Source organism: Tenacibaculum aquimarinum (assembly GCF_022478115.1).
Classification (GTDB): domain Bacteria; phylum Bacteroidota; class Bacteroidia; order Flavobacteriales; family Flavobacteriaceae; genus Polaribacter; species Polaribacter aquimarinum_A.
In genome coordinates this window covers 403,700-497,787 of sequence record NZ_JAKGSC010000002.1, presented here as the reverse complement: position 1 = coordinate 497,787, position 94,088 = coordinate 403,700, and the positions used below count along the sequence as shown (strand labels likewise).

The window sequence follows — 94,088 nt, the reverse complement described above, 5'->3', positions numbered from 1 at the left end:
GTACTGCCAATAGGTGGGAGAGTAGGTCGTTGCCTTGCTTTTAAAGCTCTTAGTTAATTTAACTAAGAGCTTTTTTTTGTTATAGACTTTACTATATTTGAAATATCAATTTAATTTTATAGATTGACTTTGATGATCCACAGTTTATTCTTTATTTTATAACAGTTAATCTCAAAAAAAAGTTTTTTATATAAAATAATCTTGATTTATTACGTTATGTTTTATATTTCTATTTTCTTTGTAAATCATTTATGAGAACACGCTTTTTAGCTTTATTATTCTTATTATTTTTAAAGAACTTAACCGCACAAGTTGGAGGAGAAGAAGTATACCAATTTTTAAATGTAGCTACTTCTGCAAGACAAGTTGCTTTAGGAGGTGAAGTTTTAACTTTAGTAGATGATGTTAGTCAGCCAATTTGGAATCCTGCAACAATTACAAATGAAATTGATAGAGAATTAGCAGTAAATTATACTAGTTATTTGGCTGGTGTAAGTATTGGTTCTGCTTCTTTTGCATATACCTTTAACAATAGATTTGGCACAATGCATGCTAGTGTTAAGTATTTAAATTATGGGTCTTTGATTGCTGCAGATGAAGAAGGTAATGAAACAGGTAGCTTTAATGCAAATGATATTGCTTTATCCATTGGTTATGCATACAATATTCCTTGGTCAGATATTTTTATAGGTACAAACATTAAGTTTATTAATTCTTCAATAGATAACTTTTCTTCTAATGGAATTGCTCTAGACTTTGGTGTTTTGTATTACAATCCTTATAATCCTTGGAGATTTTCTATAGTTGCTAGAAATATTGGAACTCAAATTAGTACTTTTAATGGCACTAGTGAAAAACTACCTTTTGAAGTAGTAGCAGGAGCTTCTTATAAATTGGATAAAGTTCCGCTAAGATGGTATCTTACTTTAGATAATTTACAGAAATGGCAAGTAGGTGTTCCAAATCCTTCTAATTCTACAACAGATTTAGATGGAAATACTACAAATGAAGAAATTTCATTTTTGGATAATGCATTTAGACATGTTGTTGTTGGTGCTGAATTATTTCCTGAAAGTGCCATTAATTTAAGAATTGGTTATAATTTTAGGCGTAGTAAAGAATTACAACTTCAAAATGTGCGAACTTTTGGAGGTATCTCTTTTGGTTTTGGATTAAAAATGAATAAGTTTAAACTGAATTATGCATATTCTAGATATCATACAGCTAGTAATGTCAGTACTTTTAGTTTACAAATGGACTTAGGAGGAAGAAATTATAAGCCAAAAAGACCAAAAAGTTTTTAAATATTCTAAGGATTCAATATTTTTGATAAGATTCAACAGTTAATTATGAGTGAAAAAATTACGATTGCTATAGATGGCTTTTCATCAACAGGGAAAAGTACAATTGCTAAACAACTTGCAAAAGAATTGGGTTATATTTATGTTGATACTGGAGCAATGTATAGAGCAGTTACTTTATTTGCTATTAATAAAGAGTATGTATCTGAAAATTTTTTAAATGATCAAAAGTTAATTAATGATTTAGATAAAATATCACTTTCATTTCAATTTAATGAAGATTTAGGCTTTGCTGAAATGTATTTAAATGGAAAAAATGTAGAAAAAGAAATTAGAACTTTAGAAGTTTCTAAATTAGTAAGTCCGATTGCAACTATTTCTGATGTTAGAAGAAAATTAGTACTTGAGCAACAAGAAATGGGAAAGAATAAAGGTATTGTTATGGATGGAAGAGATATTGGTACTGTTGTTTTTCCTGATGCTGAATTAAAATTATTTATGACAGCTTCTCCAGATAAGCGTGCTAAAAGACGTTATAAAGAGCTTATTGATAGAGGAGATGATGTTAATTATGCTGAAATTTTACACAATGTTGTTGAGCGCGATAGAATAGATTCTACTAGAGAAGATTCTCCATTAACAAAAGCTATTGACGCTATTGAATTGGATAATTCTGATATGGGCTTAAAAGAACAATTTGAGCGTATTATGAGTTTGGTAGCACAAAAGCTTAAATAATACTTAAAGCTTATAAATAAGTTTAGCCCAGATTGAAACGGCATCCTTTTTATGCCTAAATTGTTTCAGTTTTTATTTTAAAAATTAATTTCTTTAACTTTATGTAATGCTGAAATAAATTCAGCATTCATAAAAAGATATAGTGTAAAGCTGGAAATAGCTTCAAAAAAATATATTTTAAGGTATATTCAAATACTTATGTGTTTGAAGTGAAATTTTCCATTTTGGATTTTCCATAACATAATCTACAATTAAAGGAGTCATTTTTTCTTTTTTAGACCATTCTGGTTGTAAGAAAAGCGAACATTTTTCTCCAACTTTAGCAGCTTGTTCTTCAGCAAATTTAAAATCGTCTTTATTATGAATAATCATTTTTAACTCATCTGCCTCTTTGTAGTTTCTATCTAAAGGTAGTTTTCCTTTCTTTGGTGATAAGCAAAACCAATCCCAAACACCTGAAAAATCATATGCGCCAGAAGTTTCTATATGTGTTTTTATGTTTCTTTTTTGTAATTGATTTGTAATATAATCTAAACTCCACATTAAAGGTTCTCCACCAGTAATAACTACTGTATTAGCGTATTTTGCAGTATTTTCTACAATTAAATCTGTTTTAGTTGGTGGATGCAAATCTGCGTTCCAACTTTCTTTAACATCGCACCAATGACAACCTACATCGCAACCTCCAATTCTTATAAAATAAGCGGCAGTTCCTGTATGTGCACCTTCTCCTTGAATGGTATAAAACTCTTCCATTAATGGAAGCATTTCTCCTTTATTTATTAAATCTTGTACTTCTTTTTTCAACATAAGAGTGCAAAGATAAGTAACATTCAATTTTTATGAATGTTTTAATAATGATTTTTCCTATTTTTACGTGATTTTTAAATAAAAGCGTTTAAAATTTTAAAGATGAGTAAAAACGAAGAATTCTTAAATTATATTAACGAAGGTTATAAAACTAAAGGTGAGTTTATTAACCTTGGAGCAGCAATGTTAGGCGAAGAAACAATAACAGATGCGTTTGTTAAGATACCTTTAAAGACATTAAATAGACACGGTTTAATTGCTGGAGCAACAGGAACTGGTAAAACAAAAACTTTGCAGGTTTTGGCAGAAAACATGTCGGAACAAGGAATTCCTGTTTTATTAATGGATGTTAAAGGTGATTTAAGTGGATTGGCACAACCAAGTCCTGGACACGCAAAAATTGATGAACGTCATGCAAAAATTGGTTTCGATTTTGAAGCTAAAAAGTTTCCTATAGAAATTTTATCAATATCTGAACAAGATGGTGTTCGTTTACGTGCTACCGTTTCTGAATTTGGTCCTGTTTTACTTTCAAGAATTTTAGATTTAACGGAAACTCAATCTGGTATTGTAGCCATTATTTTTAAATATTGTGATGATAATAAATTACCATTATTAGATTTAAAAGACTTCAAAAAAATATTACAATTTGTAACTGCTGAAGGAAAAGAAGAAATTCAATCTGAATACGGACGAATTTCTACTGCAAGTACAGGTTCAATTTTACGTAAAATAGTAGAAATTGAACAGCAAGGTGGTGAGTTGTTTTTTGGTGAAAAATCTTTTGAAGTTGAAGATTTAACTAGAATTGATGAAAATGGACGTGGATTAATTTCAGTTTTACGTTTAACAGATATTCAAGATAGACCAAAATTATTTTCAACCTTTATGCTACAATTATTAGCTGAAGTATATGAAACTTTTCCTGAGCAAGGAGATAGTGGAAGACCTGAGCTAGTAATCTTTATAGACGAAGCACATTTAGTGTTTGACCAAGCTTCTAAGGCATTATTAAGTCAAATAGAAAGTATTGTTAAGTTAATTAGATCTAAAGGAATTGGGTTGTATTTTGTAACTCAAAACCCTAAAGATGTGCCAGAAGATATTTTAGCGCAATTAGGTATGAAAGTTCAACACGCTTTAAGAGCTTTTACTGCAAAAGATAGAAAAGCAATTAAATTAGCTGCAGAAAACTATCCAGATTCAAAATATTATGTAACTAAAGACGTTTTAACACAATTAGGAATTGGAGAAGCATTTGTTTCTGTTTTAAATGAAAAAGGAATTCCAACTCCATTAGCGCGAACAATGTTACGCGCTCCAATGAGTAGAATGGACGTTTTAACACCAAAGGAAATTAAACAAGTTTTAGATAACTCTAGACTAATACCAAAGTATAATGAAGAAGTAGATAGAGAAAGTGCTTATGAAATGCTTAATGGTAAAATAGATAAAATAAACAAAGAGAAAACAGAAGAAGCAGAACGTAAAGAAAAAGAAAAAACACGTAAAAGAAGTTCTTCTACTAGTAGAAAAAGCACAAGACAAAACCCAATTATAAAGGTACTTACAAGTGCCACATTTATTAGAAGCGTATTCGGTATCTTAAAAAAAGTATTATAAAAAAACTAAACATAAAAATGAAGAACATATTTAAACTAGTAACAGTATTATTAATTTCATTAGTATTTATAAAATGTGGAAATGGCGGTAAATTTGATGTTGCCAAAGGAAAAGTTGGCCAATTAACTACAGAGACTACTATAGAAGAGTTAGAAACAATTTTTGAAAACGACTCTATTGTTAAAATTTTAAGCGAAGGAGCTAAAGGCGATAATTATTTTCAAGATGATGATGAATATGAAATCTATGAAAAAGGAGGTAAGCATCTTTTAACAATTACTCCAAAAGAACAATTAGATTTAACATCTACAATAAAGAGTATTAAAATTTTAGATGAACGTTATAAAACTGCGTCTGGTTTAAATTTAAAATCTACTTTTGAGGAAATTAACGCAAATAATATTATTAATAAAGTTGAAACTTCATTTTCTTCAGCATCTTTATTTTTAGACGAATTAAACGCTACTATTGCAATTGACAAAGAAGAACTAGGAATAAAAGAAAACAACATGCAAAAAGTTAGTAAAGAACAAATTCCTGATTTAGCAAAAATTAAGTCTTTTATAATTTGGTTTAATTAATAGGAAATGAGTTTTTCTATTTTAAATAACAAAGAAACTATTTTATATCCTAATTCGCAGTTTGAAAGAAGGGTAATTCTTCAATATTACTTAGATAATGATATTGAAATAGATAAGGAAGAAAGAAAAATTCTTTTAAAATGTATTGCTGTAGAACCTGAGAGTATAGGTATTATAGGCTGCCTTTTAAACGATAAAACGCATTTAAATACTTTAAGATTAGCAATTGGTTCTATGAATAAATCTAACTCCAAATTAGCTAATTTAGCTACAAAATATTTAGAAGAATTAAGTATTGAAGAAGCTGATAATTATTATTATGTTGAAAAGGATTTTGATGAGTTTACAGATATAGAAAAAGATGTTGAAAGTGTTTATAATATAGTTTACTTTCCTTATTAGTATGAAAAAATATACAATACAAAAAACTCCGTTTGTAGTTCCAACAACAGATGGGAAAATAATAAAAGAACATTTTGGTAATGCTACTGATAAAAATTCTCAGGTAAGCATTGCCCACATGATTGCTCCTTCTGGTTGGTCAGAACCTTTTCAAACACCCAAGTTTGATGAATATACTTATATTATTAGTGGTAAAAAGCAATTTATAATAGAAGATGAAACAGTTGTTTTAGAAGCTGGTCAATCTATAAAAATTGAAAAAAACACACGAGTGCAATATTCTAATCCTTTTGCTGAGGAATGTGTTTATTTAGCTGTTTGTTTGCCTGCTTTTTCTATTGATTTAGTAAATCGGGAAGAAGAACTATAAAGTAAATACTGTAAGAAGTATCCCTAATAAAATGGCTCCAAATTTCTGAAAATTAAATTTATGATTTTCCGTGCTTTCAAAAAGTATTATAGTTGAAATGTGTAAAAATACACCAATTATAAATGCGGTAATTTCTGTATTATAGGTTTCTAAAATTGGTAGGTAATTAGATAAAAACATACCTAAAGGACTCATTAAAGAGAACAATCCTAAAAATAAAATAACTTTTTGCTTGCTATATTTTGCATGTAATAAAAAGGTTGTTAATACTATTGCAATCGGAATTTTATGCACAATAATTGCCCATAATAAATTATCATTTGCATGATGTATCGGTAAACCTTCTGAAAATGCATGTATACATAAACTTACAAATAATAACCAAGGAAATTTTTTGTCGTTAGTGTGTAAATGAATATGCCCATGTTCTGCTCCTTTAGAAAATGATTCTAAAACAGATTGTAATAAAATACCAACTAGAATTAAAATACCAACATTTTTAACGTTAGAAGTATGTTTATAAACTTCCGGTAAAAGATGTAAAATAGTTACAGATAATAAATATGCACCACTAAAAGCTAAAAGTAAACGTACTAAGTTCTTATTTGGTTTTTTAAATAAAACTAAAATAGCGCCTAATATAACAGATAAAATTAATAAGAAATAACTCATTTTAATACAAAAATTAAACGATCAGATGTTTTTGCTTCGAAAGTTTCTAGTTTATAATTACCAAAAATTTGTTGTATTTCTAAACCTACTTCTTCAAAATATTGTTGAAATTTTTCTAATTCTAAAAACTTTACTTGTTCCGTATAGTTGTGCTGTTTACCGTCTGCAAAAAAAGAAATGTGTTTTAATATGAATCCGTTTTTGATTTCTCGCTGAATGTGAAACTCGATATTGTCTATGGTTTTTGTTTCCTTTTTTACAATGCTTTCTCTTAGTTTAGCAACATTTAAAAAGTCTAAAACTAAATATCCGTCTTCTTTTAATCCATTTTTCATGGATTTTAAAACGGTAATATCTTCACTATCTGCTTCAAAATAACCAAAGCTTGTAAAGAGATTAAAAATAGCTTCGTATTTGTTTTGTAAGGGATTTCTCATATCCCAAACTTCAAATTTTAAATTGTCATTTTCAAATTGTTTAGCATGTTTTATACTATTTTCACTTAAATCTCCTCCTGTTACTTTATAACCAAGTGAGTTTAAGAAAACTGCATGACGCCCTTTACCGCAAGGTAAATCTGCTATATGCGCTGTTGTTGGTAATTGTAAAAACTGCGTAATGTTTTTCATAAACAATTGCGCATCGTTATCATTTCTATGTTTGTACAAGATATGATAATATGGTGTATTAAACCAAGATGTAAACCAGTCAACAATCATTTAAAAAATTCTAAAAATTAGGTAATTATTACTTAAAATATTGGTAAGAAAATAGTTTTCTTATGTCAATTGCCCATTATGGGCTTTCATAATTTTAAGGTCGTAAAAATAGGCATTTCTTACATTTTTATAACCAATTTTTTAACCTACTTTTGTGGTTGCAAAATAAGTACATGTTGTTGTGCGCGTTAGCGATTGAAACGGCATCCTTTTTTGAGGTACGAAAAAAAGATATAGTGTAAAGCGCTACCCTTGTGGTAACGCCTAAATAAAAAATAAAGATTTTGGAAAGAACTGACTTTAAAATGACCGCAACTACCATGAAAGGTTTGGAAGGTGTGTTGGCAAATGAGCTTAAGAAATTAGGTGCTCAAGATGTAAAAGAAGGAATTAGAAGCGTAAGTTTTAGAGGTGATAAAGGTTTTTTATACAAAGCAAATATTGCGTTAAGAACTGCTATTAGAATCTTAAAACCTATTAAGTTTTGCAAGGTGTATGATGAGGAAGATTTATACGAAGCAATACAGAAAATTAAGTGGGAAAAATATTTAGATGTTGAAGGAACTTTTGCTGTTGGAGCTGTTGTAAATTCTAAGAATTTTACATCTAACTCTCACTATATTTCTTTAAAAGCAAAGGATGGAATTGCAGATTATTTTAGACATAAATATAGCAAGAGACCTAATGTAGATTTAAAATATCCGGATGTAAAAGTGCATATTCATATTCAGAAAGAATGGTTAACTATTTCTTTGGATTCTTCTGGAGATTCTTTACACAAACGTGGTTATAGAAGTGCTACCAATATTGCGCCAATTAACGAAGTTTTAGCGGCTGGTTTGGTACTACTTTCTGGTTATACTGGTGATGAAAATTTTATTGATCCAATGTGTGGTTCTGGTACAATTTTAATTGAGGCTGCAATGATTGCTAATAATATTCCGGCAAATATTAACCGTAAGCATTTTGGTTTTGAAAATTGGAAGGATTATAATGAAGACTTGTATTATACAATTCAAGATTCTTTGTTAAAGAAAATTACAAATTCGCATTTTAAAATTATGGGGTTTGATAAAGCACCATCTGCTGTTAATAAAGCAAAACAAAACGTTATTAACGCCAATTTAGAAGAGTTTATTGGAATACACCATGTTAACTTTTTTAATTCTAAGAAAGAGGTTTTTGGTAATACTACAATTTTGTTTAATCCACCTTATGGAGAGCGATTAAACATTGATGTAAATGAGTTTTATGGTAAAATAGGAGATACATTAAAAAATAATTATCCAGGTTCTACAGCTTGGTTAATTACTTCTGACATGGACGCTTTAAAAAATGTTGGATTAAGAACATCAAAGAGAATTCCACTTAAAAATGGAGATTTAGATACTAGATTTGTAAAGTACGAATTGTATGAAGGAAGTAGAAAGGAAAAGAAACGAGATCGTTTTGAAACTCTTCTGAATAATTCTGACGAAGATGAATAAAAAAATCCGCTGTTTGTAAACAGCGGATTTTTTTGTGAAATATTTGAAATTCTTATTTGTTTTTTAAATCAGATTTACTAAAACCTCTACCGTTAATTGATGTGTATTTTGTGTCAATTTCATAAGATACTTCCATATTTTTAGTATCAAATTGCCCAGTTACTTTAGTATATTTTAAATTTAAATCTTCTTGAAACTTGGTGTTATTAAAAGATACTCCATCTTTAAATTTAGAGTATTTAAAAGTTGCTGTTTCTTTAAAAATAGAATTTGCAAAACTTACGTTTTCTCTAAACTCAGCATATTTAAAAGTAGCAGGTTCTTCAAAAATGGTATTATTAAAGCTTATAGCTCTATCAAATTTCGCATATTTAAAAGTATTGTCGTCTTTAAATTTAGTTCCTGAAAAGTCTGTATCTCTTTCAAAATCAGAATATTTAAACATAGCCTTACGTTCAAAGGTACAATCTTTAAAAGTAACTGTGCTTTCAAAATCGGCCGTAAAAGTATAACCGCTGTCTTCATCTGGAATGTAGGCTAAAACATCATCGGTAAATACACAGTTTATAAATGAAATTTTACTTTCTATAATTTTAGTTACTTCGTTACTTCCACCATTATTCCACCATTTTCTTCTTTTTGGTAATTTTGGTAAAGCATCGTCCATGTAAGTTAAATCTAATACACCTTCTATGGTTGCATTAGAAATTGTAATTGTTTTTCCGTCTTTAATGTCTTTTAATAAATCTGAAGCCTCTATAGTTTTTTGAGAAAATCCTGCAGTTATAAATAAAAGAAATAGTAGTGTAGCTGTATTTTTCATCTTTATTGTTTTTTAGATTGATTACACTTTAAAGACCAAAAGAAAGTTAAGTTGTGACAGTTCTATTAAAAAAAAATGAGCTAGTACATTTTATACCAACTCATAAAAACTTATTATTTAAAGTGTTTCCCCCAAAACATATATAAATATTTACATAAGTTTACAATAGCTAAGTTAATAAAATAAATGAAATACTATTGTAAATAATCGTAAGTTACTTTTTTAGCGCCTCTTTTATAAGTGAGAAATCTTCTTTAAAATATTCATTAGGTAATTTTGACGTAAATGCTTTAAAATCTTTAGAGAAGTGAGATTCATCATAATAATTATACATGTAAACTAAATCTTTTAATTCTATTTTATTATTTTCATATTTCTCCATTAATTTTTTAAAACGATAAATCCTCATGTATTTGGAAGGGGTTAATCCAATCATTTTTTTAAACTGAGTTTCTAATGTTTTCTGCCCAAAAGGTACTATTTCCAATAAATTTTTTACAGAAACCATTCCTTGTTTTTTGTGTATAAAATCTATTGCTTTGTCTATAGCAATTGTGTTTTTGTTTTCAATTAAAGTAAAACTAAGTAATAAGTTTTCTAAATCATTAAACAAATTTTCAAAATCGTTATTATGAGAGTTAAAAATTACTTCAAATTTTCTTGTTAAATCTTTATTCAATAGTTCAGTTAAGCTATGTTTATTTGTAAACTTAGAGATGTTTAAATTAGTTAGTTTATGTAAAGCCGTAGGTTTAAAGCTTATTCCACAAGAAAAACCTGCTTCTTCCACATTAAGTTTACTTGATTTATTGAATTGGCCACTTAAAATTAAACCTTTAATTTTAGTCTCATTATTATCTAAAAAAATATTTTGTCCAGAATTATAAATATAACTAAGTCCTGAAAAACCAAAAGGAATTAATATGGTGTTAAATGGAATAATTTTATTTGAATATGAAATATGAAAAAATTCCTCGACTAAGTGATTAGTTTTAAGAATTTTATAATAAGTTAAATTCATTTTTCACTTTTTTTTGTTAAAATAGTACATTTTTTAAATAAAAAAGCAGAAATAATTTATTTTATTGGTTATTCAACTTTTTAGGCTTAAAAAAGCGATAAATTCATTTTTTTTGCAAAAAAAAATCAATAAAAGAGTCACAAAATATAATTATTCAAGTCTTTTATTTAGTAACTACTTACATAAAAAATAAACTAAATTAAAAACCATGAAATTTAAAATAATTACTTTACTACTAACACTATTATTTATCAACGGTAAATTAAAAGCACAAGAAACAATAGAACTCAATGCTAGTTTTGATAAAGTTATTGTAAGTCCTCATATAGAAACTGTTTTTATAAAAGGAAATCAGAAGTCTATTACAATTGAAAATATTAGTGTTCCAAGAGAAAAATTTAAATACGAATTAAATAAAGGAACCTTACAAGTCTATTTAGAAGGAGCAAAAACCTATACTAAAAACAAAAAAATAGTAAATGGAGACTACAAAACAAAAGTTCCATTATATAAAAATAAAGTAGTTAAAGTAACTATTACATATACAGATGTAGCAATATTTTCTCTAAGAGGAGAAGAAAAAATCACATTTCAATCGCCATTAATTCAAGAAGCATGTAAATTAAGAATTTACGGAAAATCTGAAGTTACAATTAATAATATAGAGGTAGATAAATTAAATGTAACTATTTACGGAGAAAGTTTTTTAAATATCGAAAACGGAACTGTAAATAAACAAAAAGTAACAGCTTATGGCGCAAGTAATGTTATGGCTTCAGATGTAGTTTCAAAAGAAACTAAAATAACAGCTTATGGAGACGGAACCTTTCAATTTAATGCCTCAAAAAAGATAAAAGTAACTGCCTATGGAGAAGCAACAATTTTATATAAAGGAGATGCAAACTTAAAAAAAGGACTTATTATTGGAGAGTCTAAAATAAGAAAAGTACAGTAAGTTAATATTTTGGGCGTTACCAAAGGTCGGGCTTTACGCTATATCTTTTTATGCCGAATTTATTTTGGTATCTGTTCTTTTTTATAAGTATTTTTATTTTTTATGATAGATACTGAAACGAGTTCAGCATAAAAAGGATGCCGCTCCAATCCCTAACGCAAAAAAAATCAGCTTTTAGAATATTCTAAAAGCTGATTTTTTTTTTATTTAAAACTAAAGTTATTTTTTTTGTTCTCCTTCAATTTTTCTAGAATTTCGTTCTCTAAAAGTTCCCGCAAAAAGAAGTCCGCCAATAATACCCATTAAGATAAAAGCAACTTGTTCAAATAAGTTTGCAGAACCTGTAGTAGTAGAAGGATTAAAAAAGGAGTTACTTAAACCCATAAAAGATTTACTTCCTGGTACAAGCATTACAATACCTTGAATTAAAAAAACTGTTTTAGGAGTCTTAGAAATTATACTAAACAAACGACTAGCTCCAACAACTACCAAAGTACCAATAAACGTACTCACCAATACGCCATAACCGGAAAGTAAAACGGTAATGAAAAATGCTGTAATACCTGTTATTGCACCAAAAAACATATCTTTTTTACGCACCTGAAATATTGGTAACAATGCAATTGAAAATATTGGAATAGCAAAAAACAGCGTCCATTTTGGCATTTCAGAAACATGATACGTTAGATTAATATCTACCAAAGAAGTCATTAATGCTAAACCAAGTAAAACACCAAAAAACTGTTTAAATAATAAGATAATAGCATCAAATAGTTTTGCGCTACCAGAAACTAAACTTTTAGACGTTATTTCTTCTAAAGCTGTTGTAATTGCAAGTCCTGGAATAAAAATAATAATAGAAGCTAATATGGTTAAGCCTAAATTAAAGTTTGGAAAAATTAACGTTAATAAACAACAAATAATTGTTGCTGTTAATGCGCTTAAAGATTCAAATATATTTTCCAAATAACTAGATTTACTAGTTAAAAAGACTAAAAAATATATAAATGCACCCAGTAATAAAGAGAAAGCAAAAGAAACTAAATTAGTACCAATCATTATACTAAAACAACCAGCAGAAGCAGCGTACGCTAAAGTAGAGTGTAAATGATTTGTTTTCTTAGTTTTTGCATGTATATTATTTAATTCTTTGTGTATAGTTTCATTATCAATTTTAGAATCAATAACCTTATTTGTTAATTCTGAAATTCTAGACAAAGCGCCTAAATTTAGAGATCCTGGCGGAACACATTCAACATAATTATAAGAATTATCGCCTTCATAAAAAACATAGTTTATCCATGTAGGAGAATCCATGAAGCTACCTGTAATTCCTTGTTTTTCAGCTACTCTTGTTAAGTAGGCTTGAATTTTATAGGAAGGAATACCGTACACATGCAGCGCTTTACCTAACGCAACTATAAATTGATATTTTTCTGGAATTTTCATTTCACTATATTTTAAAACAAAAAAAAGGACTTTAAAAAAGTCCTTTTTAGATATACTTTTTTATATAAAATTATTTAGTTAACCAGTTTTTAGCATTTACAAACGCTTCTAACCAAGGCGTAACTTCATCTTTTCTGTTTGTTGGGTAATTTGCCCAATTCCATTGAAAAGTAGAACGCTCAATATGAGGCATTGTTACTAAATGTCTTCCTGATTTATCACATAACATTGCTGTGTTAAAATCTGAACCATTTGGATTGTTTGGGTAACCTTTATAACCGTATTTACCAACAATATTATAGTTTTCTTCAGCTTCTGGTAAGTTAAACTTTCCTTCTCCATGAGAAATCCAAACACCTAATTCCGTTCCTGCTAAACTAGATAACATAACAGAATTATTTTCTTGAATTTTTACAGAAGTAAAAGAACTTTCGTGTTTTTTAGAATCGTTATGCACTAATTTTCCATGTACTTTATGATCAGGATTAATTAAATCTAATTCCATCCATAATTGTGCACCATTACAAATACCAACTGATAATGTATCTTCTCTTTTAAAGAAGTTTTTTAGAGCAGTGTTTGCTTTTTCATTGTATTTAAATGCTCCGGCCCAACCTTTAGCTGAACCTAAAACATCACTGTTAGAAAAACCACCAACAGCACCAATAAACTGAATATCTTCTAAATTTTCACGTCCAGAAATTAAATCTGTCATGTGTACATCTTTTACATCAAAACCAGCTAAATGCATTGCATTTGCCATTTCACGTTCAGAATTACTTCCTTTTTCTCTGATAATTGCAGCTTTAGGTTTTTTCTTTCCAATTTTTGGAAGTTTTCCTGTAAAGTTCTCTGGGAATTTATAAGTTAAAGGTTGCTTTTTATAATTATCAAATCGGTCTTTTGCTAAATCGTTTGCAGTTTGTTTTTGATCGAGTAGGAAAGAGGTCTTGTACCAAACATCTCTCATTTCTGTTACATCAAAAGAAAAAGCGTCCTCATTGTTTTGAATGTTTACAGTTCCTGAGTTAGTAGCAGTTCCTATATTGAAAAATTCAATATTATTTTCGGATAAAATAGTTTCTACAGAAGCGTCAGCTTGAAAAACAATTCCTGAATTTTCAGCAAATAATACTTTTATAGAATCTTCTTCATTTAAAGAAGAAATGTTTAAATCTGCTCCTAAATTAACATCAGCAAAACACATTTCTAACAACGTTGTAATTAAACCACCAGAAGCAACATCATGTCCTGCAGTAATTTTATCGTCTTTAATTAAGTTTTGAATTGTATTAAAAGTATTCTTTACAAAATTAACATCTTTAACATCAGGCGCTTCATTTCCTATAGTATTTAATACTTGGTGAAAAGAACTTCCTCCTAATTTAAATTCATCTTGAGAAATATTAATATAGTAGATATTTCCACTATCAATGTGTAAAACTGGTTCTACAACTTTACTAATTGCGTTACAGTTTCCTGCAGCAGAAATAATTACGGTTCCAGGAGAAATTACATCTCCATCTGGGTATTTTTGTTTCATTGATAATGAATCTTTACCAGTTGGAACATTGATTCCTAAACCGATAGAAAATTCTGAAACTGCTTTAACAGCTTTGTACAAACGAGCATCTTCACCTTCATTTTTACAAGGCCACATCCAGTTTGCAGATAATGAAATTGAATCTAAATTGTCTTTTAAAGGTGCCCAAATAATGTTGGTTAAACTTTCTGTTATTGCATTTCTAGATCCTGCTTCTGGGTTAATTAAAGCAGAAATAGGCGAGTGGCCAATACTTGTTGCTACACCTTCTTTACCATTATAATCTAGCGCCATAACACCAACATTATTTAACGGAATTTGTAACGGACCAACACATTGTTGTTTGGCAACTTTACCACCAACACAACGGTCTACTTTATTTGTTAACCAATCTTTACAAGCAACAGCTTCTAATTGTAAAACTTGCTCTAAATATTTTTTAAAGTTTTTAATTTTATATCTAGAATTTTTATAATTTCTAACAACAGTTTTGTCTGTCATTATAGTTTTTGGTGATGAACCAAACATGTCTTCTAAAGCTAAATCCATTGGTTTTTCACCCGTAGTTTTAGATTCAAAAGTAAAACGATCATTTCCTGTAACTTCTCCAACAGTATAGATTGGAGAACGCTCACGCTCTGCAATTTTCTGTAAAGTTTCTACATGCTTTTCGGCAATAACCAATCCCATTCTTTCTTGAGATTCATTACCAATAATTTCTTTTGCAGATAACGTTGGATCTCCAACTGGTAAAGCATCTAAATCTATTTTTCCTCCTGTATCTTCAACCAATTCAGATAAACAATTTAAATGTCCACCTGCACCATGATCGTGAATAGAAACAATAAAGTTTTCTTCACTTTCTACCATTCCACGAACCGCATTTGCAGCACGTTTTTGCATTTCTGGATTAGAACGTTGTACTGCGTTTAGTTCAATTCCTGAAGCAAACTCTCCAGTATCTGCAGAAGAAACTGCAGCGCCACCCATTCCAATTCTATAATTTTCTCCACCAAGAATAACTATTTTATCGCCTTCTTTAGGTGTGTCTTTTAAAGCTTGTTCTGCTTTTCCATAACCAATTCCACCAGCTTGCATTATTACTTTGTCGAAACCTAGTTTTCTTGCAGGTGAATCACTTACAGAAGAATTTTCTTCGTGCTCAAAAGTTAATACAGAACCTGTAATTAAAGGCTGACCGAATTTGTTTCCAAAATCAGATGCTCCATTTGAAGCTTTTATTAAAATATCCATTGGCGTTTGGTACAACCAATCTCTAGCTTCAAACTTATCTTCCCAATATCGACCTTTTTCTAAACGAGAATATGAAGTCATATAAACTGCTGTACCGGCTAGAGGTAAAGAACCTTTTCCGCCAGCTAAACGATCTCTAATTTCTCCACCAGAACCTGTAGCAGCTCCATTAAAAGGCTCTACAGTTGTTGGGAAATTATGTGTTTCTGCTTTTAAAGAAATTACAGATTCATATACCGATGTTTCGTAAAAGTCGGGTTTGTCTGCTGTTTTTGGCGCAAATTGTTCCACTTTTGGACCTTTTACAAAAGCAACATTGTCTTTATATGCAGAAACAATATCGTTAGGAAATTGTTTAGACGTTTCTTTTATCAACTTAAATAATGAAGTTGGCATTTCTTCTCCATCAATAACAAAAGTTCCGTTGAATATTTTATGTCTACAGTGTTCTGAGTTTACTTGGCTAAAACCAAATACTTCAGAATCTGTTAGTTTTCTTCCTATTTTAGTAGCAACACTTTCTAAATATGTTACCTCTTCATCGCTTAAAGATAAACCTTCTTGGTTGTTGTAAGCAGCAATATCTTCAATTTCTAAAACGGCTTCAGGTTTTACTTCAACTGTAAAACTATCTTGATTTAATCCATTAAATTTTTCAGAAATCATTGGGTCAAAATCAGAAAAATCTTCTTTTACAACTTCAAACTCTTCAATTCTGATGATATTTGAAATTCCCATATTTTGGGTAATTTCTACCGCATTTGTACTCCAAGGAGTAATCATTGCAGCTCTTGGCCCAACAAAGAAAGTATCTATTGATACTTCTTCTATTTTAGGTTGATTACCAAATAACCATGTTAATTTGGCAATAGTTTCTGAGCTTAATTCTTTTGTTGTTTGAACAGCAAATACTTTACTGTTTTTGTTTCCAAAGAAATGAATCATTATAGTGTTGTGTTTGTGTGTTGTTGTAAAAATGCAAATTTACTTTTTTTCAATTTAAAAGTTAAGATTAATTTGATTGAAATTTTATAGTTATGCACTTAGTTATAAACTAAAAAAGACGGCTACTTTTGTAGCCGTCTTTTTCGATTGATTAAAAAATAATTTAATTATTTTTTAATCAATTTTGTAGTTACAAACTGTTTTTCTGACTTTATTTTTAATAAATAAACTCCAGTTCCTAAGTTAGAAACATCAATGCTATTGTTGTTTAAAGTTACATCTTGAGTAGAAACTAACTTTCCTAAAGTGTTGTAAATTTTTATAGTTGCGTCTTCTGTAACACTAAAATATACTTTATTTCCATTTGTTGGGTTTGGAAACATTTTGAAAGAGCTAAATATCTGATCTTCTATACTTAAAGCAGAAGTGTGAATTCCAATACCATCAACTGTATCTTTTGGAAATTCATCCCATTCACTAATAGTGTAAGTGGTATTTGGTTCAGATACAGAAGATTTTCTTCTTAAAGTTACATCTTTGGCAAATTGAGAGGTACCATCTAAGTCACCAATAATATCAATTAAAGTACCGTTTTTAAATAAACCAACTCTATCATCTCCATTAAAAGTCATAGGAGTTGAATTGTTAATTTGTAAATCTGCTTCATCCATTAAATGTTGATCAGTTGTAGAGCTATTTATTATTACAAACACATCATTTACAGCAATTGAACCACTTAAATTTAAAGCAGTTTCCCATGTACCATTAGATTGTCTTTTTACTGAATAAGTACTTAAATCAATTGAACTTGCTGTTAAATTTGCAATTTCAATTGCTTTGTTAAAACCTCCTCCTTCTACATATTCTGAGAAGAAAAGTTCAGAAACATTACTTGTACCATCTGTTGTTGTTCCATTTACAGGAGTACTTAAAGCAGATTGGTTATTAGCGGCATCTTTTGCTAAAACTGTAACAGCATATGTTGTAGAAATAGTTAATCCAGTAACTACAAATTCTGTATTTGTTGTATTTCCGTTTAACGTTCCATCAATAAAAACATCATAACTAGCTACACCAGAATCATCAGTAGAAGCAGCCCAACTAGTTTTAAAGCTGGTGCCAGTTTCATTAGATACAGTAACTGCTGTAGGAACAGTAGGTGGTGTTGAATCTGATAATGTAGTTCCGTTTACTGGAGTAGTTTGGTCGGATTTATTGTTGGCAATATCTTTTGCCAAAACACTAATTGCATAGGTTGTATTTGGCGTTAAACCTGTGATTGTAAATGATGTATTTGGCGTTTCATCGTTTAAAGTTCCATCTACATAAATTTCATATTTAGTTACAGCTTCGTTATCTGTAGATGCTGTCCAAGTAGCATCTATAGTTGTTGTTGTAATATTACTTAAAGCTAAATCTGTTGGTACAGTTGGAGCTTCTGTGTCTGAAGAAGTATAAATTCCCCAAGTATCTATTGCAGCATCTCCGCCCCAAATTCTTGTTGCTAAATATGCATTGTCAATAAATGGATTTCTATTTCCTTGTGCATATGTGTTACTTGTATTTTCATGATAAGTATTTCTCTGTCTTTCAAAGTCTGACACTGGATCTTCTACGTTCCATTCTAAGAATAAATCTATCATGTCATCTGGTGTGCCAGAAGTACTTCCTATACCGACATTATTTGGTTTACATTGATCTCCATAACGGATGTACATATACATCATCATTCTTGCAACATCACCTTTCCACTCATCACCGGGATACCATCCACCTGAAACATCACCTGAATTTCCGCTACCGTCTGCAAATTTCTTGTTACCTCTTTGGCTATTGTAACCAACATCAGAAGGGCGTAAATGGTGTGCATCTGCTCCAGGACCAGATGTTCCTAAATTTGGGTTTCCTAAAGACTTTGCATAGGTATGTTCTCTATTCCAATCAGTAGAACCACCTCCATTTTGATTTATACCTCTTCTTCTAGCTGTATTTCCAGTTGTTGTATCTGAATATCCATAAATTAATAATACTTCTGCACTATTTTCTGGGTTAACATCTGTTACTTTTAAAGCTTCCCATACACCAGGAGTATAACTTAAAGTAGTAGTGTGTTCATTTATTGTCTTGGTAGCCAATTCACTCCTTAAAGCAAGACCATCTGCTGTTAAGTCAACATCATTATAATAAGCTTCTTGTGCGTTTAATACTATTGTTAAAAAGAAGGTTAGTAAAAGTCCTAATTTTTTCATGTTCTTTTAGTTTTTTATTAATTTTTTTGTGATAAATCTTTTTTCTGAATTTATTTTTAATAAATAAACTCCTTTACTAAGGTTAGAAACATCAATTCTATTATTACTTTTTGTAACTTTTTGTGTTGAAATTAATTTTCCTAATGTAGAGTAAACTTGTATTGTAGCATCTTCTGTTACGCTAAAGTAAACACTGTTTCCGTTTGTTGGGTTTGGAAACATTTTGAAAGATTCAAAGAATGCATCTTCTGTACTAAGAGCTGAAGTATCATAATTTCCTATATCATCAAAAGTATTTTCAGGAAAGCTATCCCATTCTGATTCAGTGTAGGTTGTATTTGGACTAGTTATTGAGGTTTTTCTTCTTAAAGTTACGTCTTTTGCAAAATTAGAATCATCACCAAAAACACCAATTATATCTATTAAAACATCATTTTTGAATAAACCAACAGCATCATTTCCATTAAAGTTTACAGGTTGTCCAAAATTAGTATCTTGATTATTTGGCTGTACCAAATCTACTTCTCCTGTAGGGTTTGAAGCAGAATTTGGCTGTAATATTGGGTCTGAATTATCTCCATTACCAACGACAAATACATCATTAGGAACAATACTTTGAACTGAACCACTATTTAATGCTAATGGTGTTGTCCAAACAGCAGCACCATTTCTTTCTAGTTTTAATACATAACCAGTTAGATCAATTGTAGCACCTGTTAAATTAACAATCTCTAATGCTTTATTAGTTCCACCATTACCTTCAGTGTATTCAGAAAAGAATAATTCTGTAGCAGTTCCAGAACCACCAGCTGTTGTAGTTACATTAACTGTATTTGATTGAGCAGATGGATTACCTGAAGTATCTTTAGCAATTACATACGCTGTATAGTTAGTTGTTGCTGACAAATTAATAATAGTATATGTTAATGTAGTAACATTACTATTTAAAACTCCGTCTAAATAAACGTCATAACTTTCTACTGCATTATCATCTGTAGAAGCATCCCAAGTTAATACAAATGAACTATCTGAAATTGTACTTGCAGTAGCATTTGTTGGCGCTGTTGGAGCAGTAGTGTCTTGTAATGTTGTACCATTAACAGGAGCACTTTCATTAGAAAAATTATTTATAAAATCTTTAGATAAAACAGTAATACTATATGTTGTATTAGGGTTTAAATCTGATAATGTTATAGTAGTACTTGTGGTAGTTTGTGCTGTTAAAGTACCATCTACATATATGTTATATCCTGTTACTGCTTCGTTGTCTGTAGAAGCATCCCAAGTAACGTCTAAAGAAGTAAAATTTTCGTTACTTACTGTTACGTTAGTTGGTACAGAAGGTGCTTGTGTATCTGTAGGTGTGTATAAATTCCAAAGATCTTCTGCAGAATCTCCTCCCCAAATACGAGTTGCTAAATATGGGTTATCTATAAAAGGATTTCTATTTCCTTGTGCATAGGTATTATTAGTTGTGTCTTCATGATATGTGTTTCTTGTTTTTTCAATATCTGAAACTGGATCCTCTACATTCCATTGTAAGAATAAGTCAATCATATCATCTTGTGTAAATTGATTGTCTCCAACACCAACAGCAGTAGGTAAACATTGTTCACCATAACGAAGGTACATATACATAATTATTCTTGCAGCATCTCCTTTCCACTCATCTCCTGGATACCAACCAGCAGTATTAGGACCATCAGGACCATTATAAGTTACTGAAGAACGACTAGAATTACCCGAACCTAAAGCAAACTTATAATTGTTTCTTGCTGAGTTTCTACTTTTGTCCGCAGGTCTTAAATTATGAGCGTCAGTTCCTGCACCTGGATTATTAGTAACTAAAGCAGGATTTGCTAAAGATTTAGAAAAAACATGTTCTCTATTCCAAACAAAAGTAGCCCCACTACCATTATCTTGTAGCGTATTATCTCTTTCTCTATCGTTTGTAATATCACTGTCAGAACCATCTTCCCAACCGTATATTAAAACGACCTCAGAAGTATTTGCTGAATTAGCATCAGTTATTTTAGAAGCTTCCCAAACACCAGGAGTATAGCTTAACATATTTGTATGTGTAGCAATAATCTTTGTAGCTAATGCATCTTTTAAGTCTGTACCAGCTAATGTTAAATCTACATCACTATAATATGCTTCTTGAGCAAAGCTTAATGAAATGGATGTAATAAATAAAAGTGAAAGTAATTTTTTAACCATAATTTTTATTTTTGTTTTCTTTCTAAAAGTGCCATATAAAATCCGTCGTAGCCAGAAGTGTGTGCTAACACTTTTTTGTCTGCAACAAATGTAAAGTTTTTTCCGAACTCTGTTGTTAAGAAATTATCAACTTGTAATTGATTCTCAGAAGGTAAGACAGAACAAGTAGCATACACTAATTTTCCGCCAGGTTTAACCATTTTAGAATATTGTTGTAAAATTTCTTGTTGCGTTTTACGGATATTGTCTAAAAATTCCGGTTGTAATTTCCATTTACTATCTGGGTTTCTTCTTAGAACGCCTAAACCAGAACAAGGAGCATCAATTAACACTCTGTCTGCTTTATCATGTAATTTTTTAATTACCTTAGTAGAGTCTATTACTTTTAAATCTATATTATGCGCACCGTTTCTACGTGCTCTAACTTTTAATTTTTTCAATTTACTTTCGTAAATATCCATGGCAATAATTTGCCCTTTATTTTCCATTAATGAAGCTAAGTGCAACGTTTTACCACCTGCACCTGCACAAGTATCAACAACTTTCATTCCTGGTTTAACTTCTAAGTAATCTGCAACTAATTGAGAAGAGGCATCTTGTACTTCAAAAAAACCTTTTTTAAAGACTTCAGTTCTAAAAACATTTGCACGTTCAACTAATTTTAAAGCATCATCATGATTTTTTACAAATTCAGTTTCTATACCTTCTTTAGCAAGTTCTTTTTGTAAGTTTTCTCTTGTTGTCTTTAAAGTATTTGTACGTAAAATTACTTCTGCTTGTAGGTTAAGTGCAGCAATTTCTTTAGTCCAAATTTTCTCTCCTAATTCTTCTAAACCAATAGTATCTATCCAATCTGGAATAGATTCTCTAAATTTTCTAATTTTAGAAAGCTCATCAAACTTACCTTTTATTCGTCTATTTGGTGTTGGTTCAATTTGATTCCAATCGGGTAGTTTAATTCCTTTTAAAACACACCAAACAGAGAACATTCTCCATAAATTAGGTCTATCAAAAGGTTCTTTAACTTCTGCAATTTCTGCATATAAGCGTTTCCAACGTACTATTTCGTAAATGGTTTCTGCTACAAATTTTCTATCTCTAGAACCCCAACGTTTGTCGCGTTTTAAGGCTTTTTCTACAGCTTTACCGGCATAAGCACCTTCATTAAAAATATCTCGTAAACTGTCTATTACAGCATACGTTAAGTTTCTATGTAATCTCATTGAATGATTTTAAGCCACAAAGATAGTTGATTTTAATGTCTTTTTGTACTTTCGTTTTTAATGAATCTTAACCAACCCATAACATATTTAAAAGGAGTAAGTATTGCAAGAGCAGAATTGCTTTATGCGGAGCTTGGTGTTAAAAATTGTAAAGATTTATTACACCTTTTTCCGTTTAGATATATTGATAAAACACAGTTTTATAAGATTAATAGTTTACAGCAAAACACTGCCGAAGTTCAAATAGTTGGTAAGATTACTGGATTAAAAACGGTTGAACAAAAAAGAGGAAGTAGGTTAGTGGCTACTTTTAGAGATGAAACTGGCGCTATAGAATTGGTTTGGTTTCGAGGGCAAAAATGGTTAAAAGATTCTTTGAAAATAAATCAACCATATGTAATTTATGGAAAATTGAATTTTTATGGAGGAAAATTTTCAATGCCACATCCAGAAATGGAATTGCTGAAAGATTATAAAAGAAAAATCCAATCTTCCATGCAACCGGTATATCCTTCAACCGAAAAATTAGCAAATAAAAACGTTTCCAATAAGGTTGTTAGAAGCTATATTGAAGATTTATTGTTTAAAATTGGTAATTCAATTGATGAGAGTTTACCTAGTTATATATTACAAGAACATAATTTATTAGGTAAAAGAGAATCACTTATTAATATTCATTTCCCTAAGAATCAAGAATTATTAGCAAAAGCGCAATTTAGATTAAAGTTTGAAGAATTATTTTTTATTCAGATGCAATTATTGCGTAAAAAACTCATTAGAAAAAGTAAAATAAAAGGATTTGTATTTGAAAAAGTAGGAGAGACGTTCAATAATTTTTACACTAATTATTTACCTTTTCAATTAACAAATGCACAAAAACGTGTGTTAAAAGAGATTCGGAAAGATGTAGCTTCCAATGCACACATGAATCGATTATTACAAGGTGATGTTGGTTCAGGAAAAACTATTGTTGCCCTGTTAGCAATGTTGTTAGCAATAGATAATGGTTTCCAAGCAACTATAATGGCGCCAACAGAAATTTTGGCAACGCAACATTATCATGCGGTTACTGAGTTGTTACAAGAAATGAATATTTCTGTAGAGTTACTTACAGGATCTGTAAAAACAAAAAAACGAAGAGAAATACATGCAGCACTTGAGAGTGGAGAATTAAACATTTTAATTGGAACCCATGCTTTATTAGAAGATAAAGTGAAATTCAAAAATTTAGGAATCGCAATTATTGATGAACAGCATAGATTTGGCGTAGAACAACGCTCAAAATTATGGTTAAAAAACGTAATTCCACCACATATTTTAGTAATGACAGCAACTCCAATTCCACGTACATTGGCAATGTCGGTTTATGGAGATTTAGATATCTCTGTTATAGATGAATTACCTCCAGGGAGAAAAGAAGTGAAAACTGTACATCGATACGATAAAAATAGACTAGCTGTTTTTAAGTTTTTAAAAGATGAAATTGAAAAAGGAAGACAAGTTTATATTGTTTATCCGTTAATTCAAGAATCCGAAGCAATGGATTATAAAGACTTAATGGATGGTTATGAGAGTATTTCTAGAGAATTTCCGTTGCCAAAATACCAAATTAGTATAGTACATGGTAAAATGAAACCTGCCGATAAGGAATACGAAATGCAACGATTTGTAAAAGGTGAAACACAAATTATGGTTGCCACAACTGTTATAGAAGTTGGTGTTAATGTACCTAATGCAAGTGTAATGATTATTGAAAGCGCAGAACGTTTTGGACTTTCTCAATTACATCAATTACGTGGTAGAGTTGGGCGAGGAGCTGAGCAAAGTTATTGTATTCTCTTATCTAGTTTTAAGTTATCTGCTGATGCTAAAACACGTTTAAAAACCATGGTTGATACTTCCGATGGTTTTAAAATAGCCGAAGTAGATTTAAAATTACGTGGTCCAGGAAACTTAATGGGAAAACAACAAAGTGGTGTTTTAAATCTTAAAATTGCTGATGTTGTTAGAGATACACCAATTCTTTTTAAAGCAAGACAAACTGCAATTGAAGTTTTACAAAACGATGCTAATTTATCGAAACCAGAAAATGCTGTTTTAGAAAAAACGTTTGCTCAAATTCAAAGGAAAACTGGTTTTTGGTCTGAGATTAGTTAGTTTTTTTAAATTGTTTCGCTAACGTGTTTGTGTATGAAAAGTTGTGATTTTGTATACGAGGATTTTACGTAGGAAAATCAGACGTAATAAAAAGTCAACTGACTTTATTTAAGCATTAATTTAGCATTTTTTATACAAATTGTTAGCCTTTCCATATTAATTTGTTTTAATTAGTTTCAAGTTTATTTAAGTGAGCTCTCATTCCATTTTTCATAATAATCAAGGCTGTAATTTCATTCAAACTATCTCTTACAAACTCTCCTTTGAGGTAAATATCAGTCTGACCAAATATCTTATCTTTTGTTTCAAAATAGAAATAATCCATATCTTCAAGGTCTCCATTCATAATGCCTACTAGACCATTGTCTTGTATCTGAATTTTATAGTTTAAATCTGGAATTGGACCATTGTACCCATCATACTTTAAAACCTTAAAAGTACCCTCATATTCATTTAGTTGTCCTGTGGTTAGATGCACTAAATTATGTGGTATAAAATCGGGAAGCGGTTCATTACTTTCAATAAGTGTGTTAATTTGTTTGTATGCATTAATTGCATTTTCTCTAAATACAGTAACATGATATGTCAAGTTTATCCAGCCAGCATTTCGGTATAGAGCTACATCATTTTTATAGTAAGGGTCATTTAGGAAAAAATCAATTATCTCATCTTCTAATTGAGGCTGATCTAATCTGTAATACCAATCTTTGCTTTTGGCTAACTCGTCCATCACTCTATCTGTAATCAAGTCCAATCGATTATCAAACTTGTCTATTTCGTATTTGTTATAAATATATATATCGTGTAATGGCTCAATAATTGCTTTCATTTTTTCTGGAACATTATCAACATTTTCTATGAGGTTAGTATATCCATTAGCATGAATTTTCATATGAAAAGCGTTCATAACAGCATATCTTAAAGCATTTCGATTTTCATTTTTATAATCATCATAAGTTAGTTTATCTGCTTTTATTAAGCTGATGATTGAATCTTTTGTTTTATAATAGGCAATTAGTTCGTCGGATTTTTGAATATCTAGTCCTAAATCATTTTGTACTTCTTTTAAAATAGAAACAACCTTATTTTCGGATTTTCGCTGTTCGTTTTTATTATTTATTTGAAGTGCGATAAGAATACCAATAATAACAAGCACAATTTCTCCAATTGCATAAAGTAGATATTTGCTAAACTTATTTTCTGAGAGCAGGTTTTTGCGAATTTTTCTAAAGAATTTTATCATTTAGTTAATGGTTGGTCTTAATGAAGGCTAACTTAACTGATATGTCGAGTTTTAATTCGATAAGTCAGGAGTTAGCTAAGTTACCCAAAAATAAGTTTAGAAGCAAAAAAAATGTTTCCTAGAAATTTCTGATATCAACAATATCTCCACTATTTAAAGTGTTTTCTATGTCAACTTTAAAAATAGTTTCTGCAACAAATTTTGTTGTAAATAATTGATTGGTTTCTTTTAGTTCTATAAAACGATCTAGGTTTTTAAAATCCGTTTTATCAGTATTTCTTATGTGAGTTTGCATATTGGTGTCTACAACTCCAGGATACATAGAAACACATTTTACACCATTTTCTTTATCGTTTTGTTCAGCAGCAATCGTTTTAGTCATCATATCTATAGCGGCTTTAGAAGTACAATAAATAGACCAACCTTCATAAGGACTTTGTGCTGCACCAGAAGAAATATTTATAATTTGTCTTTTACCTTTTATATCTTCGGATAGTTTAATAAATAAGCTAGACAAAACCAGTGGAGTAGTGGTGTTTAGCTGCATTGTCTTTGCAATGTCTTCTGCATCAATATTTTCTAAAGTAGAAATTGTGCCTAATCTACCTGCGTTATTTATCAATGTAATTGAGGAAACTTCTTCTTTTAAAATTTCTTCAAAAAGCATTGTAAAGGTCTTTGTAGTTTCTTGTAAATTGCTTAAATCTACTGAAATTTGAGTAACATTTTGTAAATCTACTATACTTCTAGAAAGCGAATACACTTTATAGTTTTCAGTAGCGTATTTTTCAGCTAAAGCTTTTCCAATACCTTTGCTTCCGCCAGTAATAATAATTGTGTTCATATAATTTGTCATTCCTACATATGTAGGAATCTATTTTTAAAATTAGACTAAATATATATAAAGATTCCTGTTTTCACAGGAATGACAGTTTTATTTGAAGTATTTCTTAGATTCTTCCCAAAAAATATCCATTTCTACTAAAGACATACCGGAAAGCTCTTTGCCTGATTTTTTGGCAGCTTCTTCTAAATACTGAAAACGATTGATGAATTTCTTATTGGTTTTTTCTAATGCATTTTCAGGATTTACATCAATAAAACGAGCATAATTAATCATTGAAAACAAAACATCACCAAATTCTTTTTCGGTGTTTTCTTTATCTCCTTTTTTAATTTCTTCGTTTAGTTCGTTTAATTCTTCTTGAACTTTTTCCCAAACTTGATGTGGTTCTTCCCAATCGAAACCAACGCCAGCAACTTTTTCTTGAATCCTGCTAGCTTTTACCAAAGCCGGTAAGCTTTTAGGGACTCCTTCTAAAACAGATTTTTTACCCTCTTTTAGTTTTAATTGTTCCCAATTACGTTTTACATCTTCTTCATTTTCAACTTTTACATCGCCATAAATATGTGGATGACGATGTATTAATTTATCTGAAATTGAGTTTGCAACATCTGCAATATCAAAAGCTTTTTTTTCGCTTCCAATTTTTGCATAAAAAACAATGTGTAATAATAAGTCGCCAAGCTCTTTTTTAACTTCTGGTAAGTCGTTTTCTAAAATAGCATCTGCAAGCTCGTAAGTTTCTTCAATTGTAAGATGACGCAGACTTTCAAGCGTTTGCTTTTTATCCCACGGGCACTTCTCTCGAAGATCGTCCATGATGTCTAAAAGCCTGTTAAATGCGTCTAATTGTTGTTTACGAGTATTCAACATTTATTCTTCTTCTTCAGAAGTAGGTTTTTCAGCTAAAGTTGCAAAATCAAATTCTGATTTAGCTAAAAGATTATACCATTGTACCACTTTCTTAATGTTAGATGTATACACTCTTTCTGCATCGTAATCTGGTAATACTTCAGCAAAATAAGCTTCTAATTTCTTACCACTTTCTTTATGAGAAATTGCTTCTTTACCATCTTCTTTATCCGCAATAGCTTTTATTACAGTACCTAAAGGCACTTCTTTCTCGTACGTGTAAATTGCAATATTTTCTAATAAACTAACATTGTGTGTTGCTGTAATAGGAAAACGTTTGTCTTCTAATAAATTCTTTACAATTACACCTGTTTTAGTTTGTGATAAGATTTCAAATAATCCTGGTTTACCGGTTACGGCAATAATTTTGTTAAAGTCCATTTATTTATTTTTTATATTAGGAAAACGCATTCTATATTCTGCATTTATTTTCCCTTTTGATATTTTTTCTAATTTTTTCTTGATTAATTTTTTCTTTAAAGAAGAAAGTTTGTCGGTAAATAAAATACCTTCAATATGATCATATTCATGCTGAAAAACACGTGCAGCTAAACCTGTAAAAGTTTCTGTAATTGTTTTAAAGTTTTCATCTTGATACTCAACAGTAACACTCTCTTGTCTAAAAACGTCTTCTCTAACATCAGGAATACTTAAACATCCTTCGTTAAAAGCCCATTCGTCTCCAGATTCTTCAATAATTTCTGCATTAATAAATACCTTATTAAAGTTTTTTAATGCTTCTCTGTCGCTTGCTTCTAATTCTTCGTCTTCAGCAAATGGTGAAGCGTCAATAAGAAATAATCGAATGTCTTTTCCAATTTGAGGAGCCGCCAAACCAACACCAGAAGCATTGTACATAGTTTCTCTCATATCAGAAATTAGTTTTTCTAAATTTGGATAATCTTTATCGATTTCTTTTCCAACCTTACGTAAAACTGGGTCGCCATAAGCAACAATAGGTAAAATCATTTTTTAAATTTTAATGGATGCAAAATTATTAATTTTTTAGTTAGATATAGATTCTGAAGGTGTTTATTTGATGAGAAATTGAATATTTTACTATTTTTGTAGAAAATCTATTTTAATGATATTTAAATTTCCTTGGCAAAAAAGTACAACTGAAAACACTTTTTTTCTATCATACGATTCTCATAGAGATAATTTTGGAGACATTTTAAATCCAATTATAGCCAAAGAATTTAGTAAAAATAAAGATGTAAAGAAGATATCTAAAAGGAAGAGTTCTTATTTTGAACACTACTACATAATTGGTTCAATTTTACAGAGATGTAATAAAAACACAATTGTTTGGGGTAGTGGAATTATTTCTGAAGATTCAGTAATTAAAGAAAAGCCTAAAAAAGTTTTAGCTGTTAGAGGGCCTTTAACTAGAAAGAAACTTTTAGAGTTTGGTATTGAATGTCCAGAGGTTTATGGAGATCCAGCTTTGTTATTACCAAGATTTCACAATCCAAAAAATATTGAACGTAAGTTTGAGTTGGGTATAATTCCTCATTATAGAGATAAAAAAAATAAAGAGTTACTTAAGTTTCTAGAAAAGAATCCAGACATTAAAGTTATTGATGTTCAAAATAAAAATCCTTTAAAAGTTGTTGATGAAATCTTAGAATGTAAAAACATTATTTCAAGCTCTTTGCATGGAATAATTGTAGCTGATGCGTATAATATTCCTTCTGCTTGGATTAATTTTTCGGATAAAGTTGTAGGAAACGGATTTAAATTTAGAGATTACTTTGCTTCTGTTGGAAGAACAGAAAAAGAACCTTATGATTTTAATGAAATTAAGGATATAGATAATCTTTTAGATCTTTTTAGTGAGGAGTATACAATTAATATTGATTTGGATAAATTAATTGCCGCTTTTCCTAATTAAAAACTACCTATATAAGTAAGATTGTAAAATTATTGTGGCGCTAATTTCATCAACTAGTGCTTTATTTCTACGTTGTTTTTTAGTTAAACCACCATCTATCATGGTTTGGAAAGCCATTTTAGAAGTAAAGCGTTCATCAACTCTTTCAAATGGAATTGAAGGAATTGCTTTCTTCAATTTTTCTATAAAAGGACGAATTAACTCTTCGCTTTCACTTTCAGTATTGTCCATTTGTTTTGGTTCTCCAATCAAAAATAACTGAACATTTTCTTTTGAAATATATTCCTTTAAAAAAGGAATAAGCTCTTCAGTATTAACTGTTGTTAATCCAGAAGCTATAATCTGTAAATCATCAGTAACCGCAATACCAGTTCTTTTTTTTCCAAAATCTATCGCTACAATTCGCGCCATTAGTATTTAAAAATTTATACAAAAATAAGTTTTCTGTTTATACTACACTAAATTTTATGCCAAGACTAAAGTAGTTTTTATATTTGTTAAAAATATATAAGCAATAAAATGACGGAAATACGTTCAATTATAGAAAAAGCTTGGGAAAACCGAGATTTATTAAAAGATGAAAAAACAATTGCAACCATAAGAAAAGTGGTTGATTTGTTAGATGCAGGAGAACTTAGAGTTGCAGAACCTACAAATGATGGTTGGCAAGTTAATGAATGGGTAAAAAAAGCTGTGGTTTTGTATTTCCCAATTCAAAAAATGGAAACTTTAGAAGCTGGTATTTTTGAATATCACGATAAAATTCCTTTAAAAAGAAACTTTGCAGAAAGAGGAATTAGAGTTGTGCCAAATGCAGTTGCACGTCATGGAGCTTACATTTCTCCAGGCACTATTTTAATGCCAAGTTATGTAAATATTGGTGCTTATGTAGATGAAGGAACTATGGTAGATACTTGGGCAACTGTTGGTTCTTGTGCACAAATTGGTAAAAATGTTCACCTTTCTGGAGGTGTTGGAATTGGTGGTGTTTTAGAACCTTTACAAGCAGCTCCAGTAATAATTGAAGATGGTGCTTTTATAGGTTCTCGTTGTATTGTTGTTGAAGGAGTTCATGTAGAAAAAGAAGCTGTTTTAGGCGCAAATGTTGTACTAACAATGAGTACAAAAATTATTGATGTAACTGGTGACGAACCTGTTGAAATGAAAGGAAGAGTTCCTGCGCGTTCAGTTGTAATTCCAGGTAGTTACACAAAGAAATTTGCTGCAGGTGAATATCAAGTTCCTTGTGCTTTAATAATTGGTAAACGTAAAGAAAGTACTAATAAGAAAACTTCTTTAAATGATGCTTTACGTGAGTATGACGTAGCAGTTTAAAAATTTTTAAATATGAAGAAAAACACACAAAGAAATTTGTGTGTTTTTTTGTTGTAGAATACTATCTTTGAGAAAAATATTTTTTTGACAAAAATTACAGCAATAATTCCTACGCTTAACGAGCAAGATAATATTCAACGTGCAATAAATTCGGTTTTATTTGCAGATGAAGTTATTGTTATTGATTCTTTTAGTACAGATGAAACAGTTGCTATTGTTAAAAAAAATAAAAATGTAACCTTATTACAACGAAAATTCGACGATTTTTCTACTCAAAAAAATTATGCAATAGAAAAGGCAATAAATGATTGGGTTTTAGTATTAGATGCAGATGAAGAATTGCCTAAAAAACTTCAAGAAGAAATATTAAGTACAGTTAATAATCCTAATAATTCTGTAGCATTTTATATAAAAAGAAACTTCTTTTATAGAGGAACTAAAATCAATTTTTCTGGATTTAGAACTAGTAAAGTAAAACGATTGTTTTTAAAAAATGAATGTAAATACAAAGGTGTTGTGCACGAAGAGTTGGTGTGTAATGGAAAAACATCATTTTTAAAAAATAAATTGAATCATTATTCTTATAAAAATAGTGAACATTATAAGCAGAAGTTAAATCAATATGCACAATTACAAGCAAAAGAACTTTTTGCTAAAGGGAAAAAAGTTACTTTTTTTCACACTTTAATAAAACCACCTGCAAGATTTTTAATTCATTTTATAATAAGATTCGGTTTTTTAGATGGTTTTAAAGGATTACAATTATCTTATTTAATGGCTTACGGAGTTCGTAAACGTTATGAGTATTTAGACAAACTTTATAAATAAGAAATCAATAAATTTAGTTTCAATATAAGATGAAGCAATTAAGAAACACGTTAACACCTCTTTCAGCTGAAAAAACAATCCTTTATCCAACAGATACAGTTTGGGGAATTGGTTGCGATGCAACTTCTGTAAACGCTGTAAAGAAGGTTTTTAAGCTTAAAAACAGAGAAGAAAGTAAAAGTTTAATTGTGTTGGTTAGCTCTGTTAGTATGTTAAAAAAGTATGTTTCTGTACCTAAAATAGCGTTAGATATTTTAAATAAAGCTCAAAAACCAACAACCATAATCTATAATAATCCTAAAGGAATAGCCGAAAACATTATCAATAAAGAAGATAATACATTAGCAATTAGAATTGTACAAGATGATTTTTGTAGAAAACTAATTAAAAGATTCGGTAAACCAATCGTTTCAACATCTGCAAATAGGAGTGGACAACCAACGCCAAATTCATTTTCAGAAATAGACAATGCTATTTTGACGAGCGTAGATTATGTGGTAAATTTGCACAAAGAAAAAATTACTACGAAGTCTTCAACTATTTTAAAATTAGAAGGAGATAACGTTATCACCATTCGAGAATAATTAATGCAAGAAACGTATTATAAAGAAGCAATATCTGCTGAAATTTTTCAATTTATTTCTGAAGCAGCAAATCAGTTACAGCTAAAAAGTTATGTAATTGGTGGTTTTGTACGCGATTATATTTTACAAAGAGGAACCGCAAAAGATATTGATATTGTTGCAGTTGGAAGCGGTATTGAGCTAGCTGAAAAAGTGGCAAGTTTATTACCAAATAAACCTAAAGTTCAAGTTTTTAAAACTTACGGAACAGCAATGTTGCGTTATAAAGACGTAGAAATTGAATTTGTAGGTGCGCGTAAAGAATCGTATTCAGAAGACAGTAGAAATCCAGAAGTTTCTGAAGGAACTTTAGAAGATGATCAAAACCGAAGAGATTTTACAATTAATGCTTTGGCATTGAGTTTAAATAAGGATTCTTTCGGAAAATTATTAGATCCGTTTAATGGAATTACTGATTTAGAAAATAAACTAATTCGGACACCATTAGATCCAGATATTACGTATTCTGACGATCCGTTAAGAATGATGCGTGCCATTAGATTTGCTACACAACTTAATTTTACAATTGAAGAAAACTCATTACAAGCAATTTCTAAAAATGCTGACCGATTAAAAATAATTACCAGAGAACGTATTGTAGATGAATTGAATAAGATTTTGTCTTCACCAGTTCCATCAATAGGATTTTTACATTTAGAACAAACGAGTTTGTTGACTCAAATTTTACCTGAATTAATCGCATTAAAAGGAGTAGAGGAAGTTGAAGGTCAGAAACATAAAGATAATTTTTATCATACGTTAGAAGTTGTAGATAATATTGCCAAATACACAGAAGATGTTTGGTTGCGTTGGGCAGCTTTATTGCATGATATTGGTAAAGCACCCACAAAAAAGTTTCATAAAAAAAATGGTTGGACCTTTCATGGACACGAGTTTGTAGGTTCTAAAATGGTTTACAAGTTATTTAAACGCTTAAAAATGCCATTGAATAATAAGATGAAATTTGTTCAGAAAATGGTTATGTTAAGCTCAAGACCAATTGTTTTAGCAACAGATGTAACGGATTCTGCAGTAAGACGTTTAATTTTTGATGCAGGTGATGATATTGAAGATTTAATGACGCTTTGTGAAGCAGATATTACTACTAAAAATCCGAAGAAATTTAAAAGATATCATAAGAATTTTGAAGTTGTAAGAGCAAAAATTAAAGAAGTAGAAGAACGCGATAGTGTTCGTAATTTTCAGCCACCAATTACTGGTGAAGAAATTATGAAAACCTTTAATTTAAAGCCTTGTAGAGAAATTGGGCAGATTAAAGAAGCAATAAAAGAAGCTATTTTAGATGGTAAAATACCAAATGAATACGAAGCTTCACAGCAATTTATGATTGAAAAAGGACAACAATTAGGTTTAAAACTTTAAATTATGACTGATAATATCAATAACTGGCACAAGGCTATTAAAAGTGGAGATTTAACTTTGTTAGATGCAATTTTAGAGGAATCAGTAGTTTTTCATTCTCCAATATTACATAAACCTCAAGTTGGAAAAAAACTTGCTTTTATGTATTTATCAGCAGCTTATAAGGTTTTATTAAATGATAGTTTTAAATATGTAAAAGAAACATCAAATGATACTCAAGCAATTTTAGAGTTTGAAACTGAAATTGATGGATTTTACATAAATGGAGTTGATATAATTACGTTTAATACTGAAGGAAAAATAACAGACTTTAAAGTAATGTTACGTCCGTTAAAAGCTATTGAATTAGTTGGAGGTAAAATGATGGAAATGTTACAGAAGTTAGGTTAAGCTAACTGTATTAAATTTAAAAAAAAATGTCATTCTTACCAAAGTAGGAATGACATTTTTTTATGCTAAAGATTGCATATTTACTAACTTAAAGTATTCACCTTTTTTAGTTAATAAGTCTTCATGTTTTCCTTGTTCTACAATAGTTCCTTTTTTCATAACTACTATATTATCAGCTTTTTGAATGGTAGAAAGCCTATGTGCAATAACTAAAGAAGTTCTATTCTCCATCATCTTTTCTAAAGCAACCTGAACTAATTGTTCGCTTTCTGTGTCTAGTGCAGAAGTAGCTTCATCTAAAATCATAATTGGCGGATTCTTTAAAACTGCTCTAGCAATAGATAAACGTTGTTTTTGTCCACCAGAAAGCATGTTTCCGCTATCGCCAATGTTAGTATTGTATTGTTGTGGTAAGTCTTTAATAAACTCGTGCGCGTTGGCAATTTCAGAAGCATTTTGTATGTCTGAAAGCGTTGCGTTTTCTGTTCCTAACTTTATGTTATTTTCAACTGAATCATTAAATAAAATAGATTCTTGTGTTACAATTCCCATTAAATCTCTCAATGCTTTCTTTGAAATATTTTTGATGTTAATATCATCAATTAAAATTTCACCTTTATTTACATCGTAAAAACGCGTAATTAAGTTTGCTAGTGTAGATTTTCCACTTCCAGATTGACCAACCAAAGCAACAGTTTTTCCTTTAGGAATTGTTAAAGAAAAGTCTTTTAAAACGTATTCATCTTTATATTTAAATGAAATGTTTTTAAACTCAATTTTAGCATTAAAAGTATTCTTTAATGTTGGATTGCTAGGTTCAGTTATAGTGTTTTTAGTATTTAAAACATCCATAATTCGTTCAGCAGAAGCATCTCCTTTTTGAATGTTTGAATACGTTGTAGCTATTGCTTTTACTGGGTTTAAGACTAAGTAAAATAAACCGATATAACCAAAGAATTCTTGAGGTTTCATGTCGCTGTTATCACCTAACACTAATTTTCCACCATAAAACAGAATTGCAATAATTGTGGTAACTCCTAAGAATTCACTCATTGGAGATGCTAATGTTTTTCGCTGAATAACCTTTGTCATCAGATTGCTGTATTTCTTTGTAGAGTCGTTAAATTTTGATGCAATCCTTTTTTCAGCATTAAAACCTTTTATCACTCTTAAACCAGTTAAGGTTTCTTCAATAAATGATAAAAAATTACCCGTTTCTTGTTGTGCTAATAATGAATTTGCTTTTAGTTTTTTACTTATTCCTGAAATTATTAATCCCGAAACTGGTAATAAAACAAAGACAAACAGAGTTAATTTAATACTTATAGCAAACATAGATATAAGTGTAAATATAATGGTTAAAGGTTCTCTAACAATAGTTTCTAAAGATGTTAGAAATGTTGTTTCAACCTCTTTAACATCAGCTGTTAAACGTGCAATTGTATCTCCTTTTTTCTTTTCTGAAAAATAGGCGATAGGTAGCTCTAAGATTTTGTTGTATAGGTTATCTCTAATGTCTTTTACAACACCATTTCTTAAGAAAGCTAACACATAAGAAGCTAAATATCTAAAAAGATTTTTGAAGAAAAATAAGCTAAAAGAGAGTATGCAGATAAATAACAAAGCTTTATCGATGCCTCCTTTTTCTAACATGTCTGTAACAGAATAATTGATTGTACCTTGAACATAGTCATAAATACTTCCAATTCCTTCGTAAACAGGTTTGTTGTATACTTTTTCTTCTTTTCCGAATAAGATACCTAAAACAGGAATAAATCCAAGAACAGATAAAACATTAAAAATGGCATATAGAATATTAAAAAATACATTTAACCATGCAAATTTTTGATATGGTTTTGCAAATTTTAGAATGTCTTTAAAATAGTTCATTTATATACCTAATTGTTTTTCAATTCTTTTAATCTTTAAATCTAAATCAAATTCTACAGATGCAGCATTGTTTGTAGTGTCTAAATTAGAATTTACACTAAAATAAAACTTTATTTTAGGCTCTGTTCCACTTGGTCTACAGGCAACTCTTGTTCCATTTAGAGTTTCATAAATTAAAACATTTGAAGCTGGAATGCTAATTGGAAGTTCTTCTCCAGTTAGTAAGTTTTTCTTAATTGAAGATTGATAATCGTATACAAATTGTACTTTTTCGCCATCAATTTCTGATAACGGATTACTACGTAAATCAATCATCATTTGTTTTATTTCCTTGGCACCGTTCATTCCTTTTTTAACTAAAGAAACTAGATGCTCTTTGTAGAAATTATGACGCGTATATAATTCTAGTAATTCCTTATATAAATAACTGCCTTTTCCTTTTGCACTTGTTGCCATTTCACAAGCAAGTAGGGCAGCAGTAACAGCATCTTTATCTCTTACGAAGTCGCCAACCATGTAACCGAAACTTTCTTCTCCACCACCAATAAAATCTAGCTCAGGAAAGTCTTTTATCATTTTAGCAATCCATTTAAAACCAGTTAAGCCAATTTTAGTTTCTACACCATAACTCTCAGAAATTTCACTAACTAAAGGAGTCGAAACTATGGTAGATCCTATAAATTGTTTTCCGTTTAGTTTTCCTTGTTTTTTCCAGTTTTGTAATAAGAAATCATTCATTAAACACATGGTTTGATTTCCGTTAAGCAATTTCATGTTTCCTTCAGTATCTCTAACGGCAATACCAATTCTGTCGGAGTCTGGATCGGTTCCTAAAACAATATCTGCACCAATTTTATTAGCTAAATCTACCGCCATTTTTAAGGCTTCTGGTTCTTCTGGATTTGGTGATTTTACCGTTGGGAAATCTCCATCGGGAGTTGCTTGTTCTTCAACTATATGAACATCAGTATAGCCAGCACGTTTTAAAACTTCTGGAATTAATTTTATTGCAGTACCATGTAAAGAGGTAAATACAATTTTTAAATCTTCTCTATTTTTTAGGTTGAAAGTTCCACTATTTAAAGATGCTTTCCAAAAAGCATCATCTACTTCTGCACCAATAGTACTAATTAATTCAGCATTTCTGTTGAAGTTAATATCTGTAAATTTTAAAGAATTTACTTCATCAATAATACCTTTATCTTCTGGAGGAACAATTTGTCCGCCATCTGCCCAATATACTTTGTATCCGTTATATTCTGGCGGATTATGAGAAGCTGTTAATACAATACCTGCATGGCAATCTAAATGATTTACAGCAAAAGATAACTCTGGCGTTGGGCGTAAATCTTCAAAAACATAAACCTGTATGTTATTTGCTGATAAAATACCTGCTACAACTTCAGATAACCATTTACTATCATGTCTACAATCATAACCAATTGCTACTTTTATTTTTGTGTTAGGGTAGCTTTTAAGTAAGTAATTACTTAAGCCTTGTGTAGCTTTACCTAATGTGTATTTGTTAATTCTATTGGTTCCTGCACCTACAATACCGCGCATTCCTCCAGTTCCAAATTCTAAATCTTTATAAAACCTGTCTGATAAATCTGGAGATTTTGTAGTTATTAAATGTTGAATCTCTTTCTGAGTTTCAATGTCAAAGTCGTTTGAAAGCCATTGCTTGGCATTGTCTAAAATTTCTTTCATAATATAAGAATATATTTAGCTAAGTTACGGATTTAGAAATTGAGTTTTTCTTTGATTGAATAATGCTTTTCTTGCGGATTAGATTTAATTATAATTTCAGCTAAAAAGCCTGCAAGAAATAATAAAGTACCTAAAATCATGGTTGTTAGCGCAATGTAAAACCAAGGATTATTAGTTACTAATATAGTTTTTAAACCTTGAGAGAGTCTGTATAATTTATTAGCGCCAATATAAAAAGCTGAGAAAAACCCAAAGAGAAACATTAAAGTTCCCCAAAGTCCAAAAAAGTGCATTGGTCTTTTTCCAAACTTAGATAAAAACGAAATGGTAATTAAGTCTAAAAAACCATTTATAAAACGGCTCATTCCAAATTTAGTTTCTCCATATTTTCGTGCTTGATGTTGCACAACTTTCTCTCCAATCTTATTAAAACCTTCATTTTTGGCTAAAACCGGAATATAACGATGCATTTCTCCGCTAACTTTTACGGCTTTTATAACTTCGTTTTTATAAGCTTTTAGTCCGCAGTTAAAATCGTTTAATTTTATTCCTGAGGTTTTTCTAGCGGCAGCATTAAATAATTTTGAAGGTATGTTTTTTGCAAAAACACTATCGTATCGTTTCTTTTTCCAACCAGAAACTAAATCATAATTATCATCAATAATCATGCTGTACAATTCAGGAATTTCATCTGGACTGTCTTGTAGGTCTGCGTCCATTGTAATTACAACGCGTCCTTTAGCGAGGTTAAAGCCTGCATCTAAAGCCTGACTTTTTCCGTAATTTCTTTGAAAACGAATACCTTTTACGGATGTGTTTTTAGAAGAAAGTTCTTCTATAACATTCCAAGAAGTATCTGTACTTCCATCATCAATAAAAATAATTTCATATAAATAACGATTGGATTGCATAACCTTTGCAATCCAATCGTGTAATTCTTGTAGAGATTCTTCTTCGTTAAGAAGTGGTATTACTACCGATATATCCATACTATATTTTTTGTTTATTAATTTGCTAAAATATTCAAATTATAGCAAATTACTTCTTAAACTAATATTAATATTGATCTTCTTCAGTTTTTTTCATTACTGCAGAAGTGATTGCAGAAATTATAAAACCAAAAAATGCAGACATTCCTAATATTAAAGCAGCTATCATTCCTGGTCCTTGAAAGTTTTTTGCAGATTCTGTAAAAGTTTCTATCTGTTCTTCAGTCATTCCATTATCTAGCCAAGCTTGTTGCTGAGCCTCCATTGCTAAATCTTGGAATCCAGGGTCTATAACATTCATAAAAAGTAAAGTGTATATAACAGAAACTACACCACTAATTAAAGCAATTCCTATTCCTATTTTTACTCCTTGTCCCCAAGACATAAAACCTCCACTAGCTTCTTTAAATTTCTTAATACCAATAATAACAAAAGCTATTAATCCAATAAACCAAACAAGACTATTAACCCAATTTAATTCAATTAAATTACCTGTTGCCCATAATGCAAGGTGTACAATACTACCGATAACACCTAAAATTAAACCATAGTTTAAAATTATACTTTTACTGTTTACTTGATTTTCCATTGTTTTAAATTTTGATTAGTTAATTACAAATATATTTAATTAGTTAACATGTTATTTACTTTAACTTTAAGAAGTGTTAAATACAATAACAATTAATTAGTATTCAATAAGTTAAAAATGTTACATAAAAATTGCTTTTTTTTTGCTTGATAAATAAAAAATAGATTGTAAATTTGCCTCGGCAAGTTCTACACAACTAGCTCCCTTTGAATCCTCCAGGGCGGGAACGCAGCAAAGGTATTAGGTTGTAGCAGTGTGATGTAGGTAGCTTGCCATTTTTTGTGCCTTATATTTAAGTAAGTTTCTCAATACTTTTCTACTAATTATACTACTAAATTAGAGTTAGATCTTTAAAGCATTTTTTTCAAAATTATTTAATTAACCTTTCTTGGGTGGTATTTATTAACCACATCAGCCAAGTAACTCTTATCTAAATGCACATAAATTTCAGTAGTTGTAATGCTTTCGTGTCCAAGAATTTGTTGTACAGCTCTTAAATCGGCACCACCTTTTAATAACTCAGTTGCAAAAGAATGGCGTAAAGTATGTGGACTTATTTTCTTTTCTACATTAGCTTTTAAGGCAAGTTCTTTTAAAATCATAAAAATCATTTGCCTAGACAAACGTTTACCTCTTCTGTTTAAAAAAACAATATCTTCTTCGTTTTTTGAAGGTGTTATGTGGTTTCTAATGTAAGAAAGATAGTTTAAAATATATTTCTGTGTTGTTTGATGTATTGGAACAAAACGAAACTTATTTCCTTTCCCAAGTACTTTTATAAAGCCTTCTTCAAAAAACAAGTCAGAAACTTGTAAGTTTATAACCTCAGAAACACGCAGGCCACAGCTATAAATGGTTTCTAATATTGCGCGGTTTCTTTCTCCTTGCGGATGACTTAAATCTATTGCACTTAATATTTCATCAATTTCTTCATGAGATAAAGTGTCAGGTAGCTTTCTTCCAATCTTTGGAGTTTCTAATAAATCAGTCGGATTATCTTTTCTGTAATCTTCAAAAATTAAATAATCAAAAAAACTGCGTAAGCCAGATATAATACGAGCTTGACTTCTAGGATTTAATTTTTTAGCAATTTGATAAATAAAATCTTGTATAAGATGGCTATCAATTGTAATAGGGGATATGTGTGTTTCTTTTTCATTTAAAAAAGAGACTAATTTAGTTATATCTCTTTCATAATTTTCAACAGAATTTTTAGAAAGCCCTCTTTCTATTTTTAAATATAATTGATAATCTTGTATGGCGTTTTTCCAATTCATTATAATAACAAAATTAATTTTTTTAATTAACTCAAATAATAAAACACGCTTTATAAACATAAAATGTTAATAAAGTTGTTAACAAATATGATTTTTTTGTTGATAAGTTTGATTTTTTGTTTTTAAATTCGTCTTGAATTTTTAACTAAAATTATATTATTATGAAAAAACTATTGTTAAGTATTGCTTTAGTTGCATTTACATTTGCAGCTACAGCACAAGACGGAAAATTTAACCTTGGTGTTAATGCTGCTCTTCCAACTGGTGACTTTGGAGAAATATCTTCTTTTGGTATTGGCGTTGAAGCTAATTATTTATTTGATGTTTCAGAAGGATTTCAAATTGGGCCATCAGTTTCTTACATCAATTTTTTTGGTGAGACAGTTGGTGCTGTTGAGTTTCCAAGTACAGGTTTTATGCCATTAGCTGCTGCTGGTCGTTTTAACGCTTCTGATGAGTTTACTTTAGGTGCTGATTTAGGATACGCAATTGGTGTTTCTAACGCTGAAGGTGGTGAGTTTTATTGGAGACCAATGGTAGGTTATGATATTAGTGATAAAGTAATGTTACAAGCGAGTTATTCAGGAATGGGAGATCTTTCATTTTTTGGTTTAGGAGCAATGTTTGCATTATAATATTCAAACATTTTTTTTTAAAAGGGAAGCAATTTTGCTTCCCTTTTTTTTTATGAAATAAATTTACTAAAAATGTTTTGTAGATATAAAAAGTCTGTTATTTTTGCGCTCTCAAAAAATAAAACAAACTATTTATTATGAAAAAATTATTATTAAGTATTGCTATGGTTGCTGTTGCTTTTACAGCTAATGCACAAGAAAAAGAAGGAGTAACTGCAACTTCTAAAGGTAAATGGGTAATTGAAGCTAACACTGGTTCTACTAGTACTGGTAACACTTCATTTTCTTTAGCTTCTGCAGATGGTAATACAACTTGGTCTATTGGTTTAGATGGTGGTTATTTTGTTATGGATAACCTTGCTGTAAAAGCTGGTTTAGGTTATGCAGACAATGGTTTTGCAGACGCGTTTGCTTATAAAGTAGGGGCAGAGTATTATATCGATGGTGCATTTCCGGTAAGTGTAGATTTTACAGGAGATACTGGATCAGATCTTAAATGGTTAGGTTTACAAGCTGGTTATGCATGGTTCGTAGCTGATAACGTAAGCGTTAAGCCTTCAGTAAGATACAACGTTGGTTTAGATGATCAAGATGGTGTATTTCAAGGATTAATAGGTTTCTCTTTATTTTTCTAAACAGAATCTTAAAATAATAAAAAGGGAGGCAGTTTTTGCTTCCCTTTTTTTTGTGTTTAAAAGAATGTCTTTAGTAAGTATTTTATATATTTGCTTAAATTTATTAAGTAAAAAATTATGAAAAAAATATTATTTTTAGCTACAATTGTATTGTCTTTAAATGCTACTGCACAATATAGTAGTATTGGTATAGGTATTAATGGAGGTTTGCCAACAGGTAATTTGGAAGATAAATTTTCTATCGCTTTTGGTTTAGATGCTAATTATTTATATGAAGTTACAGATCAAATAAGTTTAGGAGCTGCAACAGGTTTGGTATATTTTTCAGGAGAAGAAAACAATGGTGTTTCTCCAGAAGATAAAATGTATATTCCAATAGCTGGTTCTGTTCGTTTTAGCAATGATAGCGATAGCTTTTTTATGGGTGGAGATGTTGGATATGCAATAGGTTTATCTCCAAGTGGAGATGCTGGAGGTTTTTATTTTAAACCAATTGTAGGGTATAATATTAACGAATCTATTAACTTTAATCTTTTTTATACAGGTATAAAAAAAGAGCAACCAACATTTGCTTACTTTGGTTTAGGAGTAATGATGAGGTTATAGTTTGTAAAAAATATTTAACAATTTAACGGAAGTTTTTTAACTTCCGTTTTTTATTTTCAAAAATTATGAAATTACTAATTTTAAACGGACCAAATTTAAACTTACTTGGTAAAAGAGAGCCAGGAATTTATGGAGATAATTCCTTTGAAGACTATCTTAAAACGCTTCAAGAAAAATATAAAGAAATAACAATTCAGTATTTCCAGTCTAATATAGAGGGAGAGCTAATTGATAAGCTCCACGAAGTTGGTTTTACTTTTGATGGTGTTATTTTAAATGCAGCAGCTTACACACATACTTCGGTAGGTATTGCAGATGCAATAAAAGCAATAGAAACCCCAGTTATTGAAGTGCATATCTCAAATGTACATGCGCGTGAGGAGTTTAGAAACAAAAGTTTTATTGCTCCAAATGTAAAGGGTATTATTACAGGTTTTGGCTTAAAAAGCTATGAGTTGGCTTTACAGAGTTTTTTGTAATTTGTATTCCTTGAAAATTATAGTTTAATTTTTCTTTTAACTAAATTATAATACTATTCTTCTTAAAATAAATTTATTTCATTTAAAATCACTACTTTTGGTAAACCAGTTTGGTAAACCAATTTTAAGATTATATTTATGAGGTCAAATTTTTTAATACTTTTATTAGTTTTTACAAGTTTTTTACATTCATGTAAAGAAGGGGTTAACAGTGTATTAGTTTCTAATATTAATGAGTTAAATGATGCAATTAAAAACTCCAAACCTGGAGATAAAATTGTATTAGCTAATGGAACCTATAAAGACTTAGAAATAAAATTTGTAGGAGAAGGAACTGAAGATAAACCAATTACTTTAAGCGCAGAGAAAGCAGGAGAGGTTTTTATTGAAGGAACTTCTAGCTTAGAAATTAGCGGAAATTATTTAGAAGTAGATGGACTATTCTTTAGAAACGGACATTCGCCCAAAACAAATGTAATTGCTTTTAGAACTAGTGAAAAAGACGTGGCAAATCATTCTAAAGTTACCAACTGTGTAATTTTAGATTACAATAATTTAGAGCGAGACCAAGACAATCTTTGGGTACAGTTTTACGGTAAACATAATGAGTTAAGTAACTCTTACATTGCCGGAAAAACAAATGGTGGGCCAACAGTTAGAGTAGATTTAAAAGGAAACCAAAGTATAAGAAATTACCATAAAATTGTAAATAATCACTTTGGACCAAGACCTAGAAAAGGTGGAGCAAGAGGAGAAACTATTCAATTAGGAAGCAGTTTTACATCAATGTCTCCAAGTAATACTTTAATTGCAAATAACTTATTTGAAGAGTGTAATGGTGAGGTTGAAATTATTTCAAGTAAGACCAATTTTAACATTATAAAAAATAACGTATTCTATAAGAGTGAAGGATCTGTAGTAACGCGTCATGGTAATTACGTTACTGTAGATGGTAACTATTTTATAGGTGATGGTGTAAACGACCAATATGGAGGAATTAGAATTATTAACACTGGTCATTGGGTAATAAATAATCTGTTTTACAAAATAAAAGGAAAGAATTTTAGAAGTCCGATTGCTATTATGAACGGAATTCCAAAATCGCCTTTAAACCGTTATAACCAAGTAACAGATGTTGTTGTTGCTTATAATACGTTTGTCGATTCAGATTCACCTTTTCAATTTGGTGTAGGTACAAACATTGCGCAAGCAGATGTATTACCTAAATCTGAAATTAGATCTGCAAGACCATTAAGAACAGAGGTTGTAAATAATGTTGTTTATAATTCAGTAGGTGATGCAAATCCAATTATCGAGCACGATAAAGCTGATGGAGTAACATTTGCAGGTAATATTATAGATAATAATGGTGTTGCTATTGCAAACAGCCATGGTTTAATTTCAAAAGAATTAACATTAACTGATATAGGAACAGGTATTTCGGTTCCAACAGCAGGTTTTGGTGATGTGGAAACATATAGTGGATTCGATTTTGAAACTATTAATAAAGATTTGTTAGGGAAATCGAGAGATGACTCAAATCAAATAGGCGCAATTTTAAACTCAGGAAACATCAATTTAGACTTATTAGACAAATCTAAATATGGTGCAACTTGGTATTCAAATGTAGTTGAAGCTAAAGAACCTAATACTCATACAGTATCTAATGCAACAGAATTAGTTGCAAAGCTTAAAGAAGCAGCAAGTGGAGATGTTATTGACTTAAATCCTGGTATTTATCAGATTTCAAATTCATTGGTAATTAATAAGTCTATAACAGTTCAATCTAAAGGAAAATCAGAAATTGCATATAACGGAGCAGCAAATACTCCAGCTTTTTCTCTTCAACCTTATGGAAAGTTAACATTGAAGAATATTAAGTTAAAAGGTAATTCTACAAATTATGCTTTTGCAAGTTTAAAAGAAAACATGTTTAATCATTTTGGATTAGAAGTTGTAGATTCTGAAATCAGTAATTTCAACTATGCTTTAAAAGTATACAAACAATCATTTTCTGAAGAAATTACGTTTAAAAACACTTCTATTTCAAACTGTGAAAACGGAATCGAATTATCAGAAGAAACTAACGATAGAGGAGATTATAACACAGAATATTTAACTATAGATAACTGCCAGTTTACAAACGTAAAACAAAACGTGGTAGATTATTATAGAGGAGGTTATGATGAGTCTACAATTGGAGGAAATCTTCTAATTAAAAATAGCATATTTACTAACTGTGCTTCAAAAGAAAAAAATAGAAGGCTTTTAAATCATAATGGGATTCACAATGTAAATATCACTAAAAATATCTTTAAGAATAACAAAGTTCAGTTTGTTTCAATTTTATGGGGAGCAAAAAATAATGTTGAGTCTGAAAATAACATAGTTAATTCAGGACAAATAAAAACTGAAGAAAATTTAGTTCAAAAGTTAATGTATTAATCTTATTCTAAAAAGATTATTTAAAGATGAAATCAATAAAAATGAAAAAAATAATATTTACAGTATTTATTTTCACAGCTATAGTTGCTTGTAAAAAGAATTCTAAAACAAATATAAAAACAGAGGTTTCTGGAAAAGAAACTGCAGTTAAATATCCAAGTGATGTTTTACCATTTATGAATGAGTGGAGTATTCTTTGTGGAGATGGTACAAAAATAAAAGATTTAGTAAAAGTAGAGCATAATGGTTTTTTCTATGTAGAAAATGATGGAAAAGAAGATTGGGTAGTATATAAAACACCTAATTCAGGTACAACTTCTAGAACCTCTAGTAATACAAGAACGGAAATGGGGCAGAAGAAGCATTGGAAAACCATGGAAGGAGGAAAATTAACAGGTACACTTAAGGTACAACATGTTTCTACTTCTGGAGATGCAAGAGTTGCTGCTTCATATTCAGTAGTTGTTGGGCAAATTCATGGTACAGAAGGACATGAAAATGAACCATTAAAAATCTATTATAAAAAATTTCCAGTACACACTAAAGGTTCTGTTTTTTGGAATTATGAAATTAATACAGCCGGAGAAGATAATTCTGGAAGATGGGATTTTTCTACAGCAGTTTGGGGAGATGATTTTTCTGTAATTGGAGAAACTCCTAATACTTACCCGGAAGAACCTAAAGATGGAATTGCTTTAGGTGAAGAGTTTAGTTATGAGGTAAATGTATATAAAGGAATTATGTACCTTACATTTACAAGTAAAGGACACGAAACTAAAACTTTTACAAAAAGTTTAATAAAGTCTGAATTTACTAAAGAGTTACCAGAACAAATTAAAAGATTATATGCATCAATTGGTCGTGATGGTTTAGAGCGTGAAAGTGCTTATGCAGGTGAATTACAGAATTTTAAACAAGGAGCTTATAATCAAACTAACGGAAAAAAACCAGAAGATAATATGGTTTGGAGTACAGGTTCTGATACCTATAATGGGGATATTGCAAAACAATTTGCTAATGGAAGTTATGCAGAGGTTTGGTTTAAAGAAGGTACCTTAGGAAAAGGTACTCCTCCTAAAAATTAATTAATCAACTTTATATTTTTATAATCTTATTTTGCTAACAAGCAAAATATCAGTATATTGGTCAACCAATTTGGTTGACCAATTTTTATTATGAAAAATATACTATCACAAGCTATTACAGTCGCTATTATTTTTTTGCTAATAACTTCATGTGAAAAAAAGAACTCAAAAGTTGAAAATAAGGAAGGTGTTACGAGTACTTCTCAAATACATCCAAAATTAATTTTGACAGCGCAAGGAGTTAAAGATATAAGGGCACAATTAGGAAGTATTCCAATTTTTGACAAATCGCTTCAAGCTGTTAAAGAAGAAATAGATGCGGAAATTGCCTCAGGAATAGAAGTGCCAATTCCTAAAGATTATTCTGGTGGTTATACACACGTGAGACATAAGCGTAATTGGGTAGTTTTGCAAAAAGCAGGTGTTTTGTATCAAATTCTTGATGATGAAAAATACGCCAAGTATGTAAAAGACATGTTAATGCAATATGAGGCTTTGTATAAAACATTACCATTGCATCCAAAAACAAGATCGTATGCTAGAGGTAAATTATTTTGGCAATGTTTAAATGATTCTAATTGGTTGGTATATGTTAGCCAGGCTTATGACTGTATTTATAATTACTTAACTGAAGAAGAGCGAAATAAACTAGAAACAAACTTATTTAGACCATTTGCAGATCATATTTCAGTAGACAGTCCACAATTTTATCAAAGAGTACATAACCATAGTACTTGGGGAAATGCAGCAGTTGGTATGATTGGTTTGGTTATGAATGATAAAGAATTAATAGATCGTGCATTGTACGGAATTAAAGGAGTAAATTTAGATACAAAAGCTAAAGATGATGATGGTGGTTTTTTAAATAAAGATGGTAAAGCAGGTTTTTTAGCTAATATTGAAGAACCATTTTCTCCAGATGGATATTATAATGAAGGTCCGTATTACCAACGTTATGCAATGTATCCTTTTTTAATTTTTGCTGAAGGATTACACAATGTAAAACCAGAAATGAAGATTTTCGAATACAAAGAAGGAGTTCTTTTAAAATCAATAAATGCACTTTTAAACTTATCTGATGCAGATGGAGATTTCTTTCCACTAAATGATGGTCAAAAAGGAATGTCTTATTACAACAATGCTTTGGTTACGGCTGTAGATATATCATATCATTACGGAGAACAAGATCCAGGTTTGTTAAGTATAGCAAAACAACAAAATAAAGTTTTATTAGATGATTCTGGTTTGGCGGTTGCATTAGGAGTTAAAAATGGAGAAGATAAGCCATTTAATAAGAAATCAATTAATTTATCTGATGGCCCAAAAGGTAAGCAAGGTGGTGTTGGAATTCTAAGAAATAATGACATTGAACTTGTTTTTAAATATGCGTCTCAAGGATCTAGCCATGGTCATTATGATAAATTATCTTATTCATTATATGAAAAAGGCGAAGAGGTTTTACAGGATTATGGATTATCACGATTTGTAAATATTGAACAAAAAGGCGGTGGAAATTATTTAAAAGAAAATAAAACTTGGGCAAAACAAACTATTGCACATAATACAGTTACTCAAAATGAAACATCTCATTATAATGGGAAATATGAAATTGGAAGTAAAAACCATCCAGATTTACATTATTTTTCTTCTGAAGATGAAAATGTTAAAGTTGTAAGTTCTAAAGTAGCAAAAACATATGCTGGTACAGATATGCATAGAACAATTGCTGTAATTAAAGATGAAGATTTTGAAAAACCTTATGTTTTAGATATAATGAAGGTAACTTCAGTTAAAGCAAATCAATACGATTTTCCTTTTTATTATTTTGGACAAGTATTGCAAACTGATTTTAAATATTCTACACCTCAAACTTTAAAGCCTTTGGGAAATAAAAATGGGTATCAGCATTTATTTGTAGAAGGTTCAGCAAAAGCAAATGCAGTTAATTCTAAATTTTCTTGGCTTAATAATAATAAATTTTACACATTAACAACAGTTACGGGTAATACCGATAATTTGTTTTTTACAAGAATAGGGGCAAACGATCCTGAGTTTAACTTAAGAAGAGACCCAGCATTAATATTACGTAGAAATAACTCTAAAAATACAACATTTGTTTCTGTGATAGAGTCACACGGAAGTTATAGTCCCGTATCAGAATCGGCATTTAATTCAAATAGTAGTATCAAAGAATTAAAAACAGTTCTAGATATTTTAGATTATACAGCTGTAGCAGTTACTAATATAAAAGGAGTAACTAAGCTATTTATAACATCAAATACAAATGCTTCAAAAGAAGCGAAACATACATTAAAAATTAACGATAAGAATTATGAATGGTCAGGTTCTTATTATTTCAAATAAATAAATTAAAACTAATAAACTATTAATTATGAAAAGAGTTAGCGAAAAATACGTCATCGCAAAAGACATGGAATGGGAAGTACTTGGAGGAGGAGTATCAAGAAAGTTTTTAGGTTACGATAACCAAATAATGATGGTAAGTGTGAAATTTGATAAAGGAGCATTAGGTGCTCCGCATCAACATTTTCATACACAAGCTACTTATTGTGTTTCAGGTAAATTCGAATTTGAAATAGACGGAGTAAAGCAAATTGTAGAAGCAGGTGATGGTGTTTATATTGAGCCAAATCTATTGCATAGTGCAGTTTGTTTAGAAGAAGGGCAGCTTATTGATACGTTTAGCCCTGTAAGAGAAGATTTCTTAACAGGTGACGGACCGTCTTATTTTGGAGACAAGTCGTAGTTAGATTAAATTCTTTACGATTAATCGCGCTTAAAGAGTATAGTTATTTTGTTAGTTTCTGTAAATTGTGCAGATTTAGTTACTAATAATATAGTTTGCTTTTTTAAGCGCGATTATTATTTGTAAATCCCTGCCGTCTTGTTTTTAGTGGTTTAATTCGTTTTTCTTTAACTATTTCATTGTGTTTCTATCAATTTTAGAAGTATATAATTTACTTGTGCTAGAAAACGGTGTTTCAGTATTGATTTATTTATTGTGTTTTTGTTGTTTTTAAACAAATACTTCATCTTTTAGGTTAAAAAAATACAATATTCATAAAAATAAGCACATATATATATGAGTTAAGGATTTTGACATTTATTTTACATATATTTGGTGAACCAATTTGGTGAACCAGTTTGGTGAACCAATAAAAATTAAACTGTGTTATATTAAATTTGAATTATTTAGTACAGAAAAAAAGGATAGATATTCGTGTATATCTATCCTTTTAAATTATTTCATTAAAAGTGAAATTTATTAAACATAAGTCTTTATGGTTTATGTAATTAAGGGATATTTATCAACACGATGGTAAATTAAATTTTTAAACATATAAATATTATTATGAATTTAAAATTAAGAGTAACATTGCTGTTGGCAATGTTTATTAACATCAGTATTTATGCCCAAGACGGCTATACTTTAAAAGGTACCGTTTCATCAAAGGTGGATGGGCCTCTTCCTGGTGTGTCGGTAAGAGTAGTAAATACCAATAATGGAGTAGAAACAGACTTTGACGGAAATTATTCTCTTAAAGTGAGTAAGGGTGTTGTTGTTGAGTTTTCTTCTTTAGGGTATGCTACTCAAACAGTAACTATTGATAATCAGAAAACATTAGACGTTGTTTTAGCAGAAGATGCTGATGTTTTAGATGAGGTTGTTATTGTTGGTTACGGTACTCGTAAGAAATCTCATTCAACAGGAGCTATTGCTAAAATTGGTGGAGATGATGTTGCTGCAGTACAAGCAACACGTGTTGATGAAGCGTTAGCAGGTAAATTACCGGGTGTATTGATACAGAATCAAGATGGTTCTCCTGGTGCTGCTCCAAAAATTCAAATTAGAGCAGCTTCTTCAATTTCAGGAGCTTCAAATCCGTTAATTGTTGTTGATGGTTATCCTATTTCAGGAGGATTAGAAACTGTTAATCCTAACGATATTCAGAGCTTAGAGATATTAAAAGATGCTGCGTCTGCCGCTATTTATGGTTCTAGAGGAGCAAATGGTGTTATTTTAGTAACAACTAAAAAAGGAAAGTCAGGTAAAGCTAAATTTAGTTATAATGCTTATACGAGTACTTCGAGTAAATATAGAGATAATATACTTCAGTCGGCATCAGAATGGGCTTCTCATGCAAGGTCTGAAATTGCTGCTGGTAACTGGACAAGTACAGTTGCTACTGTGGATCCAGCTTTTTTAGAATACAGATTAAAAGCATATGAAAATTCTCCAGGAGCTATTAGCCCAGAGGATTGGCTTTTTCAAACAGGTACAACTCAGAGCCATGATTTTAGTATGAGTGGTGGTAGTGATGATGTTAATTTCTTTGCTTCTTTAGGGTATCAAGATGCAGAAGGTGTTGTGATAACTCAAGGTTATGAAAGAATAAACGCACGTTTAAATGTTGATGCAAAATTAGGAGAGAAATTTAAAACTGGTATTAGTTTTAATGGGTTTACTTCAAAAAGAGATATTTTAGGTCACGATATGAGGGATTTATTAAGAGCTTATCCTATTAGTCCTATTTATCATACAGCGGAATCTATTGCATTTGTACAAGCATTGGATGCTGAAGCTCAAGGTTTAGGATTAACTCCTTTTGATAACGGATATAGAGGTTCTGGTTATGAAGCTAGTAGTATTTATGATTTAGAACCAGGTATGGCAGCACAAGACTGGCATTATGGTAGAGCTAATAATGGTATTGGAGGTTCTGGAGATGCTGGACCTGCTGCTAAGTTAGATAATACAGAAAGCTGGCAAAAAACATTTTTTGGAAATGTAAGTGGATATTTACAGTATAGTATAATTGATGGGTTAGACATTAAAACTGTTCTAGGTGGAGATTTAACTGACACTAGAACTTATGCTCACAGATTGTTAGGTTTTGATTCTAGAGCGAGAAATTCTCAGACTTTTAGAAATCAAACTGATTTAAAAGTATCTACAGTTTTAAGTGAAACAACATTAAGTTACAAAACAGTAATTAATGAGAAGCATGATATATCTGCAGTTGCAGGTATTGAATTTCAAACTACTAAATTAGTAGGTACAGCTTTAGCTGGTGTTAATGTTCCTGATGAGGCTATTTTAAACTATAATTTATTTTCTCCTGCAGATATTACTGTTACGGAAAGAGATGAGACTAGAGCAAGAGAAAGTGTTTTTGGAAGAATTAATTATGCGTACGATGATAAATATTTAGCATCTGTATCTATAAGAAGAGATGGTGATTCTCGTTTTGGAGCTAATAAAAGATTTGAAACATTTCCAGCTCTATCTTTAGGGTGGAATGTACATAATGAAGCTTTCTTGGAAGATAATGAAGTGTTAAGTAAATTAAAATTAAGGTTTAGTACTGGTTCTTTAGGAACAACTTCTTTTTTAGGTTCTTATAGTTCATTGAGCCTTTTAAGTCCTGGAGCAACAATATACGGAACAGGATTTTTAATTCCTTCAAACTCATTAAATGAAGATTTAACATGGCAAACAAATACAGAAACTAACTATGGTGTTGATTTTGGTTTTTTAAACAACCGTTTTACTTTAGGTGTTGATTATTATACATCTGATATTGAGGATATTTTAATTAATCAAGCTCAGTCTGAAACATTAGGTAACCCTAGTTCAATATTAAATGTAGGAGATGTTAAAAGTTCTGGTTTAGAGTTTGAATTATCTGCAAGGTTAATTAGTAAAGATGATTTCTCTTGGAATATGGGGGCTAACTTATCAACAGTTAATACTGAAATTACTGATTTAGGTGGCTTAGATGAATTACCTCAAGTAATTTTTGGACAGAGTGGTAGAGGTGCTGTATTTAGAAATTATGTAGGTGGAGGAATTGGAGAAATGTGGGGATTAGAAACCATAGGAGATGTTGAAATGGATTATTTGGCTGACGGATCAAGACACCCTAATAGTCAAACAGGAGAATCTTATGTTGTAGATCAACAAGCTCCAGGTGAGCCAGGACATGGTGTAATTGATAGAACAAGAACTGTTGAAAATGGTGGGGATTTAGTTAAAATTGGACAAAATACACCAGATTTTTACTGGGGTATGTCACATAACTTAAGTTATAAGGATTTTGATATGTCTTTCCAATTACAAGGATCTCACGGAGCTGAAGTTTACAATATTGATCCACTTTATTACGGGTCTCAATGGGGAGGAAGATTAGATTATTCTCGTTTAGATGCAAACGGTGATGGTATTGCTGATCATAATGGTGAGCACTATGAAAGAAATAGAAACCAAACTGATGCTATGATTCAAGATGCTTCATATATAGCTTTAAGAAACCTTACTATTGGATATACTTTAAAAAGAGATATCGCAGAAAGCATTGGTGTAAGTTCAGTTAGGTTATATGGAGCTGCTACTAATTTATTATACATAATGGGAGATGATTATACATCTTATAACCCAGAAGGTGTAAATAGTACTAACCCAACAACTTATGGTGCACAAGTTGGTGCAAGCCCTGTTGTTAGAAGTTTTACAATAGGTTTAAATGTTAATTTTTAAATAATAGAAAATGAAAAAAATATATATATTACTGGGATCGCTGTTTTTTATAGCAGCTTGTACAACAGATTTGGATCAATCTCCACCTAACTTAGCTAGTGCAGACTCTTTAACTGATTTTGAAGGTGTATTAAATGCGGCTTATTATTATCAATTAGGAAGTGTAACTCCTTTGGCGGTAATGGCTGAGTTTAGGTCAGATAATGCACTTATGGATGAAGCTCCTTATACAGAGTTTGACGTATATACTAATAACTTGACAACTATGGAAAATCAATTTTTTGCTCCTATGTATAGAGGTTTGTATAAGTCAATATTAAGTGCAAATAACGTAATTGAAAATTCTACAAATGCAACTCATGTTGGTGAAGCGAAATTTTTAAGAGCTTTATCTTATTTTAAACTTGTTAAATCTTTTGGAGCAGTAACTGTACACTTAACAGCTTCACCAAGTTTGTCTGATACTTCTATTTTAGTTAGACAACCAGCTAATGATGTTTATAACAATGTTATTATTCCTGATTTAATGGATGCTATGTCAGCTTTAGATGTTGCTATAGTAGATGGAAGGGCTTCTAGGTATGCTGCACAAGCATTATTAGGTAAAGTATATGCTACTATGGGAGATTTCTCAAGTGCAGAACCTCATCTTGCTGCTGTCGTAGGAGGTGCTGGGCTAGCTTTAAAAACTAATTTTGATGAAGTATTTGGAGCTGCTAATGAAGTAGGTAATTCTGAAATTATATTTTCAACTCAAGTTTCAAGTTCAATAGTAGATGAGTATGGTTTTGGTTCTGATTTTTGGAACTGGTTTGTTGGTGATGATTCTAAGGCAGATTTCCCTGTTGATCCTGATTTAGTAGCAGCTTTTGATGCTAGTGATGCAAATGGAGGTGGAACAGATTTAAGAAGAGCAGTAACTCTTAGTTCAGATGGATTGACTGCTGTTAAATTTCCGAAAGATGGAGGTTTAGGTGGTGAGCATGATTGGATTGAGATAAGGTTAGCTGACATTATTTTATTATATGCAGAAGCATTAAATGAAAATGATGCTCCGGCAACAACTGTACTTCCTTTATTAGACCCATTAAGAACTAGAGCGGGTTTAACAAGTTTAACAGGAACAGTAACTTCTAAAGCTGACGTTAGACAAGCTATTGCTGATGAAAGAAGGCTAGAATTAGCTTTTGAAGGACATAGATGGTTTGATTTAGTTAGGACTGGTACTGTTGATGCAGAAATGGGAGTTTCGGTAAATTCTAATTACCACTTATTTCCAATTCCAATTTCTGAAGTATTATCTAGCGATGGTGTAATTACACAAAATGCAGGTTACTAAGTTAATTTATTAAAAAATAATAATTTTTAAAGTCTTATCTGATTAGTATTTTTCAGGTAAGGCTTTGTCTTATAGGTGGTTCTTCTATTGTCGCTACTACTTATGTATTTAAAGGTTAATTATAAAACGAACTTGAGAATTTTATTAAAGCAGTTTTTTGCTTTTACAATTTCAATTTTTCATAAAAAAAAATAAACTCAGGTATTTATTTTTATTTACCAATAAAACCAAACACACAAGATGAAAATAAAAGGACTAAGATGGTGGATTATAACGTTGATATTTTTAGCAACTGTAATCAATTATATAGATAGAACGGCTTTTGCATTATTATGGCCTCAAATGGGAGAAGATCTAGGAATGGATAACTCTGACTATGCAGATATGCTAAATATTTTTTTAGTAGCCTATGCAGCGAGTAAATTTTTATCAGGAAGGTTGTATGACCAAATAGGAACACGATTAGGTTTTGTAGTTTCTATTGTAGTTTGGTCATTAGCATCTGCATTTCATGCAGTAGCAAGAGGGTTTGCGAGTCTATCAATAGCACGTGCTTTATTAGGATTAGGAGAAGCAGGTTTATGGCCAGGAGCAGTAAAATCTAATGGAGAGTGGTTTCCTGCAAAACAACGAGCTTTAGCTCAAGGTATTTTTAATGCAGGTGCATCAATTGGAAATGTTGTTGCTCCAGTTATTATTGTTTATTTATATTCTCATTTTGGATGGAAAACAACTTACATTATATTAGGAGGTTTAGGGATGCTTTGGGTTGTTCCTTGGTTTATTATAAATAAGACAAAGCCAAAAGATCACCCTTGGATTACAGAAGAAGAAAGAAACATGCTTTTAAATGATAGAATCGCAAATGATAATGTTGTAGAAGAAGGAGCGAAAAGTTTGTCAGTTGGAAAGATATTAAGTTATAAACAACCATGGGGAGTTTTACTATGTCGATTTTTCATAGAGCCAATTTGGTGGTTTTTTGCAGGTTGGATGCCAATTTACTTAAACTCAAAATTTGGTCTAAGTATTGAGGAAATAGGAAAGACTATGTGGATTTCATATTTAATGGCAGCAGCTGGAGGAATCTTAGGTGGATTGTTTACTGAAGAAATAATAAAAAGGACTTCAGTAGATACTGGACGAAAAGCGAGTATAATTTTAGGGAGTCTTTTAATTATAGCAGGGTTTGTATCGATTATATTATTTGTAAACGATTCAAATTACATGACGTTTATCTATTTAGCTGGTTTAGCGCTATTTGGATTTCAATTTGCAATTGGAAATATTCAAACCTTATCAAGTGACTTGTTTAGAGGGCCATCTGTAGGAACTTTAGCAGGATTAGCAGGAACTGTTGCTGCGGTTTCACCAATAATTATGAACTGGTTTATAGGAAGAATAACAGATACAGAAGGAGGGACTTATACTCCAGCATTTGTTGCAATTACAATTTCTGTAGTCTTAGCAGTACTATCAGTCTTGTTTTTGATAAGAAAGGTTGGAAAAGTAGTAAAAGAATAGAAAAAAGAAACAATACAATAAAGAATAAAACAAACAAAGGATAAATTTTTATAAAATGAGTACAAACAAAGGAAAAGTTGCCATAATAACAGGAGCAACTGGAGGAATAGGATTTGCAGTAGCAAAAAGATTAGGAGAAGACGGATTTACAATAGTCTTAAACGGAATCGAAGATGAAGCAGGAGCAGCAAGAGTAAAAGAGCTTACTGATGCAGGAATCGATGCATCTTACTATGGATTTGATGTAACAAAAGAAGACGCAGTAACTTCAAATATAAAAGCAATTGGAGAAAAGTACGGAAAGATAGATGTACTAGTAAACAATGCAGGAGGATTAGGAGGAAGAGCTAGGTTTGAAGAAATGACTACAGAATTTTATAGATTCGTAATGGCCTTAAACTTAGACTCGGTATTTTTTGCCTCAAGAGCAGCAATTCCATTTTTAAAGAACGGAGATAATCCAACAATCATTAACTATACCTCAAATGCAGGATGGAATGCTGGAGGACCAGGAGCAGGAATCTACGGTACATCAAAAGCAGGAGTTCATACAATAACAAGAGCTTTAGCCAAAGATTTAGCAGAATATGGAATTCGAGTAAATGCTGTATCACCAGGAACAATTGATACACCGTTTCACCAACAAATTAAATCTACAAAGCCAGAAGTTTTTGCTTCATGGGCAAATAACATTATGTTAGGTAGATTAGGACAGCCAGAAGATGTTGCAGGAGTTGTATCTTTCTTAGCGAGTAAAGATGCTGCATTCTTAACAGCAGAAACTGTTCAAGTAGGTGGAGGACAAGCTTTAGGTATCTAAAAGTTTTTCAGTAAATAAAAAAAGCCGTTTTGTAATATTACAAAACGGCTTTTTTATTGGAAGAATCTCTAATAATAAGTTTAGGGTTAAGTATTACTTTATTTAGATTTTAAATCTAGATACTTTCATTTTTTTTTTGCTTTATTGAAAAACTCAAAAGCAATAATTATGTAATTATCTATTTTTTTTAGGATTATATAATTTAAAGCAGCTTTGTTAGTTTGATTAATAAAATAAAGTGTTTTTTTATATTAAATTCAGAATTTAACATTTTTTTACATATATTTGGTGAACCAATTTGGTAAACCAGTCTGGTGAACCAATCGTTAAGTGGTTTTATTTCATAGATTTAAAGATGCTTAAATTTAAGGTAAAGGGTTTTTATTCGTGTGTATTTATCCTTTTAAAATAAATTATATAAGTTATAATAGAGTTAATAAAAACAGTTTAATATAATTTTAGCGTTGTTTTTAACCTCTAAAATAGTTTGTATAAGTGAATAAAATTTATCAGCACGATGATAAATAACATTTTTTAAACATAAAATATTATTATGAGCTTAAAATTTAAAATAACGTTGCTGGTGGCAATGTTTGTTAACATTTGTATTTTTGCACAAAGCAGTTATTCTTTAAAAGGTACTGTTGTTGCAAAGTCAGATAATTTTGGTCTTCCTGGGGTGTCAGTAAGAATTCTTAATTCTAATTCTGGAACTGAAACGGACTTAGATGGTAGTTTTTCTTTACAAGTGAAGAAAGGGAATGTTTTAGAATTTTCTTTTTTAGGGTTTGCTTCGCAAACAGTAACAATTAGTAACCAAAAAACTTTAAATATAAGCTTAGTGGAAGATGCTGATGTTTTAGATGAAGTTGTAATAGTTGGTTATGGAACTCAGAAAAAATCTCACTTAACTGGTGCAATTTCTAAAGTAAAGAATGAAACATTAGATCAGATAGCAGTTTCTAGGGTTGATGATGCTTTAGTAGGGCAAGTTTCTGGTGTAAATATCCAAGCAACTGAAGGTGAAGCAGGTTCTGCTCCAACAATACGTATTCGTGGTGTTGGTTCTATTACAGGTAATTCTGGACCGTTAGTCGTTGTTGATGGAGTTGTTGTAGATTCAGATTTTTTAGGCTCTCTTGATATGAACGACGTAGAGTCTTTTGAAGTTTTGAAAGATGCAGCATCTGGTGCGATATATGGTTCTAGAGGTGGTAATGGTGTAGTAATGATTACAACAAAACAAGGTAAAGAAGGTAAAACTAAATACAGTTATAATACATATACAGGTATTAAAACTGCTAGACAAAGTGATGCATATTACAGTTCTGTAACTGAGAATGCAAAACAAGAGTTAAATTATACTTATGGTTTAACTGACAAAACAAAGTATAAGTTATTACTTGGAGATCAAACAAATTGGCAAGATGTTATATTTGATGGTGGTGTAATTACAAATCATTCTTTCGCAGTACGTGGAGGAAATGAGAAAATTAAATTTAGCACATCGTTAAATTACTTACATGATGAAGGGGTTTTATTAACAGATGATTACAAAAAGTATAATTTTAACGGTAAAGTTGAAGCTAAATTAGGTAAGAGGTTTACAGTAGGAGCTCGTCTTAACCCTTCTTTTACAGAAAGAAGAAGATTTGATGGTTCTACTCACGATATTTTAAGACAACCATCTTGGTTGCCTGTATATTTAACTGAAGAAACAATTAAGTATGTAAACAGAACAAGAGATGGGGGTAAGTATGCAGATGCTAAAGTTGGAGATTACGCTATACAAAGAATGTTTGATGATTTCGATTTAAATACTGGTTTACCGGTACCAAACGGAGGTAGTGGAACAGATATTAGTAATACTTCAAATACTAATCCTGCAGCTAAAATTTTAGAAAGAGATCGTAGAGATTTTAAATTAAAATTATTTGGTAGTGTTTACGGTAAATATAAAATTACTGATGATTTAAAATTTAGAACAGCAGTTTCTGGAGATTACCAAAGAACAAGACAGTCAAGATATCAAGGTGTCCTTTCAAATAGAAATGGCGCAAGTGCTTCAAGATTAGATAGTACATATCAAACATCTTATCACTTAGTATTAGATAATATATTAACGTATGATAAAACGTTTGGAAAACATGAGGTTGGAGCAGTATTAGGTACTTCAGCTGAAAAAACAAGATTAGACTGGGAAACTATTCAAGGATCTGTTTTTGCTGATGATTCAATGCAATACATATCAGCAGCAGCTAGTGTAACTAACGAAAGTGATTATTCATTTGAAAAAACATTATTATCATTTTTCACAAGAGTAAATTATGCTTATGATGATAGGTATTTAGCTTCTGCAAGTTTTAGAAGAGATGGTAGTTCTGTGTTTGGACCAAATAAAAAATATGGTAATTTCTATGCAGTTTCTGCAGGATGGAATGTACACAACGAAGATTTTTTACAAGATAACGACTGGTTAAATAGATTAAAATTTAGAATAAGCTATGGTGTTACAGGTAATGATGATTTTAGAACAGGTAATAGAGTTGTAGATCATTACCCATATCTAGCAATTTTAGATACATCTAATTCTACAGGTGTTTCTGATGGTACTCAAGTGCCAGTTGCTAACCCTTTAAATATTGCTAATCCAGATTTACAATGGGAAGAGCAAGTGGAATTTAATCCAGGAGTTGATTTTGGATTGTTTAATAGTGTAGTTACAGGATCTGTAGATTATTATAAAAGAACTAGTAATCAATTATTGTTATTTGAACCAGTTCCTTCAACAACAGGTTTTTCTAACGCACTTTTAAATAGAGGAGAAGTTGAAAATAGTGGTTGGGAATTTGAGGTTAGAACTAGAAATGTTTCTAATGAAAACTTTAAATGGTCAACTACAGCAATTGCTTCTTTAAATGAAAACACCTTAAATGATTTTGGTGATGCTGATGGGCAAATTCAAAGCGTTGACTCTAAAAGAGCAGCAGAATGGATTAACTTAGTCGGAAGTCCTATTTCATCTTTTTATGGTTGGGTAGTAGAAAGAGATATTCCAAGAGAATTCTTAAGTAATCCTTTTCACCCTATTGGAGCTGAAGCTCAAGATGTTTATGTAAAAGATTTAAATGGAGACGGAATAATTGATGACGATGATAAAACTATTTTAGGAAATCCATATCCAGATTTTGTTTGGAGCCTATCAAACGAATTTAAAATAGGGAACTTTGATGCAAGCTTTATGTTTCAAGGAAGCCATGGTGCAGAAGTTAGAAATATGGGAGACCAATATATTTTAAATCACTTTAACAGTGGTCAAGATTATATTTCTACTACACCAAATCAGGAATTCATTAAAGAAAAAATATTTACAAATGATATTATTCAAGATGCTTCTTATATAGCATTAAGAAATGTAAATATTGGATATACTTTTAATAGAGATTTATTAGACAAAATTAAATTATCTAACTTAAGGGTATATGCAACTGGTCAAAATTTAATGTACTTAACAGCAAGTGACTATACAGGTTTTAATCCAGAGTCTATAAACACAACAAGTGCTACAACTTATGGTTATCAAAGAGCTGGTTCGCCAGTATTTAGTACAGTGTCATTAGGTTTAAATGTAGAATTTTAAGAAACTACAAATTAATAAAAAGAAAATATTATGAAACAAATTAAATTTTTAATAGTACTTGCAGTTGCAATGTTTCTTTCTTCGTGTGAAGATACTTTCTTATCACCTGAAATAATAACAGGTGTAAGTTCAGATACGTATTTTACTACGGAAGCTGAAATTGAAGCTGGGGTTGTAAACATGTACGATGGTATACAAGGAGTTAATGCATTAAAACTTACAAGTTCTAACTTAAATCATGGAGTTCAAGTTGAATTTTATGTTACAGAAATGCGTAGTGATAATACAGAAACTAAAAGTCAAGAAGGAGAAGCTGCTCAATTTGAGTTTTTTAATATAGAATCTACAAATGGTATTGTAGACGATTATTATAGAAGTTATTACAATGTAATTTATAGAGCAAATCTTATTTTAGAAAGTTTAGAAGCAGCAGGTAGTTCTGCAGCACAATATGAAGGAGAAGCTAAGTTTGTTAGAGCATATGCTTATTTTAACTTGGTACGTTTGTATGGAGATATACCTTTAGTTGATAAATTAATCAACCCATCAGACAAAGAAACTGCTTACACCAGAGTAGCTACATCTCAAGTTTATTCTTTAATAGAAAGTGATTTACTAACTGCAATAGCAAATTTAGACGATACATATAAAGATAGAGCATCGAAAGCTGCTGCTGAGGGTATTTTAGCTAAAGTTTATTTAACTTTAGGACGTTATGGAGAAGCACAAGGTTTATTAGAGTCTATTATGAATCCTTCTAGAGGTTTTGGTTTACAAACAGATTTTAAAGATATATTTTATTCTGAAGGAAATAATGAGGTTATTTATTCTATTGGTTATATAGCTGGTTCTAATAATGATAGTCAAAATTTTTCTGCTGAAATGTTAAATGCAGTGGGTAGAACTAGTGGTGTAAATTATGTAACTCCAGATGCAAAAGCAGCAATTGATGCTTTAGGAGGAAACCGTACTTTATTATCTTATAGAGAAGATTCTGGTCAAGCCGGTAAATATCAAGTTGTAAAATACTTGCCAGATGGAGATACTACTTTAGGTATACCAGTTACATCTGCTGATCCTACTTCTGCTGGTAATGACTGGATAGTTTTAAGATATGCTGATGTTTTATTAATGCATGTTGAAGCTATTATGGCTGGTGGAGCTTCTACTACAAGTAGTAATGCAATAACTTCATTCCAAGAAGTTAGAGATAGAGCAGGTTTAACTACAGCTGTTACAGAAATTACTAAACAAGACTTAATGGATGAAAGAAGAGTTGAGTTAGCTTTTGAGAATCACAGATTTTTCGACTTAGTAAGAATGGGTGAAGCTTCAAACGTTTTAGGTGCATTTTCATCAAACTTTTCAGGTACAGATCTTTTATTACCAATACCACAAAGAGAAATAAACTTAAGTAACGGTTTGTTATCACAAAATCCTGGTTATTAATCAAATTAATTGTTAATTATTATGAAACAAATAGCAAAAAAAATACAAACTAATATTTCAAAATTTGGAATATTAATATTATTATTCTCACTAGGTTTTGTAACCTCATGTGAAGAAAACTTGCCAGATACTGGTGATATTGCAGATCTAACACCTCCAACTGCAGCTTTTTCAGCTACACAAGGAGCAGGAGCCGTTGGTGATGAATGGATGACGTATAGTTTTACTAACGAATCTTCTAGTGCTACATCTTACTCTTGGGATTTTGGAAATGGAGATACTTCTACAGAAATAGAACCATCAACCACTTTTCCAGGTGAAGGAAGTTTTACAGTTACACTTGTAGCTCAAGATAATTTAGGAGTTACTAGTACTTACTCAGAAGTTATTGAAGTTATAGAGCCTTTGGTCGTAGTTATTCCAGATCCAACTTTAATTAATTCAGTATTTGATAAATTACCAAAAAACAATGGAACATCAAGTGACTGTGCTTGTTCAGGTTGGGATAATGATGATATTGGTGAACAAGGAGAATCTAGTTCAGGTAATGGATCTGATGTTGTAAAATTCGATAATAATGAACCAGATCATATTTACCAAGAATTTGAAGTTGTTCCAAATGCAGATTATACAATTGAAATTATTACTTCTTTTAAAGGTTTAGAAAATAATACACCTCCAATGGATAGTATGTTAGAGTTAAGAATTTTAGCAGGTTCTGGTTATACTGCTGGTTACACACCAACATATTATGCAACTGCAACTGAGTACCCAAAAACAGGTTTTGGTTATAATGACCCTGCTGTAGCTTTAGACCCAGCAAACAGTCTTATAACAGAAGTACTTTCCAATCCTAGTGATACAAGTTATATCACTAACACATATACATTTAATGCAGGTAACAACGATAGTGTTGCTTTCTTTATGAGAGGTATCGGTGGAGATAGTACTGTTGGAAGCTATGGTTATACAAGTGGAGACGAGGAAATTAGACTTGATTCTGTAACTATTACAGCAAATTAATATATGCAAAACATTCAAAGGAATATAGGGTTATTTTTAATAATAGTATTTCTATCTGTAAACATTACTTCCCAAAATAAGGGAGGTAATGTCACAGATGATGTTAAAGTTGAAAAACTTAAAAAGAGGAAAAAACGTAAGAAAAAACGTAAGAAAGTAAAATTACCTAAAATAGATTTAAGTCATTGGAAAGTTACTTTGCCAGTTACAAATGAAAAAGGTAAACCTTACGAAATTGAACCACCTGAAATTAAAGATTTTGCTAAAAATGAAATAGCAAAACCTTTTATGTATATAGACTCAACAAAAGGTGCAATCGTTTTTCATGCAATGCCTACAAATTCTAAAACAGCTAACACTAAGTATACTAGATCTGAATTAAGAGAACAAATGGTTCCTGGTGATAATAATACCAATTGGACATTTGCAGATGGAGCTTATATGAAAGGTGTTATGGCAATGGATGAAACTACCAAAGATTCTAAAGGCAAATACCATAGAACTATTATCATGCAAATTCATGGTAGATTAACCAATGAACAGCGAGACTTAATAGGCCAGAAAGATAATAATGCTCCACCAATATTAAAAATATATTGGGATAAAGGTAAAATTCGAGTTAAGACAAAAGTTTTAATAAACCCTAATGCTACAGGCAATCAGTTGTTACTTGAAGAAATGTGGGGTAATGATAAAGGTTTTAATTTTGAAGAAGAAGTAGGTTTTAGGAAATTTACTTTAGAAGTAAAGGTTTCTGAAGGTAAAATGGTAATTATCTTAAATAAAAATGAATATAAAGTTTACGAAAATATTCACATGAAAAAATGGGGTATTTTTGAGAATTACTTTAAAGTGGGTAATTACTTTCAATCTAGAGATAAAGGAGCTTTTTCAAAAGTAAGACTTTATAAATTAGAAGTTTCTCACTAAAATAATATAGATAATAGCGATGTTTATAAGTTTAATAAACATCTAGTATAGTTTTAATAATTCTTTCAATCGTATATAAACTAAAGTTATTTAGAAAGTATAATGGTAAATTAGAAAGAATAGTGTTGGTTTTTATATTTTTATACTATAAATTTGGTAAACCAATTTAGAATTTAAATGAAGGATATGAAATTAGAAGTACTTACAAAAAACGAAAATCAAGATATTTTAAATTCTATTATTATTGGTATAAAAGACCTTATTAATTATAAGAATTTAGAGCCTGGAGATAAACTGCCATCTGAGCGCATGTTGTCAGAAAAGTTTCAAGTTAGTAGAGGAAATTTAAGAGAGGCTATTCAAAAATTGGAGTTTTATGGTCTTCTAAAATCTAGACCTCAAAGTGGAACTTTTGTAGCCGATCTTGGGACAACTGCTTTAAATGGTATGATTGATGATATTTTACGCCTAGAAGATCCTGATTTTAAATCGTTGGTAGAAACGAGAATATTACTAGAATTAAAAACAGCCAGACTTGCAGCTTTAAGGAGAACGGAAGAAAATTTAGTTCAAATAAAAGAAGCTTTAGAAGCATATAAAAAACAGGTTCTAGATGGAGGGAATGCTGTTCAAGAAGATTTATTATTTCATTTAGCAATTGCAAAAGCTAGTGGTAATAGTACTATTAATACTTTAATGTTAATGATAACTCCAGAAATTATAACAAATTTCCAGCAGTATCATGTATGTGATTCTAGTTTAGCTATGGAGGGTATTGAAGAACATCAAGAAATATACGATGCTATTTTGAAACAAAACCCAAAGTTAGCAAAGGCAAAAATGAAAAAACACTTTAAAGCACTATACCAATATTGTTACAATCTTTAGAGGATAGTAGTAGAGAATTAAAGTTAATAAACTATTAACCTTTAACTCATTTAACAAAAAAGAACAAACAACAGTACTGGTATTTTGTATTTACCAATAAAACCAAACACACAAGATGAAAATAAAAGGACTAAGATGGTGGATTATCACGTTAATATTTATAGCTACAGTTATAAATTATGTAGATAGAACAGCTTTTGCATTACTTTGGCCAGAAATGGGTAAAGATTTAGGGATGGATAATTCAGATTATGCCATTATGTTAAATGTTTTTATGGCTTGTTATGCAGCAGGAAAATTTCTATCAGGTAAGTTATATGATAAAATAGGTACACGTATAGGTTTTACTGTTTCAATTATAGTTTGGTCTTTAGCATCAATTCTTCATGCATTTACAAAAGGATTAGTTTCTTTATCTATTGCACGTGGTTTACTTGGTATAGGAGAAGCAGGATTATGGCCTGGTGCAGTAAAATCTAATGGAGAATGGTTTCCTGCAAAGCAGAGAGCTTTAGCGCAAGGAATTTTTAATTCAGGAGCCTCTATTGGTAATGTAGTAGCGCCATTTATAATTGTGTTTTTATATACTAAATTTGGTTGGCAAACTACCTATATAATTTTAGGTGCAGTTGGAGTATTATGGGTTATTCCATGGTTATTTTTAAACAAATCTACACCAGAAAAACATCCTTGGGTAACTCAAGAAGAAAGAGATTTAATTTTAACTGATAGAATTGATAAGCAAGAGGATCTTTCTGAAAGTAAAACTAAAAGTCTTTCAGTAGGTAAAATATTAAGTTACAAGGAATCTTGGGGAGTTTTATTATGTAGATTTTTTATGGAGCCAATTTGGTGGTTTTTTGCAGGATGGATGCCAATTTATTTAAATAAAACATTTGGTTTAAGTATTGAAGAAATAGCAGCGACAATGTGGATTTCTTATTTAATGGCAGCTGCTGGAAGTATAATTGGAGGATGGTTTACAGGTATACTTATGAAATCAAGATCTGTTGATGCAGCTAGAAAGATTACAATTTTTGTAGGAGGATTACTAGTTTTCATAGGATTTGTAGGTATTATTCAGTTTGTAGGAGAAAATAACTTTATGACATTTATCTACTTGGCAGGATTAGTACTTTTTGGATTTCAATTTGCAATTGGGAATGTACAAACGATTTCGAGTGATTTATTTAGAGGACCATCCGTAGGAACTTTAGCAGGATTAGCAGGAACTGTAGCCGCAGTATCACCAATGATTATGAACTGGTTTATCGGTAAAATAACAGGTGGAGGATCTTATACACCAGCTTTTATTGCAATAACAATCTCTGTAATATTAGGAGTTCTATCAATTTTTGTATTAATCAGAAAAATAGAACCAGTAAGAAAGACAATAGAAGAATAAAACAAACAAAGGATAAATTTTTATAGAATGAGTACAAACAAAGGAAAAGTTGCCATAATAACAGGAGCAACTGGAGGAATAGGATTTGCAGTAGCAAAAAGATTAGGAGAAGACGGATTTACAATAGTCTTAAACGGAATCGAAGATGAAGCAGGAGCAGCAAGAGTAAAAGAGCTTACTGATGCAGGAATCGATGCATCTTACTATGGATTTGATGTAACAAAAGAAGACGCAGTAACTTCAAATATAAAAGCAATTGGAGAAAAGTACGGAAAGATAGATGTACTAGTAAACAATGCAGGAGGATTAGGAGGAAGAGCTAGGTTTGAAGAAATGACTACAGAATTTTATAGATTCGTAATGGCCTTAAACTTAGACTCAGTATTTTTTGCCTCAAGAGCAGCAATTCCATTTTTAAAGAACGGAGATAATCCAACAATCATTAACTATACTTCAAATGCAGGATGGAATGCTGGGGGACCAGGAGCAGGAATCTATGGTACATCAAAAGCAGGAGTTCATACAATAACAAGAGCTTTAGCCAAAGATTTAGCAGAATATGGAATTCGGGTAAATGCTGTATCACCAGGAACAATAGACACACCATTTCACCAACAAATTAAATCTACAAAGCCAGAAGTTTTTGCTTCATGGGCAAATAACATTATGTTAGGTAGATTAGGACAACCAGAAGATGTTGCAGGGGTTGTATCTTTCTTAGCGAGTAAAGATGCTGCATTCTTAACAGCAGAAACTGTTCAAGTAGGAGGAGGACAAGCTTTAGGTATCTAAAAGTTTTTCAGTAAATAAAAAAAGCCGTTTTGTAATATTACAAAACGGATTTTTTATTGGAAGAATCTCTAATAATAAGTTTAGAGTTAAGAATTACTTTATTTAAGCGTTGTTCTACAACATCTTTTTTAGTGTATTCTAAAAATGTTTCCGCTGCAATTCTACCTATTTTATAACTATGCTGATTAACACTTGTAATTGATGGTGTTACCATACTAGCAAAAGGTTCATCTCCAAAACCAACCAATGCAATGTCATTTGGGATATCAATATTTTGTTCTTTTAAAACTTGTAAGGCTCCTAATGCAGCATAATCTCCAGCGACATAAACGGCATCTGGTCTGTTTTTAAGTTTTAAAAGTTGTAACATTTTTTGCCTTCCATCTTCAGTAGTAAGACTACTTTCAATAATTAATTCATTATCGAGAGGAAGTTTGTGTTTTATAATAGCATCAGAATAACCTCTAATTCTATTATTAAAAATTCGGGTATGTTTGTAACCTCCAATATGAGCAATTCGTTTACAACCTTGTTCAACAAGATGGTCTACAATTGTATGGCTACTATCATAATCATTAATACCAATATAATCTACGTTTAAATCATTTTCACCACGGTCAAAAGTTATTAAAGGAATACCAGCAGCTTTAATTTTTTCATAATGATCAAGCTTTACAGTCTCATTTGCCATAGAAGCAATTATTCCATCAACTTGAGTAAAAAGTAATGTGTCAATATTATCACATTCTTTTTTATAAGACTCGTTAGATTGTGTTATAATTATATTGTAACCTTCTTTATTTAAAACTTCTTCTATATTATGTATTGTTGCTGAAAAGAAATTACTATTGGTTCTAGGTACAATTACACCAACCAATTTACTTTTTCCGCTTCTTAGAGCACTTGCTAAATGATTAGGTTGATAATTTAAGTTTTCAGCAACTTGCCTTACAGCTTTTTTAGTCTTTTCACTAATCCTAGAGTCATTATGTAGTGCTTTAGAAACAGCAGCAGCAGATATATTTAGCACATTGGCAATATCTTTTATGGTAGTTTTGTTTTTTTTTGCCAATTTTTTATATATTTGCTTTAACGTTTAAACAAATGTAACAAGTTTGTTTGTATAATCAAAATTTCTAGCATTTATTGAGGTTTTGATTTTATTTTATCAAACTGCTTAAACGTTTAACTAAAAATTAATAACAACCAAAAATATAATTAAAATGGGTAAGGTAGTAACGTTTGGAGAAATCATGTTAAGATTAGCTCCGCAAGGATTTTTAAGATTTTCTCAAGCAAACAGTTTTGACGCAGTTTATGGTGGAGGAGAATCTAATGTAGCAGTTTCTTTAGCAAACTATGGAGTAGATGTAGATTTTGTAACTCGTTTACCTAAAAATGATATTGGTGCTTGTGCAATGATGGAAATGCGTAAGCGTGGAGTTGGAGTAGATAAAATTGTGTATGGTGGAGACCGTTTAGGTATTTACTTTTTAGAAACTGGTGCAGTTTCTAGAGGTTCTAAAGTTGTTTATGATAGAGCGCATTCTGCAATTGCAGAAATAGAATCTGGTATGATTGATTGGGACGCAGTTTTTGAAGGATGTGAGTGGTTTCACTGGACAGGTATTATTCCTGCAATTTCTCAAGGAGCAGCAGATGTAACTTTAGAAGCTTTAAAAGTAGCAAGTGCTAAAGGAATTACTATTTCTACAGATTTAAATTATAGAGCTAAACTTTGGAAATTTTGTGACGATGCTCACAGAGAAAAAATAATGACAGAATTAACTTCTTACTGTGATATCGTTTTAGGAAACGAAGAAGATGCAGAAATGCACTTTGGAATTAAACCAGAAGGAATTTCTGTTCAAACTGAAGGACATAACGTAAAAGCAGAAGCATTTTTATCAGTTTGTGAACAAATGATGAAAAAATTCCCAAGAGCTAAAAAAGTTATTACAACTTTAAGAGGTTCTATATCTGCTTCTCATAATACATGGGCAGGTGTTTTATATGATGGTAAAACATTATTCCAAACTCGTCAATATCAAATTACTGATATCGTAGATAGAGTAGGTGGTGGAGATTCTTTCATGGGAGGTTTAATCTACGGATTGTTAAAATACCCAGAAGATGATCAAAATGCATTAGATTTTGCTGTTGCAGCTTCTTGTTTAAAACATACTATTAAAGGTGATGCAAACTTAGCAACTGTAGCTGAAGTAGAAAAATTAATGGGTGGTGATGCATCTGGTAGAGTAGCAAGATAATATATGTATAACTGTTTAACTGTTAGGTTTTTTTATTAAATTTAACAGTTAAATAAATACAGACTTAAATAAATTTACATTTTAAAATGGCACAATTTACAAGAATAGAAGTAGCGCAAGTAATGAAAGAAACTGGGATGATTCCATTATTTTTTCATAACGATATAGAGTTAAGTAAGAAAGTCTTAAAAGCATGTTATGATGGTGGAGCTCGTTTAATGGAGTTTACAGCACGTGGAGATTTTGCTCACGAGGTTTTTGGGGAATTAACAAAATACGCTATTGCAGAATTACCAGGTATGATAATGGGTGTAGGTTCTGTTACAGATGCAGGAGCAGCCTCTTTATATATGGCTTTAGGAGCTAATTTTATAGTAACTCCAGTTTTAAGAGAAGATATTGCTATTGTATGTAATAGAAGAAAAGTACTTTGGTCTCCTGGATGTGGTACCTTAACAGAAATCACTAGAGCAGAAGAATTAGGATGTGAAATCGTAAAACTTTTCCCTGGAGATATTTATGGACCTCAATTTGTAAAAGGAGTTAAAGGACCTCAACCTTGGACAAGTGTTATGCCAACTGGAGGAGTTGCTCCAACAGAGGAAAACTTAAAAGGTTGGTTTGATGCAGGTGTAACTTGTGTTGGAATGGGATCTAAATTAATATCAAAAGATATTATAGCTAATAAAGATTATGCTAAATTAGAAAAAGATGTGAGAGCAGCTTTAGCTATTGTAAAATCTGTTAGAAAATAATAGTATATTTAACCTTAAATATTAAACTCTTCAATATTTAATTATTGAAGAGTTTCTTTTTTTTATGAAAGAAAATAGAGCCATTTTTTATATGATATTTAGTGTTATAGCATTTTCTATAATGAATGCTGTGGTAAAATATTTAAGTACTTTTAATGTATATCAAATAGTTTTTTTTAGGTCTATTGGTACATTAATTTTTACGATTCCTCTTTTATTAAAATATAAAATTCCAATTTTAGGAACACATAAAAAACTACTTTTTCTTAGGGGTTTAGCTGGGTTAATATCTTTAACTTGTTTTTTTGAATCCTTAAATTATCTAGCAGTTGGTACAGCTGTTTCATTAAGATATACGTCACCAATATTTGCAGCAATTTTTGCTATGTTTTTTTTGAAAGAAAAAATAAAACCAATTCAATGGTTCTTATTTTTAATTGCTTTTATAGGTATTTTAATAATTAAAGGCTTTGGAGTTAATGTAAACTCTATTGGATTATTATATGTTTTAAGTTCAGCAATAGCATTAGGTGTAATTTTTGTTGTTATTCGTAAAATTGGTGATAGAGAACACCCGCTAGTAATTATTAATTACTTTATGGTTATGGCTTTTTTATTTGGTGGTGTTATGTCTATAAATTATTGGGTAAATCCTACAATTTCACAATGGTTTCTTTTATTAAGTTTAGGTGTTTTTGGCTATATAGGTCAATTGTATATGACCAAAGCATTTCAATTAAATGAAACAAATGTTGTTGCTCCATTAAAATATTTAGAAGTTATTGTTACAATTATTATAGGGATTTCTTGGTTTAAAGAAGAATATAATATTTATGCAATTTTAGGTGTTTTTTTAATTTTATTTGGGTTGATTTATAATTTATATGTAAAAGCAAAACAGAAAAAGGGTATAAAAAAAATTACCGAAAAAAATAATCTTAATTAAGGTCTCGTAATAGTTTATTCCTTTAGTTTTAATTTGTTTAGCTAATTATAGAAGTTTAGTAAAATAATTGATTTTACGACTTAAAATAATCTTATATAATTTAAAATGTTAAACAATCCTTATAATAACTTGTAAACAATACCCTGAACATATTATTTACATGCAATTTTTTCGAAGAAAAAACGTAAATTTGCACCTTGAAAATAAAGGATAGATGAAGATATCATATAATTGGTTAAAACAATTTTTACAAATAGATTGGGAAGCTGCTAAAACTGGTGAGTTATTAACAGATTTAGGTCTTGAGGTTGAAGGAATTGAAACTAAAGAAAGTATAAAAGGAAGCTTAAAAGGTATTGTTGTAGGTGAGGTTTTAACATGTAAACAACATCCAAATGCAGATAGACTTAAAGTAACAACGGTTAATTTAGGTTCTGGAGAGCCAGTACAAATTGTTTGTGGTGCTCCAAATGTAGACGCAGGGCAAAAAGTGCCAGTTGCCACAATTGGTACCGTTTTATATGATGATAAAGGCGAAGGTTTTACTATTAAAAAAGGTAAGATTAGAGGAGAAGAAAGCCATGGTATGATTTGCGCCGAAGACGAGCTAGGTTTAGGTAAATCTCATGACGGAATAATGATTTTAGATGAAACATTAGAGGTTGGTACACCAGCAGCTAAAGTATTTGATATAGAAACTGATGAAGTTTTTGAAATTGGCTTAACACCAAATAGAGCAGATGCAATGAGCCATTTTGGAGTTGCTAGAGATTTACGAGCAGGTTTAATGCAACAAGATTTAAACTTAGAATTAATTTCTCCTTCTGTTTCAGATTTTCATGTAGATGAAAGAACACTTCGTATAGATATAGATGTAGAAAACAAAGAATTAGTGCCACGTTATTGCGGCATTTCTATCACAGATGTTACAGTAAAAGAAAGTCCAGAGTGGATTAAAAATAGATTAAAATCTATTGGTTTAACACCAAAAAATAATATTGTAGATATTACAAATTATGTCTTGCATGAGTTAGGGCAACCTTTACATGCTTTTGATGCAGCAAAAATTAAAGGAAATAAAATTGTTGTAAAAAATCTTGCTGAAGGAACAAAGTTTACAACTTTAGATGAAGTTGAAAGAGAACTTTCTTCTGAAGATATTATGATTTGTGACGCAGAAGATAATCCGTTATGTATTGGAGGTGTTTTTGGTGGAATTAATTCTGGAGTTACAGAAAGTACTTCAAATATATTTTTAGAAGCAGCATATTTTAACCCAGTTTCAATAAGAAAAACAGCAAAAAGACATGCATTAAATACTGATGCTTCTTTTAGGTTTGAAAGAGGAATTGACATTAATATGGTTGAATATTCATTAAAGCGAGCGGCAATATTAATAGAAAAATACGCTGGAGGAAAAATGGGATCTGATGTTTTAGATTTGTATCCAGTAAAAACCGAAGATTTTCAAGTATTCTTATCGTTTGAAAATACGTATAAAATTATTGGTCAAGAAATTCCAAAGGAAACAATTAAAAAAATATTAGCATCCTTAGAAATTAAAATCAATAGTGTAACAGAAGGTGGTTTAGGTTTAACAATACCTTCTTATAGAGTTGATGTTCAGAGAGAAGCAGATATTATTGAAGAAGTTTTAAGAGTGTATGGTTATAACAATATTGAATTTTCTCATAAACTAAACACGTCAATTTCTTTTGATAATGATAAACAAGTTAAAATTGAAAATACCATTGCCAATCAATTAAGTTCATTAGGTTTTAATGAAACAATGGCAAATTCTTTAACCAAAGAAGACTACATTAATTTATCAGAAAATTTAAAAGCAAACTACAATGTAGAAATGTTAAATCCGCTTAGTAGCGATTTAAAAGTTATGCGTCAATCGTTATTGTTTTCTGGATTAGAAAGTGTTGCTTACAATATTAATAGAAAGAATAATTCACTTAAGTTTTTTGAATTCGGAAAAACATACCACAAGTTTGAAAGTGGTTACCAAGAAGACAAACACTTAACGCTTTTTGTTACTGGAAATAGGTCTAAAGATAGTTGGAAAACTGCTGCACAACCATCAGAATTTTTCTATTTAAAAGGAATTGTAAATTTACTTTTCAGTAAGTTAGGATTCTCTAAAATGAAATCTACTCCAACTAAAAATGATGTCTTTTCAGAAGGAATATCATTAAGTTTAGGGAAAACTAAAATGGTAGATTTTGGAGTTGTAAAACGTTCTGTTTTAAAAGAATTTAGCATTAAACAAGAAGTTTTATTTGCTGATTTTAATTGGGACGCTATTTTAAAATTCTGTAGTAACAAAAATATTAAAGTTACAGGTTTACCTAAATTCCCTTCAGTAAAAAGAGATTTGGCATTGTTATTAGATAACAAAACGGAATTTAAAGAAGTGTATAACTTGGCTTTTCAATCAGAAAGAAAACTACTAAAAGAAGTAGATTTATTTGATGTATATGAAGGCGAAAATTTACCAGAAGGTAAAAAAAGTTATGCAGTAAGTTTTGTATTGCAAGATGAAAATAAAACCCTTACAGACAAACAAATTGATAAAATAATGCAAAAATTACAGCAAACTTTCGAGAAAAGTTTAAATGCTGTTTTAAGATAATTTTTAAGCTTCCGAAAGGAAGCTTTTTTTATAATTGATAATTATGTACAAACTATTAATAAGACCAATTTTCTTTCTTTTTGACCCAGAAAAGATTCATTATTTTACATTTAGCCTTGTAAAGTTTATGTCTAAAATACCTGGTGTTTCAGCAATTTTTAGAAGCTTATATCAAATAAATGATAAAAAATTAGAACGTAACTTATTTGGACTTACATTTAAAAATCCAGTTGGTTTAGCGGCAGGTTTCGATAAAAACGCAGTTTTATATAATGAGTTAGCAAACTTCGGATTTGGTTTTATAGAAATAGGAACAGTAACGCCAAAAGGACAAATCGGTAATCCCAAACAACGTTTATTTAGGTTAAAAGATGACAAAGGAATCATCAACCGAATGGGTTTTAATAATGAAGGTTTAGCAATTGCAATTGAACAATTAAAGAAGAACAAAGGAAAAATTTTAATTGGTGGAAACATTGGTAAAAACACAGCGACTTCACCAGAAAATTATACTGCAGACTATTTAGAATGTTTTAAAGGTTTGCATCCGCATGTAGATTATTTTGTGTTGAATGTTAGTTGTCCAAACGTATCAAGTCATGCAAAATTAGAAGATGTAGATTATTTAAAAGAGCTTATTACTGAAGTTCAAAAGTTAAATAACAAACAAGAAAAACAAAAACCTATTCTACTTAAAATAGCTCCAGATTTAAATAACCAACAATTAGATGAAATTATAGAATTAGTTGCTGTAACTAAAATTGATGGTGTAATTGCATCAAACACCTCTGTAAATAGAGATAATTTAAAAGCTTCGGAAGAAAGCTTAAATGCAATTGGAAATGGTGGAGTAAGCGGACAGCCAATTAAAGAAAGAAGTACAAAAGTAATTAAATATTTAGCCGATAACTCCAACAAATCGTTTCCAATAATTGGTGTTGGTGGAGTTCATTCTGCTGAAGATGCTTTGGAGAAACTGAATGCAGGTGCAGATTTAATTCAAGTTTACACAGGTTTTATTTACGAAGGACCAGGTTTAATTAAGAAAATTAACAAAGCTATTTTAAAACAGAATTAAATGCTTCGTTTCTCCCAAAACAAATAAGGAAAATGACCGAAATACTTATTTCTTTTATTCTCGCAACCGCAACCTTGGCTTTTTCGCCAGGACCAGATAATATTTTTGTTTTGGTGCAAAGTATTGTAAACGGTAAAAAATATGGTTTAGCTACAGTTTTAGGATTAATGACTGGTTGTATAATTCACACAACGTTGGTTGCTTTTGGAGTTTCTGCAATTTTAAAACAAAATGAAAGTCTATTTTTTACAATTAAACTTTTTGGAGCTGCGTACTTATTATATTTAGCGTATCAAGTTTATAAAAGTGATGCAAGTATTACTTTTTCTACTGATAATGTTTCTCAAAAAACACCGTTACAATTATTTAAAACAGGCTTTTGGATGAATGTTTTAAATCCAAAGGTTACTATTTTCTTTTTAGCATTTTTTCCACAGTTTTTGTTTTCTGAAACAATTTCTACAGTAATTCAGTTTTATGTTTTGGGAGGATTATTTATTGTTACTTCTTTTATAATTTTCTCTTCTATAGCTTTATTGGCTGGAAATATTTCCGAAACTATAAAACAAAATAAAAAGATTGGTATTTATCTAAAATGGATGCAAATTGTAGTGTTTATTGCAATTGCGGGTTTAATTTTATTACCTTAAAGTTTACTTTAGAATCTATTTATTCAATTGGAGTTAACAATAAAACTAACTTTTTACTCTTTTTTTTGGTCAATTTATTAAATTTAAACAAGTGTGTATTATTCACTTGAAAGAGGTAATTGTTAAAGAATACGTAGTGTTTTTTATTTAATTTTATCGAATATGTTCTTGTTTGGTAAATAAAATATTTTATCAATAATTTTGTTTTGTCGAAATTTAATTATAGTTTAGTGCTTTAATTAACCCCCAAATTAAAATTTATGTCCCCTTTAAAAATCACACTAATTTTCTTGTGTACACTTCCATGTATAGTTTTTGGTAATAATGATAATGTATCAAAAAAAGAAAAAGAAGCACTTCTTACTATTTATAAAAACACTAAAGGTCAAGAATGGACAACTTCTTGGAATTTAAACAAACCAGTATCTGAGTGGTATGGTGTTTTAGTAAAAAATAATAAAGTTATAGAATTAGATCTAAATTATAACAACCTTACAGGTCAATTACCTGAAGAGATTGGAGACTTAGTTTATCTTAAAAAATTAGTTTTAGATAGAAATAATATAACAGGAAGCATTCCTAATTCTATAGGAAGTTTAAAAGAATTAACACATTTAAATATTGCTTTTAACAAGTTAGAAGGAGAGATACCTTCAACTATCACTAATTTAACTAATTTAAGATCTTTTAGTTTGTTTATGAATAGGTTAACTGGTGAATTACCTGAAAACATTGGAGACCTTAAGTTATTAAGTTCTATACAAGTATTTAATAATAATTTGACAGGAAAATTACCTCCATCAATAACAAAATTATCAAACTTAGTGTGTTTACAGGTTAGTAGCAACTCTTTATCAGGAGAATTACCTAAAGATATTTTTAAGTTAAAAAGATTAAAAATCTTAAACGTGTTTGATAATAAATTAAAAGGTGTGTTACCTTCAGAAATAAGTAATTTGGAAAATATTGAAGAATTATCATTAGGAAATAACCTTTTTGTTGGGTATTTACCATCTGAGTTAATAAATCTGAAAAAATTAAAAAAACTTTCATTAGTCAATAATGACTTTAAAGGAGATTTTGTTTATATCAAAGAAAATTTACCACAATTAAATCACTCTAGTTTTTAATTATTAGCTGTTTTTTAAATTCTTGCTAACGTTTTTGTAAATGGTTTGTTTTGTATTTTAAGCACCTAATTTAGGAATTAAATACAAATAGAAAATCCGTAAAAATTCTTCAATTCGTTTAGATATGTAATGAAATCTTAATGTGTTATTTAGCGATTTATTAAATATTTCTTAAATGTATTTCGTTTATTGTATTGTTATTTAGTGTTATTAAAAATTTAGTGTTAATATTTTAAATATTTATTAAATTTGAATCAAATTAGTAATTTAAATTTAACATTATGAGAAATAACATTTTAAGTTCAGTTTTAGCGTTTTTTGTTTCAGTTTTTATGTTTGGACAAACATCTACTTCAGATTTTAATAAAGGTGATGTTTTTCAAATTGGCAATGCAAATTATAATAATTATAAGCATATCAATTTTCCAAAAGCAAACTTTATTATTAAAAAAGGTGGAATTGTAAATTATAAGAATATCAAAGGTCAAAAGGTTGTAATAACTTCTGTAAAAGAAAAAGAAAATGGAAAAAAAATAGCTACTATTAAACTTCTAGACTCAAGAAAATTCTTTAATAGTCATAAGTATATTACTGTAGAAATTGAAGAAGCAATAAGAAATAAAGAATTATTAGCAATTAAGTAATTCAATTATTAAAGACTTTCCATTCGGAAAGTCTTTTTTAGTAAAATAGATCAATATTTGGTTTTATAATAAAGTTAAAAGTTGACTTGAAATTTTTATTATTTTATCTTGATTATTGCTACTAATTTAGCAAATAGAAATCGAAGAGAAAACCCGAGAGAATTTTTTTAAGTAGGCGAGTACTAGCAATGAATTTTATACTCAATTTAAGTAATTTATAACACTATTTATAACTTCTTTTGTTCTTAAAATTCGAAAATGTCCTGTTCCTTCAACTTCCATAAATTTAGAAACATCCCAATTTTTATGAACATTTTTTGAACGAGAAATAGGAATTACTTTGTCGTTAATATCATGAATTATTAATGACTTTTCTACGTTTATAGATTTAACAAATTCGCTAACATTTAAATTTTTAACATCATTATTTGTTTCTTTTTCCAATCTGTTAATAAGTAGATTTTTTACTTTGTCATTAATTCCTACCATTTCCGAAACGTCATTTATTCTTTCTAAGAACTTATCTGGTGTTGTAATTAAGACGTATTTTTCAATTTGAATATCTTGATTTTTAAATAAAGCATAAGTAGTAGCTACACCTCCAAAAGAGTGACTAACTAAAAGTTTAACCTGGTATTTTTTTATTAAAACACCAACTAGCTCTGTGAATTCAAATAAACTTGTTTTTCCTTTACTACTATAACCGTGTGATGGCGCATCAAAAGAGTAAACTGTAAATCCGTCTATTAAAAGTTTTTCAATTAAGTCTGAAAAATTTCCAGCTTGGCCTTCCCAACCATGAATTAGAAGAACTTTTTTTTCGCCACCTTCCCAAGAATATAGTTGAATATCAAAATCTTTAAACTTAAACTTCTCTTTATTTGCTTTTTCTAATGTAGTTATTTCATTTTCACGAAGTTTCCGAACTTGTGGGTTCGATAGTTGATTGTAAGCAAAAGATGTAATTTGATTTGGAAATAGATTTGAAGCAATTCGAACTAAAAGTTTTTTCATATTCGCAATGTTTTTTAGCTTGTTTTGTTTTTAACGTTGTTGTGTATGGTTAGTTGCGTGTTTTAAGCACTAAAGTTAGTAAATAAAACACAAATAGAAAGTCCGTGAGGACTTTCGTAAATTGGCTAAAACCAGCAATTAATTTTACACGGTGTTAGCCACAGGTTTTTTATTCAGATTCAGAATATTCTAATATGTCAGCAGGTTGACAATCAAGTGCTTTACATATAGATTCTAATGTCGAAAATCGAATTGCTTTTGCTTTTCCTGATTTTAAAATCGAAATATTTGCGGTTGTAATTCCAATTATTTCGGCAAGTTCTTTACTTTTCATTTTTCTCTTGGCTAGCATAACATCAAGATTTATTATAATTGCCATAAATTAAACCGTTAGTTCATTTTCTTCTTTAATTCCTTTTGCCAAATTCAGAGCATTGCTTTGAATGATAAAAAACATTCCGATTATGGACAAAAACAAAGGAATTAATAGATTGTTATCATATATCAATTCAAACTTTCCTCCAGTTAGTTTGCTTATCCATAAAACAACAATAAGAGCAAATGATATAATTCCTGTGTATAGAAAATTATTCCCAGATTTTTTTAAGTTCACTATAGTATTATCGGAAAAATATTTGTTCGTTAATAAGAACCTTGCCATTTTTCTCAAAAAATACAGACCTCTTAAAAATATTATATAAGCAAATAGACTTACGATAAATATTAACCAATAAAATAAACTCCAATCTTCTACATTCATATTTACTTGGTTAATATTGACAGTTCCAAAAGGTATTATAAATATTATTCCAATTAGTCCAATAAAATGTAGAATGTAAAGTATGTCAACAAGTGTTTTAAATAATATTGCTTTTTTCATATTTGATGATTTAATTATTCAAATATACAAAAATTATTGAAAAACAATAATATAATTATGATTAACGATGTTTTATTAACTTGTGGCTAACGTGTTTTATAATAACTTTCATTTATCATTTCCCTTAAATAAAATGGGATATAATAACTAGTATTATGTAAAGATAACCTTTTTCTTATTATGTTTTCTAGCCTTTTATCTACGTTTTATCGTTAAATAAAAAAAGCATATATTTGGTGAACCAAATTGGGTGCCCAAAAAAAATGAAAACAAATAAAACTAATATTATCTTCATTATGGGAGTTTCAGGTGTAGGTAAAAGCACTATTGGAAACCTATTATCAGAAGAGCTAAATATTCCATTTTTTGATGGAGACGACTTTCATCCCGAAGAAAACATTTTAAAAATGTCTAAAGGTCTAGCATTAAATGACAATGATAGATTTGGTTGGTTGCAAAAATTAAACAAATTAGCAGTTGAACAACAATCTAAAAATGGTGCTATAATAGCATGTTCTGCATTAAAGAAAAGTTATAGAGATATATTACACAGCAGTATTAAAGAAAGTACAAAATTTGTTTTTCTTGACGGTTCATTCAATCAAATTAAAGAAAGAATTAATGCGAGAAAAGGGCATTTTATGAATTCTGAGTTATTAAAATCTCAATTTGATACTTTAGAAATTCCTCAAAATGCAATTAAAATAGATATAAGTTTAACACCTCATAAAATAGTAAAATTGATTAGTAAAGAGATAGTAGATAAGGCAGAATTCGGTTTATTTGGTTTAGGAGTAATGGGCAAAAGCCTTAGTAGAAACTTAGCAAATAATGGATTTAAAATAGCGTTGTTTAATAGACATGTTAAAGATGTAGAAGTAGATGTTGCAAAAAACTTTAAAAATGATTTTGAAGAATTATCAACAGCCTTACCGTTTGATGATATAGAATCTTTTGTAAACTCGCTTCAAAAGCCAAGAAAAATAATGTTAATGGTTAATGCAGGTAAAATTGTAGACTACGTTATTGAAGATTTGTTACCATTTTTAGATGCTGGAGATATTTTAATTGATGGAGGTAACTCTAACTATCATAAAACAAAAGAACGTTTCGATTATTTAAAATCTAAAGATATAAACTTTGTTGGAACAGGTGTTTCTGGAGGAGAAGAAGGAGCTTTAAAAGGACCGTCTATTATGCCTGGAGGAAACAAAGAAACCTATAATGAAGTAAAACCTTATTTAGAAGCAATTGCAGCAAAAGATGCAAATAATTTACCATGTTGTACACATATTGGAACAGAAGGAAGTGGTCATTTTGTAAAAATGGTTCACAATGGAATTGAATATGTAGAAATGCAATTATTAGCAGAAGTTTATACTATTTTAAAAGCATTAGGCAATAATCCAGATGAAATTGCAAACATATTAGAAGGTTGGAAAGAAACCACAAATAGTTATTTATTAGAAATTACAATAGACATTTTAAGGAAGAAAGAAGGAGAAGATTGGTTGGTAGATAAAATAATGGACAAAGCAGGTAATAAAGGTACAGGAAACTGGACAACAATTACAACCGCACAACTTGGTGTGCCAAGCACAATGATAACGTCTGCGCTATTTGCTCGTTATATTTCTTTTTATAAAGAAGAAAGAATAGTGGCAAGTAAAAATTTAGAAACAAATAATACATTAGATATTAATTTTACTATTGAAGATGTTTTAAAGGCGTATCAGTTTGCAAGATTAATAAATCATTACCAAGGTTTTAAATTAATACATGAAGCATCAGAAAGTTATAATTGGAGTTTAAATTTAAGCGAATTAGCTAGAATTTGGACTAATGGTTGCATAATTAGATCGGATCTAATGGTGGAGTTGGTTACAACTTTTAAATCAACTAAAAATATGTTAACTGATGAGAAAATAATTCAACAGTTAAAAAAACTAAAACCAAGTATAAAAAAAGTAGTTTCTCAATGTGTTTTAAATGAATTGGCAACGCCAAATTTAAATGAATCAATTAGCTTCTTAAATAGCTTTGCAATAGAAAACTCATCAGCAAATTTAATACAAGCACAAAGAGATTACTTTGGAGCGCACACATATCAACTAAAAAACGATAAAACAAATAAGTTTTATCACACAGATTGGACAAAAAACTAAACTAAAACAAGCACAATATGGCAACATCAGAAGTTAAAAAGTCATTTTTAAAGAAATTAATTACAATTATTTTAGGTTTCGGACCAGGAATTTTTGCAATTGGTTATACTATTGGTACTGGAAGTGTAACTTCCATGCTTGTAGCCGGTAGTACTTATGGTATGCAGTTGTTATGGGTATTACTTTTAAGTTGTCTTTTTTCTGGAGTTTTAATGTTTGCGTATGGTAATTATGCTTTAATTACTGGGGAAACTGCGCTTTATAGTTTTAAGAAACACATAAAAGGAGGTAAATTACTAGCTATTTTAGTAGTTATTGGAGTTTCTGTTGGACAATGGGGTTCACTTATGGGAATTTTAACAATTTCGTCCAATATGCTTTATGAAATATTTGCTATTAATTTTGAAGGACTTCGAAGTTATGAGTATATAACCGTTTTAGCTATCGCTATTACTATAATTGCTATTTTTTATTCCGTAATGTTGGTAGGTAAATATAGTTTTTTTGAAAAAATATTAGTTGTTTTTGTTACTTTTATGGGGTTATCTTTTATTGTATCCTTATTTTTTGTACAGCCATTACCAATGGAAGTTATTCAAGGATTAATACCAAGTATACCAGATGTTCCGGGAGGAAAAATGATGGTTGCAGCATTTGTAGGAACTACTATGGCAGCAGCTACATTTTTGTCTAGACCTTTATTTGTAAAAGGTAAAGAATGGGGCATTAAAGATTTAAAAAAGCAACGTAAAGATGCTATTACTGCAGCAATATTAGTGTTTGTAATTAGTGGAGCAATTATGGCAGTTGCAAGTGGGGCCTTATTTCATCAAGGAACTCCAGTAATAAAAGTTTTAGATATGGCAAAACCACTAGAACCAATTGCAGGGAGTTTTGCAGTGGCTATCTTCTTTTTTGGAACACTTAGTGCAGGTTTATCTTCTATTTTTCCATGTTTATTAATAGCACCTCTTTTGGTTGCAGATTACCAATCTGGTACTTTAGATACTAACTCTAAACAATTTAGAGTAATAACAGCAATTGCTTCTTTAGTAGCTTTAATTGGACCCGCTTTTTTTGGTGGAAAACCAATTTTAGTACAAATTTTATCGCAAGTATTTAATGTATTTGTATTACCAATAGTTGTTATGGGTATTATTCTTTTAGTGAATAATAAAAAAATAATGAAAGGGTATAAAACAAGTCTTTTTGTAAATATTGGTTTGTGTTCTGCTTTTTTGTTTTCATGTATTATTTCATACACAGCAGTAATAGGTTTAGTAGATAAATATTTATAGTTTTCTTATAAATAAATTTAAATGAAAATAAGTTTAATTGAAAGTAATAACAAGAAAGTAATACAGAACGATGTTATCTGTAAAATTAGAGATTTAATAAACTCTAGAAAGTTAGAGCGTGGAGATAAGCTTCCTTCTGAAAGAATTATGTCTGAGAAATTTGATGTAAAAAGGAATCATATTAGAGAAGCAATACGAAAGTTAGAATTTTATGGTGTACTAAAATCTATGTCACAAAGTGGTACTGTTTTGGCAATTGGATTAACTGGTTTTAATGGTATTGTTGAAGAAATAATTTCACTAGATACACCTTCTTTTAAAGAACTTGTTGAAACAAGAATATCTTTAGAATTAAAAACTGTTTGGTTAGCTTCTCAAAGAAGAACTGAAGAAGATTTAGAAAGAATAAAAGAAGCTTTAAATGCTTTTAAAGCTAAAATTCTTAATGGAGAAGAATACTTAGAAGAAGATTTGTTATTTCATTTAGCAATAGCAAAAGCTAGTAAAAATAGTACAATGATTACTTTAATGTTGTTGTTAACACCACCAATTCTTTCAACTTATGAAAGGGAAACAGTTTGTGAAGGAGACACAATAATAACTGAAATAAAAAAACATGAAGATATTTATAATGCAATTGTGATACAAGAGTCTCAATTAGCAGTAGACATGATGAAGAAGCACTTTTATAAATTAACAAAACACATAGAAAATTAAGGTTAAATAAAATAGAGAACCAAATAATTAAAACATGAATAAAATGATTAAAAAGGTATCAACATTATTAATAGTAGGTTTAATCCTATCGTTAAATAGCTGTAAAAAAGAAGCTAAAAAAGAAACTAAAAAAGAAGCACAAGAAACTGTTCATGCAAGTGATGTTATTCCGTTTTTTGATCATTGGAAATTAGTTTTAGGAAATGGTGAAAATGCAGGAATTGCAAATAATTTTGAAAATAAAGATTTCTTTTATACTGAAACTGATAACAGTGGAAAATGGGTTGTTTTTAAGGCACCAAATGCTGGAAGTACGCACGGAACTTCTAATAATACAAGAACAGAATTAGGTCAAACTAAAAAATGGTATCCAAAAACGGCTAATGATAAATTAACTGCTACGCTTAAAGTAATGAATGTTTCTGCAACAGGAGATGCAAGAGTAGCAGCTTCACATGCTGTGGTTGTTGGGCAAATTCATAGTGCTGATAAACATGAAAACGAACCGTTAAAAATATTTTACAAGAAATTTCCAGGACATACTAAAGGATCAGTTTTTTGGCATTATGAAATAAATACAGCAGGTGAAGACAATTCTGGAAGATGGGATTTTTCAACAGCAGTTTGGGGAGATGATTTTTCAGTAGTTGGAGAAACAGAAGATACCTATCCTGAAGAACCAAAAGACGGTATTGCTTTAGGAGAAGAGTTTAGTTATGAAATAGAAGTAAAAGATGGTATCATGAATTTGAAGTTTACAAGTAAAGGTCATGAAACTAAAACATTTACTAAAAATTTAATAGCATCAGAATATACTACAAAAGCAGATATTCCTGATCAAACACAAAAACTTTTTGTGCCAATTGGTCAAGATGGTGTGGAACGTAAAGATGCTTATGCCGGTGAAGGTTGTTTCTTTAAATTAGGTGCTTACAATCAAACTAATGGAAAATCTCCAGAAGTAAATAGAAATTGGTGCTCTGGTGCAGAAACACATGGAGGAGACGTTCAAAAGCAATATGCAGACGGAAATTATGCTGAAGTTTGGTTTAAAACAGCAAGTATTAAAGTAAGTGATGCTTCTGTTTCAAATGAAGGATATTTTAGTAAAAACGATCATAAATAATATAACACAAAATGAATCAAAATAAATTAAACGGGAAAAATGTTCTTGTTACAGCAGGAGCACAGGGAATTGGAGAATCTATAACAAAGCATTTTATTGACAGTGGATCTAATGTTGCAATTCACTATTTTTCTAGTGCAGATACTGCAAATAAATTGGTAGCATATGCAGAAAGTAAAGGGCAAAAAGCTGTAGCAATAAGTGGAGATTTAACTAAGGAGGCTGATTCCATTACTATGGTTGATAAAACAATTGAAGCATTTGGTGGTTTAGATATATTAATTAACAATGCAGGGTCACTTGTTGCACGTAAAATGCTAGGTGATATGGAAGCGGAATTTTGGCACAAGGTTATGGATATTAACATGACTTCTATGATGTTTGTAACAAAAGCAGCAGCACCTTATTTGGTAAAAAATGAGAATAGTAGTATTGTTAATTTGGCATCTTTAGCAGGGCGTAAAGGAGGTCATCCAGGATCTTTAGTCTATGCAACAAGTAAAGGAGCTATTTTAACATTTACAAGAGCTTTATCTACGGAATTAGGTGGGCAAGGTGTTAGAGTTAATGCAGTTTCTCCAGGACTTATCTTAGGAACTTCGTTTCATAACACACATACAACAAAAGAATCTGCTGCAGAAACTACTGCAGGTATTCCAATAAAACGTGCGGGTAATGCTGCAGATGTTGCAAGAGCAGTTTTATATCTTGCATCTGAGTATGATGGATTTATTACAGGCGCTACATTAGACATCAATGGTGGTGTTTACAATATGTAGTACTCAACCTATATTTTTAAAAAGCCTATGATTTAATTTTAAATCATAGGCTTTCTATTTTTATAATAATTACTATTTCATTCTCTCAAAGAAGGTAAACTCGTAATTTTGTAATAATTTTGGATGTGTAATTTTAATAATATCCTTTAAAACCAAATCTGGTCGAGTTGGAGCCAATTCAAAATAGATAACACCGCCTGTAGCACCTTTTTTAAGGTTTGGAGTAAATAAGTTATTATTTTTAAATGCATTAAAGTTTGCATATTGTTTGTTACTATTTAATAATTGCTCTTTTGTTGAAAAATAACCAGGAGCAATCCAAAAATCGGCATTTTGAGCTTTATCTAAAACACTTTCAAAACTAATAGATAAACTTCCTTTTCCTGTAGTTTCTTTCCATAAGTAATTAGTGTTAGCGTCCTGTAAATATTGTGCAACAAAACTATCTCCAGCAGGTAAATTCCAAATATCTTTACTCATAATTGCTCCAGAAAGTATGCTAGGTTTTGTTGTTGCCTTTTTAGCGATCTGTTTGGCTTGTAAATATTCCTTTTCAATATGATTAAAAATACTGTCGGCTTCTTTTTCTTTGTTAAATAAAACCCCAAAAAACTTAATCCATTCTGCTCTTCCAAGTGGTGTTTCCTCTAACCAATCTCCATTTAAAACAACTGGAATTCCGTTTTCTTCAATAATAGTAAGTGTTTTATTGGTTTTACTCATTGAAAAACCAACAACTAACTCTGGTTTTAAATCCAATAAAATTTCGGTATTCATTGAAGCTTCTTTACCAATTTCGGTAATGTTTCCAGCTTCAACTAAAGCACGCGTTTTTTCTGAAGAAATGTATTTTGTATGTGGAAAACCAATAATGCTTTTTTCTTTTCCCAATAATTCAATCATTGGAATATGCGTTGTAGAGGTTGCAACTATTCTTTTAACAGGAACTTGAATACTGTTTTCTCTTGCTTCTGATTTTTTATCTTGAATTTCATATTCAAAAACTTCTTCAGCATTTGGGTAAGGAGATTTTATGACCAACTTAGTTAAGTTGTTGGTTTTAACAATATCAAACCCTTGTGCGTATTTAATAACAGACTTTTGTGATGCTTCTTCTACTTGTTGTTTGACTTCTTTTTTACAAGAAATTAGTAAGAAAAAACATCCGAATAAATATAAAAAAGAGGTTTTCATCTAAGAGTATACTTGATTTTCTTGTTCTTGAACTCTAATAAATGTAGTTCTTTTTGTTAATTCTTTCAATCTACTTGCACCAACATAAGTACATGTAGATCTTACGCCGCCTAAAATATCTTGTATAGTATGTTTAACATCTCCACGATATAATATTTCAACTGTTTTTCCTTCGGAAGCTCTGTATTCAGCAACTCCACCAACATGCTTGTGCATTGCAGTTTCGGAACTCATTCCGTAGAAAATTTTATATTTATCTCCATTTTTTTCTACTAAATCGCCACCGCTTTGTGTATGTCCAGCAAGCATTCCGCCTAACATAACAAAATCTGCACCACCACCAAAAGCTTTGGCAATATCTCCTGGAGTTTTGCAACCACCATCAGAAATTATTTGTCCGCCTAAACCATGAGCAGCGTCAGCACATTCTATAATTGCAGATAACTGTGGGTAACCAACACCAGTTTTTACTCTTGTTGTACAAACAGAGCCTGGACCAATACCAACTTTAATAATGTCTGCTCCTGCAAGTAAAAGTTCTTCAACCATTTCACCAGTAACAACATTTCCAGCTAAAATTACTTTATCAGGATGATTGCTACGCATTTCTTTAACAAAGCTTACAAAATGTTCAGAATATCCATTAGCAACATCAATACAGATAAAATCTATTTGAGGAAATTGCTTAAGAATTGTTGCTGTTTTTTCTGCATCATCTTTACCGGTTCCAGTACTAACGGCAATACTTTTTAGTGTTTTTTCTGAAGCATTTTTAGCGAAATTTTGCCATTCTTCAAGAGAATAATGTTTGTGAATAGCTGTAAATAAGCATTTGTCTGCAAGCGCTTCTGCCATTTCAAAAGTACCAACAGTGTCCATGTTTGCAGCAATTATAGGAACACCTTTCCATACTTTTCCTGTATGTAAAAAAGTGAATTCTCTTTCTAAATTAACTTGTTTTCTAGACTTTAGTGTAGATCTTTTTGGACGAATCATAACATCCTTAAACCCTAACTTTATTTCGTTTTCTATTCTCATTTTTCGTGTTAAAAAGTACCAAATACGAAAATAGGAAATAGGAAGATTAATTAATGATAATGTTAATAAGATTGGATATCTTTGCGCCGATTTTGGTTTTACATCTAATATTGTATTAATGTAAATTAAAAGGGAAGTTGGTGTAAAACCAACGCTGTACCCGCAACTGTAAGCTATAAAGCTTGTAACTAATTCTTTAACCACTGTTTAAAAAAACGGGAAGGTTTTGTTACAAGACGCAAGCCAGGAGACCTGCCAAAAATCAAACAAAAAGTAAAAAACTTTCGGGATAAAGGTTTTGGTACTATGTACTTATTTTTTCCTGATTTTAATTAAATCAAATTTATTAAGAATGAAAAAACAATTAGTAATTGTTGGTTTATTGGCATGTAGTTTTGCTAATAACAATGTTTTTGCTCAAGAGAAGCAAGAAAAATTAGATGAGGTAGTTGTAACTGCCACAAAGTTTAATTTGAAAAAAGAAAATACCGGTAAGGTTATTCACAAAATTACTGCTGAAGAGTTAGAGAACAGCGCAGGAAAAACAGTGCTTGATGTATTAAATACTATTGTTGGTATTGATGTAAGAGGCGTAAATACAAATCCTACAGAACCTAAAAGTGTGTATGTAAGAGGAGGAAGAAATAGACAAGTTTTAATTTTAATTGACGGAGTTCCTGTTTCAGATGCATCTGCAATTAGTCAAGAATATGATTTACGTTTATTGTCTTTAAATCAAATTGAAAGTATTGAGGTTTTAAAAGGAGCTTCTTCTACATTATATGGAAGTGGTGCTGCAACAGGTGTTATTAATATCATCTTAAAAAAAGCCTCTAAAGATAAGGTTACTGTTGGTTTGGAAAGTAGTTTAGAAACTAATAACACCGCTAAATCTAAAGGGTTAAAAGCAGCTACTTATCAATACAGTGCGTCTGTAAATGGTACCGTTGGTGGTTTTAACTTTGTAACAATGTTAGGCGCAACAGAAACTTACGGAATGTCTTCAGCTAAAAGTAATACTGCTTCAGATTTTGAAGCGGATGCTTTTACAAGTGAAAATGGATTGTTAAAATTAGGATATAATTTCAATAAGAAATTTGCTGTTGAAACGTTTTTTAATTATGATAAATTCGATTATGATTTTGACGCAGGTGCTTTTAGAGATAGTGATGTAAATACTGGAGATCAAGAACAATATCGTTATGGAATTCGTCCAAGTTTTAAATATAATAATGGAGAGTTTTACGCATTAGTTTCATTGAATAAAATTACAAGAAACTTAAATCAATACAACTCTTTTGGAGGAACTTTAGATGCATATGTTTTTGAAGGAAACAGTGTTAATTTAGATTTAGTTAATAAGTACGATTTTAAAAGCACTGGAATTCAGTTAATTGCAGGATTAAATTACCAAAATCATACAAATAATTCAGTAACACCTTTTGCAACTATAGATAAAGATGTTGCAAAATTTAATACAATTGACCCTTACATTTCTGCAGTTTATATTTCTGATTCAGGTTTAAGTGTTAATGTAGGAGGTAGATTAAACATGCACAGTGTTTATGATAATCATTTTGTATATGACGGAAACGTTGCTTATTCAGTGTTAAAAGATGAAAATAAATCTGTTAAACTATTAACTTCTTATAGTACAGCTTTTATTGCACCTAGTTTATATCAATTATATGATGGTTTTTCTGGAAATTTAGATTTAAAACCAGAATCTAACAAAACTTTTGAAATTGGTACAGAAGCTACTTTTAAAGACTTTTTAGAATTAAGTGTTGTATACTTTAATAGAAAAGAAGAAGATGCAATTATTTATGATAATACTACTTTTAAATATGGTAACGGATCTTCTGATGCAAATGGAATAGAAGTTAGTACAAGTGTTAAGCCTGTTAAAGATGTAAGAGTTAATATTGGTTATACGTATGTAGATAAAGATACTACAGAAGATTTTGATGATTACATTCCCAAAAACAAATTAGTAGCAAGTGTAGATGTTTCTTTGTTAAAAAATACATTTTTTAACCTTACCTATAATAGTGTAGGAGAGCGTTCTATTTATGATAGATATGGAAGTTTTGGAACTGCTGGAGACAATGTGATTTTAGATAATTATGATCTATTAGATTTTAATGTAAACTATAAAGCTTTTGATAATAAAATTATGTTTTTTGGTTCTGTAACCAACTTATTAAATGAAGATTATAGCGATGTTTTAGGGTACAATACCAAAGGTGTAAACTATAAATTAGGTTTTAGATTACAGTTATAAGGAAAGTTAGTATTGAAAAAGAAAAAAATCCGTTAAGAAGAAATTCTTAACGGATTTTTTTTATAGTAATTTCTTTACTTCTCGTTTTATAAATATAATTGCAATGTCTGTAGGATTTTCTTCTTGAGAGATGTCAATTAATATATTTTCTCTAAGTTCCTGGGCGCTTTTAGCTTTTTCAGCAACTTTTCTTATTTTACTTGTAATAATGTTTTTAGCTGCTAAAATAGCTTTCCAACTTTCATCAGAAATATAAAGTTGTTGCACCATATTGTGTTCGTATTCTTGTTCAACACTAGCTATTAAAAGGTTAGCGTAGGCTGTTGTATCATCTCCAATAGGCTTTATTCTTAATAATAATTTACTTGGATTTAAACGTTCACAAAATAAAAGTAAACGTTCGTAAGCTTGTAGTTTTAAAGGTAAACTCTCACGCTTTTTTTCAACCAAAGCGTTAAATTTTTTCTCATTATTGTCCTGACTAATAAATTGACTTAATATCATATATGCTACAAAACCCGTAACTGCTGCAGGTAATGCGTATGCCAATCCTTCTATTATTTTATCTTCCATAATTTAATTTACTAAGTGCGAATATAACATTCCTGTAAAAATTGCCAAGGCAAAACTTAAAAGTGTTCCAATTAAAATGTATTCGGTTAATTTTCTGTCTTTAGCTGAAGATAAATCACCAAATCTAAAAACCGATTTTGCTGCTAATAAAAAACCAACGCCTTCCCAATGATTTGCTATCACAAAAATAAAGACAAACAACCGTTCTAAAATACCAATATATCTTCCTGCTTTTGCTAGAGATTCATCTGTATCTTCATTTACTTCAGGATTCCATTGTGTAATAATTATTTTTATAATTACTGATGAAACATAGGTTACAAATAAAATTGAAGCTAAAAGAAGTAAGTTTTTCTCTGTAAAAAAAATGCTTAAATCTGTTGAAAATGGTTTGTAAATGTACGTTGCAAGCGCAAGTATAAATACGTGTAAAGCTTGATCCAACAAAAATAACCAACGTTTATTTTTTTCATTTTGAAGGTATATTTTAGCTACATCAAACAAAAAATGTGTTATTAATATTAAGAAAATTCCACCAATATATGCTGTGTTAAATTGTAATATTACTAACAATAAAATTGCATGTACACCAATATGTATGTATAATTTAGATGATTTTATTTTGTGTTTTTCTTTGTGTTGCACCCAGCTTTCTGGTTGTAAAACAAAATCTCCTATTAAATGAGCAATTAAAAATTTAAGGAATAAAATCATTTTTATTTCAATTTATTATTGATGAGTTTTTTATAACGTTTCTCTAGTTTTAAAATTTCATCTAAACCGGCACGTTTTTTTCGTTTACTAATTCCTGCTTGAGAAATTCCCAATAACTTACTAATGTCTTTTTGAGTCATTGTTGGGTTTTCTAAAGAAACTTTTACATACTCGGCAGAATTTGTAGTCCAATTATCCATTACTAACAAGCCTAAAGCTAAACCTATGTTAAGCTCTTCATCAACATCTTCCCAAGAAGATTTTATTGCTAAATTTTGTTTTTTTAATAAGCTGTCAAATGCAAAACCAGAGTTTATGTGAGCTTCTCCATTAGACTCTGTAATGTTTTCAGAATCAAATGTTTTGTTTCCAATTCCTATGGCCATTCTTACATCTAAATCTTCTATTGTTTTAATTGTTGCTTTAATAGTTAAGCAAGTTATTAAAGCATCTAATATTGGTACTTCAATTTGAAAACTATCTCCTCTAAAAACTTCCCACGTTTTAGGTGTTTTTCCGGCTGAATTTAAAATTGATTTTAAAATAGGCAACCACTTTTTTACAGGAATATTCCTTGAGTTTACTATATCACCAGTTATAATACTTGTCATTTTACTACTAATTTATACAAATATACTAAAAAATTATAACCCTTAAAGGTTATTTTTTAATTTATAACCTCAAAAGGTTATATTTGAATTTATAACACTTAGAGGTTATATTTTGTGCAAGTTGTTTTTTAAAACTTGTGAATAACTATTAGTTAACTACCTTTATAAAGACAGTAATAATGGTTAATTTTCCGTTTTTAACAGCGTATAAAATTTCTTCATTGAATAGTTATTTAGATCAACTTAACGAACCACAAAAAGCAGCCGTTTTGCAAAAAGACGGGCCAATGATTATTATCGCTGGTGCAGGTTCTGGTAAAACTAGAGTGTTAACCTATCGTATTGCACATTTAATGAAGCAAGGCATAGATCCGTTTAATATTTTATCACTAACATTTACCAATAAAGCGGCTCGTGAGATGAAGGAAAGAATTGCTTCCGTTGTTGGTTATAGCGAAGCAAAAAGTCTTTGGATGGGAACTTTTCACTCAGTTTTTGCACGTATTTTACGTTCAGAAGCAGATAAATTAGGGTATCCAACTAACTTTACAATTTATGATACACAAGACTCTGTAAGGTTAATTTCGGCAATTATTAAAGAATTACAACTTGACAAAGAAAGATACAAAGCAAAGCAGATTTTAAGCCGAATTTCATCCTTTAAAAACAGCTTAATTACTGTAAGAGCCTATTTTAATAATCCAGAATTAATTGAAGCAGACTTACATGCAAGTCGCCCAAAAGTTGGAGATATTTACAAAGAATATGTAGACAGATGTTTTAAAGCTGGCGCAATGGATTTTGATGATTTATTGTTAAGAACCAATGAGTTATTGGCGCGTTTTCCTGATGTTTTAGCAAAATACCAAGATCGTTTTAGATATATAATGGTAGATGAGTATCAAGATACAAACCACTCACAATACATTGTAGTTCGTGCTTTGGCAGATAGATTTCAAAATATTTGTGTGGTTGGAGACGATTCTCAGAGTATTTATAGTTTCCGTGGAGCAAATATTCAAAATATATTAAGTTTTCAGAAGGATTATCCAGATGTGAAAACGTTTAAACTTGAGCAAAATTATCGTTCAACCAAGAACATTGTAAATGCAGCAAACTCTGTAATTGCAAGAAATAAAACGCGATTGGATAAAGAAGTTTGGACCTCTAATGTAGATGGAGAGCTTATAAAAGTAATGCGCACAATTTCTGATGGGGAAGAAGGACGTTTTGTAGCAAATTCAATCTTTGAAAATAAGATGAACTTGCAATTAAAGAATGACCAGTTTGCAGTTTTATACAGAACAAATGCGCAATCCAGAGCTATAGAAGACGCGTTAAGGAAAAAAGATATTAAGTATAAAATTTACGGAGGAATCTCATTTTATCAACGTAAAGAAATAAAAGACTTGCTTTCATATCTTAGAGTTTTAATCAATCCAAATGATGAGGAAGCTTTAAAACGAATTATTAATTATCCTGCTCGTGGTATTGGCGCAACAACGTTAGACCGATTAACAATTGCGGCAAATCATTATAAAAAATCAATTTTTGAAATAATACAACATATTGATAAAGTTGATGTAAATATAAATGGCGGAACAAAAAACAAGCTCCAGAATTTTATAAATATGATGTTGCGTTTTCAAATAGATTCGCAAAAAATGAATGCTTTTGAAATTGCAGATTTAGTTGTAAAACAAACACAATTAGTAAAAGATTTACAAAAAGATGGCACGCCAGAAGGTGTTAGTAAGGTTGAAAATGTTCAAGAGCTTTTAAACGGAATTAAAGACTTTATTACAGATAAAATTGAAGAAGGTGAAGATGCGTCATTAACGTCATTCTTAGAAGATGTGGCATTGGCAACCGATTTCGATTCAGAAAAGGAAGACGAAGAACCAAGAGTTTCTTTAATGAGTATTCACCAATCTAAAGGTTTGGAATATGGTTATGTATATATTGTTGGTTTAGAAGAAAATTTATTTCCTTCAGCAATGAGTATGAATACACGCTCTGAACTTGAAGAAGAACGTCGTTTATTTTATGTAGCTTTAACTAGAGCAGAAAAAGTAGCCTATTTAACCTACGCACAAACACGTTACCGTTGGGGGAAATTAACCGATGGAGAGCCAAGTAGGTTTTTAGAGGAAATTGACGATAAATTTTTAGAATACATTGCACCAAAGAGACAAGAAACTTCTAAAAGTAGCTTTTTAGACGCAAGTTTGTTTGAAGATGCTCCAAAGAAAATTAGGTTTCAAAAACCAATTCAGAAAAAAAGAAAAGAGTTTTTAGACAAAAAAAATAAAGCCGCTTTTATTCCGCCAAAGGCGAAAATGAAAAAAGTATCAGAAGCAACGTCAAACAGTATTAATTTGTTCGATGGAAATATTACAGTTGGTAATATTGTAGAACATAATAGGTTTGGAAAAGGAGAAGTACTTGCTTTAGAAGGATCTGGGCCAAATAAAAAAGCAGAAATTATGTTTGGAACCGCAGGAAGAAAGAAATTATTATTACAATTTGCAAAACTAAAAGTGATTGGGTAATTACTCAAAATAAATACCTATTTTGCAACGTTAAATAACTACAAATACAAGTTGAAGTTCTTTTTCCTTTCTTTAAAAGGAAATATAATAAGTTTACTTCATATTAAAATATAAAAAATGACATTCGATTTAGAATATAATTCAGAAAGACCACATTTAATAATTCCAGAATATGGTCGTCATATGCAAAAAATGATTAATCATTGTGTTGCACTAGAAACTAAAGAAGAGCGTAATACAATGGCAAAAGCCATTATAAATGTAATGGGTAATTTACAACCTCATTTACGTGATGTACCAGATTTTAAACATAAGTTGTGGGATCA

Annotated in this window: 80 protein-coding genes, 1 other RNA gene and 1 riboswitch (1 of these 82 cut by a window edge); of the genes, 51 read left to right on the top strand and 30 right to left on the bottom strand. The window is 30.2% G+C overall.

The window, feature by feature from the left end; genetic code table 11:
• Window positions 1-251 precede the first annotated feature (251 nt).
• Together porQ and cmk are read left to right on the top strand one after the other, a co-directional pair.
• Window positions 252-1,304 (top strand): type IX secretion system protein PorQ, encoded by a 1,053-nt coding sequence (gene porQ / locus L1S33_RS08160; RefSeq protein ID WP_240561964.1) that lies wholly within the window; start codon window positions 252-254, stop codon window positions 1,302-1,304.
• A gap of 45 nt (window positions 1,305-1,349) precedes the next feature.
• Window positions 1,350-2,039, top strand: coding sequence for a (d)CMP kinase (gene cmk, locus L1S33_RS08155; RefSeq protein ID WP_240552482.1), 690 nt, complete (start codon window positions 1,350-1,352; stop codon window positions 2,037-2,039).
• A 177-nt stretch (window positions 2,040-2,216) separates the two neighbouring features.
• Here the strand turns inward: cmk and L1S33_RS08150 are convergent, their stop codons facing one another.
• Complete coding sequence (locus L1S33_RS08150; protein WP_240552481.1) at window positions 2,217-2,849, bottom strand: 7-carboxy-7-deazaguanine synthase QueE; 633 nt, start codon at window positions 2,847-2,849, stop codon at window positions 2,217-2,219.
• A 102-nt stretch (window positions 2,850-2,951) separates the two neighbouring features.
• Between L1S33_RS08150 and L1S33_RS08145 the strand changes: the two genes are divergently transcribed.
• The 4 genes from L1S33_RS08145 to L1S33_RS08130 are packed head-to-tail and all read left to right on the top strand — an operon-like array spanning window position 2,952 to window position 5,825.
• Window positions 2,952-4,472, top strand: coding sequence for a helicase HerA-like domain-containing protein (locus L1S33_RS08145; RefSeq protein WP_240552480.1), 1,521 nt, complete (start codon window positions 2,952-2,954; stop codon window positions 4,470-4,472).
• Window positions 4,473-4,489: 17 nt separating this feature from the next.
• Window positions 4,490-5,053 carry a hypothetical protein gene (locus tag L1S33_RS08140; protein ID WP_240561963.1) on the top strand — a complete coding sequence of 188 codons (564 nt, stop codon included), beginning with the start codon at window positions 4,490-4,492 and terminating at the stop codon, window positions 5,051-5,053.
• 6 nt (window positions 5,054-5,059) lie between these two features.
• Window positions 5,060-5,455 carry a hypothetical protein gene (locus L1S33_RS08135; protein ID WP_240561962.1) on the top strand — a complete coding sequence of 132 codons (396 nt, stop codon included), beginning with the start codon at window positions 5,060-5,062 and terminating at the stop codon, window positions 5,453-5,455.
• Window position 5,456: 1 nt separating this feature from the next.
• Window positions 5,457-5,825 (top strand): cupin domain-containing protein, encoded by a 369-nt coding sequence (locus L1S33_RS08130; RefSeq protein ID WP_240552477.1) that lies wholly within the window; start codon window positions 5,457-5,459, stop codon window positions 5,823-5,825.
• Here L1S33_RS08130 and L1S33_RS08125 read toward each other — a convergent pair.
• Window positions 5,820-6,497, bottom strand: a complete 678-nt coding sequence (locus tag L1S33_RS08125; protein WP_240552476.1) for a ZIP family metal transporter — start codon at window positions 6,495-6,497, stop codon at window positions 5,820-5,822. The genes L1S33_RS08130 and L1S33_RS08125 overlap by 6 nt on opposite strands.
• The gene (locus tag L1S33_RS08120) at window positions 6,494-7,216 is read right to left on the bottom strand and encodes a class I SAM-dependent methyltransferase (protein ID WP_240561961.1); all 723 of its coding nucleotides are present in this window, start codon (window positions 7,214-7,216) and stop codon (window positions 6,494-6,496) included. The genes L1S33_RS08125 and L1S33_RS08120 overlap by 4 nt, the downstream gene beginning before the upstream one ends.
• A gap of 305 nt (window positions 7,217-7,521) precedes the next feature.
• On the opposite strand from L1S33_RS08120, the gene L1S33_RS08115 reads away from it, so the two are divergent.
• Window positions 7,522-8,703 carry a THUMP domain-containing class I SAM-dependent RNA methyltransferase gene (locus tag L1S33_RS08115; protein WP_240561974.1) on the top strand — a complete coding sequence of 394 codons (1,182 nt, stop codon included), beginning with the start codon at window positions 7,522-7,524 and terminating at the stop codon, window positions 8,701-8,703.
• A gap of 52 nt (window positions 8,704-8,755) precedes the next feature.
• On the opposite strand, the gene L1S33_RS08110 is transcribed toward L1S33_RS08115, so the two are convergent.
• Both L1S33_RS08110 and L1S33_RS08105 read right to left on the bottom strand, forming a co-directional pair.
• Window positions 8,756-9,526, bottom strand: coding sequence for a pentapeptide repeat-containing protein (locus L1S33_RS08110; RefSeq protein WP_240552474.1), 771 nt, complete (start codon window positions 9,524-9,526; stop codon window positions 8,756-8,758).
• 214 nt (window positions 9,527-9,740) lie between these two features.
• On the bottom strand, window positions 9,741-10,547 hold the full coding sequence (locus L1S33_RS08105) for a helix-turn-helix domain-containing protein (protein WP_240561960.1): 807 nt from the start codon (window positions 10,545-10,547) through the stop codon (window positions 9,741-9,743).
• A gap of 208 nt (window positions 10,548-10,755) precedes the next feature.
• Between L1S33_RS08105 and L1S33_RS08100 the strand changes: the two genes are divergently transcribed.
• Window positions 10,756-11,502 carry a head GIN domain-containing protein gene (locus tag L1S33_RS08100; protein ID WP_240561959.1) on the top strand — a complete coding sequence of 249 codons (747 nt, stop codon included), beginning with the start codon at window positions 10,756-10,758 and terminating at the stop codon, window positions 11,500-11,502.
• A gap of 219 nt (window positions 11,503-11,721) precedes the next feature.
• On the opposite strand, the gene L1S33_RS08095 is transcribed toward L1S33_RS08100, so the two are convergent.
• From L1S33_RS08095 to L1S33_RS08075, 5 genes are all read right to left on the bottom strand, one after another.
• Window positions 11,722-12,951: a threonine/serine exporter family protein gene (locus tag L1S33_RS08095; RefSeq protein ID WP_240561958.1), complete on the bottom strand. Its 1,230-nt coding sequence runs from the start codon at window positions 12,949-12,951 to the stop codon at window positions 11,722-11,724.
• Between the two features lie 70 nt (window positions 12,952-13,021).
• On the bottom strand, window positions 13,022-16,693 hold the full coding sequence (purL, locus tag L1S33_RS08090; RefSeq protein WP_240561957.1) for a phosphoribosylformylglycinamidine synthase: 3,672 nt from the start codon (window positions 16,691-16,693) through the stop codon (window positions 13,022-13,024).
• A 167-nt stretch (window positions 16,694-16,860) separates the two neighbouring features.
• Window positions 16,861-18,942: an endonuclease gene (locus L1S33_RS08085; RefSeq protein ID WP_240561956.1), complete on the bottom strand. Its 2,082-nt coding sequence runs from the start codon at window positions 18,940-18,942 to the stop codon at window positions 16,861-16,863.
• 6 nt (window positions 18,943-18,948) lie between these two features.
• Window positions 18,949-21,162 (bottom strand): endonuclease, encoded by a 2,214-nt coding sequence (locus L1S33_RS08080; protein WP_240561955.1) that lies wholly within the window; start codon window positions 21,160-21,162, stop codon window positions 18,949-18,951.
• Between the two features lie 5 nt (window positions 21,163-21,167).
• Window positions 21,168-22,385 (bottom strand): RsmB/NOP family class I SAM-dependent RNA methyltransferase, encoded by a 1,218-nt coding sequence (locus L1S33_RS08075; RefSeq protein ID WP_240561954.1) that lies wholly within the window; start codon window positions 22,383-22,385, stop codon window positions 21,168-21,170.
• A gap of 60 nt (window positions 22,386-22,445) precedes the next feature.
• Here L1S33_RS08075 and recG point away from each other — a divergent pair, with 60 nt between their 5' ends.
• Window positions 22,446-24,542, top strand: a complete 2,097-nt coding sequence (recG, locus tag L1S33_RS08070; protein WP_240561953.1) for an ATP-dependent DNA helicase RecG — start codon at window positions 22,446-22,448, stop codon at window positions 24,540-24,542.
• A gap of 166 nt (window positions 24,543-24,708) precedes the next feature.
• On the opposite strand, the gene L1S33_RS08065 is transcribed toward recG, so the two are convergent.
• The 5 genes from L1S33_RS08065 to def all read right to left on the bottom strand — a co-directional run bounded on the left by L1S33_RS08065 (window position 24,709) and on the right by def (window position 28,510).
• Window positions 24,709-25,785, bottom strand: coding sequence for a DUF6090 family protein (locus L1S33_RS08065; protein WP_240561952.1), 1,077 nt, complete (start codon window positions 25,783-25,785; stop codon window positions 24,709-24,711).
• Window positions 25,786-25,903: 118 nt separating this feature from the next.
• Window positions 25,904-26,641 (bottom strand): (S)-benzoin forming benzil reductase, encoded by a 738-nt coding sequence (locus L1S33_RS08060; protein ID WP_240561951.1) that lies wholly within the window; start codon window positions 26,639-26,641, stop codon window positions 25,904-25,906.
• 78 nt (window positions 26,642-26,719) lie between these two features.
• A complete protein-coding gene (gene mazG / locus L1S33_RS08055; protein WP_240561973.1) occupies window positions 26,720-27,499 on the bottom strand; it encodes a nucleoside triphosphate pyrophosphohydrolase in 780 nt (259 codons plus the stop codon).
• A 3-nt stretch (window positions 27,500-27,502) separates the two neighbouring features.
• Entirely contained in the window at window positions 27,503-27,922 is a 420-nt protein-coding gene (locus L1S33_RS08050; RefSeq protein WP_240561950.1) for a DUF5606 family protein, read from the bottom strand.
• Window positions 27,923-28,510, bottom strand: coding sequence for a peptide deformylase (gene def, locus L1S33_RS08045; protein WP_240561949.1), 588 nt, complete (start codon window positions 28,508-28,510; stop codon window positions 27,923-27,925). It abuts the gene before it with no gap.
• Window positions 28,511-28,625: 115 nt separating this feature from the next.
• Between def and L1S33_RS08040 the strand changes: the two genes are divergently transcribed.
• Window positions 28,626-29,435, top strand: coding sequence for a polysaccharide pyruvyl transferase family protein (locus L1S33_RS08040; RefSeq protein ID WP_240561948.1), 810 nt, complete (start codon window positions 28,626-28,628; stop codon window positions 29,433-29,435).
• A 3-nt stretch (window positions 29,436-29,438) separates the two neighbouring features.
• On the opposite strand, the gene ruvX is transcribed toward L1S33_RS08040, so the two are convergent.
• Complete coding sequence (ruvX, locus tag L1S33_RS08035; protein ID WP_240561947.1) at window positions 29,439-29,846, bottom strand: Holliday junction resolvase RuvX; 408 nt, start codon at window positions 29,844-29,846, stop codon at window positions 29,439-29,441.
• 108 nt (window positions 29,847-29,954) lie between these two features.
• Between ruvX and L1S33_RS08030 the strand changes: the two genes are divergently transcribed.
• The 5 genes from L1S33_RS08030 to L1S33_RS08010 all read left to right on the top strand — a co-directional run bounded on the left by L1S33_RS08030 (window position 29,955) and on the right by L1S33_RS08010 (window position 33,994).
• The gene (locus tag L1S33_RS08030) at window positions 29,955-30,770 is read left to right on the top strand and encodes a 2,3,4,5-tetrahydropyridine-2,6-dicarboxylate N-succinyltransferase (RefSeq protein WP_072554711.1); all 816 of its coding nucleotides are present in this window, start codon (window positions 29,955-29,957) and stop codon (window positions 30,768-30,770) included.
• Between the two features lie 84 nt (window positions 30,771-30,854).
• A complete protein-coding gene (locus L1S33_RS08025) occupies window positions 30,855-31,598 on the top strand; it encodes a glycosyltransferase family 2 protein (RefSeq protein ID WP_240561946.1) in 744 nt (247 codons plus the stop codon).
• A gap of 29 nt (window positions 31,599-31,627) precedes the next feature.
• Entirely contained in the window at window positions 31,628-32,182 is a 555-nt protein-coding gene (locus tag L1S33_RS08020; RefSeq protein WP_240561945.1) for an L-threonylcarbamoyladenylate synthase, read from the top strand.
• Window positions 32,183-32,185: 3 nt separating this feature from the next.
• Window positions 32,186-33,604, top strand: coding sequence for a CCA tRNA nucleotidyltransferase (locus tag L1S33_RS08015; protein ID WP_240552457.1), 1,419 nt, complete (start codon window positions 32,186-32,188; stop codon window positions 33,602-33,604).
• A 3-nt stretch (window positions 33,605-33,607) separates the two neighbouring features.
• On the top strand, window positions 33,608-33,994 hold the full coding sequence (locus L1S33_RS08010; protein ID WP_240561944.1) for a nuclear transport factor 2-like protein: 387 nt from the start codon (window positions 33,608-33,610) through the stop codon (window positions 33,992-33,994).
• Window positions 33,995-34,054: 60 nt separating this feature from the next.
• Here the strand turns inward: L1S33_RS08010 and L1S33_RS08005 are convergent, their stop codons facing one another.
• From L1S33_RS08005 to L1S33_RS07990, 4 genes are all read right to left on the bottom strand, one after another.
• Window positions 34,055-35,884, bottom strand: coding sequence for an ABC transporter ATP-binding protein (locus L1S33_RS08005; protein ID WP_240561943.1), 1,830 nt, complete (start codon window positions 35,882-35,884; stop codon window positions 34,055-34,057).
• Complete coding sequence (locus L1S33_RS08000) at window positions 35,885-37,594, bottom strand: phospho-sugar mutase (protein ID WP_240561942.1); 1,710 nt, start codon at window positions 37,592-37,594, stop codon at window positions 35,885-35,887.
• Window positions 37,595-37,626: 32 nt separating this feature from the next.
• On the bottom strand, window positions 37,627-38,583 hold the full coding sequence (locus L1S33_RS07995; RefSeq protein ID WP_240561941.1) for a glycosyltransferase family 2 protein: 957 nt from the start codon (window positions 38,581-38,583) through the stop codon (window positions 37,627-37,629).
• A gap of 67 nt (window positions 38,584-38,650) precedes the next feature.
• Window positions 38,651-39,172 (bottom strand): DUF4199 domain-containing protein, encoded by a 522-nt coding sequence (locus tag L1S33_RS07990; protein WP_240561940.1) that lies wholly within the window; start codon window positions 39,170-39,172, stop codon window positions 38,651-38,653.
• 179 nt (window positions 39,173-39,351) lie between these two features.
• On the opposite strand from L1S33_RS07990, the gene ffs reads away from it, so the two are divergent.
• An RNA gene (ffs, locus tag L1S33_RS07985) (signal recognition particle sRNA small type) lies at window positions 39,352-39,450 on the top strand.
• Window positions 39,451-39,546: 96 nt separating this feature from the next.
• Here ffs and xerD read toward each other — a convergent pair.
• The gene (gene xerD / locus L1S33_RS07980) at window positions 39,547-40,449 is read right to left on the bottom strand and encodes a site-specific tyrosine recombinase XerD (protein ID WP_240561939.1); all 903 of its coding nucleotides are present in this window, start codon (window positions 40,447-40,449) and stop codon (window positions 39,547-39,549) included.
• Window positions 40,450-40,610: 161 nt separating this feature from the next.
• Here xerD and L1S33_RS07975 point away from each other — a divergent pair, with 161 nt between their 5' ends.
• The 19 genes from L1S33_RS07975 to L1S33_RS07885 all read left to right on the top strand — a co-directional run bounded on the left by L1S33_RS07975 (window position 40,611) and on the right by L1S33_RS07885 (window position 66,703).
• A complete protein-coding gene (locus L1S33_RS07975; protein WP_240552450.1) occupies window positions 40,611-41,084 on the top strand; it encodes an outer membrane beta-barrel protein in 474 nt (157 codons plus the stop codon).
• Between the two features lie 137 nt (window positions 41,085-41,221).
• Window positions 41,222-41,719, top strand: a complete 498-nt coding sequence (locus L1S33_RS07970; RefSeq protein ID WP_240552449.1) for a hypothetical protein — start codon at window positions 41,222-41,224, stop codon at window positions 41,717-41,719.
• Between the two features lie 117 nt (window positions 41,720-41,836).
• The gene (locus L1S33_RS07965) at window positions 41,837-42,325 is read left to right on the top strand and encodes an outer membrane beta-barrel protein (protein WP_240561938.1); all 489 of its coding nucleotides are present in this window, start codon (window positions 41,837-41,839) and stop codon (window positions 42,323-42,325) included.
• A gap of 65 nt (window positions 42,326-42,390) precedes the next feature.
• Window positions 42,391-42,804: a type II 3-dehydroquinate dehydratase gene (gene aroQ / locus L1S33_RS07960; protein WP_240552447.1), complete on the top strand. Its 414-nt coding sequence runs from the start codon at window positions 42,391-42,393 to the stop codon at window positions 42,802-42,804.
• Window positions 42,805-42,942: 138 nt separating this feature from the next.
• Window positions 42,943-45,249: a chondroitinase-B domain-containing protein gene (locus tag L1S33_RS07955; protein WP_240561937.1), complete on the top strand. Its 2,307-nt coding sequence runs from the start codon at window positions 42,943-42,945 to the stop codon at window positions 45,247-45,249.
• Between the two features lie 41 nt (window positions 45,250-45,290).
• Window positions 45,291-46,334, top strand: coding sequence for a polysaccharide lyase family 7 protein (locus L1S33_RS07950; protein WP_240561936.1), 1,044 nt, complete (start codon window positions 45,291-45,293; stop codon window positions 46,332-46,334).
• A 90-nt stretch (window positions 46,335-46,424) separates the two neighbouring features.
• On the top strand, window positions 46,425-48,698 hold the full coding sequence (locus L1S33_RS07945) for an alginate lyase family protein (protein ID WP_240561935.1): 2,274 nt from the start codon (window positions 46,425-46,427) through the stop codon (window positions 48,696-48,698).
• Between the two features lie 28 nt (window positions 48,699-48,726).
• Window positions 48,727-49,101 carry a cupin domain-containing protein gene (locus L1S33_RS07940; RefSeq protein WP_240552444.1) on the top strand — a complete coding sequence of 125 codons (375 nt, stop codon included), beginning with the start codon at window positions 48,727-48,729 and terminating at the stop codon, window positions 49,099-49,101.
• 606 nt (window positions 49,102-49,707) lie between these two features.
• Window positions 49,708-52,893: a SusC/RagA family TonB-linked outer membrane protein gene (locus tag L1S33_RS07935; protein WP_240561934.1), complete on the top strand. Its 3,186-nt coding sequence runs from the start codon at window positions 49,708-49,710 to the stop codon at window positions 52,891-52,893.
• A 10-nt stretch (window positions 52,894-52,903) separates the two neighbouring features.
• Window positions 52,904-54,232 carry a RagB/SusD family nutrient uptake outer membrane protein gene (locus tag L1S33_RS07930; protein WP_240561933.1) on the top strand — a complete coding sequence of 443 codons (1,329 nt, stop codon included), beginning with the start codon at window positions 52,904-52,906 and terminating at the stop codon, window positions 54,230-54,232.
• Window positions 54,233-54,472: 240 nt separating this feature from the next.
• Complete coding sequence (locus tag L1S33_RS07925) at window positions 54,473-55,756, top strand: MFS transporter (RefSeq protein WP_240561932.1); 1,284 nt, start codon at window positions 54,473-54,475, stop codon at window positions 55,754-55,756.
• 55 nt (window positions 55,757-55,811) lie between these two features.
• Window positions 55,812-56,576 carry an SDR family NAD(P)-dependent oxidoreductase gene (locus L1S33_RS07920; protein ID WP_240561925.1) on the top strand — a complete coding sequence of 255 codons (765 nt, stop codon included), beginning with the start codon at window positions 55,812-55,814 and terminating at the stop codon, window positions 56,574-56,576.
• A 553-nt stretch (window positions 56,577-57,129) separates the two neighbouring features.
• Entirely contained in the window at window positions 57,130-60,216 is a 3,087-nt protein-coding gene (locus L1S33_RS07915; RefSeq protein ID WP_240561931.1) for a SusC/RagA family TonB-linked outer membrane protein, read from the top strand.
• A 30-nt stretch (window positions 60,217-60,246) separates the two neighbouring features.
• Window positions 60,247-61,665 (top strand): RagB/SusD family nutrient uptake outer membrane protein, encoded by a 1,419-nt coding sequence (locus tag L1S33_RS07910; RefSeq protein ID WP_240561930.1) that lies wholly within the window; start codon window positions 60,247-60,249, stop codon window positions 61,663-61,665.
• A gap of 21 nt (window positions 61,666-61,686) precedes the next feature.
• Window positions 61,687-62,688 carry a PKD domain-containing protein gene (locus tag L1S33_RS07905; RefSeq protein ID WP_240561929.1) on the top strand — a complete coding sequence of 334 codons (1,002 nt, stop codon included), beginning with the start codon at window positions 61,687-61,689 and terminating at the stop codon, window positions 62,686-62,688.
• Between the two features lie 3 nt (window positions 62,689-62,691).
• Window positions 62,692-63,618, top strand: coding sequence for a polysaccharide lyase family 7 protein (locus tag L1S33_RS07900; RefSeq protein ID WP_240561928.1), 927 nt, complete (start codon window positions 62,692-62,694; stop codon window positions 63,616-63,618).
• Window positions 63,619-63,804: 186 nt separating this feature from the next.
• Window positions 63,805-64,506, top strand: a complete 702-nt coding sequence (locus L1S33_RS07895) for a FadR/GntR family transcriptional regulator (RefSeq protein WP_240561927.1) — start codon at window positions 63,805-63,807, stop codon at window positions 64,504-64,506.
• A gap of 115 nt (window positions 64,507-64,621) precedes the next feature.
• Window positions 64,622-65,911: an MFS transporter gene (locus tag L1S33_RS07890; RefSeq protein WP_240561926.1), complete on the top strand. Its 1,290-nt coding sequence runs from the start codon at window positions 64,622-64,624 to the stop codon at window positions 65,909-65,911.
• Between the two features lie 27 nt (window positions 65,912-65,938).
• Window positions 65,939-66,703, top strand: a complete 765-nt coding sequence (locus L1S33_RS07885) for an SDR family NAD(P)-dependent oxidoreductase (RefSeq protein ID WP_240561925.1) — start codon at window positions 65,939-65,941, stop codon at window positions 66,701-66,703.
• A 37-nt stretch (window positions 66,704-66,740) separates the two neighbouring features.
• On the opposite strand, the gene L1S33_RS07880 is transcribed toward L1S33_RS07885, so the two are convergent.
• Window positions 66,741-67,775 (bottom strand): LacI family DNA-binding transcriptional regulator, encoded by a 1,035-nt coding sequence (locus L1S33_RS07880; protein WP_240561924.1) that lies wholly within the window; start codon window positions 67,773-67,775, stop codon window positions 66,741-66,743.
• A gap of 151 nt (window positions 67,776-67,926) precedes the next feature.
• Here L1S33_RS07880 and L1S33_RS07875 point away from each other — a divergent pair, with 151 nt between their 5' ends.
• From L1S33_RS07875 to L1S33_RS07840, 8 genes are all read left to right on the top strand, one after another.
• Window positions 67,927-68,973, top strand: coding sequence for a sugar kinase (locus tag L1S33_RS07875; protein WP_240552431.1), 1,047 nt, complete (start codon window positions 67,927-67,929; stop codon window positions 68,971-68,973).
• Between the two features lie 86 nt (window positions 68,974-69,059).
• A complete protein-coding gene (locus tag L1S33_RS07870) occupies window positions 69,060-69,728 on the top strand; it encodes a bifunctional 4-hydroxy-2-oxoglutarate aldolase/2-dehydro-3-deoxy-phosphogluconate aldolase (RefSeq protein ID WP_240552430.1) in 669 nt (222 codons plus the stop codon).
• A gap of 64 nt (window positions 69,729-69,792) precedes the next feature.
• Window positions 69,793-70,674, top strand: coding sequence for a DMT family transporter (locus tag L1S33_RS07865; protein ID WP_240561923.1), 882 nt, complete (start codon window positions 69,793-69,795; stop codon window positions 70,672-70,674).
• Window positions 70,675-70,888: 214 nt separating this feature from the next.
• The gene (gene pheT, locus L1S33_RS07860; protein WP_240561922.1) at window positions 70,889-73,315 is read left to right on the top strand and encodes a phenylalanine--tRNA ligase subunit beta; all 2,427 of its coding nucleotides are present in this window, start codon (window positions 70,889-70,891) and stop codon (window positions 73,313-73,315) included.
• A gap of 43 nt (window positions 73,316-73,358) precedes the next feature.
• Entirely contained in the window at window positions 73,359-74,393 is a 1,035-nt protein-coding gene (locus L1S33_RS07855; RefSeq protein ID WP_240561921.1) for a quinone-dependent dihydroorotate dehydrogenase, read from the top strand.
• Between the two features lie 32 nt (window positions 74,394-74,425).
• A complete protein-coding gene (locus L1S33_RS07850) occupies window positions 74,426-75,043 on the top strand; it encodes a LysE family translocator (protein WP_240552427.1) in 618 nt (205 codons plus the stop codon).
• A 260-nt stretch (window positions 75,044-75,303) separates the two neighbouring features.
• The gene (locus L1S33_RS07845) at window positions 75,304-76,173 is read left to right on the top strand and encodes a leucine-rich repeat domain-containing protein (RefSeq protein ID WP_240552426.1); all 870 of its coding nucleotides are present in this window, start codon (window positions 75,304-75,306) and stop codon (window positions 76,171-76,173) included.
• A gap of 281 nt (window positions 76,174-76,454) precedes the next feature.
• Entirely contained in the window at window positions 76,455-76,817 is a 363-nt protein-coding gene (locus L1S33_RS07840) for a dihydroorotase (protein WP_240552425.1), read from the top strand.
• 201 nt (window positions 76,818-77,018) lie between these two features.
• Here the strand turns inward: L1S33_RS07840 and L1S33_RS07835 are convergent, their stop codons facing one another.
• From L1S33_RS07835 to L1S33_RS07825, 3 genes are all read right to left on the bottom strand, one after another.
• Entirely contained in the window at window positions 77,019-77,831 is an 813-nt protein-coding gene (locus L1S33_RS07835) for an alpha/beta fold hydrolase (protein ID WP_240561920.1), read from the bottom strand.
• 169 nt (window positions 77,832-78,000) lie between these two features.
• Window positions 78,001-78,210, bottom strand: coding sequence for a helix-turn-helix domain-containing protein (locus L1S33_RS07830; RefSeq protein WP_240561919.1), 210 nt, complete (start codon window positions 78,208-78,210; stop codon window positions 78,001-78,003).
• A 3-nt stretch (window positions 78,211-78,213) separates the two neighbouring features.
• Entirely contained in the window at window positions 78,214-78,711 is a 498-nt protein-coding gene (locus L1S33_RS07825; RefSeq protein WP_240561918.1) for a DUF2975 domain-containing protein, read from the bottom strand.
• A 263-nt stretch (window positions 78,712-78,974) separates the two neighbouring features.
• Here L1S33_RS07825 and gndA point away from each other — a divergent pair, with 263 nt between their 5' ends.
• From gndA to L1S33_RS07800, 5 genes are read left to right on the top strand one after another with little or no spacing between them, the layout of a single operon-like run.
• Entirely contained in the window at window positions 78,975-80,876 is a 1,902-nt protein-coding gene (gene gndA, locus L1S33_RS07820) for an NADP-dependent phosphogluconate dehydrogenase (RefSeq protein WP_240561917.1), read from the top strand.
• 17 nt (window positions 80,877-80,893) lie between these two features.
• Window positions 80,894-82,174, top strand: coding sequence for an Nramp family divalent metal transporter (locus L1S33_RS07815; protein WP_240561916.1), 1,281 nt, complete (start codon window positions 80,894-80,896; stop codon window positions 82,172-82,174).
• Window positions 82,175-82,195: 21 nt separating this feature from the next.
• A complete protein-coding gene (locus L1S33_RS07810) occupies window positions 82,196-82,891 on the top strand; it encodes a FadR/GntR family transcriptional regulator (protein WP_240561915.1) in 696 nt (231 codons plus the stop codon).
• Window positions 82,892-82,934: 43 nt separating this feature from the next.
• The gene (locus L1S33_RS07805; RefSeq protein ID WP_394801762.1) at window positions 82,935-84,017 is read left to right on the top strand and encodes a polysaccharide lyase family 7 protein; all 1,083 of its coding nucleotides are present in this window, start codon (window positions 82,935-82,937) and stop codon (window positions 84,015-84,017) included.
• Window positions 84,018-84,028: 11 nt separating this feature from the next.
• Window positions 84,029-84,796 (top strand): SDR family NAD(P)-dependent oxidoreductase, encoded by a 768-nt coding sequence (locus tag L1S33_RS07800; protein ID WP_240561913.1) that lies wholly within the window; start codon window positions 84,029-84,031, stop codon window positions 84,794-84,796.
• Window positions 84,797-84,868: 72 nt separating this feature from the next.
• Here the strand turns inward: L1S33_RS07800 and L1S33_RS07795 are convergent, their stop codons facing one another.
• Window positions 84,869-85,990, bottom strand: a complete 1,122-nt coding sequence (locus L1S33_RS07795; protein ID WP_240561912.1) for an ABC transporter substrate-binding protein — start codon at window positions 85,988-85,990, stop codon at window positions 84,869-84,871.
• The gene (locus L1S33_RS07790) at window positions 85,991-87,028 is read right to left on the bottom strand and encodes a GMP reductase (protein ID WP_240561911.1); all 1,038 of its coding nucleotides are present in this window, start codon (window positions 87,026-87,028) and stop codon (window positions 85,991-85,993) included. It lies immediately after the preceding gene.
• 76 nt (window positions 87,029-87,104) lie between these two features.
• Window positions 87,105-87,302: riboswitch (cobalamin riboswitch) on the top strand.
• Window positions 87,303-87,380: 78 nt separating this feature from the next.
• On the opposite strand from L1S33_RS07790, the gene L1S33_RS07785 reads away from it, so the two are divergent.
• Complete coding sequence (locus tag L1S33_RS07785) at window positions 87,381-89,312, top strand: TonB-dependent receptor plug domain-containing protein (protein ID WP_240561910.1); 1,932 nt, start codon at window positions 87,381-87,383, stop codon at window positions 89,310-89,312.
• Window positions 89,313-89,372: 60 nt separating this feature from the next.
• Here L1S33_RS07785 and L1S33_RS07780 read toward each other — a convergent pair whose 3' ends face one another.
• The 3 genes from L1S33_RS07780 to L1S33_RS07770 are packed head-to-tail and all read right to left on the bottom strand — an operon-like array spanning window position 89,373 to window position 91,210.
• A complete protein-coding gene (locus tag L1S33_RS07780) occupies window positions 89,373-89,885 on the bottom strand; it encodes a DUF7935 family protein (RefSeq protein ID WP_240561909.1) in 513 nt (170 codons plus the stop codon).
• Window positions 89,886-89,888: 3 nt separating this feature from the next.
• Window positions 89,889-90,599, bottom strand: coding sequence for a DUF3307 domain-containing protein (locus L1S33_RS07775; protein ID WP_240552411.1), 711 nt, complete (start codon window positions 90,597-90,599; stop codon window positions 89,889-89,891).
• A gap of 2 nt (window positions 90,600-90,601) precedes the next feature.
• Entirely contained in the window at window positions 90,602-91,210 is a 609-nt protein-coding gene (locus L1S33_RS07770) for a SatD family protein (RefSeq protein WP_240561908.1), read from the bottom strand.
• Window positions 91,211-91,431: 221 nt separating this feature from the next.
• Between L1S33_RS07770 and L1S33_RS07765 the strand changes: the two genes are divergently transcribed.
• Window positions 91,432-93,762 carry an ATP-dependent helicase gene (locus L1S33_RS07765; protein ID WP_240561907.1) on the top strand — a complete coding sequence of 777 codons (2,331 nt, stop codon included), beginning with the start codon at window positions 91,432-91,434 and terminating at the stop codon, window positions 93,760-93,762.
• Window positions 93,763-93,879: 117 nt separating this feature from the next.
• Window positions 93,880-94,088, top strand: partial view of a DUF4290 domain-containing protein gene (locus L1S33_RS07760; protein ID WP_240552409.1) — the start only. 451 nt of this gene lie beyond the right edge of the window; only the first 209 of its 660 coding nucleotides appear in the window; its start codon is at window positions 93,880-93,882; its stop codon lies beyond the right edge, outside the window.

What these genes read in the sequence shown, in the direction of transcription:
- L1S33_RS07895 (WP_240561927.1), top strand. Translation starts at nt 63,805, where the DNA reads ATGAAATTAGAAGTACTTACAAAAAACGAAAATCAAGATATTTTAAAT.
- L1S33_RS08125 (WP_240552476.1), bottom strand. Translation starts at nt 6,497, where the DNA reads ATGAGTTATTTCTTATTAATTTTATCTGTTATATTAGGCGCTATTTTA.
- L1S33_RS07850 (WP_240552427.1), top strand. Translation starts at nt 74,426, where the DNA reads ATGACCGAAATACTTATTTCTTTTATTCTCGCAACCGCAACCTTGGCT.
- L1S33_RS08010 (WP_240561944.1), top strand. Translation starts at nt 33,608, where the DNA reads ATGACTGATAATATCAATAACTGGCACAAGGCTATTAAAAGTGGAGAT.
- L1S33_RS08020 (WP_240561945.1), top strand. Translation starts at nt 31,628, where the DNA reads ATGAAGCAATTAAGAAACACGTTAACACCTCTTTCAGCTGAAAAAACA.
- def (WP_240561949.1), bottom strand. Translation starts at nt 28,510, where the DNA reads ATGATTTTACCTATTGTTGCTTATGGCGACCCAGTTTTACGTAAGGTT.
- L1S33_RS07935 (WP_240561934.1), top strand. Translation starts at nt 49,708, where the DNA reads ATGAATTTAAAATTAAGAGTAACATTGCTGTTGGCAATGTTTATTAAC.
- L1S33_RS08005 (WP_240561943.1), bottom strand. Translation starts at nt 35,884, where the DNA reads ATGAACTATTTTAAAGACATTCTAAAATTTGCAAAACCATATCAAAAA.
- L1S33_RS07865 (WP_240561923.1), top strand. Translation starts at nt 69,793, where the DNA reads ATGAAAGAAAATAGAGCCATTTTTTATATGATATTTAGTGTTATAGCA.
- L1S33_RS08030 (WP_072554711.1), top strand. Translation starts at nt 29,955, where the DNA reads ATGACGGAAATACGTTCAATTATAGAAAAAGCTTGGGAAAACCGAGAT.
- cmk (WP_240552482.1), top strand. Translation starts at nt 1,350, where the DNA reads ATGAGTGAAAAAATTACGATTGCTATAGATGGCTTTTCATCAACAGGG.
- L1S33_RS08135 (WP_240561962.1), top strand. Translation starts at nt 5,060, where the DNA reads ATGAGTTTTTCTATTTTAAATAACAAAGAAACTATTTTATATCCTAAT.
- L1S33_RS07900 (WP_240561928.1), top strand. Translation starts at nt 62,692, where the DNA reads ATGCAAAACATTCAAAGGAATATAGGGTTATTTTTAATAATAGTATTT.
- aroQ (WP_240552447.1), top strand. Translation starts at nt 42,391, where the DNA reads ATGAAATTACTAATTTTAAACGGACCAAATTTAAACTTACTTGGTAAA.
- pheT (WP_240561922.1), top strand. Translation starts at nt 70,889, where the DNA reads ATGAAGATATCATATAATTGGTTAAAACAATTTTTACAAATAGATTGG.
- L1S33_RS08015 (WP_240552457.1), top strand. Translation starts at nt 32,186, where the DNA reads ATGCAAGAAACGTATTATAAAGAAGCAATATCTGCTGAAATTTTTCAA.
- L1S33_RS07945 (WP_240561935.1), top strand. Translation starts at nt 46,425, where the DNA reads ATGAAAAATATACTATCACAAGCTATTACAGTCGCTATTATTTTTTTG.
- L1S33_RS08000 (WP_240561942.1), bottom strand. Translation starts at nt 37,594, where the DNA reads ATGAAAGAAATTTTAGACAATGCCAAGCAATGGCTTTCAAACGACTTT.
- L1S33_RS07995 (WP_240561941.1), bottom strand. Translation starts at nt 38,583, where the DNA reads ATGGATATATCGGTAGTAATACCACTTCTTAACGAAGAAGAATCTCTA.
- L1S33_RS08115 (WP_240561974.1), top strand. Translation starts at nt 7,522, where the DNA reads ATGACCGCAACTACCATGAAAGGTTTGGAAGGTGTGTTGGCAAATGAG.
- L1S33_RS08060 (WP_240561951.1), bottom strand. Translation starts at nt 26,641, where the DNA reads ATGACAAATTATATGAACACAATTATTATTACTGGCGGAAGCAAAGGT.
- porQ (WP_240561964.1), top strand. Translation starts at nt 252, where the DNA reads ATGAGAACACGCTTTTTAGCTTTATTATTCTTATTATTTTTAAAGAAC.
- L1S33_RS07785 (WP_240561910.1), top strand. Translation starts at nt 87,381, where the DNA reads ATGAAAAAACAATTAGTAATTGTTGGTTTATTGGCATGTAGTTTTGCT.
- gndA (WP_240561917.1), top strand. Translation starts at nt 78,975, where the DNA reads ATGAAAACAAATAAAACTAATATTATCTTCATTATGGGAGTTTCAGGT.
- L1S33_RS07870 (WP_240552430.1), top strand. Translation starts at nt 69,060, where the DNA reads ATGGCACAATTTACAAGAATAGAAGTAGCGCAAGTAATGAAAGAAACT.
- L1S33_RS07815 (WP_240561916.1), top strand. Translation starts at nt 80,894, where the DNA reads ATGGCAACATCAGAAGTTAAAAAGTCATTTTTAAAGAAATTAATTACA.
- L1S33_RS08050 (WP_240561950.1), bottom strand. Translation starts at nt 27,922, where the DNA reads ATGGACTTTAACAAAATTATTGCCGTAACCGGTAAACCAGGATTATTT.
- L1S33_RS07885 (WP_240561925.1), top strand. Translation starts at nt 65,939, where the DNA reads ATGAGTACAAACAAAGGAAAAGTTGCCATAATAACAGGAGCAACTGGA.
- L1S33_RS07835 (WP_240561920.1), bottom strand. Translation starts at nt 77,831, where the DNA reads ATGAAAAAACTTTTAGTTCGAATTGCTTCAAATCTATTTCCAAATCAA.
- L1S33_RS08095 (WP_240561958.1), bottom strand. Translation starts at nt 12,951, where the DNA reads ATGAAAATTCCAGAAAAATATCAATTTATAGTTGCGTTAGGTAAAGCG.
- L1S33_RS08145 (WP_240552480.1), top strand. Translation starts at nt 2,952, where the DNA reads ATGAGTAAAAACGAAGAATTCTTAAATTATATTAACGAAGGTTATAAA.
- L1S33_RS07925 (WP_240561932.1), top strand. Translation starts at nt 54,473, where the DNA reads ATGAAAATAAAAGGACTAAGATGGTGGATTATAACGTTGATATTTTTA.
- L1S33_RS07825 (WP_240561918.1), bottom strand. Translation starts at nt 78,711, where the DNA reads ATGAAAAAAGCAATATTATTTAAAACACTTGTTGACATACTTTACATT.
- L1S33_RS08080 (WP_240561955.1), bottom strand. Translation starts at nt 21,162, where the DNA reads ATGGTTAAAAAATTACTTTCACTTTTATTTATTACATCCATTTCATTA.
- L1S33_RS07940 (WP_240552444.1), top strand. Translation starts at nt 48,727, where the DNA reads ATGAAAAGAGTTAGCGAAAAATACGTCATCGCAAAAGACATGGAATGG.
- L1S33_RS07810 (WP_240561915.1), top strand. Translation starts at nt 82,196, where the DNA reads ATGAAAATAAGTTTAATTGAAAGTAATAACAAGAAAGTAATACAGAAC.
- L1S33_RS08100 (WP_240561959.1), top strand. Translation starts at nt 10,756, where the DNA reads ATGAAATTTAAAATAATTACTTTACTACTAACACTATTATTTATCAAC.
- L1S33_RS08140 (WP_240561963.1), top strand. Translation starts at nt 4,490, where the DNA reads ATGAAGAACATATTTAAACTAGTAACAGTATTATTAATTTCATTAGTA.
- L1S33_RS07990 (WP_240561940.1), bottom strand. Translation starts at nt 39,172, where the DNA reads ATGGAAAATCAAGTAAACAGTAAAAGTATAATTTTAAACTATGGTTTA.
- recG (WP_240561953.1), top strand. Translation starts at nt 22,446, where the DNA reads ATGAATCTTAACCAACCCATAACATATTTAAAAGGAGTAAGTATTGCA.
- L1S33_RS07875 (WP_240552431.1), top strand. Translation starts at nt 67,927, where the DNA reads ATGGGTAAGGTAGTAACGTTTGGAGAAATCATGTTAAGATTAGCTCCG.
- L1S33_RS08130 (WP_240552477.1), top strand. Translation starts at nt 5,457, where the DNA reads ATGAAAAAATATACAATACAAAAAACTCCGTTTGTAGTTCCAACAACA.
- L1S33_RS07890 (WP_240561926.1), top strand. Translation starts at nt 64,622, where the DNA reads ATGAAAATAAAAGGACTAAGATGGTGGATTATCACGTTAATATTTATA.
- L1S33_RS08075 (WP_240561954.1), bottom strand. Translation starts at nt 22,385, where the DNA reads ATGAGATTACATAGAAACTTAACGTATGCTGTAATAGACAGTTTACGA.
- L1S33_RS07840 (WP_240552425.1), top strand. Translation starts at nt 76,455, where the DNA reads ATGAGAAATAACATTTTAAGTTCAGTTTTAGCGTTTTTTGTTTCAGTT.
- L1S33_RS07775 (WP_240552411.1), bottom strand. Translation starts at nt 90,599, where the DNA reads ATGATTTTATTCCTTAAATTTTTAATTGCTCATTTAATAGGAGATTTT.
- xerD (WP_240561939.1), bottom strand. Translation starts at nt 40,449, where the DNA reads ATGAATTGGAAAAACGCCATACAAGATTATCAATTATATTTAAAAATA.
- L1S33_RS08105 (WP_240561960.1), bottom strand. Translation starts at nt 10,547, where the DNA reads ATGAATTTAACTTATTATAAAATTCTTAAAACTAATCACTTAGTCGAG.
- L1S33_RS07955 (WP_240561937.1), top strand. Translation starts at nt 42,943, where the DNA reads ATGAGGTCAAATTTTTTAATACTTTTATTAGTTTTTACAAGTTTTTTA.
- L1S33_RS07790 (WP_240561911.1), bottom strand. Translation starts at nt 87,028, where the DNA reads ATGAGAATAGAAAACGAAATAAAGTTAGGGTTTAAGGATGTTATGATT.
- L1S33_RS07930 (WP_240561933.1), top strand. Translation starts at nt 52,904, where the DNA reads ATGAAAAAAATATATATATTACTGGGATCGCTGTTTTTTATAGCAGCT.
- L1S33_RS07905 (WP_240561929.1), top strand. Translation starts at nt 61,687, where the DNA reads ATGAAACAAATAGCAAAAAAAATACAAACTAATATTTCAAAATTTGGA.
- L1S33_RS07965 (WP_240561938.1), top strand. Translation starts at nt 41,837, where the DNA reads ATGAAAAAAATATTATTTTTAGCTACAATTGTATTGTCTTTAAATGCT.
- L1S33_RS08040 (WP_240561948.1), top strand. Translation starts at nt 28,626, where the DNA reads ATGATATTTAAATTTCCTTGGCAAAAAAGTACAACTGAAAACACTTTT.
- L1S33_RS08120 (WP_240561961.1), bottom strand. Translation starts at nt 7,216, where the DNA reads ATGATTGTTGACTGGTTTACATCTTGGTTTAATACACCATATTATCAT.
- L1S33_RS07830 (WP_240561919.1), bottom strand. Translation starts at nt 78,210, where the DNA reads ATGGCAATTATAATAAATCTTGATGTTATGCTAGCCAAGAGAAAAATG.
- L1S33_RS07770 (WP_240561908.1), bottom strand. Translation starts at nt 91,210, where the DNA reads ATGACAAGTATTATAACTGGTGATATAGTAAACTCAAGGAATATTCCT.
- L1S33_RS08085 (WP_240561956.1), bottom strand. Translation starts at nt 18,942, where the DNA reads ATGAAAAAATTAGGACTTTTACTAACCTTCTTTTTAACAATAGTATTA.
- L1S33_RS08110 (WP_240552474.1), bottom strand. Translation starts at nt 9,526, where the DNA reads ATGAAAAATACAGCTACACTACTATTTCTTTTATTTATAACTGCAGGA.
- L1S33_RS08150 (WP_240552481.1), bottom strand. Translation starts at nt 2,849, where the DNA reads ATGTTGAAAAAAGAAGTACAAGATTTAATAAATAAAGGAGAAATGCTT.
- L1S33_RS07915 (WP_240561931.1), top strand. Translation starts at nt 57,130, where the DNA reads ATGAGCTTAAAATTTAAAATAACGTTGCTGGTGGCAATGTTTGTTAAC.
- L1S33_RS07975 (WP_240552450.1), top strand. Translation starts at nt 40,611, where the DNA reads ATGAAAAAACTATTGTTAAGTATTGCTTTAGTTGCATTTACATTTGCA.
- L1S33_RS07780 (WP_240561909.1), bottom strand. Translation starts at nt 89,885, where the DNA reads ATGGAAGATAAAATAATAGAAGGATTGGCATACGCATTACCTGCAGCA.
- L1S33_RS07845 (WP_240552426.1), top strand. Translation starts at nt 75,304, where the DNA reads ATGTCCCCTTTAAAAATCACACTAATTTTCTTGTGTACACTTCCATGT.
- L1S33_RS07910 (WP_240561930.1), top strand. Translation starts at nt 60,247, where the DNA reads ATGAAACAAATTAAATTTTTAATAGTACTTGCAGTTGCAATGTTTCTT.
- L1S33_RS07800 (WP_240561913.1), top strand. Translation starts at nt 84,029, where the DNA reads ATGAATCAAAATAAATTAAACGGGAAAAATGTTCTTGTTACAGCAGGA.
- L1S33_RS07795 (WP_240561912.1), bottom strand. Translation starts at nt 85,990, where the DNA reads ATGAAAACCTCTTTTTTATATTTATTCGGATGTTTTTTCTTACTAATT.
- ruvX (WP_240561947.1), bottom strand. Translation starts at nt 29,846, where the DNA reads ATGGCGCGAATTGTAGCGATAGATTTTGGAAAAAAAAGAACTGGTATT.
- L1S33_RS07950 (WP_240561936.1), top strand. Translation starts at nt 45,291, where the DNA reads ATGAAAAAAATAATATTTACAGTATTTATTTTCACAGCTATAGTTGCT.
- L1S33_RS07920 (WP_240561925.1), top strand. Translation starts at nt 55,812, where the DNA reads ATGAGTACAAACAAAGGAAAAGTTGCCATAATAACAGGAGCAACTGGA.
- L1S33_RS07805 (WP_394801762.1), top strand. Translation starts at nt 82,935, where the DNA reads ATGATTAAAAAGGTATCAACATTATTAATAGTAGGTTTAATCCTATCG.
- L1S33_RS07970 (WP_240552449.1), top strand. Translation starts at nt 41,222, where the DNA reads ATGAAAAAATTATTATTAAGTATTGCTATGGTTGCTGTTGCTTTTACA.
- L1S33_RS08065 (WP_240561952.1), bottom strand. Translation starts at nt 25,785, where the DNA reads ATGATAAAATTCTTTAGAAAAATTCGCAAAAACCTGCTCTCAGAAAAT.
- purL (WP_240561957.1), bottom strand. Translation starts at nt 16,693, where the DNA reads ATGATTCATTTCTTTGGAAACAAAAACAGTAAAGTATTTGCTGTTCAA.
- L1S33_RS07855 (WP_240561921.1), top strand. Translation starts at nt 73,359, where the DNA reads ATGTACAAACTATTAATAAGACCAATTTTCTTTCTTTTTGACCCAGAA.